The following is a 113,325-nucleotide window of genomic DNA, read 5'->3' on the forward strand; positions in this document are numbered from 1 at the left end:
CCGTCCCGCAGCACCAGCGTCACCGGGGTGACGTACCGGGACCGGAACTCCACCGCGATGCGGCGCGGGTTCGGCGGCTCCCCGTGCTCCAGCAGCGACCCGCTGCCGTTGCGGGACAGCCCCACCAGGAACAGGTCGAAGAAGAGGGCGGCGTCCCGGGGGGACATCGGCCAGGGGGCACCGAGGGCGCGGGCGACGTCCCGGCCGTGGATCATCAGCTCGTTGACCAGGTGCGCCAGCAGCCCGGCCACGGGCAGGCGGGAGGCGCCGAGCCAGGTCACCGTCCGGCCGGGATCGGCGTTCTCGCTCATCCGCAGGATGTCCCCGATGTGGCGCCGCAGGTGCCCGGCCAGCACCCGCGGGTCCCGCTCGGTGAACTCCTTCATGACGTGGTGGTTGAGCTCGGCGACCGTGTCCACGTCGACGGAGTGGATGCGGTCCGCGAGGCCCGGGAACGGGTCGGGGACGCCGGGCCCCAGCAGGGACGGGTAGTACGAGGCGATGGTGACCACGTGGGCCGCGGTGTCGGCGACCGTCCACTCCCGGGTGACCATGGCCCGGGGATCGGGCGCGGAGGTCACCAGCTCGGCGAACCGGTCGCCGTTACGCTCCAGGGCGGCGCGGGCCTCGCGCCACAGGTCCTCCGTGGTTCTTCCCGCCATACCGGCCTCCAGAGATCCACCGCAGCGCCACGGTAACACCCCCCGGCCCGCCGTGCTTATCCGGAAATGCGCCGTTCCGGGACCGGCGGCGTCCCGCCTCGGAGGCCGGGCCCTCCTGACCGTTCACGAAGCGGCCTCGGAGAGCCCTTCCGATCACCGACGGCCTCCGGGGCGGCGCAGGACCGGGCCGGTCCGTCCAGGAACGGATCAGCGCCCGGCGGCGAGGTCGGCGATGTGCCGGGCCGTGCCCGCCGGGTCGACCATCTGGTGCAGGTGCGCCCCGGGCAGGTGCGCCACCCGCCAGCCACGGTCGCGCGCCTCGGCGGCGAAGGTGTCGTACGGGGGACCGAACAGCAGGTACGAGCAGGGATGGTCGTCCCAGCCGTCGGGGACGGGGACGCGCTGCTCGTAGTAGGACAGCGGCAACCTGGGCTGTTCCTCGACGACCGTCCGCCGCATCTTGGGACCGGAGAACATGGAGGCGACGTCCGCCTCGTCCCACCAGTCGGTCCAGCGGGGCAGCACGCCGTTCACGGCCTTCGGGCGGAGGAACTCCAGCAGCTCGGGCGGGGCCACGGGGGTCTCCCCGCTCCGGGCCGGCAGCGCGGCGTCGACGAAGATCGAACCGGCCACCGGGCGGTCGAGGGCCGAACGGATCGCGGGAAGGAAGAACCCCGCGTTGCTGTGCACCACCAGCACGACCGGAACGGCGGCCGGGACCTGTTCGAGGTCGTCGCGGACGGCGCCGGCGACCCGGGGCCAGAACGGCGGGCCACCGGCGCCCACGTTCACCAGGGACGGCACCCGCACCCGATGTCCGGCCGCGGTCAGCCGTTCGGCGACGGGATGCCAGGTCGAGGGGCCGACGGACGGGCTGTGCACGAGGACGAAGACCGGCTGCATGGGGGCATCCTGTCGCCGTGCAGCCGGAGACGCCACCGGATCAGCGGACGGTGAACGCTCCACCGCGAAGGCGCCCGGACGCGGAACAGCCCGCACACCGTCGCACCGGAGATCTCCGGTGAGCGCCGGCGCGACACGATACCCACCTCGGGGACAGTTGCGCGTCGCCCTTCGCCCCGTATCGTCCCCACCAGTGGCCCCGGCCGGGCGAGGAAGGATCGGCATGAGCGACGAGGTGGTGCGGCACGTCTTCCAGGTGGTCGACTCGTTCGACCCCGACGCGTTCGTACGGCTGCTCGCCGAGGACGCCACGCTGGTGTTCGGCAACGCCGAGCCGACGACGGGACGCGAGGCCGTCGCCGCCGGGCTGCGGACGTTCTTCTCCACCATCGGCGGCCTGCGGCACCGGATCGTCAGGAACTGGCAGGTAGGGGCGGACATCATCGCCGAGACCGAGGTGACCTACCGGCGGCTCGACGGCAAGGAGGCGAGCGTCGTGGCCGTGTCCATCTGGCGCACCCGCGACGACGGCCTGATCACCGACTACCGCATATTCGTCGACCTCGCCCCCGTCTACCTGCCCTGAGCCCCGGCGAGCCCCCTCGTGCTCCGCGTCGTAGGCGATCACCGTGCCGTCGGCGTAGACCTCGACCTGCACGTGGGCGTATCCCTCGTCATCGAGGGCGAGGTGGAAGGTGGACGTTCCCCAGCTCGCGTACTCGTCCCCCCGGTTCTCGTCCCACCCTCGCCGGAAGTACCTCACCTCATCACGTCCTTCCCGACGGTCCCGTCCCCACGAGGAGCGCGGGGACGGCGGTGAACGGTCCGACCGATGAAGATCTTGTCATAGGCGGTTGCTACCTTCCCGACCATGATGAAGGCCGGAGACGTCGCCGCCATGCCCCTTCCGCTGGGCGGCTACGGTGCGTGCCAGGTGGGCGGGATCGGCGCCGACGGCTGGGCGACGGTGTGCACGCTCGACTGGTACTCCGCGGTGATGCCCGCGCTGGAGGACCTCGCCTCGGCCGGTCCGCTCGTCCTCACCCACCACGGCTGGCCGAAGTGGCCGGAAAGACCGGAGGCCCTCAGGGTCGACCTCTCCGTCCCCCCGCCACCGGATCTCGTCTGGCTCGGGTGGATGCCCGTCCTCCCCGGTGTCCCGCAGGAGACCAACGCCTACGGCGTCTGGGAGAGCATGCCTTCGTCCGTCGTCCACCAGCGGCGGTGGGACCTTCAGGTGCCCGCGGACGCCAGGGCCGCCTACGGCGAACCCGTCCAGGACCCGGTGGTGGTCGATCTCGGCGACGGGCCGCGGACCCTGTACGCCACGGTGCCGGACCTCGACCTTCCGCCCCACCTCCCCCGGTTTCGCTGGCCGGCCCTGGACGCGCTGCCCTGCCTGACCGCCCTGCGGCACTCCGGTCCCGACCGCGGTCTCACCGAGGCTCTCACCGCCCGCCCTCTCATCGACCGGCTCACCTGGAACGATCCGCCGGGCACCGTCGATCTGAGCACGACGCACCTCACCACACTGACGATCTCGGGAACCGGGCTCCGGCACCTGCGCCTGCCACCCGGGCTGATGGACCTCCGTCTGACGGGTGAACCGCCCGAGACCGTCGAGGCGGCCGAGGACGGCCGGTGGATCGAGCTGACCATGACCTCGGCGGCCGGTACCGTCCCGAGCGGCCTGCACGGGGTTCGCGAGCTCGACCTCCACGTGGCGGGCGACCTGTCACCGGTCACGCTCGGAGCCCTCACCGGCCTGGAGTCCCTGCACCTGGGGTGGAGCCGGCCGTACGGCCGGTTGCTCGACACCTTCGACCCGGGTCGTTTCCCGCGGCTGCACACCCTGCGGCTCACCGACGCCTACGGCATCGACGCCACCTTCCTGCCGCCTTCCGCCGCGTCCCTGCGCCGCGTGAGCGTCGACGGGATCCGGCGCAGCCAGGCCGGACTTCTCAAGACCCGTTACAGGGGAACGCCCGTGCACGTGACCGTCCGGGGCGCCAAGTCCGACGCCTGGCTGGCGGCCAATGTCGACAACCCGCTGCGTGACTGGGTCGACGACGACGAACGAGCGGGTGCCGCGGCCTGCAAGGCCTACGCGTCCGCCGTCCGCGCCGTCGGCCGCCTGTCCGCCGGCGATCCCGCCACGGTGGCCGCGGCCCGGCCGATCCTGCGGACCCTCGTGGAGAAACTCAACGGGATCGAAGAACGCTACGAGATCATCGACACCCTCCGGCGGGAACAGGCCGCGGACGCCTTCTTCGACCTGGCACAACGCGCCGGAATCCCCGATTCCCAGGCCGCCGGCTGGTTCGACGAGTGGCGCGACTTCTAGCTCGCGGCAGCCGTGCGGACGGCTCGGCGGACGACCCGGGACGCGTACGGCCGGGTATGCCGTTCCGGCGGTCACGCGAGGGCGTCAGAGGGCCAGCTGGATCACCGCCGAACCGACCATCGACGCGATGGAGACCAGAAGCAGCCAGAAACCCCACCGGATGAGCCGGTACTTTCTGGTGACGATCACACTGATCGTCCGGATCTGTTCGGCCAGGGCGGTCAGGTCCTCGTCGTCGTGTTTGCGCAGCGCGTTGGCGATCTTCACCGCGGAGCCGTACCGGTTGACGTCACCGAAGTAGGTGAACCCCAGCGCGCGCTTCGTGATGCGCGGGTAGACCGCGCCCGCCAGGCAGACCAGGGCGGCGAGCGCGCACACCGCCCCCACCCACCACAGCCATTGCAGACCCACGTGCAACTTCAGCGGCGACCAGTTCCCCGCGAGCAGGCCACCGGCGACCGCGCCGATTCCCAGCCCCGCGACACCGAGAAGCACCTGTGCCTTCGTGTCCGCTCGGTTGAGTTCTTCACGGGCTTCGGTGAACAGCCGGGCCCCGCGCGCACGCGCCTGCGCGTCACGGTCCCGCGGCGGCGGTACGGACACGTTCGTCCTGGTCATCCACCGGAACACCTGTGCCCCCTGGGTGATCGAACCTTGAATTGTTCTGTTGTGCATGGCGAAGGACATCGAGGAGCGATTCATGACCGACGCTTTCGACACCCTTCGAACGGCACTCTATGTGATCAACAGCCGGTGCCGAATATGCCGTCATCGTTCTCGTACGCGCCGCTTCCGGAACATCCGGCTCCCGTGACGGGGAGGGATCGCCGCCGCTCCCGACCCGCCTCCATTTCCCGAGGAGCCGACGGCCACCGGGTACGGCGGCGCCGAGAAGGGGCGGCGAAAAGAAGCGGTGAACGAACGTACAAGGTGATACCGCACCCCGACACGCCTCCCTGCGCCGTCCGTCGCCGGTTTCGGGACGCCCGGACGACCGCTGTCCGGGGCCATCGAACTTGACAGTGGGGTGCCGCCCCCACCTGCGCACTGTCCATTAGATGGCTGTCCAACCAGGGCGACCGAACGTCATTCGAGGTGACAGTACGAGCCGAACTCGGTTCGGTCGCCCCTTCGACCGTTCCTCCGGCATCTCTGCCGAGAGAGGGGAATCGCGGTTGGTGTGCCGCCGGGCGTAGTGGGACGTTTTCGACAGCGGAGAACCAGGAAAGCTCCCTTCGTTATACGCGCGCCCGGGAGCGGTGGGTCTTGAGGTGGGAGATGAGTTTGCGGGTGAGGTAGCGGGCGTCGCGGCCCGCTCCGCGCAGGGTGTTGAAGGCCGTGGCGGTGGCCTGCGCCGTCGCCGCGTTCGCACCGGTCGCCTACCACCGCGCATCATTTAGGCAGATCGCCATCGAACTGGTCGCCCGCCAGGCCGGCATCTCGCGGTCGTGGCTCTATGCCCGCCAGGCCGACCCGCGCGAACGGTTGGCCGTCGCACTCGGTGAGCTTCGCGCGCCGCGCCGAACCGGCGGGTTCGCCTGACCTGTGGTCACGGCCGGTTCAGTGGCTGGTGAGTTCTCCGCTGAGGGTGTCGTGCATCTTGGCGCTGTGGGTGTTCAGACCGATGATCTCCACCGTTTTGCCGCGGGCCTCGTACTTGGTGGTGACGGCGTCCAGGGCGGCGACGGAGGAGGCGTCCCAGATGTGAGCACCGGTCAGGTCGACGATCACCCTGTCGGGGTCGCCCGCGTAGTCGAACTGGTAGACCAGGTCGTTGCTGGAGGCGAAGAACAGCGCCCCGGTGACGGAGTAGGTGACCTGGTGGCCCTCGGGGTCGACGACGGCGGTGACGTTGACCAGATGGGCGACCCGCCGGGCGAAGATGACCATGGCGGTGAGGGAGCCCAGGACCACGCCGATGGCCAGGTTGTGGGTGGCGACCACGGCCGCGACGGTGACGGCCATGACGATGAGCTCCCCGGCGGGCATCCGCTTGAGCGTGGCCGGGGCGATGGAGTGCCAGTCGAAGGTGGCGAAGGCGACCAGGATCATCACCGCGACCAGCGCGGCCATCGGGATGGTCGAGACGACCGGCCCGAACACGATGCACAACACCATCAAGAACACCCCGGCCAGGAACGTCGACAGGCGGGTTCGGGCCCCGTTCCTCACGTTGATCATCGTCTGGCCGATCATGGCACAGCCGCCCATCCCGCCGAAGAAGCCGGTGACGATGTTGGCGATGCCCTGGCCGATCGACTCGCGGGTCTTGTTGGAGTGGGTGTCGGTGAGGTCGTCGACGAGCTTGGCGGTCATCAGCGACTCCATCAGCCCGACCAGCGCCATCGCCAGCGCGTACGGGGCGATCAGCGTCAGGGTGTCCAGGGTGAACGGCACGTCGGGCAGGCCCGGCACCGGCAGCGAGGACGGCAGGGCGCCCTTGTCGCCCACGGTCGGCACCGCGATCCCGGCTGCCACCGTGATGACGGTCAAGATCGCGATCGACACCAGCGGCGCCGGCACCGCCTTGGTGACCTTAGGGAAGAGCACCATCAGCGCCAGCCCCGCGGCGACCAGCGGATAGACGGCCCAGGGGACGTCTCGCATCTCCGGGATCTGCGCGGCGAAGATGAGGATGGCCAGGGCGTTGACGAATCCGACCATCACCGAGCGCGGCACGAACCGCATCAGCCGGGCCACTCCCAAAGAGCCCAGCACCACCTGGATGACGCCGCCGAGGATGACCGCGGCGACCAGGTATCCCAGGCCGTGCTCGCGGTTCAGCGGGGCGATGACCAGGGCGATGGCGCCGGTCGCCGCGGAGATCATCGCGGGGCGGCCACCGACGACGGCGATGGTGACGGCCATGGTGAAGGAGGCGAACAGCCCGATGCCGGGGTCGACCCCGGCGATGATGGAGAACGAGATCGCCTCGGGAATCAACGCCAGGGCCACCACCAGGCCGGCCAGCACCTCGGTGCGCGCGACCTTCGGCGACAGCCAGGAGGGGCGGAAACCGCGCAGCCGCGCGGCCGAAGACAGCAGGGAAGTCTGCAAGGGAGAAGGAACCTGTCGTGCTCGGGCACGCCCCTGTCGATACGGGACGAGCGAGGGAGGATGGCGCGGGAGACCTGGGCGGCCACCCGCGGATCGCCCGCGACGGCGGCGGGCGGAAGTCGTCGAAGAGCAGCGGTCCTGCTCAGCCGGGGTGAGAGGTCACGGGCGAGGGATCACGGCGGGCAGGCGGCGGCGCCTGGCATCGCGGCTACGCGCACGCTCTCTCCCGCTGAGTGTCGGTGGTCTTCGCCGGGACCTCATCGTCCACGGGCACGGCCGGGGGCACACCCGCACCGGTGGGCGGACGGCACACCAAGGGCCGCGCTCCACATATGCTGACCCTACCCTAACGTTAGAGTAGGGATCGCTCTGGGGTGTCAGGGGCGTGTCGACCAGCCAGAAGGGCCGCCGGGCGTGGACTCCGAACACATGCGGATCGGCGAGGTCGCCACCCGCACCGAGCTGTCCCTGCGGACCATCCGCCACTACGAGGAAGTCGGGCTGGTCATCCCCTCCGCCCGCTCCCAGGGTGGTTTTCGTCTCTACACCGAACGCGACGTCGCCCGCCTCATGGTGATCCGCCGGATGAAACCGCTCGGCTTCACCCTGGACCAGATGCGCGACCTGCTGGAGGCCACCGACCGGCTCGACGACCCCGACCCGATCGAACCCGGGCAGCGCGAACGGCTGCTGGACATCGTGCGCGGCTACGAGCAGGTGGCCGAGGACCGGATCACCGACCTGCGGACCCAGCTGGAACGCGCCGAGGACTTCGCCGCCACCCTCCATGCCCGCCTGAACCGGGCCGGGTCCACCCGCATCTGATCTTCGACACCACACCCCGGCGTCACGACGACGGAATGCGTCTCGCCCGCGTCGCGGTCCTGCCCGTGCCAAGAGGTGGTCGCGGTAGTGGATGTTGTGACGGGCCAAGACGATGACGGCCGACAGCGTGGCCACGGCGGAGGCGAGCAGGACCGCCCCCTTGGCGTGTTCCAGCATGTCCGGCTGGTCAAAGCAGGCCAGTTCGCTGATCAGCGGGGAGACGGTGAAGCCGATGCCGGCCAACTGGGCCATGCCGATGATGTCGATCCAGGCCAGGGCGGGGTTGAGTTCGGCCCGGGTGAGGGTGGCGGTCAGGTAGGCGCCGCGGGTGCGGGCCCGCCAACCGGTCAGTCCGGCGGCCAGCAGCGCCTCGTACCCGCCCTCCGCAGCACGAAAGGGACGCCATGATCACTTCCACGTACCTGCCCGACCTCGGAGCACAACTGGTCATTGACCAGGGGGTCCGGCAGGAACGGAACGGTAAGCCCGGCTTGGTGTCACATTCGTTGGCATGATCACCGCGAGTCGGTGTATCGCCGGGCACAGCGAGCGGAGTTCGAAAGCCGGCGGCCGTGTTGTGTCGCGCGTGTCGGTGGTGCCGGCGGTCAGCGGTGGTGGTCGGCTCTGCACCACCATGCCGCGGTGGCGAGCACGCCCGCGGCTCCGACCGCGAGGACCAGAAGGAAGCCGATCGGGCCGGGCCGCTCCTGGTCGGGGCCGGCGATTCCGGCGTACAGGCCGGGAACCGACCAGGGGAAGTGGTGGCCGAAGCCGAGAGCGGCGATGACCTGGGCGCAGAACAGTGCGGCGAACATGGCGCCCACAGCGGCCAGGTAGCCGCGTCCCAGGCTGGCGGCCGGGGACAGCGGGGTGGTGACAAGGGCAGGCGACCGCGTCGTGCTTTGAGCAGCTCGGCCCACAGCGCCTCACGCATTGCCCGCTCCCACCATGCGCAGGAAGTAGCTCTCCAGGTCCTCTTCTTGCACGGGGAGCCTGGTGGGGGCACGCCGGCCTCGACCAGCACGGTGGCCACCTCTTCGGGCCGGGCCACAGCGCGTTCGCCGGTGAGGACGAGCCCCGTGCCGCGGTCGTGAGCGGCCTCGTGGCCGCGGGCGTGCAGGACCTGGCGGGCTGTGGTGTCGTCGCGGGTGGTCACGGTCAGGTGACGGCGCAGGCGCTCGTCCAGGGCGGCGGTGTGGAGTTCCTGGATCAGGCGGCCGTGGTGAATGATGCCGACGCGGGTGGCCGGGCGCGCGACCTCGGCCAGCAGGTGGCTGGACAAGAACACCGTGACGCCGTGTTCGCGGGCCAGGCCGGCCAGCAGGGTACGGATCTCCACGACGCCGACGGGATCCAGGCCGTTGACGGGCTCGTCCAAGATGAGCAGGTCGGCCGGCCGATGAGGGCCTTGGCCAGGGCCAGGCGCTGCAGGTTGCCCATGGACAGGGTGCGGGCGCGACGGTCGGCGTAAGGGGTCAGGGCCAGACGGTTTGGTCAGGCCGGCCGCCTCGACGGTGGACACCGGCCCCCCTTTCTCTCGGATCGGCGATCGTTGATAGGGTCCGTCGAAGGTGAGCCGGGAAGTCTGGTCGGCAGTTGTGCCGTCGACCCCGGAAGGGCCCTCATGCGTGCTCGCGACCTGCTCGCCGACTTCCCCACCGTCACCCTCGACACCTCCGTCCTGGACGCCGCCCGGCTGCTGGCCGACCAGGACCTGCCGGGCCTGATCGTGGTGGACCCCGGCGGGCTGCCGCTCAGCATCCTGGCGGGCACCCAGGTGCTGGCCCTGACGGTGCCCGGCTACTGCCAGGACGATCCCGCACTGGCCCGGGTGGTGGACGAGGCCCACGCCGACGCCTTCCTGCGCGACGTGGCCGGCCAGACCGTACGCCAGGCGCTGCCGCCCACGCCGCGCGAGTTACCGGTCACCGACCCGGACGCCACCGTGCTGGAGATCGCCGCGCTGATGGCCCGTACCCACAGCCCGCTGGTGGCCGTGGTGGACCAGGGCCGCCTGCTCGGTGCGGTGACGCTGCAGGCGCTCATGGACGGGGTGCTCGCGTCGTGACGGCTCTGGCCTGGCTGTCGGTGGCGGTCTTCCTCGGCGCCTATGCGCTGATCGCGACCGAGCGGATCCACCGCGTCGCCTCCGCCCTCGGCGGAGCCGGGATCATGCTGGCCGTCCACGCCAGCGACGCGGAGGCGGCGTTCTTCTCCCCCGAGAGCGGCATCGACTGGAACGTCATCTTCCTGCTGCTGGGCATGATGGTCATCGTCGGGGTGCTGAAGCAGACCGGGATCTTCGAGTACCTGGCCATCTGGGCGGCCAAGCGGGCCAAAGGGCGCCCGTTCCGGCTGATGGTGCTGCTGGTGCTCATCACCGCGCTCGCCTCGGCGCTGCTGGACAACGTCACCACGGTGCTGCTGATCGCGCCGGTGACGTTCCTGGTGTGCCAGCGCCTGGCGCTGCCGGCGGTGCCGTTCCTGCTCGCCGAGGCGATGGCCTCCAACATCGGCGGGGCCGCCACCCTGGTCGGCGACCCGCCCAACATCATCATCGCCAGCCGGAGCGGGCTGAGTTTCAACGACTTCCTCGTGCACATGGCACCGATGATCGTCATCTTGATGGTGGTGTTCGTCGGCCTGTGCCGGATCCTGTTCCGCAAGGCGTTCGTCTACGACCCCGAACGCGCCGCCGGCATCATGGCCCTGGACGAGCGCGAGGCCATCGCCGACCGCACCCTGCTGTGGCAGAGCCTGGTCGTGCTCGCCGTGGTGATGGCCGCCTTCGTGCTGCACCCGGTGCTGCACTACGAGCCCTCGGTGGTGGCGATCCTCGGCGCCGGGGTCCTGGTGGCGGCCACCAAGGTCACCACCGAGCAGGCCATCGCCGAGGTCGAGTGGCCCACCCTGGTGTTCTTCATGGGGCTGTTCGTGATGGTCGGCGGCCTGGTCGAGACCGGCGTCATCGGCCAGATCTCCCAGGCCGCCGTCGGCGCCACCGAGGGCCGGCTGGGGCTGACCGCGATCGGCCTGCTGTGGGCCTCGGCCGGCATCTCGGCGATCGTGGACAACATCCCGTACGTGGCGACGATGAGCCCGATCGTCGCCGACCTGGTCCAGGCGAACGGCGGCGGCGACCAGGCGCAGGTGCTGTGGTGGGCGCTGGCCTTCGGCGCCGACCTGGGCGGCAACGCCACCGCCGTCGGCGCCGCCGCCAACGTCGTCATCATCGGCATCGCCGCCCGCAACCGCACCCCGATCAGCTTCTGGGAGTTCACCAGGTACGGCCTCGTCGTCGCCTTCGTCACGGTGGCGCTGGTGACGCCCTACCTGTGGCTGCGCTATCTGATGTGAACCCCCGGAGCCCCCGTCCCCGGGGCGATGCGTGCCGGGGACGGGGGCGGGTGAGCGCTCACCCCGCGCCGAGAAAATTCTTGATCCTTCCGGCGATCGCCGGGTAGTCGGGAGCGAACCAGATCATGTGACCGTCGGCCCGGCTCTCGGCCGGCTCGGCCCGCGGGACGGTCGCGGTGAGGGACTCGGCGTGGGTGAAGGGGACCGAGCGGTCGGTGCGGCTGGCGATGACCAGGACCGGCTGGGTGACCTGCCCGGCGCAGTCGGGCACGGGCAGCATGTCGTTGACGAAGCCCTCCCCTGAGCGCATGAGCGTGAACAGCGCGATGAGTTCGGCCCGGTCGTGCTCGCTCAGGCCGGCCATGACCTGGCCGGTCGGCCGGGTGGACAGGTCACGCAGCAACAACCGCAACCCGACCTGCGGCGCCGTGCGCATCAGCAGCCGTACCGCCGCCCAGGTGACGACTTCGGCGCGGGCGTTGAACACCAGGCGGCCGGCCAGGCGGGTGCGCCGGTCGGGCCAGGGTACGAAGGCGACGGCGCTCTGCAGGATCACCCGCTCCACCAGGTGCGGATGACGCGCCGCCATGGTGAGCGCGGTGCGCCCGCCCGCCGAGACGCCCACCACCGCGGCGACCCGCTCGATGCCCAATTCATGGCACAGGTGCGCGGTGAGGTCGGCGAAGGCGGCGGGCGTGGTGGCGGTGGTCAGCGGGGTCCGCCCGTATCCGGGACGGGAGAGGGCGAGCACCTGATGGTCCGAGGCGGTGAAGACCTCCTCCCCCAGGGCCAGTCCGGCCCGCATGTGACCACCGTGGAAGATCACGACCGTCTCGGGGCCCTCGCCCTCCAGCCGGTACTCCACCAGCCCCTGCGCGAGGTGGGCGGTGGTGGTCTCTCGCTCCGTGATCGTCATGAATCGTCATGCTCGCATGTCCGCCATCGGCGACATGACCGCTCATCGAGATGTTCCCGACCCCTTCCCTTCGGGCTGAACATTTGTTTAGCATGCTGAACATGCGTTCAGGCAGTGATCTCACCGCGCGGGCCCGGATCGGGAACGCGGCCCTGGAGTTGTTCGGCTCCGAGGGCGTCGCCCGGGTGAGCATCCGGGCCATCGCCGCCAAGGCGGGCGTCTCCCCCGCCCTCGTGGTGCACCACTTCGGGTCCAAGGAGGGCCTGCGCACGGCGTGCGACCAGTATGTGATCTCCCTGGTACGCGGGAATCCCGACGACCCGGTCGACCTGGCCGACACCTCCGGCCTGGCCGCCATGCTGGAGGCGGCCGAGCCGGTGCGGCGCTATCTGGCCCGCGCCTTCCTCGACGGCACCGAGCAGGCGGCCGCGCTGTTCGACGAGATCGTCGAGACCACCGCCGCCTGGCTGCAGCAGGGCAGCGACGAAGGATGGGTGCGCCCCGCCGACGACGCGCGGGCCCGCGCCGCCCTGTACGTGACCTGGCTGCTGGCGCCACTGGCCTTCGGCGAGCACCTGTCACGGGTGCTGGACGTGGCCGACCTGCACCACACCGACGCGACCTTGCGCTACTCGCGTACCGCCGTGGACATGCTCACCCACGGCGTGTTCACCGACGAGCGCATGCTCAGCGCCTGGGACGGCGCCGCCACGGAACGAGGAACGCGATGAAGGTCCTCATCCTCACCCACGGCACCCGCGGTGACGTCCAGCCGTACGCCGCCCTGGCCCTGGCCCTGCGAAACGCCGGTCACCACGCGGTGCTGGCCGCCCCGGCCGCTTCGGCCGCCCTCGCCGAACCGCACGGCCTGCCGTTCGCGCCGGTGCACGACGGCCCCAACACCCTCCTGGACGACCCCCGCATCCGCACGGCGATCGAGACCAACTACCGCGGCCTGGCCGGCAAGAAGATCGCCCTGGAGGTGATGCGGGCCGGCAAACCGCTGATGGCGCGGGTGTTCACCGACATGGTCGCCGTCGCCGAAGACGGCGCCGACCTGGTCGTGCACGGCCCCAGCATCCCGGGCCATCGCATCGCCGAGGCCCTGGGGGTGCCCTCCGTGGCGGCGCTGCTGCAGCCGGTGTGGGTGCCCAACGCCTCCTTCGCCAACCCGATGATCCCGCTACCGTTGCCGCGGGCGCTGAATCGCGCCTCCTACCTGCCGTTTCGGTTGATGTTGCGCTCCTTCGGCGCGGTGGCCGACACGACGCTCGACCTGCCCCGCCGACGCGGCCGCCACGACTTCCTGCGCCGCCCTGATGGGGGCCCTGCCACCGTGCTGCACGGCTTCAGCCGTCACCTGCTCCCCTCCGGCGCCGACTACCCGCCTCAGGTCCACACCACCGGGTTCTGGTTCCTGCCCGCCGCCCCCACCTGGAGCCCGCCGCAGGAGTTGGTCAGGTTCCTGGCTGATGGTCCGGCGCCGCTCTACATCGGGTTCGGCAGCATGGCCGGCACCGACCCCCACCGCATCGGCCGCGTCGTCCTGGACGCGGTTCGCCTGACCGGTATGCGCGCGGTGCTGGTGTCGGGCTGGGGCGGCATCGCCGTCGACGGCCCGCCCGCCCTGCCCGAGGAGGTGTTCGTGCTGGACCAGGCCCCGCACGACTGGCTGTTTCCCCGCATGGCCGCGATCGTCCACCACGGTGGCAGCGGCACCACCGGCGCGGCACTGGCCTCGGGGCGGCCGCAGATCATCTGTCCCTTCGTCGCCGACCAGCCGTTCTGGGCCGCCCGCGCACACGCCGCGGGTGTGGCCCCGGCACCACTGCCGCAACGCCACCTCACCGCCCAAGGACTCGCCGCCGCGATCCGCCAGGCCACCGGCGAGCACGCCATGGCCCGGCGCGCCGACCGGCTCGCCGACGCCGTCCGCGCTGAAGACGGCACGAAAGCCGCAGTCACCATCCTGGAATCGCTCAGCTGATCGTCTCTGCCCCGCTGCAGCGTATGCCTCGGCGGGGTGCGGTACGGCTCAACGCCGCAGGAGCCGGTGATCGAGGCCGGCGGCACCGGCGGCACCGAACCCGGTGAGGACGGCTCCGGGCGGGACTATGCCGGGTCCCCGGTTTCCCTGCCACCTCGCAGCCGGGTGCGGACCCGGCGGACGGTGTCGTGCCAGGCGGGGGTCTCGCGCTCGTCGTCGAACCAGCGGGCCACCACGACGTCGGTGGAGGAGTGCAGCAGGATCGACAGCACGATGGTCACGGCGACCAGGGTGAACACCTGTTCGGCCGCGGTGATGGCGGAGTTGAGCACGATGAGGGCGTAGACGACCGAGGCGAAGCCCTTGGGGCCGAACCACATCACGGCCGCCACCTCCCGGGTGCCGAGCCCGGAGCGCAGGAAGGACAGCCAGATGGCCAGCGGGCGGGCCAGCACCAGGGCCAGGATCGCGAACAGCCACCCCTGCCAGCCCACCGAGGCCAGCAGGGCCGGGGAGATGAGCACGCCGAAGACCAGCAGCGCGGCCAGCTTGAGCAGTTCGGCGACGAGTTCGCCGAACTGCTCGAAGGATTCGCGCTGGCGCTCTCCGAAGGTCGCCACCGTGATACCGGCGGAGAAGGCGGCGAGGAACAGGTTGCCGTGGGTGGCCTTGCCCAGGGCCAGCACCAGCAGGCCGATGGCCACCGCGTTGAGCGGCTCGTAGTGGTGGGAGGCCGAGAACCAGCGGGTGCGCTCCAGCATGATGGCCGCCCACGGCACCGCGACGCCGATCAGCACGCCCAGGCCCAGTTCCAGGGCCAGCTCGCCCAGGTGCAGGTCGGCCGAGCCGGCCGCGATGGCGAGGAACACCATGACGAACGGCAGCGCCAGGCCGTCGTTGACGCCGGATTCCACGTTCAGCAGCTGGCGCAGCCGAGGGGGCACCCGCTCGTTGCCGACCAGCGCGGCGGCGAACACCGGGTCGGTGGGCGCCAGGATCGCCCCGATGAGCAGTGACTCGATCCAGCCCAGCCCGATGAGGTAGTGCGCCGTCAGGGCGGTGATGATCAGGGTGAGCGGCAGGCCCCAGCCCAGGGCGCGGCCGGGCAGCCGCCAGGCGTGGCGCAGGTCGGTCCAGCCCACCCGCATGCCGTCGGTGAACAGCACCGCGAACAGCGCCAGCTCGGCCAGCGTGGCCACCACCGGATCGTCCGGGGTCAGCGGGATGAGCCCGCTGACCCCGTCGCCCAGGACGAACCCGGCCAGCAGGAACAGTGCCGCGGTCGACAGGATCGTCCGATTGGCCAGGTTGGAGACCAGGACCGCGAGCAGCAACAGCGCGGAGAAGGCCAGCAGCAGGTTCATCGGGGCTCCGGTGCGGTAGCGGGACGTGGGTGAAGAACTGCCGACCAGACTTCCCGGCGCACCGCCGCACACCCTAACAACCCCGTCCGGGCACCGGTACACCGCCTGCCGGTGAAGGTCGCACGTCCTTCCGGCCCGTCCCACCGGACACAGGAAGGGGTATGTGCGATGCGTGCGCCGCCCGGTTGGCCCATCCCCCTGAAGGGCCGTTCGACGGGTGGCCCCGCGCCGGGCCCGGCCTCGGCGCCACCGGCGTGAGGGTCCGCGGGCCGGTCCTGGTCACCGGTCCGGCGCGGGCGCGATCCTTCAGCGGGGAAGCGGCGGTGGCGTCCAGTCCCATACCGGGGCGAGGGCCTTGGCGGCCAGGGCGGGCCAGCGCGAGGAGGGGACCAGGCGCAGGGCGGTCGTCCGCAGGTGGTAGCCGACGGCGTTGCCGGAGGTCGACCCCAAGCCCTTGGCGCGCGCCTGCCGGACGATGGTCTGGGTGCGGGGACGTCGTCGTTCGTCGTAGCGGGCCAGCGCCGCAGGGATGTCGTCGCTGCTCTCGGCGAGGGCGGCGGCGAGCACGACGGCGTCCTCCAGCGCCTGGGCGGCTCCCTGGGCCATGTCGGGGTGCATCGCGTGGGCGGCGTCGCCGAGCAGGACCACCCTTCCCCGCGCGTAGTCCCTCAGGGGGTCCAGGTCGGTGATGTCGTGATGCAGGACCGCCTCGGGCGGGGTCGCCTCCAGCAGGTGAGGGATCGGGTCGTGCCAGCCCTGGACGCGGCGGCGCACCTCGGCGAGCTCGTCGTCGTAGCGCACGCCGGGCCGGTCGGCGCGGGCACCCAGCGCCCAGTAGACCCGGCCGCCTCCGACCGGCATGACCAGGAAGTACCGGCCGCGCCCCAGGGTCATGGCGGCTTCGACGCCGTCGGTGCGCGCGATGCCCCGCCAGACGGTGTTCCCCCAGAACCGCGGGCCGGGCGCCTCGGGCCACAGCAGACGCCGGACCGTGCTGTTCACCCCGTCGGCCGCCACCACCAGATCGGCCCTCAGCTCCTCGGTGTCGCAGCCGACGATGACCTCGTCGCCATCTTGGCGGACGGTACTCACCTGCGCGCCGGTACGCACCCACCCGGCGGGCACCGTGTCCAGAAGCACCCGGTGCAGGTCGGCGCGGTGGAAACCGAGCAGCGGGCCGGTGGTGCCGGGCAGCGCGCGGGCGATGTGGCCGCCGGAGGGGACGCGCAGGTTGAAGATGCCGGGAAACGGCACCCCGGCGGCCCGCGCCGCATCGGCGACACCCAGCTCGGCCAGTGCGCGCAGGGCGTTGGGCGACTGGGACATGCCGGCGCCGATCTCCCCGAGTTCGGAGCTGCGCTCCAGGACGGTCACCGTCCAGCCGATCCGCCTCAGCCCGATGGCGGCGGCCAGGCCGCCGATCCCACCGCCGACCACCACGGCGTTCCCGGTCACGTCAGGTCTCCGTGACGGGGGTGGGGGGCGGCGCGTCGTCGAACACCTTCGCCATCCAGTCGAAGATGTGGTGCGCCTCGCGGATCCGCGCGGCCCGCGCGCCGTCCGGGCCGATCAGGTTCATGCCGTCACCGGCGACCTCGCGAAACGCGGTCAGGGTCGCGATCTGCCGCCGCACGACCTTCTCCCAGGCCCCCTCCTCCACCCGGTAGTAGGCGGTGCGCTCACCGGGCCGGGTGCGCCGGCTGACGAACCCCATGGCCTGCAGCACCCGCATGTTCGTGGTCAGGGCCGCGGGACTGGCCCCGATCGCCCGGCCGATCTGCCCGGCCGACTGCTCGGGCGGATCACAGATCATCAGCCACCCCAGCACGCGCCCCGCGACCGGCGGCAGGCCGTCGGCGGTCAGGAACATCGCCACCCGCTCGACCCAGCCCAGCACCTCCTCACGATCCGCCTCACGCGCCATGCCCACCGAACCCTCCATGAAGCCAGCCCCTTCACAACTAGAAAGTAATTTCACAATATTGTGAAATACGAGAACGAGCAAGCCCGAAGGCACCTCGATGCCATCGGAGCGGCTCCCGCCGAGTCCGGCCGCCTGGAACGCCGGGGCCGTGCGACCTTCGACTTCGAGGAAGTCCCGCACCGTCGGCTCAACGTCAAGCCCGATCGGCGGATGTCTCGTCACCGCTCGGCCGGAGCGCGACGGTCGGCCTTCCGCGCGCCTTTGTCCAACCTTGCGCTTGAAGACGCCTTCGGGACGCCGAGCGGAACGAACTTGCGGCTCATCTGATGAGTAGTTTAGGGTACTTAATGAGTAGTAAAGGTTACTTCAACGGAGGGGTCATGCCATCGATGTCGATCAATCCCGCCCGCGCCCGGCGAAGCCGACTGTTCGACGGCGCACTGTTCACCTGGGGAGTCGCCGCCGCGGTGAACCTCACCGCCACAGGCGTTCACGACGCCCAGCAGGGTGGCGACTGGCCGTCCGGGCTGGAACTCGCCTATCTGCTGTCGTTCCTGCTGGCCGTCCCGGCCCTGGCCGTGGCGGTGTGGGCGAAGGTGACGTTGAAGCGTATGGGCGCGGTCGTCGAGGACGAGCGCACCGTGAGCGCCAACCGGCACGCCTCCACCATCGCCTTGAGCGGGGCGCTGGCCGCCCAGCTCCCGTACTTCTTCGACGTGACGACGACCTCCGGCGCTCAGGCGAAGTTCACCATCGCGGCGGCACTGGTGAGCTACGGCGCGGCCCGGCTGTGGCTCACCCGGGAAGCGTGATGCGCGGCACCGACGGCGGTCATCCGCTGCGCAACCGGATCAAGGTGGCCCGGGCCCAGCACGACCTGACCCAGGAACAGCTCGCCGACCTGGTCGGGGTCACCCGAAAGACGATCAACACCGTGGAGACGGGCAAGTTCGTGCCCTCCACCGTGCTGGCGCTCAAACTGGCGCGGGTCCTGCACGCCAGTGTCGAAGAGCTGTTCTACCTGGACGGCATCGAGTGAAGAGATCAACCATGCGCGACCACGCCATCCGTACGAGCCTCGCCGCGGTGGCCGCACTCGCCGTCCTGACCAACGGCACGCCCGCCACCACCGCCGTCCCCTCCTCATCCTCCGCTACCGGGCCGCACCGCTCCCCGCCGACATGGGGCCCATGCCCTCCTGCGACCCAGCCCTCTCACCCGCACCAGCAGTGTGCCGACCTGCGAGTACCGCTCGACTACGACCGTCCGCGCGGCCGGCACATCACTGTCAGGCTGGCTCGCATCACCGCCGCCGACCCGGCACGCCGTCTGGGCACCCTGGTGCACCTGGCCGGCGGGCCGGGCGAAAGCGGCCTGGACTGGCCCGCTGACCTGTACCGAGACGGGGCGCCCGGCCTGCGCGACCGCTACGACCTCGTCGGCTTCGACATCCGCGGGCTCGGTCAGAGCACCCCTGTGACGTGCGGCCTTACCGACGCGGGCCCGGGACCGCGCTACCCGGACCCCGACGGCTCGATCGACGCCATGATCGCCTATTCCCGGCGCACCGCCGCGTCCTGCCTGCGGGCCGGCGGCCCGCTCATCCGCCACCTCAGCACCGCCAACGCGGCCCGTGACCTCGACCGTATCCGGGCGGCCCTCGGCGAACGCGTGATCTCCCTGTACGGCATCTCGTACGGCACCTACCTGGGAGCCGTCTACGCCACCCTGTTCCCCCACCGCACCGCTCGCGTCGTCCTCGACAGCGCCGTCGATCCGCGGCGCATGTGGTACGGCTTCATCCGCCTCGGCGGGCGCGGCGTCGCCGAGCGCCTCCCCGATCTCACCGCCTGGGTCGCCGCCAGAGACGACACCTACGGCTTCGGCCGCACCTCCGCCGAAGTGCACCGGCGGTATCGCAACCTCGTCGGCACCCTCGACGCCGCCCCGTTCGAGCACTCCGGCGCCCGCATCGACGGCAACGTATTACGTCACCTGACCCTCGACGCGCTGAAGGCGGCCCAAGAGCGCAGGTTCCCGCAGATCGCCGCTACCTGGGCCTACCTGGCCTCGACGACCCGGGGCGATACTCCGGCGGCCACGACGCAGGCGCCTCCCACCCCCGTGCCACCCGGCGACAACCGGGTCGCCCTCGAAACCGCCGTCCACTGCAACGACGCCACCTGGCCCCGCCGGACCCGCTTCTACGCCGATGCGGTCCGCGCCGACCGCCGCCGCCACCCCGACGACGCCGGCCGCTCGGCCACCATCCGGCCGTGCGCCTTCTGGCCCGCTCCGTCCGAACCGCCCGTGCGCATCACCGGTCAGGGCCCCCGCAACATCCTGGTGGTCCAAAACCTGCGCGACCCCTCCACCCCATGGATCGCCGGTCTCGGCATGCATGACGCCTTCCTCGGGCGAGCGGCCTTGCTCACCGTCGAGGCGGGCGGGCACGGTGTCGTCGGCCACAACGCGTGCGCCACCGGCATCGTCCTGCGCTACCTGACCCAGGACGGGGGGAACGTGCCGCTGCCCCCCGAGCGCCGCTGTCCTGCCGGCGGGAACGCCGAATGATCCGGCTCTGGTCAGGCAGGAAAGACGTCGCGGCTCTCAGGCCTGAGGTGGCCGTGGTGCGGCACCGGCCCGTTCCGCGTCCCACCGGTCGAGGAGCCTGGGGAACTCCCGGGCCATGAAGGCGTACATGTCGCGCATGTGCTCGAGCCGGGCCCGGGCGGCGGGGTGGTCTCCCACCGCGCCGAGTCCTTGCTCGGCCAGTGCGGCGAAGGCGGTGAACTCGGCCATCTTCGACCGGAACGCGCGCCCGAAGACGTCGTCGGTCAGCCGGTAGTGATCCCGCCGCGCCCGCGGGGGACGATAGCGCTCGACGAGCCCGCCCCGCTCCAGCTGGTGCAGGGCCACGCTCATGCTGCTCTTGGCCACTCCGAGCCGTTCGCACAAACCGGGGGCGTCGGCGGCGTCGCCGGTGTCGGCGAGCAGGCACCCCATCACCCGGCCGGCGGTGCGGCTCAGGCCCAGCCGCTCGAAGTACAGCCCGGCGCTTTCCACGAACTCCTCGACATCGGCCATGAAGACATCCTAGTTTGTTCGAAACGTTCCGAACACTTAGGATTCTCGTATGGCTCTCCCCGCCCCCCTCACCATCGCCGTCACCGGCGCCAACTCCGGTATCGGCCTGCGGGCGGCGCAGCGACTGGCCGCAGACGGCCACCGGGTCCTGGCCCTGTGCCGCGACCCGCACCGGGGCCGCACCGCCCTGGAGACGATCAACGCCGGCGCCGCCCATCCCGCGGTCCTCGTCATGACCGACCTGTCGGATCCCGCGTCCATCGACGCGGCGGCCGAGAAGATCGCCGGCGAGGTGGGCCACCTCGACGTCCTGATCAACAACGCCGCGGTGTTCGACCAGACGATGCGCACACCCGCGTTCACCACATCCGGTCACGAACTGTTCTGGACGACCAACCATCTCGGCCCCTTCCAGCTCACCGCGCGCCTCAGCCCGCTGCTCGCCGCCGCCCCCCGCCCTCGGGTGATCAACGTCGCCAGCAAGGGACTGGTCACCATGCCGCGCATCACGATCCGCTTCGATCGCCTCGACGATCCCGGCTGGTACAGCCCGACCAGGGCCTACTACCACGCCAAGCTGGCCCAGATCATGACCGCCTACGCGCTGGCCCTGCGGGCGGGCGGCACCTTGGACGTCGCCTGCGTCCGGGTGCCCGCCGTACGGCTCGACGCCGACCGCGTCGCCGCCCTGCCGTGGATCCTGCGAGCGTTGTACGCGCCCAAGAACCGGTTCGCCGTCCCCGCCGAGCACCTGGGCGAGACGTACGCGGCCCTGGCCACCCGCATCGGCACCTGGCGGGAACACGCCGTCCCCGTCGCCACGGACCGGTCCGCGCTGCGCGGCATCTATCTCGACGAGAACCTCCGGCCGGTCGATGCGCCCGCCTTCGCCTACGACGCCGCGGCCCGCGAACGCCTGTGGGCCGTCTCGCAGCAGGCCACCGGCAACCCGTCCTGGGCCTGGTGAGGACCGGGTGCCGCCTGCGCGCCCGGACCGGTGGCAGGCCGGTCCGGGACGGGCCGGCCCGGGACGGGCCGGGACGGCATTCGGTCACCGTGCCGCTTCGAACAGGAACCCGTCCCCGTCCGGCCCTGGACGGTGACCGCCGAGATGTGGCGGTTCCCGGGCCGACCGGCGGCCCGGACGCGCGGCCACCGCGTCCGGTCGCGTCCGATCGCGTCCGATCGCGTCGTGTCGCGCCGGCGACGACTTCACGCCGATGACGGCCGAGGGACGGCCGGTCTCAGGTGAGCGCGGCCAGTGCGGCCTGCACGGCGGCGGCCCTGACCTCCTGCAAGGGGAGGGTGGCGTGTTCCACGACGCAGTCGGACATGCCGCCGAGCGCCACAGTCGCGTGGATCCGCGCGGCCGTCGAGGGGGCGGGACCGAGCAGGAGCGCGGTCAGCTGCTTGCGCCAGCGCCACATCCGCTCCACCAGGTCGAGTTCGGCGAGCATGGCGGGTGCGCCCAGGACCATCATGAGTTCTTCACGGTGCCGCCAGATGAGGTCGAAGTAGTCCTCCAGCAACGCGCGCGCGTCCCCCGGTTCGCGCTCGGCCGTGAACGCCTCCAGCTCGTCCATGAACGGCTGGACGATGCTTCTGACCAGGTCCTCGCGGGAATCGAAATGGTAGTACAGGGCCGCTTTGGTGATGCCCAGTCGGTCGGCGATGTGCTTGAGGCTGGTGTTCTGCACGCCCTGCCGCAGGAAGAGTTCGCGTGCGGCTTCCTGGATGCGCGTCCTGGTGTCCGAAGGCCTGGCCATGCACCAAGAGTAGGGCTTACCTATCGTTAGGTAAGAGCTTGCGCGCCCTGGAGAATCATGCTTACCTATCGTTAGGTAAAAATTCTACCTAACGTTAAGTAAGCGAGAGGCGTATGCGAGTCCTCATCTCCGGTGCCAGCGTCGCCGGCCCCGTCCTGGCCTACTGGCTCACCCGCCACGGCTTCACCGTCACCGTGGTGGAGCGGGCTCCGGCGCTGCGCAAGGCGGGCGGGCACGCGGTCGACCTGTTCCGCCCCGCCATGGACATCGTCGAGAAGATGGGCCTGATCGAGCCGGTCCAGGCCGCCGCGACCGGCACCGAGTGGCTCGCGTTCCGCTCCGAGAACGGCGAGCGCTCCTACGAGCTGGGGATGGCGAGGCTGACGCGCGCCATCTCCGACCGGCACGTCGAGATCATGCGCGACGACCTCGCGGAGATCCTGCACCGGGCCACCCGCGACGACGCCGAGTACCTCTTCGACGACTCCATCACCGCTCTGGCCGAGGACCCGGACGGCGTCGACGTGACCTTCGAGCGAGGACCCGCCCGCAGATTCGACCTGGTGATCGGAGCCGACGGGCTGCACTCGACCGTCCGGCGCCTGGTCTTCGGCCCGGAGGAGCGCTTCTCCACCTGGATCGGGGGCTACCTGGCCGTCATGTCGATCCCCAACTACCTGGGCCTGCGCGACCGCATGGAGGGCATCACGGGCGTGAACAGGATGGCGGCCGTTTACGGCGCGGCACGCCTGGACGAGGCCCGCGCGGTCTTCCTCTTCCGCCCCGAGACCGAGCTCGACTACCACCACCGCGACGTCGACCGGCAAAAAGAACTGCTGCGCCGCCACTTCGCCGGGATGGGCTGGCAGGTCCCCCGGCTGCTGGGCGAGGAGTTGGAGCGCGCCTCGGCGTTCTACTTCGACTCGATCACCCAGTTGCGGATGGACACCTGGTCACGCGGCAGGGTGAGCCTGGTGGGCGACGCCGGTTACTGCCCCGGTCCCGCGGTCGGTGGCGGCACCAGTCTCGCCGTCGTGGGCGCCTACGTCCTGGCCGGCGAACTGGCCGAGGCACGCGGTGACCACACCCGGGCCTTCACGGCCTACGAACAACAGATCGGCGACTACGTACGACGCAGCCGGACCTTCGCCGTCGCCACCGCCAAACGGCTCATCCCCGGCAGCCGCCTGGAGCTGTGGGCCCTGATCCAGGGAGCGCGGCTGATCAACAACGCTCCCGCGTCGCTCGCCCGTGCCCTGACCGGCCTCAACGGCAAAGGCATGCGCCTGCACGACGAGGTCACGCTCAAGGCCTACCCGCACGAGACCCACCGGGCGGCGGCGCCAGGAGCAGACCAACGACGCGGAATCACCGACCGCCCACAGGCCGTCGACTAGCCGCCGGAGATCGTGCGGAAGACCATGTGGACGGCGGCGAGGGCGAAGCCGTCCATCGCGGCCTTCAACGCCGGCGCCACTCCTTGTTCAGCCCGCTGATCACTGAAGCCGAAGACGGTCTCCACCGCCGCCGGGGTAACAGGGCCGCCGGGGTAACAGGGCCGCCGTGGTGATCGCGTTACGGACCCGGACCAGGCGGACCCATCGCCGATTCACCTCGTCCTGCCGGGCGACGACGGGGGGTTGTGCAGTCGCACGGCCTGGGTGAGCACCCGACGGCCCTTCTGCCTGTCCGCACCGGTTTCTTCCCACAACCGCCGCCCCGCCCTGGGGGCGAAAAATCCCTCTGAATGCGGCACAGGCTGTACACGATCCCGCCGCTGACCACCGCAAGCGCGGTATGTCTCACGTGCCCTACAGGGCTTCTGCATTCGACACGATCACAAGATCGGTTGACGAAACAGTTCGGAAGGTCGCTCGGCTCACGAGGGAAGAGGAACGATCGGGTGCCGGCCGTAAGAAAGTACCCCGATGGCCTAAGGTCGCACGCGGTGCAGCTGTACCGGGACTCGAACCCCAAACCGGCCATCAGCCGTCTGGCAGAGCATCTGGGCGTTCATCGCGAAGCACTGCGTACGTGGATTCGCGAGGATGAGGCCACGTACCAAGACGACGACCAACTGGTCACCATCCGGCCTGCAGAGCTGCGCGATCTTCGCAAAAAGAACGCCGAGCTCAAGCGCGCCAACGAGATCCTCAGGGCGGCGAGCGCGCTGTTTGCCGCCGAGTTGATGGAGGTCGGCTGATACAGCCTCGCTCATCTGGCGCCGCTGTCCATGTCTCCACAGTCGCCAAGTGGGTACCGGCTGTTCTGCGAGTCCCGTGCCTGAAGTCGCAGCCCATCATGATCGACCGGCCGCGCGCTGCAACCGATACAGCACCATGGGTGCCGGATCGAACGCCGGTTGAACATGAGCGACTATGGTGGCCGCCGATGCGGATCCTCATCGTCGGTGGCAGCGGTTTTCTCGGCGGCGAGCTCGCCCGGCGGTGCCTGACGGCCGGGCACGAGGTGGCCGGGACCTACCTGACCCGATCAGGAGAGATCGCGGGTGTCGAGTGGCTGCCTCTCGATGTACGCCACCGCGAGGAGGCCGGCGCCCTGATCGGCGCGTGGCGGCCAGAGGTGGTGGTCAATGTCGCGTACCGGCAGACGGACTGGGCGACCACGGCGGCCGGTGCCGCGAACGTGGCCCTCGCCACCTTCGCGGCAGGCGGGCGCCTGGTTCACGTGTCCAGCGACGCGGTCTTCTCCGGAGCGATGACTCACTATGACGAGACGAGCGTTCCCGACCCGATCACCCCCTACGGTGCCGCCAAAGCCGCCGCCGAGACGGCAGTGGACGCCATCGTGGCGAACTCAGCGGTAGTTCGGACATCCCTGATCATCGGTGACGGCGGTTCTCCGCACGAGGCGCTGGTGCATCGACTGGCCGGCGGCGGGGTCAGGGGAATGCTGTTCACCGACGATGTGCGATGTCCCGTGCATGTCGCCGATCTCGCTGCAGCTCTCCTCGAACTCGCCGCGTCCAGGTATCACGGCACCCACCACGTCGCCGGAGCCGATGCGGTGAGCCGGTACGAGCTGGGGCTGCTCATCGCCCGACGCGACGGACTCGACGTGGACAAGGTGCCTTCAGGGCTGCGCGCGGAGGCCGGCTTGGCCGGTCCGATGGACGTGCGCCTGCGGTGCGACATGACTCAAGGGCGGCTTCGGACCGAACTGCGTGGCGCGCGGCAGTTTCTGGGTGAGGGACACCGCTGATCGTGATTTTGTTGCCTGCAAATGTGCTCACTGCAGGGGCATAAGGACGCCTTCAGTCGTCTGTCATCGGCGTAGTCCTTCGCCGGCCAGGAGCAGTGCGGCTTCAGGGAGGTCGAGGTCCTCGATTCTCATCTTCGACTCCTCGCTCTCAAGCCGACTCTCAAGATCCGCGCCGAACTCTCACGCTCGACGGCGCCAGACAACTGTCTGGACGCAGCGGAGATGACAGTAGGTCCTGGTCTCGACCTGGGCGGTGTCATTTAGGCCGACGTCTAATCAAGCCTGCCGAACGTCATTCAAAGTGACAGTGCAATCCGAATAACATTCGGCCAGATTCTGCAACGGGGGCGTGACCGCCGCTGCTCCTGACCCCTCTCCACGACTTGGCCGCGTCAGAAATAGGCACCGGGTATGGCCGCCCCGAGGATGGGGCGGCGAAGGTGTTGCGGGATGACTATGACGCCGGTGATCCTGCTCGCGACCGCCAAGGCCGCCGGAATGGGGTTGTCGATGTGGTCGTCGGCGGCCGGATCGAGGCCCAGCTCACGAAGGTATCGGTTGAGCCGATCGGGATCTGCGCCATGCCTCTGGATGGGAAAAGTCGGGTTGATGTCGGTGATGTACTCGCCGTCGACGGCATAGGAGAGACAGTGCCGGGCGGCGTAGTTGTGCCGCATCACCGCCACCGCTTCCCCTCCGTCGCGGGAGAGGGGACAGAGAGCCTCCCTGTGCGAGCCACGCCAACCGCAATCCTCGATCGCGACGGTCCAGTCCCCGATTCGCCTCACAGTGATGACCTCAGGCCCTTCCGGCTGGGAGTAGTCCTCGTCTCCGATGAGCCGGATGTCCTCGTCCGCAGCACCGAGCCGGCGGAGCACCTCGTGCTCGTCGAGCCCGCGGACGAAGACAATCGTGTAGATCTCGCCGAGCCCGCTGCCTTCTTCCCACCCGTAATCTTCTGGCGACGCGCCGGGGGTCCTGGCGGTGGCGTGGACCATCTCGAACGTGCTCGCCTGCTCGAAGATCTCGGGGTGGGCGGCGAAGAAGGCCTCGGTGATTTCTGGAGCCATCCGGCCACGCTCACTGACCGGGTAGCCGTTCGCTCTCGCCCAGTCCCGGATCTGAGTACGGCCGAGCGTGGGCGTCCGGTAGGTGACGCGGAGGGGGGTGAAGTCGGCATCGGACATGATCAGAATCCTCCTGAAGCCGGGACGTCAGCCCGCGCTGCGCCAGTAGGCAAGTTGCGCGCTCGTGCTTTTGACCACCCGAGGAATGGACTCAGGCTGTGGCCAGATCTGCAGCAGATAGCGATCTTCCGCTTCCTCGTCCATGTTCACGGCGTGATAGCGCAACCGATATCACCCTGGCCCCGAGGGCAGCTCGGATATTTCGTGAACGTCTTCGCCTCCCCACTCACATAGCGAGAACCGTCCGGCCTCGGACCGGAAGCTGATCTCCACAATGTCCTCATACCCGTCGATGTCCGCTCCCGGATCCTGGTCGGCTACGGTCGCCGAGAAGCCAAGGGTGCCCGTGTGTGTACCCGTGAGCAGGAGAGCGGCGCCGTCCTCCACGCGAATGATTCCGACGGGGTGATCGGGATGGTCATCGGCGAAATTTGCGTAGCCGTTGTTGTCGTCGGTGTCGTCGACGAGATATGCCTGCCCGTAGTGAACCCAGAGGCCGAACGAGACGGTGCGAGTGGTGGTCATGGTCGGCAAGAGTATGATCATGTACTGACATTTCCGACCGATGCGAGCTCAAGCGTCACAGTGGTGTGACCGTGCTCGCCTTCGCTCGAAGCCTCCAGGCACTTGGGGCATGCCCAGCTGCCGAAGAACACCTGTTGCCAGGTCCGCTGACATCCTCCGTGCCGTACTGGCATCTGCAAGGGCCCCAGACGACCACCGCCGTCCCGTAGGGCCGTTGACATATCAAATGAACGTTCTTTTAATTACCCCATGGGGCGTATCGCGGGTGTCACCGCCGCCGAGACCAGGGAGCGGCTGCTGCGAGCGGCGGCCGAGGTCTTCGCCCGGCGCGGCTACGACGGCACGCGGGTGGCCGACATCGCCGCGGCGGCGGGGGTGAGCAACGGCGCCCTGTACGCCCACTTCGGCTCGAAGGCCGAGTTGCTGGTGGCCGCGCTGCGCGCGCACGGGCCGCAGTTGCTGGCCAGACTGTTCGCCGCCGACCCGGACCGGCCGATCACGGAGCTGCTGGCCGTCGTCGGCCGCGGGCTTCCGCGCCGGCGCGACGCCCACGGCTACCTCATCGTCGAGGCCCTCGTGGCGGCGCGCCGCGACGAGGACGTCGCCCGGCCGATGCGCGACTACGTCGGCGAGCGCGCCGACCGGCTCACCGGCCTCGTCCGCGCCGCCCAGAACGACGGCGAGGTGGACGGCACGCTGTCGCCGGACGCGCTGTCGCATTTCTGCCTGCTGCTCGCGATGGGCAGTGCGCTCGTCACACCCGACCTGCACCGGGTCGACGACGGGGAATGGGCCGCGTTGCTCGCCCGTCTCGTCGCCGCCCTGGCCCCCTCCGGCACCGCGGCGCAGCCCTCGGCCCCTGCCGGCACCGCGGCACGGCCCTCGGCACCCGCAGGCCCGCGGCACGGAGGGGCCGGTACCACGGCACAGAGGGGAGCCCCGCGGTGAGAGTAAGGATCGACCCCGGGCGATGTCAGGGACACGGCCGCTGCTACGACCTCGCCCCCGGCCTGTTCGGCGAGGACGACGAGGGCTACGGGCGGGTCCTCGGCGACGGCGTCGTGCCGCCGCACGAGGAGCAGGCGGCGCGCCTCGCCGTGGCGAACTGCCCGGAAAGAACGATCGAGATCCTCCAGGAGAGCGCCACATGACCGTCGACGACCGCTTCCAGCAGCAGGAGTTCGAGAAGAGGATGCGGAACCGGCCCGACGGCGTGCGCAACGAGGCCGTCACCGGGCCGGTCTCCGACTGGGCGACCGACTTCTCCCACACCGAGCCGGAGTGGGCGGCCGACCCGTACCCGATCCAGGACGACCTGCGGCAACGCTGCCCGATCGCGCACACCGACCGGTTCGGCGGCGCGTGGCTGCCGACCCGCTACGAGGACGTCGCGGCCATCGCCTACGACACCGAGCGCTTCTCCTCCCGGTCGATCATCGTGAGCAACTTCCGCCCGCCGCTCGAGGCGGCGCCGGTGGGCGGCACGCCTCCGATCTCCTCCGACCCGCCCTTCCACCACGACGCGCGCAAGCTGCTGCTGCCGATGTTCACCAAGTCGGTGGTCTCCAGGCAGGAGCCGGCGACACGGGCGTTCTGCCACTCGCTCCTCGACGCGCTGGAGGGGCAGGACGTCATCGACGCCGCCCGTGACTACGCCCAGCACATCCCGACGCGCGTCATCGCCGACATGCTGGGCTTCCCGCCCGAGGACGGGCCGCGGTTCCGCGAGTTCGTCGAGAACGCGCTGGAGGGCGTCAACCTGCCGCCCGAGGAGCGCGGTCCCCGGATGGAGAAGCTGTTCGGCTACCTGCTGGAGCAGATCCGCGACCACGTCGACAACCCGCGGGACGACCTCACGACCTACCTCGTCAACGCGGAGCTGTACGGCCGGAAGCTGGAGCCGTTCCACGTGGCGGGCACGATGGCGCTGCTGCTCATCGCCGGCATCGACACGACGTGGAGCGCGATCGGCGCCTCGCTGTGGCATCTGGCCAGAACACCGGCCGACCGCGAGCGCCTGGTCGCCGAGCCCGCCCTGCTGCCGGCCGCCATGGAGGAGTTCCTCCGGGCCTACGCGCCGGTCACGATGGCCCGGCTGGTCAAGGAGGACATGCACTGGCACGGCGTCGACATGAAGGCCGACGACTGGGTCCTGCTGTCGTTCCCGGCGGCCAACCGCGACCCGGCGCAGTTCGACCGGGCGGACGAGGTCGTCATCGACCGCGAGGTCAACCGGCACGCCGCGTTCGGCCTGGGCATCCACCGCTGCGCGGGCTCGCACCTGGCCCGGATGGAGCTGCGGGTCGCCCTCGAGGTCTGGCTGGAGCGCGTCCCGGTCTTCGGCCTGGACGACCCGGCGGCGGTGACCTGGGCGACGGGCCAGGTCCGCGGGCCGCGCACCCTCCCGCTGCGCATCGGCTGACCGGCCGCCTCACGAAGACCGGCGAGGGGTACGGCGCGACGGCACGCCCCTCGTCGTCATGGGAGACGACCGGCGTCTCCCGCGAGATCACCGTATCGTCGTACCGGAACGTCCTCTCCTCGGCACGGGAACAACGTGGACACACATCGCCCCCCTGACGCGATCCCGCGCGACCGTACGTTGATCAACCGCGCGCTGGACGAGCAGCTCCTCTTTCCGCAGCGCGCGTTCGGCAACAAGGACAACCTGGCCGGCGTCGCGATGCGCCTGCTCGACGAGCACGAGAACTTCGTCCGCCTGGCTCCCTGCCGGCTTTCCGGCTCCACGCCCGGATCGGCCGTCATCGTGCTGAGCGATCGGCGTACCCGTCTGGCCGACCTCGACGCGGGGTACCGGCACTCCGGCACGGTCACCGTCGGCCACGGTGAGCTGAGGGACGTCGTCGTCCACAACGACCGCAGGCTCGGCATCCTCGACACGGCCGACGTCGAGCTCGTGAGCGCTTCGAGCACGATCCTCGCCCGCGGTCTGCTCCGCCGGCAGGCCGAGGCCGTCAGGTCCGACCTGGAGTTCCTGAGCGGACGCCGGGGACGGGAACGCCGGCCGGGAGCGCGCGACCGCGAGGATCCCGGGCGTGAGCTGGTCCGGATGGGCTTCGCCGTGGACATCGTCGGATACAGCGGCCGGTCCGCCCCGAAGAGGAAGGAGCTGCAGGAACGGCTGGAGGCGATCTTCGTCCGGACGATGGACGAGCTGGACGTCGACGTCGCCGCGACCGACCGGCAGGGCACCGGTGACGGCATGAACGTCTTCCTGCCGCAGGCCCTGGAACTGCACACCGCGCTGCCCCGCCTGCTGCACGCCTGGCGCGATCACCTGGCACGGGACAACCGTCGCCATGACGACCGCATGAGAGTGCGCATGGCCGTGGTCCTCGGCCCCGTGGGGATCGCGGTGCTCGGCTACTCCGGTTCCAGCATCGTCGAGGTCAACCGCATGCTCGACAGCGAGGCACTGCGCCGGGCCGTTCGCGAGCACCCCCGGGCCGACCTCGCGGTCCTGGTCTCGGACCTGCTCCACAGGTACACGGTGCGTGAGGGACACCCCGAGCTCGACCCGTTCGAGTTCACGTCCTGCGACGTGGCCAACAAGGGCTTCGCGGCCGATGCCTGGCTGTGGATCGCACGGTGACGGCCCCGTGGCCCGTCCGCATGGCCGCCGTCAGCCGGTGCAGGGACCGCTCGTACACCCTCGGATGAGCCGCCGTCGGCCATTGTTCCCCGGCCTCCGCCGCCATAGGGGCCGATTCAGCAAGGACCCTTGGCCCAGGCGTACTTGATGTCGTACAGCATGCCGAGCGTGGTCACCCCCGGCCGGACGCACTGGTCGTATCCGGGCCGTTCGAAGGTCCGCTCGACGCGGATGAGGACCCAGTCGGTGTTGCAGTGGTTGTAATAGGCGACGGCTCCCCGGGGGTCCCAGCCGCAGGCCAGCGTTCCGACCCCGGCCGTGCTGCCGGGGGTCGCGGTGGTGCCGGCGGACGCCGGCGCGGCGGTCAGCGCCAGGGCGGCCAGGGTTCCGCCGATCGCCGCAAGAATCTTCGCACGCATGCTTCTTCAGCACCTCTTTCGTGTCGTTCTGCGATTCCGTCCAAGCTAGCCATCGGCTCCGGCCACGCTCCACCGTGATTCCTGCCAAACAAAAGGGTTCACTGCCAAAATCTCCCGGCCGGTACGGGAGCACGGCGAGGCGACGACTCTCACCGATTCGCACGACGTCACGAGGCATGGTCCGGGCGGCCGCGACGCTCTGGCTCCGCCCTGGTGACCGGCTGCGATCCAGAACCGGTCGGCCGCCGGAATGCCTTCTCAGACGGCGGGCGGCATTTCTCCGGAACCGCGGACGATCAGCCGGGTCGGGACCTCGACCGTCCGGGCCTTGGAGCGGTCGCCGTCCAAGCGGGCCATCAGCAGTTCGGCGGCGGCTCTCCCGATCGCTGCGGAGTCCTGGGCGACCACGGTCAGGGCGGGTTGGAGCACCTCGGCGAGCGGGAGGTCGTCGAACCCGACGAGGGCCACGTCCCGTCGGCCGAGCCTGGCCAGTCCGAGGACGACCCCGGTCGCGGCGAAGTTGTTGGCCGCGAAGACGGCCGTCACCGGGTCCTTCCGGGCGAGCAGGCGGACGACGGCCGCCGCCGCGGCCTCGTGGTCGTGCCCGGTCTCCACCAGCGCACGATCGAGGGGAATGCCCGCCTTCGCCAGGGCGTCCCGGTATCCCTGGAACCGCTCCCGCCTCGTGTACAGCGTCGGGAGGTCACCGATGAACGCGATCCGGCGGTGGCCGTGCGTGATCAGGTGGGCGACGCCGGACCGGGCCCCCTCCCGGTTGGCGCTGACCACGCAGTCCGCGGTGAGCCTGTTCGGGGGCCGGTCCAGGAAGACGATCGGCAGACCCGCCGCCCGTTCCGCCCGCAGGGGGTGGTGATCGCTGTCGGCCGAGGGCACCACGAGCAGCGCGGTGACCCTGCGCGCCAGGAAGGTGGAGATCAGCGAGCGCTCGCCTTCCGCGGTCTCCTCCGAGGATCCGACGAGCAGGGTGAGTCCGCGCGGCCGGACCGCGCCCTCGATCCCTCCCGCGACGGTGCCGAAGAACGGGTTGCCCATGTCCGGGATGACCAGCCCGATCGTGGAGTCCCGCGCGCCGACCCGCATGTTCCGCGCCATCAGGTTGGGCTGGAACCCCAGCCTGTCCATGGCCTCCAGGACGCGTGCGCGGGTCTCGGCCGACACCGGGCCTTCGCCGTTGACCACCCGGGAGACGGTCTTGGCGGTGACGCCGACCTCCCGGGCCACGTCGCTCATGGTCGCGCGGCGTGCCTTGGACATGGGCCACCGTTCTTCTTCGTCGTCACCAGTGCGTCGAGGACAGGCTAGAGGGTGCTCGGGCGCCCGCGGTGTGGCGGCCGTCAGGAGGGCTCGGAGGCCTCGGAGACACGGACCGCCTTCCGGCCGGCGACGGGGTCGTCCTCGTCCGGTTCCAGCCGCAGCGCGCCCGTCATGATCGAGACGACCTCGGCCATGTCGTGGTCGTCCGGTCTGATGAGGCCGACCCTGCGGCCGAGCCGCTGGATGTGGACGCGGTCGGCGATCTCGAAGACGTGCGGCATGTTGTGGCTGATCAGGATCACCGGCAGCCCGCGGTCGCGGACTCGGCGGATCATGTCGAGGACCTGCCCTGACTCCTTGACCCCCAGGGCCGCGGTGGGCTCGTCCATGACCACGACGTGCCGGGCCCAGGCCACCGCGCGGGCCACGGCCACCCCCTGCCGCTGTCCGCCGGAGAGCGTCTCCACCGGCTGGGTGAGCGACCGGAGACCGATCTTGAGGTCGGCCATGTGCCGGGCCGACTCCTCCCGCATCCGCCTGTGGTCGAGCATCCGGAACACCTTGCCCAGCAGGCCGGGCCTGCGGACCTCGCGGCCGAGGAACATGTTGCTGGCGATGTCGAGGGAGGCCGCGACGGCCAGGTCCTGGTAGACGGTCTCGATGCCGTGCCGGCGCGCGTCCAGGGGGTCGCGGAACCGGACCGGTCTCCCGTCGAGCAGGATCTCGCCCTCGTCCGGCTGGAGCGCGCCGGTCAGCGCCTTGATCAGGCTTGACTTGCCGGCGCCGTTGTCGCCGATGACGGCGAGCACCTCACCGGGCAGCAGGTCGAAGTCCACGCCGTCGAGCGCGGTCACGTGTCCGTATCGCTTGACCAGGCCGCGTGCCTGCAGGACCGGGACCGGCGGGGTGTCGGTCATCAGATCCTCCTGCGGGAGAGCTGGTCCACGGTGACGGCAAGGATGACGAGCACGCCGGTGATCAGGGTCTGGTAGATGGAGGGCACGCCCATGAGCTGCAGACCGTTACGGAAGACACCGACGATCAGCGCGCCGACCAGGGTGCCGAGCACCAGGCCCCGGCCGCCGAACAGGCTGGTGCCGCCGAGCACCACGGCGGTGATGCTGTCGAGGTTGTCGGTCTGCCCCGCCTGGGGGTCGCCGACACCGGTCCGGGAGACCAGCAGCAGCGCGGCGATGCCGTACACGAGGCCGGCGACGGTGTAGACGCCGACGGTGAGGCGGGCGGTGCGGATGCCGGTGAGCCGGGCGACCTCGGGGCTGTTGCCGAGGGCGTAGACGTGCCGTCCCCAGGCGGTCTGTCCGAGCAGGTAGGCGAAGAACAGGAACAACAGGATCGTCAGCAGTGAGCCGTAGGTCACCTGGGTGTCGCCGACGGCGAAGGTCTCGCCCAGCGTGGTCAGCGGCGCGGGCAGGTTCACCACCGTCTGGTCCTGTGAGTAGATGTGGGTGAGGGCGAAGGCCACGTTGAGCATCCCCAGCGTGACGATGAACGGCGGCAGGGGGATCGCGGTGACCAGCAGTCCGTTGACCGCGCCGAAGGCGGCGCACACCAGCAACCCGAGCGCGATCGCGACCAGCGGCGGCACGACGCCGTCCGCGGCGAGCCTGGCCATCAGGACGCCGCCGAACGCCATGATCGCCCCGTTGGACAGGTCGATCCCGGCGGTGAGGATGACCAGCGTCTGCCCGATGGCCAGCGTGCCGACCACCATCACCTGCTGGATGATCAGTGAGAAGTTCCCGCCGCTGAGGAACTGCTCGCTGTTGAAGGAGAAGAAGACGCAGGCCAGGAGCAGGGCCGCCAGTGGCCCGACGGTCGGCGTGGTCAGCAGTCTGCGCGCCGCCGACGGCCCGGCGGTCGCCGGCGGCTTCAAGGGCGTGAGCGCCGTGGTCATCGTCGTCAGCCCCAGCAGTTCTGCAGGCCGAACGCGGTGTCCTTGGCGTCGACGCCGTCGGCGCTCTTGTCGGTGATCAGGGTGACGCCGGTGTCGGTGTAGCCGGAGGTCCTGGTGCCGCCCTTCCCGTACGAGACGACGGCCTTGACCCCCTGCTCGGCCATCTTCAGCGGGTACTGCTGCGAGGTGGCCGCGATCTGGCCGCTCTGTACCGCCTTGGTGCCCGTGCAACCACCGTCGACCGAGACGATGAGCACGTCCTTCTCCCGCCCCTTGGCCTTCAGCGCGGTGTACGCGCCCAGGGCGGCGGGCTCGTTGATGGTGTAGACGACATTGATGCCGGGGGCCTTCTGCAGGCAGTTCTCCATGGCGGTCTGGCCCTTGGCCTGGTCGCCACCGGTGTCCTGGGAACAGACCACCGACGGGTCGCCTTCGGCGATGCCGAACCCCTTGAGGAAGCCGTCGTGGCGGAGCTGTCCGACCGCGACGCCCGGCGCGAGGTCCAGGGTTGCGATCTTGGCGGGCTTACCGGCCATCACGGCCTTGGCGTACCGGCCGATGAGCTCCCCGGCCTTGAGATTGTCGGTGGCGAACAGTGCGTCGGTGGCGTCCTGCGGCTCGGTCGGGCTGTCCAGCGCGATGACCATCACTCCCGCCGAGCGGGCCTTCTTCACGGCGGGGACGATCGCCTTGGAGTCGCTCGGCGTGAGGAGGATGCCCTTCACCCCGGCGGCGACCATGTTCTCGATCGCGGTGATCTGGCCGGCGTTGTCGCCGTCGAACTTTCCCGCGGCGGTCAGCAGCTCCGCGCCCTCGGCCTTCGCGGCGGCCTCGGCCCCCTCCTTCATCTTGACGAAGAAGGGGTTGGTCTCGGTCTTGGTGATGAGGCCGACCTTGATCGGGCCGGAACTCTCCTTGGCCTGGGAGGGTCCGGCGTCGCCGCCTGCGCAGCCCGACAGGCCGATGGCGGCCGTGGCCGCGCAGACGGCGAGCGCACGGGTGGTCCGAATATGACGAGGCATGGGGTACTCCCTGTTCCGATGAGGGGCAACGTGAAGTCAACGTTGACATATGTCAACGTTGACACCCGTTGCCAAGTGATGATGAACTCCGCAGAACGAAACGTCAATGCCCTCACCTCGTAACGAGTCGGCAACGTCGACGGAAGCTCGTCCGCCCTCGGAAAGGCAGGTCATGTCACTCACCCAGGTCACCGTGCTCGGCGAATGCGTCGCGGACGCCTTCCCCGTCGACGGTCCCGAGCCAGGCGGGCTGACCCTGCGCGTGCTGCCGGGCGGCGGGCCGACGAACACCGCGGTGGCGCTCGCGAGGCTCGGGACCCGCACCCGCTTTCTCGGGCGGATCTCCCGCGATGCCTTCGGCGCCCTGTTCCGCGCTCACCTCGACGCGTCAGGGGTGGACCTGAGCGCCTGCGTCTCCGCGGCCGAGCCCAGCACCCTCGCGGTGGCCACCCTGGACGACGCGGGCCGGGCCGGATACTCCTTCCACGCCGAGGGCGCCGCCGACTGGCAGTGGAGCGCGGCCGAACTGACCGCCGACCGCGTCGGGTCGGCGGCGTGCCTGCACACCGGCTCCCTGACCCTGGTCCGCGGCCCGGGAGCCGAGCTCGTCGAGAACCTGCTGTCGGCCCTGCCGGAGACGGTGACCGTCTCGATCGATCCCAACGTGCGCGCCGAACTGGTCGACCCCGCCGTCTACCGGGCGCGGATGCCCCGCTGGTGCGCGCTGGCCGACATCGTCAAGCTGAGCGACGACGATCTGGAGTACGTCCACCCCGGTGAGCCCGCGGAACGGGTCTGCGACGCGTGGCACGCCGCGGGTGTCCGGCTGGTCGTGGTCACCCGCGGCCCCCGCGGCGCGCTCGTCTCGGTGGACGGGGCGCGGGCCCGGGTTCCCGCGCTCGCGGCCGAGGTCGTGGACACGGTCGGTGCGGGCGACTCCTTCACCGCCGGCCTGCTGCACCGGCTGGGCACCGAGGGGTTGCTCGGTGGACGGCTCAAGGCCCTCGACCTGGAGCGGGCCGTCGAGGCCGCCGCCTTCGCCTCCCGGGTGGCCGCACTCACCTGCTCGGTCCCCGGGGCCGACCCGCCCTGGGCGAGGGACCTGGCCGCCTGCGATCCGTAGGTCCCCGCGCCCGGCCACCACGTACCACCCGTACCACCGCGTTCCCCGCCGCCCTGACCGGCGGGTCCGCCCCGGGAAAGCCGTCTCGGGTTCACATGAACAGGACTCGATTCAGGCGGACGCCGTAGTCCGCATCCGGATTGGTCGTGGCGTCCCCGACTCTTTCCTGGATCGCCGCGACCGCCAGGTCGCGCCGTTTCGGCAATCGCGCCGCCTGTGCCGCCGCCAGCGCGGCCGGCATCCGTTCGCGCGTGAGGTCCGTGCAGTAGCAGGGCGCACCGGGCTGCTGCCGCCACGATTCCGCGAGCGTCCCGGCGTCGAAGGCGTCGAATCCGGTGTCCTCGACGAGCGCCATCGCCACTTCGCGGTCCCTTTCGCTGTCGGCGGCAACGGGGATGGCGATGCGATCCGGGCTTCCCGCGGGCTTGCCCTTGTTCGCGAACGAGTCCGAACCGATCGCGTTCCACGCCTTGGCGACCGGCCGGCCCAGCTGTTCGGTCACCCACAGGCTTTCGACCTGGCCGGCGTCGACGGCTTCGATCCTGCCGTCTCGCGCCGGATAGTAGTTCGACGTGTCGACGACGACCGAATCGGCCGGCACGCCGATGATCAGCGGTGCGATCTGCGGAAGACGGTTCAGAGGGATGGAGAGGATGACGGCCTCCACGTCGACCACCGCCTCGGCTGCCGAGACCGCATGTCCGCCCGAGGCCAGCACGTCGGGCTCGATCGTGTGCGGGCCGCGCGAGTTGGCCACCTTCACCTCATGTCCCGCCGCGCTCAGCCGCCGGGCCAGGGTCTTGCCGATGTGCCCGACACCCAGAATTCCGATTTTCATGTCGCATCTCCTTGTATCGATCGAAGCTGCCGGTCGACCAGAGCGCTTCGAACGTCCGACGGGCGTGGCCCAGGATGCTGTCGCCAGGCCGGCACGCATCTTGATCTTGACAGATACGGGTCCTGTCGCACCGCATGCGACGGGCGTGGCGGCCGGCCCCCGCAGGAGACCTGCGAGAAACGGAGCGGCCGGTGGCCTGCACCGGGTGGCCCTGCCGGCGGTGTCCGCTTTCGATGAGAGCGCGAAGGCGGTCGGGGGAGACCTCGTCGGTGGTGCCGGTGCCTTTGATCCAGGCGACCGGGACGGCCGCGAGGAACAGGTCGTGGCCCAGTACCGACGGGCGCGCCCGCCCCGCGAGCCGCGCTGCCCGTACGTACTCGTCGGTGGGGCTCGAGAACCTCTCGTGTTCTTCTCCTCGGGGATGTACGAGGGGTTACATCCCGATTGCGTGGGCGTTATCTTGCTCACGCGAAAACGTGCGCGCAAACATTTGCGCAAGCGCTTCGATCGAGGAGCTCACATGGCCACGATGGCTGATGTCGCGCGTGAGGCCGGTGTCTCGGTCTCCACGGTGTCCCATGTGATCAACGGGACACGGTTCGTGGCCGACGGGACGAGGGAACGGGTCCTCGCGGCCGTCGAGTCGACCGGGTACGCCGCCGGCACGCTCGCGCGGTCGCTCGTCGCCTCCGGCACGAAGTCGATCGGGCTCGCCATCTCGGCGATCTCGAACTTCTACTTCGCCGACCTGGTCGCGGCGCTGGAGTCGCAGGTCAGGCTGGCGGGCTACACGCTCCTGCTGACCGACACCCACGACGACCAGGAGGAGGAACTGAGGGTCGTCCAGGCGCTGCACCAGCGGCGGGTCGACGGGATCCTGCTGGCGACCGAGGCGCGGGGGCCCGGCTCACCGTCACTGCGCTACCTGTCGCAGCTGAACATCCCGACCGTGCTGGTCGACCGGTGCGCCTCCCCCCGGTTCGACCAGGTCGGGACGGAGAACGTCGAGTCCAGCGCGTACCTGGTGATGCACCTCGCGCGACGCGGGCACCGCCGGATCGGCATGATCGCAGGCCAGGGCGGGTTGAGCACGTCGACCGAGCGCTTCCGGGGCTACCAGGCGGGACTGGCCAGGGCCGGGCTGGCCTTCGATCCCGGCCTGGTCGGGACGGGACGGTCGAACGCCGAGACCGCCGAGGTGGCCGTCGGCGCGCTGATGGACCTGGCCGAGCCGCCGACGGCCCTGTTCGTGGCCAACAACCACATGACGATCGGCGTCATGCGGGCGTTGGACCGGCGCGGCGTCCGGGTGCCGGAGGACGTCGCGCTGACGGTGTTCGACGACTTCGAGTGGGCGTCGCTCTTCCATCCCCGGCTCACCGCCATCGCCCAGCCGATCGGGGAGATCGCGGTCCGCTCCGTGAGGCTGCTCGCCGAGCGGATCGCGGACCCGGACCAGCCGCCACGGACCGTCCGGCTGAGGCCCCGGTTCATGCACCGCGACTCCTGCGGCTGCGTGCGCCGGACCCCGCGGCACGGCCGCGCCGCCACGTCGCACGACGCGGGTCCTTAATCTCGTCATAACAGTTGGGAAACAGGCACTTGCCGTGGAGGGGTCTCGTCGCCACCATGAAGAAACGATTCAGTGAATCGATTCTTCAGGAGTGAGATGCCTCGGCCCCGTATCAAGGACGTCGCCGCGCTGGCCGGCGTCGGCACCACGACGGTCTCGGTGGTGCTGAACAACGTCGACGGGGTCCGGGTCACGGCCGAGACGCGGCAGCGGATCCTCGACGCGGCGCAGGAGCTGGGCTACAGCTCCGACCCCATCGCCCGCAGCCTTCGTACCCGCAGGACCCGGACGATCGGTTTCGTCAGCGACGTGATAGCGACGACGCCGTTCGCGGGCCGCATGATCCAGGGTGCGCAGGAGGTGGCGTGGCGGGCCGGATACCTGCTGGTCCTGGTCAACACCGGCGGCGACCGGGAGGTGCAGGAGAAGACGGTGCGCGAACTGCTGAAGCGGCAGGTCGACGGCGTGCTGTTCGCGGTGATGTACCACCAGGAGATCGAGGTCCCCTCGGCACTGGCCACGGTCAAGACCGTGCTCCTGGACGCCAGGCCCACGGACGGCGCCCTGCCGCACGTCGTGCCGGACGAGCACGAGGGCGCGCTCACCGCGGTGGGCGAGCTGATCGGCGCGGGGCACCGGCGTATCGGGTTCGCGACCGAGTCACTGCCGGTTCCCGCGGCCTCCGGCCGGCTGGGAGGCTACACCCGGGCGCTGGAGGCGGCGGGCATCCCGTTCGAGCCGGGTCTGGTCGCCGCGGAACACGGTGACACCCCGGGCGGTTACCGCGCCGCACGCCGGTTGCTCGAACTCCCCGAACCGCCGACCGCGATCTTCTGTTACAACGACCGGATGGCCATGGGCTGCTATCGCGCCGCGGCCGAACTGGGGTTCGCCATCCCCGCGGACCTGTCCGTCGTCGGCTACGACGACCAGGACCTGATCGCCCCCGCGCTGTTCCCCGCGCTGACGACCGTCGCTCTCCCCCACCACGAGATGGGGGCGTGGGCGGCGCGACGGCTCCTGGACCTGATCGAGGACGAACCTCGCGAGGAGGCCCCGGGCCACCTCATGCCCTGCCCGCTGATCAGGCGGGACTCGGTCGGTCCGCCGCCGCGATGACGCGCGGCGGCGGACCTTGACACACAATCCCGCGGCTGGGAGACAGCCGCATCTCGTCCCCGGCTGGCAGGCCATGGGACATGACAAGGAGGCGTAGTGAGACGCACCCTCATCGGTGGAATCATATCCGCCGTCACCGTGTCGGCTCTGGTCGCCGGATGCTCCTCATCCGGTGGTTCCGGGGAGACGGCCCCGGACGGACCCAGAACGATCAAGCTGTGGACCCACGCGGCGGGCAACCCCGAGGAACTCGCGACGGTCCAGAAGGTGATCAACGACTTCAACGCCTCGCAGAACGCGTACAAGGTCGTCCACGAGGCGTTCCCCCAGGGGGCCTACAACGACGCGGTCACCGGCGCGGCGGTGTCGGGCAAGCTGCCGTGTCTGCTGGACGTCGACGGTCCCGCCGTCCCGAACTGGGCCTGGGCGAAGTACCTGGCACCGCTGGACCTGCCGGCCGCGACCGTCGGCAAGCTCCTGCCCAGCACGGTCGGCAGGTACAAGGACACGATCTACGCCGTCGGCTACTTCGACGCGGCGATCGGCCTGTACGCCCGCAGGTCGGTGCTCACCAAGCACGACATCCGGATCCCGACCATCGACCGGCCCTGGACGCTCGCCGAGTTCGACGGCGCCCTGGTCACGCTGAAGAACAAGGGCAAGTACGACTACGCCCTCGACCTGGGCACCGGCGGCGGCGGCGAATGGTGGCCCTACGCCTTCTCCCCCCTGCTGGAGAGCTTCGGTGGCGACCTCATCGACCGCTCCTCGATGACCACCGCCGAAGGCAGGCTCAACGGCCCCGAGGCCGTGAAGTGGGGTGAGTGGTGGCAGAGCCTGTTCACCCGCGAACTCGCCAACTCGCGTGAGGCCACCGACCGGGTCGCGTTCCTGAAGGGCGAGGCCGCCCTGGCCTGGAACGGCAACTGGGGTGCCGCCGACGCCCAGAAGGCCTACGGCGACGACCTGCTGTTCCTGCCGCCGCCCGACCTGGGCAAAGGCCCGAAGATCGGCGGAGCGTCATGGCAGTGGTCCATCACCAACTCCTGCCCCGACCAGGACGGCGCCCGCAAGTACCTGGAGTTCTCGCTGAACCCCAAGTACCTCGCCGAGTTCTCCGACAAGATCGGGCTGATCCCGGCCACCGAGGAGGCGGCCGCGCTGACCGAGAAGTACAGGACCGGCGGTGACCTGCGGGCCTTCAGCGACTTCTCCCGTACGTTCGCACTGGTACGCCCGCCGACACCCGCCTACCCCAAGATCTCCAGCGCGTTCGAGAAGGCCGCCCAGGACATCATGAACGGCGCGCCGGTCAAGACCAGCCTCGACACCGCGGTCGACCAGATCGACGGCGACATCAGCTCGAACGGCAACTACGGGTTCTGACGACCCCGGCCGGGACCCCGCACGGGGTTCCGGCGCCATTCATCCCAGGAGCCCTCATGGTCGTCACGACCCGCGCACGCGACCGCACAACCGACAGACCGGCGCACGCCGGCGGGCGGAACCGGCGACGCACCGACTCACGTACCGCGGCGCTGATGACGGCACCCGCGGTCATCCTGCTCGCCCTGTTCATAGCGGTACCCGTCGTCCTGGCGTTCTCCCTGTCCTTCACCAACTCCCGGCTCATCTCCCCCGACCCGGCCCGGCCGGTGGGCGCCCAGAACTTCGACAGGCTGCTCGGCGTCAGCGTCCTGGAGCAGCACAAGGCGCCCGGGGCCGCCGACTTCCCGCCGGTGCGCGACTACACCAAGCGCGGATCGGGTCACCCGCGGTACGAGGAGAAGTCGGTCCTGTTCACCGTCGACTCCGGGGACGAGCGGACCGTCGTCCTGGCGGGTGATCCCACCTTCTGGAAGTCCCTGCGCAACACCTTCCTGTTCGCCCTCGTCGTCGTCCCCGTACAGGGCGGGCTCGGCCTGGCGCTGGCGCTGCTGGTCAACCAGAGGCTTCGCGGCATACGGATCTTCCGCACGATCTACTTCATGCCGGTCGTCACCTCGATGGTCGTGGTGTCGATCCTCTGGAGGTTCATCTACCAGCCCAACGGGCTGATCAACTCGATGCTCGGCACCCTCACCCTGGGATCGTGGGACGCCGTCGACTGGCTCGGCAACCCTCACACCGCCCTACCGGCGATCATGCTGATGTCGGTGTGGCAGGGAGTGGGATTCCACATGGTGATCTGGCTCGCCGGACTGCAGACCATCCCTCCCTCGCTGTACGAGGCGGCCGCGATCGACGGCGCCGACCGGCGGCAGATGTTCCGGCTCGTGACCTGGCCGTGCCTGCGGCCGACCCGGGTCTTCGTGATGGTGACGATCACCCTGGCCGCGCTCGGCCTGTTCACCCAGATCGACGTGATGACCCAGGGAGGCCCGCTGGACGCCACCACCACCGTCGTCTACCACGCGGTCCGCAAGGGCTTCCGGGAACAGCAGATCGGCTACGGCGCCGCGATCAGCCTGGTGTTCTTCGTGCTGGTCCTGGGCGTCTCCCTGGTCCAGCGCCGGATGCTGCGCGAGAGGAGCTGAACGTGCGCCGCCATCTCACCTACCTGCCGCTGACGCTGTTCGCGCTCGTGTTCTGCCTGCCGATCGTCTTCATGCTCATGTCCTCGCTCAAACCGGACGAGCAGATCTTCGGTGACCTGGAGACCGCGCGGGCGTTCCTGCCGGTCGGCGACATCTCCCTGGACAACTACGGCAAGGTCTTCGACACCGTACCCGCGGGCCGGTTCATGCTGAACTCGGTGATCGTCACCGCGGGGATCGTCCTGTTCGGCTTCCTGGTGAACAGCCTGGCCGGGTTCGCGCTCGCGCGGCTGCGCTGGCGGTTCGGCCCGCTCGTCCTCACCCTGGTCATCGCCACCCTGGTGCTTCCCTTCGAGACGATCGCGGTGCCGCTGCTGTTCTGGGTGTCGAAACTGCCCTGGCTCACCTCGAACGGATTCGAGGTCGGCTGGCTCGACACCTACCGCGTGCAGATCATCCCGTTCATCGCCAACGGATTCTCCATCTTCCTCTTCCGCCAGCATTTCACGTCCATTCCCACCGAGCTGGACGAGGCCGCCCGTATCGACGGCTGCAACTGGTGGACCATCTACCGGCGGGTGGCCGTCCCCCTTTCGGGTCCGGTCTTCGCCACCGTCGGTCTCCTCACCGCGCTTCCGGCATGGAATTCCTACCTCTGGCCGTTGATGACGGTCCAGGACGAGAAGAAACGCACCGTCCTGATCGGCGTCCAGTACTTCTTCCAGCTCGACATCGCCTGGGGGCAGATCATGGCCTACTCCTCTATGATCACGATTCCGGTCCTCATTCTTTTCTTCGCGTTCCAGCGCGCTTTCATGACGAGTATCGCGAGCACCGGGCTGAAAGGCTGACATGACACTGCGTCTGCCCGACCACTGGGTCTGGGACATCTGGCTCGCCGACGACGGCGAGCAGTACCACCTGTTCTTCCTCAGGGCGTCCCGCGCCCTGCACGACCCCGGCCGCCGCCACCACCGGGCCTCGATCGGCCATGCGGTCTCCCGCGATCTGCGCGCCTGGGAACTCCTGCCCGACGCGCTGGTCGCCGCCGACCACGACGACTGGGACGACCTGGCCACCTGGACCGGATCGGTCGTCCGCGGCCCGCAGAAGTGGATGATGTACTACACCGGCGTCTCGCGCGGCGAGAAAGGGCTGATCCAGCGCATCGGGCTGGCCACCTCCGACGACCTCGTCACCTGGCACCGCCATCCCGCCAACCCCGTCGCCGAGGCCGACGCCCGGTGGTACGAGAAACTCGATCTGACCAGCTGGTTCGACGAGGCCTGGCGCGACCCGTGGGTGTTCGCCGACCCCGGCGGCGACGGCTGGCACATGCTCGTCACCGCCCGCGCCGCCACCGGTCCCGCCGACGGCCGCGGCGTCATCGGGCACCTGCGCAGCCACGACATGGTCAGCTGGGAGGCCCGGCCACCGCTCACCGAACCCTCCGGGTTCGGCCACCTGGAAGTCCCCCAGGTCGAGATCGTCGACGGCCGTGCCGTCCTGGTCTTCTCCTGCATGCCCGGTGAGCTCGGCGCCGAGCGCACCGAGCGCGCCGGCGGCGTCTGGACGGCCCCCGGCGCGTCCCTGCTCGGCCCCTACGACATCCGCGGCCAGGCCCGCCTCGTGCAGGACCGCTCCCTCTACAGCGGCCGGCTGATCCGGGACCGCGACGAGCGGTGGCAGCTGCTCGGCTTCGTCAACCACGGCGACGACGGCGCTTTCGTGGGCGAGGTCTGCGACCCCATCCCCGTCACCTACGTCCCCGGGCGCGGCCTCGTGGAGGAAGGCCCGTACGGCTGACAGGCCGTTCCGGGAGAGACGAACTCCCGGCCGTCACAGCACCGATCGCCACAGGGCGATCGGTGCTGTTCTTTTTTGGACGAGAACTCCCGTTTGCGCAAGAAAAAGCGGTCTGAGATGAAAAGAACTATTTTACATGCACGACACGCCAGGCAATGAGACGGACATCTCTTTCACCCCGGGACGCCATCCCGTGAAGTCCCTCGGAGGCATGCCCTGACGGTCGGAGTTCCCGTGAAGTCTCCCGAAAGCGAGAAGAATGGTGAGAGCACGAAGAAAAGTCTCCAGGGCCGGAAACGCTCTGTCAGGACTACTGCTCGCCCTGGCGCTGGTGACGGTGCCCGACACCCCCGCCCGCGCCGAACCTCCGGCGAAGATCACCAACCCCGATTTCGAGACCGGCGACCTGTCGGGCTGGACGACGACGGGCAACGCGTTCTCGGTGACGGCCGACAGCGGCTGGGGCTGGGGATGCTGCTTCGGCCAGCACGGCACCTCCCACGTGTGGGGGTTCAAGGCCGGCGGGGACGGCGCGACGGGCACCCTCACCTCCTCGGTGTTCCGGCTCGCCGGGAGCGGGCAGGTCGACTTCCTCGTCGGCGGCGGCAACAACGCCGACGACCTGTACGTCGCCCTGGTGAGGGCCTCCGACGGCGCCGTCCTGCACAAGGCCACCGGGACCGACAGCGAGACCTACCGCAGGGTGCGCTGGGACGCCTCCGCCCACCTCGGCCAGGACCTGCAGATCAAGGTCGTCGACCAGGCCGGCGGCGGGTGGGGCCACGTCAACGTCGACGACATCCGGCTGGACGGCGCCCAGGGCAACGGCCTGACCGCCCACTGGGCCTTCGACCAGGGAGCCGGAACGCTCGCCAAGGACACGGTGACCGGCCGCGACGACCCGATCAACTACGTGTTCACCAACGCCAGGTACAAGCCCTCCAGCGACCCGCTCTGGTACCGGCAGGAACCGGACGGCAAGGCGCTGTCGAAGGCGCTGCTGTTCGACGGCTACTCCACCTGGGTCACCCGGTCCGGGTTCACCGCCCCCACCGACGCGATCACCGTCGAGGCCTGGGTCGCGCCCCGCGCCTTCGAATGGGGGGACGAGGGCAAGCTGTCGGCCATCGTCAACCAGCAGGACCAGGGCGCGGGCCGCGGTTTCATCCTCGGCGTCGGCCGGCACGGCAAGTGGTCGTTCCAGGCCGCCGTGGGCGGCCAGTGGCAGTCGGTGTGGTCCGCGCCCGACGCCTCGCTGCCCACCAACCGCTGGTCCCACGTCGCCGCGACGTTCAACGCCACCGACCGCACCATGAGGCTCTACCTCAACGGCCGCCAGGTCGGCAGCCACACCACCCCGTCCGGGACGATCACTCCTGACGGCGGCGACCTCCTCATCGGCAGGAACAACCGCGCCGTCATGATCAACGGGACGTTCCCGGCCAACACGTTCGCCGGCCTGATCGACGAGGTGAAGATCCACGACAGGGCCCTGAACGCCGGCGCCGTGACCACCGCCTACGACGCGGTCCGCACCTCCTACCCCGGGGGGACGGTGCCGAAGCCGGACATGGCGATGAACCGCAACCGGTACGCCGGGGACAGATACCGGCCGCAGTACCACTTCATGCCGCCCGAGCACTGGATGAACGAACCCCACGCACCGCTCTACCACGACGGCCAGTACCACCTGTTCTACCAGCAGAACCAGCACGGCCCCTACTGGCACAACATCGGCTGGGGACACCAGGTCAGCCCCGACATGGTGACCTGGCGGGACCTTCCGCCCGCCCTGGTCCCCACGGCGAACTCGGTCGCGCCCGACGGGGTGTGGTCCGGTGACGCCACCACCGACGCCGACGGAAACCCGCTGCTGTACATCACCGCGGGCGACGACAGCGTCCGCCCGAACCAGCGGACCGGTCTCGCCCGCTGCGCGACCCTCCCCTGCCAGCGCGACCTGGTCGACTGGAAGATGGACCCCGCCCCCGTCACCGTCCAGTCGCAGGACCTCGACGTCGGCCCCGGCCGGAAGGTCAAGTTCGGCGAGTTCCGCGACCCGTTCGTCTGGCGCGAGGGCGACACCTGGTTCCAGCTCGTCGCCTCCGGCGTCCAGACCACCGGCGGCGCCGACGTCGGCGGCACCGCGCTGCTCTACACCTCCACCGACCAGACCAACTGGACCTACGCGGGCCCGCTCATGGTCGGCGACATCGCGGCCCACCCCAAGACCGGTCAGGTGTGGGAGCTTCCGGTGTTCCTGCCGATCGGCGGCGGCAAGCACGTCCTCATGATCAACCCGATGTGGTCGGGAGGATCGCCCCACAACGTCAAGTACGTCTGGTACTGGATCGGCGAGTGGAACGCCGCCACCCGTAAGTTCGTCCCGGACTCCACCGTCCCGCGCCTGTTCGACTACGGCGAGCACTTCACCGGTCCCAGCGGGTTCGTCGACGAGCAGGGACGCTCGATCGTGTTCAGCATCGCCCAGGACAAGCGGACCGAACAGGGCCACCACGACTCCGGCTGGGCGCACAACGCGGGCCTGCCCCTCCAGGTGAGCCTGCGGCCCGACGGCGACCTGGGCGTCAGGCCGCTGCCGGAACTCACCCGCCTGCACTCCTCGGCCCAGCCACTGGTGACGCTCACCGACGTCACCGACCTGAACGCCGCCAACCAGCAGATCGCGAACGTGCGCGGGGACATGCTCCACATCCAGCTGGAGATGTCGGCCGCCTCGGCGAACCGCTACGGCATCAAGGTCCGCCGCAGCCCGGGCGGCGAGGAGGAGACCCTCTTCTCCTACGACAGGAACGCCGACACCTTCGCCGTGGACCGCACCCGCTCGGGCACCGTCTCCAGCCTGTCCTCCGACCTCGGCGTGCAGAGCGGACCGGTCACCCTCGACGGCGACGTCCTGAAGGTCGACCTCTACCTCGACAAATCCATGATCGAAGCCTATGTGGGCGGCCACAAGAGCATCACCACCCGGGTCTACCCCGCCCGCGACGACGCCCTCGGACTCGCCCTGTGGGCCGACGGCGGAGCCACGATCAGGTCCCTCAAGGTGTGGCCGATGAAGTCCGCCTACACCGGCTGATCCGCACGGCAGGCGTGGGGGCGACCCGTCCCCGCGCCTGTCCGGCCCTCCCTTCCCCACCCCACCCGCGACACGCCAGGAACCCCCACATGATCCTTCATCCCCGCCGCGCTGCCGCGGCCTCCGTGATGATCGCCGGCGTCCTCGTCGCCGGACCGGCGACCCACGCCGTCGCCCACGGCGGACACAGCGGGCACGGCGGACACGACCGGCCGCCCCGCTACGACCAGCCCCACCGCCCCCAGCTGCACTACAGCCCCGCCGAGAACTGGATGAACGACCCCAACGGCCTCGTCCACCACAACGGCGAATACCACCTCTTCTACCAGTACAACCCCCAGGGCGACGTCTGGGGGAACATCTCCTGGGGCCACGCCGTCAGCACCGACCTCGTCCACTGGAAGGAGCTCGGCGTCGCCATCCCCGCGACCGACGACGAAAAGATCTTCTCCGGCAGCGTCGTCGTCGACAGGAAGAACACCGCCGGCTTCGGCAGGTCGGCCATGGTCGCGATCTACACCGGCTGGAACCCCACCACCGGCGTCCAGTCCCAATCCCTGGCCCACAGCACCGACAACGGCCGCACCTGGACCAAGTACGACGGCAACCCCGTCATCGACCTCGCCTCCAAGGACTTCCGCGACCCCAAGGTCTTCTGGTACGCCAAGGGCGGCCACTGGGTCATGTCCGTCGCCATGGCCGCCGACCAGAAGATCCGCTTCTACCGCTCCGCGGACCTGAAGTCCTGGACGAAGCTCAGCGACTTCGGCCCCGCCAACGCCACCGGCGGCGCCTGGGAATGCCCCGACCTGTTCCAGGTCCCCGTCGAGGGACGACCGGGCGCCAAGAAGTGGGTGCTGGCCGTCAGCGTCGGCGCCGGCGCCATCGCCGGCGGATCGGGCGTCCAGTACTTCGTCGGCGACTTCGACGGCACCACCTTCACCGCCGACAACCTCGTGACCGGCGACCCGCCGCCCGCGGGACAGGTCTTCGCCGACTTCGAGAACGGCTACGACGGCTGGACGGTCCGCAACGACCCGGGCCACCTGCCGGGCCCCTTCGGGGACGCGCCCGCCCCCGGGACCCTGCCCGGCCAGAACACGGTCTCCGGCTACCAGGGCGCCGCGCTGGTGAACGGCTTCGTCGGCGGCGACGCCCCCCAGGGCAGCATGACCTCCCGGCCGTTCACCATCGGCCAGGGCTACATCAACCTCCTCGTAGGCGGCGGGCGGCACCCCCACCGGGAGGGCACCGGCGACGGCACCGCGCCCGCGGGCGACACGATCGCCGACTTCGAGTTCCCCGGCGACGCCACCTACGAAGAGGGAGGATGGACCGCCACCGGCGGGCTGGCCGGCCAGAAACCCGCCCGCGGCAGCCTGCCCGGCCAGTCACCCGTCATCGGCTACCAGGGCGACAGGCTCGCCAGCACCTTCTACGACGTGGACACCACCACCGGCACCCTCACCTCACCGGAGTTCACGCTCACCAGGAACCACCTCAACCTCCTGGTCGGCGGCGGCGACCATCCCTGGGGATCGGCCGCGCCGACCGCCGTCAACCTCCTCGTCGACGGGCAGGTCGCCAGGACCGCCACCGGGGCCGACTCCGAGACCCTCAACTGGACCTCCTGGGACGTCTCCTCCCTCACGGGGAAGAAGGCCCGGATCCAGATCGTCGACGAGAACCCCGGCGGCTGGGGCCACCTCATGGTCGACCAGGTGATGGCCTCCGACCGGCCGGTCCTGCCCCGCGCCACCGAGACCGCCGTCAACCTGCTCGTGGACGGGAAGGTCGTGCGCACCGCCACCGGCGAGGACTCCGAAAGCCTCGACTGGGCCTCCTGGGACGTCCGCGACCTCGCGGGCAGGACCGCGACGATCCAGGTCAACGACCTCAACTCCGGCGGCTGGGGCCACATCAACCTCGACCACATCATGTTCTCCGACAGACCCGCCCTCAGCAGCAGGAACCGCTACTCCTGGGCCGACTACGGCAAGGACTTCTACGCCGCGATCACCTTCGACGGCGCCCCCGGCCGCGAGCCGGTCTGGCTCGGCTGGATGAACAACTGGGAGTACGCCCAGACCGTCCCCACCGCCCCCTGGCGCGGTGCGCAGAGCCTGCCCCGCACCCTGACCCTGCGAAAGGCCGACGGCAGGTTCCACCTCGTGCAGCGGCCCGTGCGTGAACTGCGCTCCCTGCGCACCGGTCCCGTCCGGGTCGTCCGCAACCGCACCGTCACCGACGCCACGGCCCACCTGCCCGTCACCGGGACCACGATGGAGATCAACGCCGAGTTCGCCCTCGGCACCGCCGAACGCTTCGGTCTTGTCGTCCGCGCGAACGGCGACAAGGAGGGCACCCGGATCGGCTACGACCGCTCCACCGGACGGCTCTACGTGGACCGCACCGCCTCCGGTGACAACAGCGCGGGCCCGACCTTCCCGGGCGTCCATGCCGGACCCGTGCAGACTCGCGATGGAAAGGTGAGTTTCACCCTCTATCTCGACAACTCCTCCGTCGAGGTGTTCGGCGCGGACGGCCGGACCACCATCACCGACCAGATCTTCCCCGGGCCCGCGAGCACCGGAATGAAGATCTTCGCCGACAACGGCACGGCCACCCTCCTGTCCCTCAAGGCCTGGCCCCTCAGGTCGGCCTGGCGCTGAATCCCGCGCCGGGACCGCACGATCTCCCGGCTCTGCTTATCGGCTCCGTCGAGGATCCGGTGACGACGGACGATCCTGCCGCGTCACGGGTGAGTCCTGGGCGATGCCGGCCGGCTCGCGGACGTGGTGTTCCCCGGGCCGGCCCCGCCGGCGGTGGAGGACCCCACGTGGCCGCCGCCGGCATCGCCCTCACACGACACGTACGACGAGATCACCGCAGGTCACAGACCCGGCGGCTCAGAACATCGAGATGTGCACATGGTCGATGTGGTTGGCGGTGTTGCCGCCGCGGTTGGACATCATCCTCCAGCCGGCGCCGGTGCGGACGTCGTAGTAGCGCTGCTGCCAGATGATGTACATGACCCCGTACTTCTGGCCGTTGTCGATGGCCCACTGGGCGAGGCGGTTGCCGCGGTCCAGGGCGTCGGGGGTGGGGACGCGGCCACCGGTGCTCATCATGAAGTCGCAGGCCCGGCCGCTGCCGTGGTCGCCGGGGTCTCCCGGGCGCAGGCAGCCGTAGCCGTAGGGCATGGGGAAGTTCTGCAGCACCGTGTTGCGCATGGTGATCGTGCGGGGGGTCAGGCCGCCGCTGCCCGAGGGGGTCTGGAAGCCGTACTTGGCCAGCAGTCTCTCGATCCTGATCCGCTGGCTCTTGAGGTCGGCGATGTCCTTCTTGAGCTTGACGATCTTCGCGTCGGCGGCCTTCTCGGCCGCCCTGGCCTTCCTGATGAGCTCCTTGACCCGGTTGAGCTGGGTGGTGCGGCGGCTGGCGAGGTAGGACATGGTCGCGGCCTGGCTCAGGGCCGAACCGGCGTCGCCCTGCAGGCTCAGCAGGGTGCCGTCGCCCAGGGCGGCGCCCATGTAGCTGGTCTGGACGAAGCGGACGACGTCGGTCTCGGCGTCGGCCAGGGCCCGCTTGAGGCTCTTGGCGTTGGAGGTGGCCTTGCTGGCCTGGACGCGGGTCTCCTCCAGGCTCTGCACCTGGCCGCGGTAGTCCTTGTTGATCTGCGCGGCCTCCTTGGTGAGCTTCCTGAGCTCGACCTCGGGATTGGGCCGCGCGGCACGGCCGGGGGCGGCGTCGGCCGCGACCGGCACCAGGAGCAGCGCGGCGAGCATGGCGGCCAGCGCGACCGGACGGGTCGGCCTCACGCTTCGCTCACCTCCAGAGCCCCTCGCGGACGGAGCGAAACTATAGGAGACGATCTTGAAGCTCGCCACCGGAACGGCGGAAGTCGCACACCATTGACGAACTATCTACCACTTTAAGGTGATTTGGCCAAAATCAACGGAGATAACACGCTTCACTGGGGTTAATCCTCGCACAACGCGTCCCACCACGCCCACGGATCCGGCCTCCCACCTCTTGCCACCGGCGACAGAACATGATTCGGTCTGAAGGGGCCGGAGGCCTTGTGGCCTCCCTTCCGGCGGATGACACTTGTCCAAGCAAGCATTCGCTCAAATTTTGACTCTGGCCCGCCCACCAGGAGGCAACACATCATGCGCCAGCACGACACGCTCTTCATCGGGGGCGACTGGGTGGCCCCCGCAGGGACCGGCACCATCGACGTCGTCTCCCCGCACACCGAGGAGATCATCGGCCGGGTGCCCGACGGCACGCCCGCCGACATGGACCGGGCGGTGGCCGCCGCCCGCCAGGCGTTCGACCACGGCCCGTGGCCCAGGATGACGATGGCCGAGCGCGCGGCCGTCGTCGGCAGGCTCGCCGAGCTCTACGCGGCCCGCCAGGGCGAGATGGCGGAGATCATCACCGAGGAGATGGGCTCGCCGATCACCTTCTCGCAGATGGCACAGGCCCCCCAGCCGCTCGGCATGCTCCAGTACTACGCCGAGCTCGGCGCGACCTTCCCCGTCGAGGAGGAGCGCCCCGGCACGTTCGGCACGGTGACCGTGCGGCGCGAGCCGGTGGGCGTGGTCGCCGCGGTGGTCCCGTGGAACGTGCCGCAGTTCGTCATCATGATCAAGCTGGCCCCCGCCCTGGTCGCGGGCTGCACGGTCGTGGTCAAGCCCGCCCCCGAGACCCCGCTCGACTCCTACCTGCTGGCCGAGATGATCAAGGAGGCCGGCGTCCCCGACGGGGTCGTCAACATCGTCGCGGCCGGGCGCGAGGCGGGCGAGCACCTGGTCTCCCACCCCGGGGTGGACAAGGTGGCCTTCACCGGCTCCACCGCCGCCGGGCGCCGCATCGCGGCGATCTGCGGCGAGCAGCTCAAGCGCTGCACCCTGGAGCTGGGCGGCAAGTCCGCGGCGATCATCCTCGACGACTGCGACCTGCCCTCGGCGATGGGCTTCCTGTCGATCGCCACGCTGATGAACAACGGCCAGGCCTGCGTCGCCCAGACCCGCATCCTGGCCTCGCGCGACCGCTACGACGAGGTCGTGGACGCGGTCGCGTCGATGGTGCGCGGCATGCAGGTCGGCGACCCGTCCGACCCGGCGACCGGCATCGGCCCGCTGGTGGCCAGGCGCCAGCAGGAGCGGGTCGAGGGCTACATCAGGATCGGCATCGACGAGGGCGCCAAGCCGGTCGTCGGCGGGCTGGACCGGCCGCACGACCGCGGCTGGTACGTGGCCCCGACCGTCTTCGCCGGCGCCACCAACGAGATGCGCATCGCCCGCGAGGAGATCTTCGGCCCGGTCCTGACGGTCATCCCGTACGAGGACGAGGCCGACGCGGTCCGTATCGCCAACGACAGCGACTACGGCCTGGCCGGGACGGTGTGGACCGCCGACACCCAGCGGGGCCTGGACATCGCCCGCCGGGTGCGCGCGGGCACCTACGGCGTCAACCTCTACATGATCGAGAACAGCTCGCCGTTCGGCGGCTTCAAGAGCAGCGGCCTGGGCCGCGAGCTGGGCCCCGAGGGGCTCGCCGCCTACCTGGAGTACAAGTCGATCGCCCACATGTGACGCCGGTCGCGGCACCTCACCTCCGGGGGCCGGGCCGGAGCGCCCCCGTCCCGGTCCCCGGAGCCGCCTCGCGCCGCGGGGACACCGGCCGGACGGGCGATCCTGCACGCCCCCGCGACGCTGGGCGACCGTCCGGTCACACGAAGTATGCCCCATGACGATGGCCGAACACTGATTCCTGCCTGACAGGCTTCCCCTGAGGGGTTTCATCCATCCGCTGTGGGTGGAGGTACTTTCACCCGGCGTGGTGGGAGATGACCGACAGTGTCTGCCGGGCGATCTCGTACTCCTCGTCCGTGGGGATCACCGCGACCTTCACCCGGGAGCCGTCGGGCGAGACGACGGTGTCGCCCCGCGCGTTGCGGGCCGGGTCCACCACGATGCCCATTGCCTCCAGTCCCTCCAGGGCCCTCGCCCTGATCGGCGCGGAGTTCTCCCCGACGCCGCCGGTGAAGGCGATGACGTCGACCGTGCCCAGCACCGCGTAGTAGGCGCCGACGTACTTGCGGAGCCGGTGGCAGTAGACCGACACGGCCAGCTCGGCGTCCTCGTCCCCGGCCTCCACCCGCTCGGTCACGGAGCGCATGTCGTTGTCCCCGCACAGGCCGAGCATGCCGCTGCGCCGGTTGAGCAGCTCGTCGATCTCGTCGAGGGACATGCCCCCGGTGCGGGCCAGGTACAGGACGGCCGCCGGGTCCAGGTCGCCGCTGCGGGTGCCCATCACCAGCCCCTCCAGCGGCGTCATCCCCATGGAGGTGTCCACGCACCGCCCGGCCGAGACCGCCGAGGCGCTGGCGCCGTTGCCCAGGTGCAGCACGATCACGCGCGCGTCCGGGTCGCCCGCCAGGCGCGTGGCCTCGCGGGAGACGTACGCGTGCGAGGTCCCGTGGAAGCCGTAGCGCCGCACGCCCAGCCGACCGGCCAGCTCGCGGTCGATCGCGTACGTCGAGGCGGCCGGGGGGATCGTCGCGTGGAAGGCGGTGTCGAAGACCGCGACCTGCGGCAGGTCGGGGCGCAGGCGCCGGGTGACCTCGATGCCGGCCAGGTTGGCCGGGTTGTGCAGGGGGGCGAGCGGGACGAGCTCCCGGATCCCGGCGACCACCTCGTCGGTGATCGGGGTGGGTTCGGTGAAGGCCGTGCCGCCGTGCACCACCCGGTGCCCGATCGCGGCCAGCTCCGGGGAGTCGAGCCCCAGCCCCTCGTCGGCGAGCCGGTCGGCGACGCTCTCCAGGGCCGCCCGGTGGTCGGGCACCGGCGAGCCGTCCTCGCCGATCCGCTCCACCGTCCCGGACGCCAGCCGCTCGGTGCCCTGAAGGAGCCGGTACTTCACCGAGGACGAGCCCGAGTTGAGGACCAGCACCCGCCCGGGACCGCCCTCCCGTTCCCGGCCGCCGCCGTCCCCGCCGTCGTGGCCGGTACGGTCCCGCCCGTCGCGCTCCTCGCCGGTACGGTCCTCGCCGGTGCGCTCCCGGCCCGCGTGATCGCTCATGGGGTGACCTCCTGTGCCTGGACGGCGGTGATGGCGACGGTGCTCACGATGTCGGTGACCAGGGCGCCGCGCGACAGGTCGTTGACCGGCCTGCGCAGGCCCTGCAGCACGGGGCCGACGGCCACCGCCCCGGCCGAGCGCTGCACGGCCTTGTAGGTGTTGTTGCCGGTGTTCAGGTCCGGGAAGATCAGCACGGTCGCCTTTCCGGCGACCCGCGAGCCGGGCAGCTTCGCGGCGGCCACCCGGGCGTCCACCGCGGCGTCGTACTGGATGGGCCCCTCGACCAGCAGGTCCGGCGCGCGCTCGGCGACCAGGGCGGTGGCGGCGCGGACCTTGTCGACCTCGGCGCCCCTGCCGGACTCGCCGGTGGAGTACGACAGCATCGCGATCGCGGGCTCGACGCCGAAGCGCCTGGCCGTGCGGGCCGAGGAGATCGCGATGTCGGCCAGCTGCTCGGCGTCCGGATCGGGGTTGATCGCGCAGTCGCCGTAGACGAGCACCCGGTCGGCCAGGCACATGAAGAACACCGAGGAGACGATCGAGGTGTCCGGGACCGTCCTGATGATCTGGAAGGCGGGCAGGATCGTGGCGGCCGTGGTGTGCGCGGCCCCGGAGACCATGCCGTGCACCAGGCCCCGGTGCAGCATCATCGTGCCGAAGAAGTTCACGTCGGCGACCACGTCCATGGCCCGCTCGGGGGTGACGCCCTTGTGCGCGCGCAGCTCGGCGTACTCGCGGGCGAACGACTCCCGCAGCGGGGAGGTCATCGGGTCGGCGACGGTCACGCCCGACAGGTCCAGGCCGAGGTCACCGATCCGCCGCCGCACCACGTCCTCGCGACCCAGCAGGGTGATGTCGACGATGCCGCGCCGCAGCAGGATGTCCGCGGCCCGCAGGATGCGGTCCTCCTCGCCCTCGGGCAGCACGATGTGCCGCCGGTCGGCACGGGCCCGCTCCAGCAGCGTGTGCTCGAACATCATCGGGGTGACCCGTTGCGAGCGGGTCAGCTCGATCCGGTCGGCCAGGGCCGCGGCGTCCACGTGGGCCTCGAAGTGCCCCAGTGCGGTCTCGATCTTTCGGGGGTTGTCGGCGGTCAGCCGTCCCTCCAGCCCGGCCAGGGTGGTCGCGACCGTGAAGCTGTCCGCCTCGGCCGCGAGCACGGGCACGCCGGGCGCCAGGCGGGCCGTGAGGGCCCGTACCGCCTCGGTGGGCCTCTCCCCCACCGTGAGGACCACCCCGGCCGGTCGCGCCGTCCCGGCCGCCTCCACGGCCAGCGAGGCCAGCAGCAGGTCGGCGCGGTCACCCGGAGTGATCACCAGCGCGCCGTCGGTCAGATGCTCCAGGAAGACCGGCAGGGTGGCCCCGCCGAAGACGAAGCCGAGCACGTCGCGCAGCAGCCCGTCCTCGTCGCCCTGGATCGTCTCCGCGTCCACGGCCTGCGCGACCTGCCCGACGGTCGGCGCCGAGAGCGAGGGGCGCTCGGGGATCGTGTAGCAGGGCACCGGAAGGTCGCACTCGATGACCGTGCCCTCGGGCACCCGGTTGGCGATCACCGCCAGCACCGTGCAGCCGAGGTCGGAGAAGACCTGGTGGCCGGTGCGCATCTCGGTGGCGATCCCCTCGGCGCCGTCGCCGTGCGCGCCCACCACCACGATCACCGGGGCGCCGAACTCGGCGGCCAGCCGGGCGTTGAAGGCCAGCTCGCGCGGGAGGTCGTCGGTGTCGAAGGAGCTGCCCAGCACCAGCAGCGCGTCGCACTCGCGGTCCAGGGTGTGGAACCGGGCGACCAGGGCGCCGATGAGCTCCTCGGCGCCCTTCTCGGCGTAGATCTCCGCGGCCTCCTCGGCGGTCACCCCGGTCGCGGAGGCCGCGAGACGGTACCGGCTCCGGAGCAGCTCCAGGGTGCGGTCCTCGCCGCCCCCGGTGATCGGGCGGAACACCCCGATGCGGTCGGCCCGCCGGGTGAGCAGCTCCATCAGGCCGAGGTCGACGATCTGCCGGCCGTCCCCCCGCCCCAGACCCGCCACGTAGATGCTCCGCATGAACCCTCTCCTTCGCGCGCCGTCACGCCCCGCCCCGCCGTTCGTCAAGAGGAGTAAACACCGTCCTGGGGACGGGACCGGGCGGCGGCCCAGGCGCCGATGCGGCGGACCAGATCGGGGGTCGCCGCGCTCTCGGCGTGACCGTACCCGGGCTCGATCCACAGCTGCGCGGTCCCTCCCGCGGCGTCGTGGAGCTGGTGGGCGTGCTCCAGCGGGAAGAACCCGTCCGCGTCGCCGTGCACGATGAGCAGCGGCACCGGCGAGATCTTCGCGACCGCCTCGTACGGCGCCAGCGGCAGCGGGTCCCACACCCCCTTCATGATCCGGGTGCGCTTGCCCAGCCGCGCGGCCAGCCGCCCCACCGGCCGTTCGATCACCCAGTGCACCTGGCGCATCGGCCGGGTCCCCCGGTAGTACCACCGCGCGGGCGCGCTGACCGACACCACCGCGTCCACCCCGCCGACGATCCCGGCGTGCCGCAGGGCCACCGCCCCGCCCATGGAGAACCCGACCGTGACCACCCTGCGGTACCCGATGGTCCTGGCGTGCCGCACCGCCGCCTCCACGTCCCAGATCTCCAGGTCGCCCACGGTGGACCTGCCCGCCGAGCGACCGTGCCCTCGGAAGTCGAAGGCCACCACCCCGCCGAACCCGCTGAGCACGTGGGCGATCCGGCGGTTGGAGCGCTCCCTGAGCGAGCCGGTGAAGCCGTGGGCGAGCACGATCCCGAGATCGTCCGCCCCGCGCGAGGGGGTGTGCGCGGCGTCGATCCGCAGGTCGTCGCGGGTTCTGAGCGTCACCGGGAAGGAGGGCGCGAGTGGCATGCGTCCGAGCTTAGGAGAGATACGGCCCGGGGGATTCACGGCTCCCCCGGGGTGAAAAAGGGCTGTCCGGAGGGTGAAAAAGGGGACGAGGAGGGTGAATTGGCGCACTTCATGTCCCGAAGACGTGAGAGCGATTGTCCGGATCAACTAAAATGAGAGGGCCGCACGGTCCGCGGCCAGCCTCCACGATCACAGAGTGAGACTCCATCATGCCTTTGAACAGCCGCGACGACCTGCGGAACATCGCGATCATCGCGCACGTCGACCACGGCAAGACCACTCTCGTGGATGCCATGCTCTGGCAGTCCGGCGCGTTCCGTGTCAACCAGGACGTTGACGACCGTGTCATGGACTCCAACGACCTCGAGCGCGAGAAGGGCATCACCATTCTCGCGAAGAACACCGCCGTCAAGCACGGCGGCATGACGCTCAACATCATCGACACCCCCGGTCACGCCGACTTCGGCGGCGAGGTCGAGCGCGGCCTGTCCATGGTCGACGGCGTGGTGCTGCTCGTCGACGCCTCCGAGGGCCCGCTCCCGCAGACGCGGTTCGTGCTCCGCAAGGCGTTCGCCGCGAAGATGCCGGTCATCCTCTGCATCAACAAGGTCGACCGCCCCGACGCCCGGATCAAGGAGGTCGTGGACGAGGTCTACGAGCTCTTCATCGACCTGGACGCCACCGAGGAGCAGATCGACTTCCCGATCGTCTACGCCTCGGCCAAGGCCGGCCGCGCCTCGATCAACCGCCCCGACGACGGCGGCATGCCGGACTCGGAAGACCTGGAGCCCCTGTTCGAGGTCATCAAGAACACGATCCCGGCTCCGGTGTACGACCCGGAGGCCCCGTTCCAGGCGCACGTCACCAACCTGGACGCCTCGTCCTACCTGGGCCGGATCGCGCTCTGCCGCATCCACCAGGGCACCATCAAGAAGGGCCAGCAGGTCGCCTGGTGCCGCACCGACGGCTCCATCCAGAGGGTGAAGATCACCGAGCTGCTGATGACCGACGCGCTGGAGCGCAAGCCCGCCGAGGAGGCGGGCCCCGGTGACATCATCGCGATCGCCGGCATCCCGGAGATCATGATCGGCGAGACCCTCGCCGACCCCGAGGACCCGCGCCCGCTGCCCCTGATCACGGTCGACGAGCCCGCGATCTCCATGACCGTCGGCACCAACACCTCGCCGCTGGTCGGCCGGGTCAAGGGCTCCAAGGTCACCGCCCGCATGGTCAAGGACCGCCTCGACAAGGAGCTCGTCGGCAACGTGTCGCTGCGGGTCCTGCCGACCGACCGTCCCGACGCCTGGGAGGTCCAGGGCCGTGGCGAGCTGGCGCTGGCCATCCTGGTCGAGCAGATGCGCCGCGAGGGGTACGAGCTGACCGTCGGCAAGCCGCAGGTGGTCACCAAGGTCATCGACGGCAAGGTGCACGAGCCCGTCGAGCGGGTGACCATCGACTGCCCCGAGGAGTACCTGGGCGCGATCACCCAGCTGCTGGCCGTCCGCAAGGGCCGCATGGAGCACATGACCAACCACGGCACCGGGTGGATCCGGATGGAGTTCGTGGTCCCGGCCCGGGGCCTGATCGGCTTCCGTACCGAGTTCCTCACCGAGACCCGCGGCACCGGCATCGTCAACCACGTCTTCGAGGACTACGAGCCCTGGTTCGGCGAGCTGCGCACCCGTAACAACGGCTCGCTGGTGGCCGACCGGCCGGGCCCGGTGACCCCGTTCGCCATGCTGAACCTGCAGGAGCGCGGCGTCCTGTTCGTCCAGCCGACCACCGAGGTGTACGAGGGCATGATCGTCGGCGAGAACTCCCGCGCCGACGACATGGATGTGAACATCACCAAGGAGAAGAAGCTCACGAACATGCGCTCCTCGACGAGCGACACGACGGAGACGCTGATCCCGCCGCGTCAGCTCTCGCTGGAGCAGGCGCTGGAGTTCATCCGCGAGGACGAGTGCGTGGAGATCACCCCGGAGAACGTCCGCATCCGCAAGGTCGTCCTGGACGCCACGACCCGTGCCCGGACCACCGCCCGCGCCAAGCGGTCCAACTAACCGCGCGGATCGACCTCTCGCACGACGCCACGGCGCCGTCCCCTCCGGGGCGGCGCCTTCGCCGTCCCGCCCTCCCGTTGCCGATGTATACCCCGGTCACCGGGACGGTGGGCCCGCCGTCTGATACTCATGGGAGGAGAACCGTCGCGGTTCCTCGGCGCCGCGGAGGGGCGACGGGGTCACGGGGATCGGGGGATCTCATGTTCCATCCTGCACGTCATCTGGTACTGGCCGTCGCGCTCGGCGCGGGTACGGCCACCTCGGCATCGGCCGGCACCGTGCCGCCGGGCGCCGTCCCGCCGGGCACGGCCGCACCGCCGGCCGCCGTCTCGGCCGTCGGCTTCGCGGGCATCGCCCCGGCCGCCGGCCCGGCGGGAACCGTCCCGGCCGCCGTCCCGGGAACGGTCACCGTCCCGGGAACGGTCGCCGTCCGGGGGTCGCGATCGCCCGCGCCGCCCGTCGCGCCGGAGTCTCCGTCCCCCTCCGGGACGGCGGGCTCCCCGCGAGCCGGGGCGGCGGGCGCGGAGGTCAAGGGGGTGAAGGGCGAGACGCTCGGCGAGCTGGTCGTGGAGGAGATGGCGCCGGGCAGGACCAGGCTCACGTTCACCGTAAAGGGGCTGACCCCCGGCTACCACGGCTTCCACGTGCACACGAAGGGCATCTGCGACGCCGCGTCCAAGGACCCGGCGACCGGCAGCCCCTTCTTCAGCGCGGGCCCGCACTTCAGTCTCCGCCCCGGCGACCACCCGAGCCACTCGGGCGACCTGCCCGACCTGCTGGTCGGCCGGGACGGCGAGGGCGGGACGATCGTCATGACCGACCGCTTCACGGTGGCCCAGCTGCTCGACGGCGACGGCAGCGCCATCGTCGTGCACGCCCTGGCCGACAACCAGGCCAACGTCCCCGAACGCTACGCCGAGGAGGGGGTGGACGAGACCACCCGCGCGACCGGCGACTCGGGCGGCCGCGTCGCCTGCGGGGTGATCACCAGGCGCTGACGGCGCCTCACCGGGACGGGAACGGACGGGAACCCCCGTGTCCGCGAGGGAACGGGGGTTCCCGCCGAGGTGGAACGGCCGGGATGGAACGCGGGGTGAAAGGCCGGGGGGAACGGCCGGGGTGAAAGGCCGGGGTGGAGCGACCGTCACGGCCGGGGCTCATCTGACGTTCGGGCCGCGCCAGCTGAACGTCAGCACGCTCAGCAGCAGGCCGGCCACGCACCAGGCGCCGAGCACCAGGGCGACCCGGCCGAGTTCCCAGCTTCCCGCCGGCTCGACGCGTGCGAACGCCTCCGGCAGGAAGACCGAGCGCAGGCCCTGGGTCATCCACTTCAGCGGGAAGAGCGCGGCGGTGTTCTGCATCCAGAGCGGGAGCTGGTTGAAGGGGAAGAAGACCCCGGAGATGAACTGCAGCACCAGGAACGGCGGCGTCACGATGGCCGAGGCCGAGCGGCTGTTGGGGATGAGCGCGGTGAAGGCGATCGCCAGCAGCGAGCAGGCCACCGCGCCCAGGAAGAGCACCCAGAGCAGGGTGAGCCAGGCGCCGGCGGTGGCGGGCAGCGGGAGCCCGAAGAGCGCCAGCGCGACCCCGAGCAGGATCACCGTCTCGATGACGCCGGTCACCGCGACGCGGACGATCTTCCCGATGAAGTACGCGGACTTGGGCATCGGCGAGCAGGCCAGCCTGCGGATCATCCCGGTGTCCCGCTCGATGGCGATGTTGATGGCCAGCCCGGTGAAGCTGACGCTCATCACGCCGCTGGCGATGATCCCGGCGATGAACACCTGCTTGAAGTCGACCGTCGTCCCCTCCACCGTCCCGGAGAAGATCGACCCCAGCACGACCAGCAGCAGGATCGGCAGGGCGAGCGTGAAGATCAGGGACTGCCGGTTGCGGAAGAACGACGCGAGCTCGACCTTCGACCGCGCGACCGACGCGCGCCAGAGCCCGGGACGCGCGGAGCCCGCGGAGCCCGCGGAGCCCGCGGTCGCCGGAGGTGCCACGGTCGCCGGGGGGTCCGTGCTCGCCGGGGGTTCTGTGGCCACCGGGGACGCCGGGGACGCCGGGGACGCCGGGGACGCGGCCCTCCCCGCGGCGACGCCGGTGACATGCTGTTCGGTCGTCATCGGGCACCCTCTCCCCGGTCCTTGATGAGCTGGAGGTAGACCTCTTCGAGCGTCGGCCGGTGGATGCGCAGCCCGTCGAGTTCCCGTACGCCCGCCGCGTGCGCCCAGGGCAGCAGCGCGGCCAGGGTCTCCGTCGGCCGGTGGGTGTGCACCGTGACCTGCCCGGCCTCCAGGTGCGCCCGCGAGTCCGGGGGCAGCGGGGGCAGCGGGAGGCCGTCGAGCGGGCCCGTGGCGGCGAAGCCGATCACCGAGCGGTCCGTCTTCCTGCCGCCCAGCTCCGAGATCGGCCCGGCCTCCACGATCCTCCCGGCGACGATGATCGCGGCGCGCTGCGCGAGCGCCTCCACCTCGTCCAGGTAGTGCGTGGTCAGGACGGTGGTCTTGCCGCGGTCGGTGAAGTTCCGTACCAGGTCCCACGCCTCCCGCCTCGCGACCGGGTCGAGCCCGGTGGTCGGCTCGTCGAGGAAGACGAGGTCGGGGTCGCCGACCACCCCCACGGCCACGTCCAGCCTGCGCAGCTGGCCGCCGGAGAGCTGCTGTGCCTGCCTGCGCCGCTGGGGCGTCAGCCCCACCATGTCGATGACCTCGTCGGGCGGGAGCGGCGCCGGGTAGAAGGCGGCGAAGTGCTCGACCACCTCGCGTACGGTGAGGTCGAGGTAGGCGCCGGTCGTCTGCGGCACCACCCCGATCCGCGCCCGCCAGGAGGGGTCGTCCTCGGCCGGGTCACGCCCCAGCACGCGGACGTCGCCGCCGGTCCTGCGGCGTACCCCCTCCAGGATCTCGACCGTGGTCGTCTTGCCCGCGCCGTTCGGGCCCAGCAGCGCGAAGACCTCGCCGGAACGTACCTCGAAATCGATTTTGTCTATGACGACCGTCGAACCGTAACTCTTCTCCAGCGACCGCACATGAATGGGGCCGTCAGCCTCGGCAGCGGACATGGTCTACCCCTCGAACTCGACGCGCCTCCGGCGCGCCGTCAGGATCGGAAATGCAGGATTCGCCATCGTCGACCTCATCGGCGTCACTCCCATGGACCTTCTTCTTTCACCCGGCGTCCCGTGAATCGCCCCCGCCGATCCGCCCGCCGGCCGGGGCGGGCCTGCGGACGGGTGGACCGGAGGAACGGACGGGCCGGTGCGGGTCAGTAGCGGGGCCTGCGGCTGAGGGCCACCCCCGCCACCAGGAACAGGGCCCCGATCACCCCGGCGACCAGCGCCGCGGTGCTGTTGGCGGGGGTGGCGCTGGCCTGCATGACGGCGGTGACGACGCCCATCACCCCGCTGATGTAGCAGAAGATCGTGATGAAGATCTTAACGTTGGTGTTCATGTGCTTCCTTCGGTGGGGGGGCGCCCTGCGGGGAGGGGGCCGGGAGCGGTGCCGGCTGCGGTGAAGCCCAGGAGCATCACCCAGGCGTCCGGGTCTGACCGGAACCTGTTCCAGCGATCGGCGGCGAGAGCCACCTCCTGAAAGGACAGCACACCGGAGGCCAGGAGCGGCTGGAGCCGTCCCGGGCCGAGGTGGGGGGCGAAATCGTCCGTTGGCCGGGTGTCGTTGGTGGTGGCGAAAGGCCGGATGGAGACCTCGGTGAAACCCGCGCCGCGGAGCAGGCGGGTGAGACGGCGGCCGATCGCCCGGTCGCCACCGGCGGCCTGCTGGGCCGCCGCGATCTTGGCGTGGACGCCGGCCAGCTCCGGGTGGACCGGGTCGGCCAGCCCCCAGCAGGAGGCGTCCACCTCGGTGATCAGGATGCGGCCCCCCGGGCGGAGGATCCTGCGGGCCTCGGCCAGGGCCGGGGCGGGGTCGGACAGGTGCTGCAGGACGTACCTGAGCAGTACGTATCCCGCGCTCCCCGTCTCCAGGGGAAGGTCGGCGGCGTCGGCGACGATCAGCTCCGCGCCCGCACCCTCGGCGTGGGCGAGCAGTCCGGGGTCGATGTCCACCGCGATCAGCGACAGGTCGGGCATGGCCCGCCGCAGCCGCCTGGTGATCGCGCCCGAGCCCGCGCCGACCTCGACCAGCGGCCCCCTGGACGAGGTCAGGCCCAGCTCGCGGAGCAGGCACAGCTCCTCCTCGAAGGAGAGCTCGGCCTGCGCCTCCAGCCGCGCCAGCTCTCCGGCCAGCCCGCCCGCGGTGGTGGCGGAGGGATCGTACGAGCCCGCGTCCGGTCTCGGAGCGCCGACAGGAGCGGCGGGAGGAGCGGCGGGAGGAGCGGTGGAGGGAGCATCGGAGGGCACGGCAGGAGGAGCGGTGGAGGGAGTGGCGGCGGTCGCCGGGGTGTCGATGCTCATCGGGGGCTCACCACCATGCGCATGCCGTACTTGGGGCGCAGCGTCACCAGGGCCTCCGGCTCCACCGGGAAACCGGGTTCCAGCTCCAGCCGTACCGACTGCGAGACCGTCGCCAGGACCAGCGTCGCCTCGATGAGCGCCAGGTGCTGGCCGATGCAGACGCGCTCGCCGCCGCCGAACGGCAGGTACAGGTGGCTGGGCAGGTCGGCGTCGTCGAAACGGTCCGGTACGTACTCGTCGGGGCGGTCCCAGTAGCGGGGGTGGCGGTGCAGCACCCACTGGCTGACGCAGACCAGCGCGCCGGGCGGCACGTGGTGGCCGTCGATCTCGTCGGGCCCGGTGGCCCGGCGCGAGATCAGCCAGACCGGCGGGTAGAGCCGCATCGCCTCCTGCACGGCCCGCCGGCAGAGCGGCAGGTCGGGCAGGTCCGCGGCCGTCGGCGGACGGCCGCCCAGGACCCGGTCGACCTCGGCGCGGATCCGCTCCGCCTCCTCGGGATGACGGTCGAGCAGGTAGAAGGTCCAGGTCAGGGACTTGGCGGTGGTCTCGTGGCCCGCCATGATCAGGGTCAGCACCTGGTCGCGCAGGTCGGTGTCGCCGAGGGCGCCGAGCATGCTGTCGAGCAGGGTGCCGGTGGCGTGCGGGCAGGAGCGGCGGGAGGCGATGACGGTGCGGGTGACCATGTCCAGCAGGGCGCGGGCACGTACGTACCCCTGACGCCGGTCCGCGGTGTCCGCCGGGTCGGGGTCGGGGTCGGGGACGTAGTGGCCGATGTAGCGGTTGACCGCGTCCACCGCGCGGCCGAACCCGTCGCCGGCCGCGCCCAGGTCCACGTCGAGCACCGCGCGGGTCAGGATCGACAGGGTCAGCGAGGTCAGCTGGTGGTCGATCGGCTGGGACACGCCCGCCCCGGCGGCGCGCCAGCGCGCCAGCAGGGCCTCGGTCTCCTCGACGATGATCCCGTCGAAGGAGGCGACCTCGCTGCGCCGGAAGGCCGGTGCGCACAACCTGCGCTGCCGCGCCCATTCCTCACCGTCGCTGGTGAGCAGGCCGTTGCCGAGCAGCGGGCGCAGCATGTGGTCGTCGGGCGTGTTCTCCTTCGTGTAGTTCGCCACGTTCTCCTTGAGGACGTACCGGGCGAGGTCCGGGCGGTGCAGCATGAACACGGTCTCGCCGTTCGCGTCGTGCACGGTGACGTCCCCGTGGTCGCGCGCCAGGCCGGTGACGAACCCCAGGGGGTCGTCACGCATGCGTTCCATGTCCACCGGGCCCGGCGGACCGGGGGGTGCTTTCGTGCTGACGGTCGTCACCGACACCTCCGGATGGCGTACGTAAGTATCTTTAATACGTATTCACGGGTGCCGGATATACGTATTTCTCGTCATTGATGGGCCGATCCCGACTATGGGATGCTTGCAATGTAACACCGCATTGACGAAGGTATCAATACTTACATTAATGGCGTAGAAATTAAGTCTTGGTATGCGGCGCAGGCCATGCAACAGTTCAATCAGTCGCCGACACGGAGAGCGCCGGCGAAAAACAAAGGAGAATGGCATGGCACTTGCGCAGCAGGAGCGGGCGGAATTCATCAACTCCTACACCCGCACCCTGATCAACGCGTGGTCCGACGAGAGCTACTCCGCCAGGCTGAGCGCGAACCCGCGTGAGGCGCTGGCCGAGTCCGGGCTGACGATCCCCTCGGGCAGCGAGGTCGTCATCGTGCGCCACATTCCCGACGGGCACGAGGAGGGCAACATGGACGTCCAGGTCGCCCTCTGGGAGAAGGGCATGGAGAGCGGGGTCTTCGAGCTTCACATCCCGGAGACCCCGGTGGTCGACGCGACCGAGCTGAGCGAGGGCGACCTGGCCGCCGTCACGGCCGGCACGCAGCTGCCCTCCGACTCCTGCTACTACTGCTGCTGCCCCTGCTGCTGCTGCACCTGATCCCCGGCATCCCCCGCATCCCCGATATATCGGGCATACCGGGCATCGCAGGGATCCCGGGTACCCCGGGCATCCCCGCCGGAGCATGACGAGAGCGGTGAAGAGGTACGGGTCCTCGGCCAGAATCCGGTCAGGGACCCGCGAGGACGACGGGCGCCGGTCGGGGGTGGCCGCCCGTCGCGGGCGTGGACCCCGGTGCCGTCCGTGCATATCGAAGGAGAGTTCCCCGCGTGACGGTCAGCACCCAGGTCCGCCTTCCCGCCCACATCCCCCACCCGTTCTCCCCGGCCGGACGGGTCGATCCCTACCCGGCCTACGACTGGCTGCGTTCCCGCTCCCCGGTCCACCACGACCCCGTGGCGCGGCTGTGGCTGGTGACCGGGCACGCCGACTGCGCCGCCGTCCTGCGCGACCGGGCCTTCTCCGCGAGCGCCGGCCAGCAGGGACGGGCGCGCGACGAGGACCTGCCGCCGTCGATGCTCACCACGGACCCGCCCGACCACACCAGGCTGCGCACGCCGGGCCTGCTGCTGCTGGGCCCCGCCGCGATCGCCTCGGTGGCCGACGGGATCGCCGCCGACGTGGACGACCTCCTCGACGGCCTGGCCGCCGAGACCGTGGTCGACGCGATCGCGCGGATCGGGAGCCCGCTGGCCACCTCGGTCTTCCTGCGGCTGTTCGGGCTGGCCGAGAGCGACCGGACGGCCTTCTCGCAGCTCGCCCAGGCGGCCTCGATCAATCTGGACCCGCTGGCCGGGCCTCAGGTGGCGGCCCTTGGCCGGTCCGCCATGAAGGAGCTGACCCGCTTCCTGCAGGCGCACTGCGCCGCCCTGTCCTCGGACGCGGCCGGTCCGCCGAGCCCGCTGGCCCGCCTGGTCGCCGACGACCGGCTGACCGACGCCGAGACGCTCGGGGTGCTCGGGCTGGCCGTGGTGGGCGGATGGCAGCCGCTGGCCGAGGCGATCGGCAACGCGATGTACTGGCTGCTGCCCAGGCCCGAGGCGCTGGCCGCGCTCCGCACCGGCGGCCAGGAGCTCGCGCGCACCGCCGTGGACGAGCTGCTGCGGCTGGAGGCGCCGATCCCCTTCACCGCCAGGGTCGCGCTCACGGACGTGACGCTGCCCGGCGGCGAGGTGCCGCGCGGCGCCCGGGTGCTGGCGATCGTGGCCGCGGCCAACCGCGACCCGGCCGTCTTCGACAGGCCCGGCGAGCTGGTGCTCGACCGGACGCCCAACCCGCACCTGGCCTTCGGCGGGGGGCCGCACTTCTGCCTGGCGGCGCAGCTCGTCCGGCAGACCGGAGCGGTGCTGCTGGCCCGGCTGGCCGAGCGCTTCCCCTCCGCGTCGCTGGCCGACCCGCGGCCCGCCTGGGCCTCGACGCTCATCCCCCGGCGGCTGCGCGCCCTCCCGGTGGACCTGGGAGGCGGGGATGCGCGCTGACGTCGCCGACGTCCTCGTCATCGGGGCCGGGGTCAGCGGGCTGACCTGCGCCTCCATCCTGGACCGGGCCGGGGTGCGCACCGTCGTCCTGGAGGCCAGGCCGCGGATCGGCGGGCGGGTGCGCACCTTCCGTCCCGCGGACGGCGGGCCGTCGCTGGAGCTGGGCGCGCAGGTCGTGCACGGCGACCGCAACCCCGCCCGCGCGCTCGTGGAGACCGAGACCGCGCCGCGCCCCGCCGCCGCGCGGGTGATCAGCGGCCGGGTCGGCCGCCCCATGGGGACGCTGGCCCGTACGCCGTGCCCGCCGTGGACGATGGAGGCCCGGCTGAACGCCGAGGGCGCCGCCGACGGCGTGTCCGTGAACGACTGGCTCCGCGACAACGGCGGGCCGGCCCCGGTGGCGAGCGAGTGGCTCCGCCAGATCTGGGCGGCCGACCCGGACCGGCTCAGCGCCCGGGGCGTGTCCGCGGCCCAGCGCGGCGACACCGCCGGGCACGGCGAGTTCGTCGTCTCCGACGGCTTCGACCGCCTGCCGCGACGGCTGGCGCGGGGACTGGAGGTGCACGTCGGCCGCCCCGTCGAGGTGCTCGGCTGGTCGCCGGGCCGGGTCAGCGCACGGACGGCCCGCGGGACCGTGCAGGCCGGCCGGGTGGTCGTGACCGTGCCGCCCGCCGTCGTGGCCTGCGGCACGCTCACCATCGAGGACCTTCCCGCTCACAAGGCCGAGGCCGCGCGGGAGCTGACGCCCGGGGACGGCTGCTGCGTGGTCGCGACCCTGTCCGTCCCTGCGCCGGAGACGGCGTCGGTGTTCGACGCGGACGGGGTCAGCGGCTTCGTGAGCTGCCGCGAGGGACGCCCCGAGGTGCTGATCGTGGCCAGGGACGCGGCCGCCGCCTGCGTACGGGCCGCCACCGGCCCCGACCTGGCGGCCATGCTCACCGTGGCCCTGCCCTGGAGTGCGGGGGCCCGGGTGCTGGACACCGAGATCGCCGACTGGGGAGGCGACCCGTGGAGCCGGGGCGCGTTCACCGCGCCGAGGCTCGGCGCCGAGCGGGCCCCGGCCCGCTGGGCCGAACCGGTCGAGGACACGCTCTTCTTCGCGGGGGAGGCGACGGTCTCGGGAACGCGGCCGCCGTGGGTGCAGGGAGCGATCGTCAGCGGGACGAACGCCGCCGAACGGCTACTGAAGGCGATGAGCAGATGACGGCACCGCATTCCGGCTGGCATCTGCCGGTCTTCACCTCCGAGCTGACCGGCGAGGTGACCCCCCTGGAGCTCGGGACCCGGCGGCTGGTGGCCGTGCGGGACGAGACCGGGACACGGGTCTTCGACGCCGACTGCCCGCACCGGGGGGCGCACCTGGGGTACGGGGGCCGGCTCGCCGACGGCTGCCTGGTCTGCCCGTTCCACGGCCGCCGGATCGGGCTGGGCGATCCCTCCCGGCGGCTGTCGGTGGCCGAGCACCACGTGCTCGTCCTCGGTGAGGCCGTGTTCGTGCGGCTCTCGGACGGCCCCGACGACGACCGCGGGTTCACCCGGGCGATGAAGGAGCTGGCCGACGGCCACCCGCTGACCGCGGCCGTGAGCAGGTCGATGGACGCCGACCCCCTGCTGATCGTGGAGAACGCCTTCGACATCGACCACTTCACCGAGGTGCACAAGGTGCCCAGGGTGCGCGCGATGGCGCACCGCGACGGGGACGAGGGCGAGCTGGTCATGGAGGGCGAGTTCGTCATGGCCTCCATGCCGACCAGGGGGGGCGGCGCGCCGCGGGTCGTCGGTTCGCGTTTCCTGGCCCGCGCCTACAGCCCCGGGGTGGTCGTCACCCTGTTCGGGCCGCCGGGCCGGGAGCAGGTCATCGTCACCGCGGCCGTGCCGCGGGAGAAGGGCGGGTGCGCGGTGCGGGTGGCGATCGGGGTGCGCGCCGAGCAGCGGGAGGAACTGCCGCTGCTCGTCCAGGGCAGCGAGCGGGCGCTGGACGAGGACGCGGTGATCTGGGAGCGCCTGAACCCGCGGGTGACACCGCGCCTGGACGCCAGGGACGCGGCCGTGGTGGCCTACCGGGAGTTCTGCGCGACCTTCGGGGAGCAGGCGTGAGCGGGCTGCGCGTCATCGAGTCGGGGTCGGGCCCGGCCGTGCTGTGGGTGCACGGCTACACCATGGACTCCACGCTGTGGGAGCCCCTGTGGGAGCTGCTGCCGGGCTGGCGGCACCTGGGCGTGGACCTTCCCGGCCACGGCGGGTCCGAGCCGCTGCGGCGCGGCCAGACGCTGCCCGAGCTCGCCCTGCGGCTGGCCGGGCTCGCCGGCGCCGAGGGGGCGCACCGGGTCGTGGGGCTCTCCTTCGGTTCCGGCGTCGCGCTGCAGATGGCCCTGGAGGCGCCCGAGGTGGTGCGGAACCTGGTGCTCGCGGCGCCGACGCTCGGCGGCGCGCCGCCCGACCCCGCGGCCAGGCGGCGGTACCTGGAGCTGATGACGCTGCGCCGGGCGCGCGGCGCGCCAGAGCAGATGGCCGAGCTGTGGATGGCCTCCCCGCCGGACATCTTCCGCGGCACCGAGGCGCGTCCGGCGCTGCGGGCCCGGTTGCGGGAGGTGATCGGCAGGCACTCCTGGGCCGAGCTGGACACCGGGGCGATGGCGATGCTCGGCATGCACCGGCACCCGCCCGAGGACCTCGCCCGGGTCAGGGCCAGGACGACGGTGATCGTCGGTGACTCCGACATGCCCGCGTTCACGGCCAACGCCGAGACCCTGCGCCGGAACGTTCCCGGATGTGAGCTGCGGGTCATCCCCGATTCGGCACATCTTCCCCTACTGGAACGTCCAGAAATAGCAGCTGATGCCGTATTTCAGGGGCTGTCATCACCTGAGATGGTAGGAAAAGTCATCTGATCGTATGGGTCGAACGAGAATTGGTAAGGGGAAGCAGATTGTCCCTGTTGTTGGAGTTCTTCGGCCTGACCGTGCTCGCCGTCACGCACATCGACTCGTCCGAGATGGCCTTCCTCTTCGGCTCCCACCTGGTGAAGGCCGGAAAACCGCAGCTGACCGTGAAGCTCGTGAGCAACGAGGCGTCCGGCGGGGAGCTGCTGGTCCACCGGGAGGACGGGGTGCTGCTGCAGCGCCGCGCGTTCCGGGGGTGGGGCACCATGCCGCCACCCGTCCCCCCGTTCGGCGTGCTGGAGGAGCACTTCCTGGTGATGCGCGCCGTCGTCCTGGCCAAGGGTGACGCGACGGTCGCGCTGATCGGCAGCGCCTGCTCGCCCTGCGCCGAGGTCGCGGTCTCGCTGGCCGCGCAGTCCTGGCGGCCGGTCTCGGGACAGCTCCTCGTGGTCGACCGGGCCACCGGCCACACGCTCCCCTTCCTCACCCCGCTGAACCTGCGCGGCGAGGCCCTGGACGCGGCCCGCGCGAGCGGGCTGATCGGCCTGGAGGCCGACCCCGGCCTGTGGCGCCCGGCCCGGCCGACGCTGGCCGGGCAGTCCGTCCTGGTCCGCCCCGAGCGGCTGGGCACTCCGGTGCCGATCACCGCCAGGCTCGCCCCGCCCACCCTGATCAGGCTCTGCCAGGGAGACAGCGACCGCTGCAGGCTGGAGCCGTCGGACTTCCAGGCGCACGTCTGGCCCCCGGCCGCCACGGAACTGGCCGGCGCGCCCCGCTACCGGCTGCGCATGCCCGAGTCCGGCGGCGCCGAGGCGGCCGCGGCGCTCATCGACGACCGGCTCCTGAAGGAGTTCTCATGCCCCGGCGGCTCTCGTACGGCCCTGGAACACCCTGCTGGGTCGATCACATCACCGTCGACCCGACCGGCGCGAAACGGTTCTACGGTGACCTCTTCGGCTGGGAGTTCGTCAAGGAGAACGGCCGGGGTTACCACCTGATCACCCTGCGGGGAGAGATCATCGGCGGCCTCGGTCCCAGCCCGATGGGCCCGGCCTTCGGCTCGTCCTGGAACGTCTACCTGGCCTCCAAGGATCTCGCCCGCACCCGGGACGAGGTCGGGCGCCTGGGCGGGCGCGTGGTGATGGGCCCGGTGCCCGCGGGCGACGACGGCCGCCTCTGCCTGGCCGTCGACCCCACCGGCGCCGCGGTCGGCTTCTGGGAGGGCGGCAGGGACGAGGGCGTGGTCCTGGTCGACGAGCCCGGTGCCCTGTGCGCCGCCGAGCTGCACACTCCCGCCCCGGACACGGCGGCGCAGTTCTACCGGGGCCTGTACGGCGGGTCGGAGCCGGTGATCCGCTCCTCTCCCCGGGGCGTCTGGGTGCCCTTCTTCGGTACCGGGGACCCGGGGGCGGAGGAGGTGACCCGGACGGCCCGGGCGGCCGGGGCCCGTCCCCTGGGGGCCGGCCTGTTCGCCGACCCGCTGGGCGCGATCTTCGGCCTTTCCGCCGCGGTCTCCCCCGCCACAGGCGCGGCCGGAGGCTCCGCCGGAGACGCTCCCGGAGCCCCTGCCGGAGCCCCTGCCGGAGACCCGGTGACCGGTCCCGCCGTCTCCGTCGCGGCCCCCGCGACCCCCGTGGCCCCCCAGGGGAAATGAGCACTGAAATGCGTATAAATGCGTATTAACTAAATTCATACCTTCCTGCGAGAATTCGCTGCAGTGGTCATCGCGTGGGAAGGGAATTTCATGGCGCCTGACGTAGTGGTGATAGGCGGGGGTCCCGCCGGATCGATATCCTCGGCCCTTCTGGCGCGGGCCGGTGCCCGGGTCCGCCTGCTGGAAAGGGACTCCTTTCCGCGATACCACGTCGGCGAGTCGATCTCCTCCTCCTGCCGCGCCATCATCGACCTCGTCGGCGTACGGGAGAAGATCGAGGCCCGCGGTTACACCGTCAAGGAGGGCCTGCTGCTGCGCTGGGGCGCCGAGCGGGACTGGACCATCAACTGGCCCGACCTCTTCGGCGACAAGGTGCGCTCCTGGCAGGTCGACCGGGCCGACTTCGACGACGTCCTGCTCAAGCACGCCGCCGAGCAGGGCGTCGAGGTGGTCCACGGCGCCCACGTGAAGAAGGTCCGCTTCGACGAGGGCCGCGCGGTGGGCGTGGACTGGGTGCTCGACGGGCAGGCCCGCCACAGCGCGGCCGACTACGTGGTGGACGCCTCCGGCCGCGCCGGGGTGCTCTCCGCCCAGCACTTCCGCGACCGGACCCAGCTCGACGTCTTCCGCAACGTCGCCATCTGGGGCTACTACCAGGGCGGCGACCTGCTGCCCAGGACCCCCCGGGGCGGCATCAACGTGATCTCCTCCCCGCACGGCTGGTACTGGGTCATCCCGCTCAGCGGCGACGTCTACAGCGTGGGCTTCGTCACCCACCAGGACAACTTCCTGGCCCGCAAGCCGGAGTTCTCCTCCACGACCGAGATGTTCCTGGCCCTGGTCGCGGAGTCGGAGACGGTCGCGGAACTGATCTCCGGCGGAGCGTTCCAGGGAAAGGTCCGCGTCGAGCAGGACTTCTCCTACTCGGCCGCCAGCTTCTGCGGCCCCGGCTACTTCCTGGCGGGCGACTCCGCCTGCTTCCTGGACCCCCTGCTGTCCACCGGCGTCCACCTGGCCATGTACAGCGGCACGCTGGCCGCGGCGTCCATCCTGTCCACGCACGCCGGGGAGGTCACCGAGCCCGAGGCGCTGGGGTTCTACGAGTCCCTGTACCGCAACGCCTACGGCCGGATGTTCTCCATGGTCGCCGGGTTCTACGAGCAGTACCGGGGCAAGGCCGAGTACTTCTGGCTGGCGCAGCGCCTGGCCAGGGGCCAGTACCCGAAGCTGATGCAGAAGAGGGGCGGGGCGGTGGCCCCGGACAGCGCCTTCGCCTCGATCACCTCGGGCCTGACCGACCTGGACGACGCCACCCGCTCCGGCGGCGCGGCCCCGCTGGACGCGATGGTGCTGGCCACCGAGCTGACCGCGCGGGACGCCGTGGCCCCACAGGCGCCCGAGCCCGACCCGGGCGTCCGCCAGGAATCGGCCGCCGGGCTGTACCTGGTCACCGAGCCCCGGCTGGGCATCGGGCGCGCCACCGAACCGGCGGCGCCGCGCTGACCTTCCCCCCGGCCTGATGAGGACCGCGCCGTCCGGCGCGGTCCTCATCAGGTCGTACGGTCGTCCGGTCGGTCGCAGGGTCGGACACGCGGTCCTCGCCCGGACGGGCACCCGGTTCCCGTCCGGAGGGTCGTCCGGTCAGACGCCGAGGGCGGCGGCCAGCTGGTGCCGCCCTCGGATGCCGAGCTTGCGGTAGATGCGGCCCAGGTGGGTGTCGATGGTGCGCTTGCTCAGGCAGAGCCGCTCGGCGACCTCCAGGCTGCTCATGCCCTGGCGTACCAGCTCGACGACGCGCTGCTCGGCGGGGGTGAGCAGGATCTGGCTCCGCGTCCGCTCCGGCGCCCGGTCCTGCGCCCGCGGGGCGTCCGGCACGTGGTCGGCGACCGCCGGCGGCTCGGCCGCGATCGTCCGGGCCGCGGCGTGCTCGCCCAGCGCGGTGTACGCCTTGGCCGCGTGCGCGCGCCAGGGCAGGCAGGTGGGGTTGGTGATGCCGCGGGCCGAGAGGCGCTGCCCGCAGTCGAGGAACAGGCTCAGCGCGGTGACGTGGTCGTCCGCCGCCGCGGCGATCATCCCCTGGGCCTCCCGGATCAGGCTCTTGATCAGCGGGTGGGCGTCCACCGGGATCGTCGTCTCGCGCATCAGCGCGGTGGCGTCCTGCGTCTCGCCCATCTGGACCAGGGCGCGCGCGCCGCACGCGCGGGCCGCGGCGGTCAGCGCGCCCGCGCCGATCCGCTCGGCCCCGTCCCGCGCGTCGATCGCGTCCCGCAGGCTGTCGGCCGAGTCGCCCCGCCGGTAGCCGACGTCCGAGCGGATCAGCAGCCCGAGCACGCGCAGCTCCGGCTGACGCCAGGCGCGGGAGTGCTCCAGGATCCTGGAGCACGTCGCCAGCGCCTCCTCGGGACGGCCGGTCCAGGCGAACGCCAGCGCCGCGCCCACCAGCCCGCTCCCGTCCGAACGGCCCAGCTGGGAGCCGAGCAGCGTGGCCCGCCTCGCCAGCCGCCCGGCGGTGCCCGGATGCCGTCCGCCCGCCGCGACCATGGCCGCGAGCGCGCCGGAGAACTCCCTGGAGGCGGCGTCCGGCGGGCCCGTCACGGCCAGCCGCGCGGCCCCGCGCAGGCCGGCGCGATGTCCCGAGAGCAGGACCTGCGCGCTCAGCCGGAGCAGCGGCTCCCGGGGCGGGTCCGGCGTGGTCGCCATCTCCTGCACCACGGCGACGAACGGCCGGGCTCCGACCGTGCTGGCGGCCAGCGCGGGGCTGGCCAGGTACAGCAGCGACCTGGCCGGCTCGACGGTGTCGGGCGCGTCGGTGACCAGCGCCTCGGCGTGCCGGGCACAGGAGTCCAGGTCGTGGTGCAGCTCGGTCCTGGCCAGTTGCAGGGTCAGCTCGTGCACGACGACGGGGTCGTCGGAGCAGGACAGCGCGCGGCGCAGGTAGCGGGCCGCGTCGTCGTACCTGCGGGCCGTGACCGCCTCCGTGGCCGCGGAGCGCAGCACCGGGACTCCCCAGGCCGAGGTGGTGAGCATCAGGTGCTCGGCGGTCTGGGCCGCGGGCGCGCCCGTCCTGGCCAGCAGCGCGGCCACCCGTTCGTGCAGGTCGAGCCGGGTCCGGGTGTCGATGCGCGACAGGGCCGCCGTCCGGACCAGGGTGCTGCGGAACCGTACGGGAGGCTCGGCGGTGATGAGGCCCGCCTGGACGAGCGTCCGGCGGGCCTGCTGGAGTTCCAGCTCCCCCTGGCCGGAGAGCATCGCCGCCACGGTGACGTCGGTGTCGGGGCCCATGACGGCGAGCTGGGTGAGCAGGTCGGAGGCCACCGCGTCGTCGTCGTGCAGCCATTCGAGCACGGTGTCGGACAGGGCCGCCGCGCCGATCTCCAGCACCCGGTCGAGGTCGGGCAGGCCGGGGCTGACCCCGGCGTGCCGCATCCGGGTGGTGAGCTCGCGCAGCACCCGCGGGTTGCCCTGGGAGAGCGTGTGGCAGAACCCGGACAGCTCCTCGTCGGGCGGCGCGCCCAGGGTCTGCCCGACGAAGTCGGCCGTGCAGGTGGCGCAGATCGGCCGGAGCTGGATGAACCGCGCGTACGGCAGCCTGGTCAGCTCGGCGAGCGGCCCGGACGGGGCGCCGTCGCGCAACGTGGCGATCATCATGACCGGCAGGTCGTCCAGGCGGCGGGCGATGTAGGAGAACCAGCGCAGCGACGGCAGGTCGGCGAAGGACAGGTCGTCGATCGCGATGACCACGGGCTGCTCGGCGACCAGGTCACGGGTGATGTGGAACAGGTCCGTCAGCAGATCGTAGGTGGCGACGCCGTCGTCGGTGGCGGCACGGTCGAACTGCCTGCGGGGGCGCCCGCCGGCCGACAGCACCGGATCGAAGAGCTGGCGGACCATCCCGTAGGCGAAACGGCTCTCGCTGGGATGGCAGCGGGCCCGCAGCACCAGGCTGCGGGAGGGCAGCAGATCGGTCACGGCACTGAGCAGGGCGCTCTTGCCGATTCCGTTCTCCCCCTGGATCGCCGCGACGGTCGGCCGGCCGATACGGAGCTCGTCGATAGCCTCACGAAATACAGCCAGTTCTCTGTCCCTGTGGAGAAGGGGGGCCATAGGCCCATCGTCCATTACCGCGTTCCGGATCTCAACGAACTTTTTGCTAATGACAGAAAAGCGTACGTTTTATTGACAGCCTCCTGTCGTGGAACGGGGCCTCGCGTACGGGCCCGCACACCCCCTCTCCCAGGCCGGGCCCGTTTTTTCCCGGCATCCGGCCCGCGCCGCCGCCCCGCCCGTCCCCCGCACCGCCGCCCCGCCCGTCCCCCCGGCCCCCGGCCCTTGGCCGCCCCACCCCGCACCCGCCGCCCGAGCCCTGCCTCCACCAGCGGAAACGTCCTCCGTGGCCGCGTCCGGCCACAGGGGGACATCGCCCGCGCCACCGGGGGACGCCGGGCGGGACCGGCACGTACCCCGGACGGAGCGGGCACGCGCCCCCGGTCCGGCGGGGCACATCCGGAGCGGCACGGACCCCTCACCGACCGTACCGATACTGAGGCCGGACCGCCGGTACCTAAGTATCGCGCCGGGCGATGCGTATGATTTTTACGCATTCTCCCGCCCCGTACCGCCGTGTTTAAATTCGCGTGAAGCCGGTTGTCCGGAAGCGTGGAAAAAGGGGAATGCCGATGGAGAGCCCGCGTTTGAAAGCTCATTTCCATGTGGACGTCGTGGACGGTGCACGGGTGTTCCTGTTCGCCGAGGGCAAGGACTTCCTGGTACCGGGAAAGGCCGCCGTGGCGGTGCTGCCCTACCTCGACGGCCGCAGGACGGTCAGCGAGATCGTCCAGGAACTGGCCGGGACCCTGCCGTTCACCACGGTGCTGGCCACGCTGCGCCGCTACGAGGCGGCCGGTCACCTCGCCGAGGGCAGGCCCGACCTGCCGGAGGAGGTGCTGGCCTACTGGGACGCGCTGAACGTCGACCCGGCCGCCGTCGTCTCGGGCGCGCCGGTCACCGTCTCCGCCGCCGAGGGGGTCGACCCCGCCCCGGTCATGGACGCCCTGGCCGCGCTGGGGCTGACGGTGCGCTCCGGCCCGATCGGCGAGGTCCCCGCCGAGGGGGTGTCGGTGGTGCTCGTCGACGACTACCTCGACCGCGCCCTGGAGCACCGCAACACGCTGCAGCTGGCGGCCGGGCGGCCCTGGCTGCTGGCCAGGCCGGGCGGCGTCAGCACCTGGCTCGGCCCCTTCTTCGACCCCGACCACACCGGCTGCTGGTCGTGCCTGGAGCAGCGGCTCGCCGGCAACCGCCAGCTGGAGCGCTACCTGGCCTCCAAGCGTGGCGAGCGGGTGCCGTACAACCCGGCGCGGGCGCGGGCCGCGGCGGGCCCGCTGGCGCTGTCCGGGATGCTCGCGTCCGAGATCGCCCGCATCGTGGCGACCGGCGAGCCCGGGGCGATCTGCGGCACCATGGTCACCCTCGACATGAGCACCCTGGAGACCGCCAGGCACTCCCTCATCCGCCAGCCGCAGTGCCCCTCGTGCGGTGTGCCGGTCGAGCGCAACCCCAAGATCGTGCTCGCCCCCCGGCAGGCGAGCCACACCACCGACGGCGGCTACCGCGTCGACAAGCCGCAGCAGACCCTGGACCGGCTGCAGAAGCACATCAGCCCGCTGCTGGGCGCGATCACCAAACTGATGCCGATCGGCGACGAGGCCAACGGCCTGACCTACAGCTACGCCGCCGGCCACAACTTCGCCATGGTCAACGACAGCATGGACCTGCTCCGCCGCAACCTGCGCGGGCAGAGCGGCGGCAAGGGACGCTCGGAGATCCAGGCCAAGGTCAGCGCGGTCTGCGAGGCGATCGAGCGCTACTCGGGCGTGTGGCGGGGGGACGAGCCGGTCGTCCGGGCCGCCTTCGCCGACCTGGACCCGGCGACGGCCGTGCACCCGGACCGGCTGCTGCTCTTCTCCGACGAGCAGCGGGCCGGGCGCAAGGAGTGGAACGCCGACCCGGCGCACCGGCTGCAGCTGGTGCCCGACCCCTTCGACGAGACCGCGCCGTTCGACTGGTCGCGAGCCTGGTCGCTGACCCGCGACGAGGAGCGGCTGGTCCCGGCCGCCTACGCCTGGTACGGCCACCCCGACCTCAACCGGCACTTCTTCTGCATCGGCGACTCCAACGGCAGCGCGGCCGGCAACACCCTGGAGGAGGCGATCCTGCAGGGCCTGTGCGAGCTGGTCGAGCGCGACTCCGTGGCGCTGTGGTGGTACAACCGGGCGCGCGTCCGCGGCTTCGACCTCGACTCCCTGAACGACCCCTACGTGGGCGAGCTGCGGTCCTTCTACGACGGCATGGACCGCGACCTGTGGATGCTCGACCTCACCACCGACCTCGGCATCCCGGTGTACGCCGCGCTCTCGCGCCGCCGCCACGAGGTGGAGGACGTCATGGTGGGCTTCGGCGCCCACCCGGACTCGCGCATCGCGGCGTTCCGCGCGCTCACCGAGCTCAACCAGTTCCTGCCGACCATCGAGGGACGCGACGAGCAGGGCAACACGAAGTACCGCGCCGACGACCCGGGGCTGCTGAACTGGTGCAAGGAGGCCAAGGTCGCCTCCGAGCCCTGGCTGCTGCCCCACCCCGACCTCGCGCCGGCCACCGTCGGCGAGCCCGCCCCCAACGAGCTGGCCGCCGTCGTGCGCCGGTGCGTGGACACCATCGCCGAGGCCGGCTCCGAGGTGATCGTCGTCGACCAGACCCGCCCCGACCTGGAACTGAACGTCGTCAAGGTGATGGCGCCCGGCCTGCGGCACTTCTGGCGCCGGCTCGGCCCGGGCCGCATCTACGACACGCCGGTGAAGCTCGGCTGGCTCGACCACCCCACACCCCAGGAGGAGATGAACTCCTGGAACGTGTTCTTCTGAGACGGGCGGCCGGACACATGAACCCCACCCTCGTCTCCCGGTTGCGCCGTGACGTGTCGTTCACCGGTGAACACCTCGACGTGGCCGGCAGGGCCGTCGAGCTCAGAACGCTGACCCCCGGACAGGGCGCGGCCCTGAAGCTGCTGGCCGACGGCGACCACGACGACGCCGAGCTGGCCGTCGCCGTGACCGCGCTGGACGGCGAGAGCGGGCTGCTGCGCTGGCACATGCTGCTGCGCGGGCTGAACGCCTCCGGGCTGGTCGAGCACGCCGTCCGCGAAGGCGGCCGGACCGGCGAGGTCGGCGAGATCCGCCAGATCCGCCAGATCATCGCCAGGCTCCGCCTGGTCGGCCGGGGGGCGACGCTGCTCGCCCCGGCCCCGGCCGGTCCCGCGCGGCTGTCCCGCTTCGCCGAGGCGCGGATCGTGGACGGCATGCCGACCCTGCAGGCCCCGGGCCGTCACCTGGCCGTCGAGCTGGCGCCGCGGGCCGCCGGCCTGATCGGTGAGCTGGCGGCCTGGAGCACCGGCGTGCCCGCCCCGGTGCTGCGGCTGCTGGCCACGGCCGGCCTGCTGGCCCCGGGCGGCCCGCAGGAGGACGTCGAGACCACCGAGCGTTCCCACGCCCAGTGGCACCCCGGCGACCTGGCCTTCCACGCCCGTACCCGCACCCCCGCCTCGGCCTCCGGTTACGGCGGCACCCATCCCCTGGGCGACCGCTTCCCGCCGGAGCCGGTCTCCCCTGCGCCCGCGGGCACCCGGACGGTCGCGTTGCCCGTACCGGACCTGGAGCGGATCGCCGCCGCCGACCCCTCGTTCACCGAGGTGCTGGAGCGGCGCCGCTCGATCCGCGCGCACGACATGGACGCGCCGATCACCCTCGACCAGCTCGGCGAGCTGCTCTACCGGTCCCTGCGCAGGCGGGGCACCATGACGGGCGGCGACGGGCAGGAGCTGGCCGACCGGCCCTACCCCAGCGGCGGGGCCGTGCACGAGCTGGAGGTCTACCCGCTGGTGACGGCGTGCGAGGGAGTGCCCGCGGGACTGTGGCACTACGCGACCGACCGGCACGAGCTGGAGCTGGTCGCCGAGCCGGACAAGGCCACGGCGGCGCTGGTCTCCGAGGCGCGGGGCGCGGCCATGCTGGAGGCGGACCCGCAGGTCGTGCTGCTGGTGGCGGCCCGGTTCGGCCGGGTGATGTGGAAGTACGAGACCGTCGCCTACCCCCTGGTGCTCAAGCACGTGGGCGTGCTCTACCAGACCCTCTACCTGGTCGCCACCGCGATGAACCTGGCCGTGTGCGGCCTGGGCGGCGGCGACACCGCGGCCTTCGCCACCGCCTCGGGGCGCGACCCGCTCCTCGAAGGCACCGTCGGGGAGCTCGTGCTCGGCTCCCGCCCCCGCATGGAAGGGTGAACCGCGTTGCAATTCCGATACAAGGCCCTGCAGCGGGCCCGCGAACCCGATGAGCTGGACTCCCCCACGCTGCTGGTGACCCCGCGCGGCTGGATCGCGGTGTTCGTGGTGATGATCACCATGGCGGGCGGGCTGTTCTGGTCGTTCGCCGACGAACTGCGCATCTCGGTCAGCGCCCCGGGTCTTCTCACCCACCCCGGCGGTACGGCCCGGATCCAGAGCCTGCACACCGGCATGGCCCAGCGCGTCCTGGTGAAGCCGGGCGACCCGGTGACCGTCGGCCAGGCCATCGTGGAGCTGCGGGACGCCGAGGGCGAGCGGCGGACGGTGACCAGCCCGTTCGCGGGCCAGGTGGTCGACACCACGATCAGCGACGGCCAGGTCGTCCCGGTCGGCACCACCGTGGCGACGGTCGAGCGGACCGACGTCGCCGGTGACCGCCTGGTCGCGATGCTGTTCGTCCCCGCCGACCGGACGGCACTGATCACCCCCGGCCGCCTGGTGGACCTGTCGGTCGCCACCGCGCCCGCCGCCGTCTTCGGGCTGCTGCGCGGCAAGGTCACCTCGGTCAGCCGCTACCCGCTGACCGAGGAGGCACTGGCCGGAATGGTCGGCGGCGAGCTGGCCGCCAGGAAGTACAGCGCCGGCCACGCCCCCCTGATGATCATCGTGGACCTGATCCCCGACCCGGACACGCGCTCGGGGTACGCCTGGTCGACCACGCAGGGCCCGCCCGTGCGGCTCGACTCCCAGGTCAGCGTGTCGGCCTCCATCCACCTGGGCGGGCAGAGGCCGTTCGACCTGCTGCTCGGGCGCTGACGAAGGAGCCACCGATGACGAACACCACCCTGCCCGCCGCGCCGCCGCCCGTACCCGCTCCCACCCCCGCACCCGGGCGGGAACGGGGGCGGCGGCTCTCACGCCCGCGCCGCAGACGCCCCCACCGGGTGCCGACCGTGATGCAGATGGAGGCCGTCGAGTGCGGGGCGGCCGCGCTGGCGATGGTCCTGGGTCACTACGGCAAGCACGTGCCGCTGGAGGAGCTGCGCGTCCGATGCGGGGTGTCCAGGGACGGCTCCAGGGCGTCCTCGGTGATGGCGGCGGCACGCTCCTACGGTCTGGTCGCCCGCGGCTTCCAGGTCGAGGCCGAGAACGTGCGCGCCCAGACCGGACCGGTCATCATCTTCTGGGCGTTCAACCACTTCCTGGTGGTCGAGGGGGTGACGACCCGGTTCGGCCGCACCATGGTCGCGGTCAACGACCCCTCCGGGGGGCCACGGCTGATGGAGTGGTCGGACTTCGACTCCGGCTTCACCGGGATCATGCTGACGTTCGAGCGCGGCCCGGACTTCACGCCCGGCGGCGAGCGCAGCCGGCTGGGCAAGGCGCTGCTGCAGTGGCGGCTGCCGAGCGGGCGGGCGCTGCCGCTGGTGCTGCTGGCCAGCGCGCTGCTGGTGATCCCCGGCATCGCAGGCCCCGCCTACTCGCGGGTCTTCATCGACCAGGTGCTCAGCGGCCACTCGCCGGGCTACCTGCCGGCGCTGCTGGTCGCCATGGTGCTCACCGCGCTGGCCGTCTTCGTGCTGACCTCCGTGCAGCAGTTCTACCTGTTACGGCTGGAGATCAGGATCGGGCTGGCCGGTTCGGCCCGCTTCTTCCGCCACCTGCTCCGGCTGCCCATCGAGTTCTTCCTGCAACGCCGCCCGGCCGAGGTGTCGCGCCGGGTCTCCACCAACGACACCGTGGCCGAGGTCCTGTCCCGCGACCTCACGCTGACGGTCATCAACCTGGTGCTGGTGGTCTTCTACGCCGCCCTGCTGGTCCGCTACGACGTGCTGCTCGGCGTCATCGGCGTCGGCATGGCGGCGCTGAACATGGTGGTGCTGCGCTGGGTCTCCCGGGTGCGCAAGGACGCGGTCTCCACCCTCCGCAACGACCGGGGCAACCTCACCGGCACGACCTTCGCCACGCTCAGCATGATCGAGACGGTGAAGGCCACCGGCGGCGAGCCCGACGCCTTCACCCGCTGGGCGGGCTTCCTGGCCAAGGCCGTGACCGCGCAGCAGCGGCTCGGCGTGCCCACCGCGCTGCTGATCGTCGTCCCCCCGATGCTGGCCACCGTGAACACCGGCCTGATGCTGCTGGTCGGCGGGCTGCGGGTGGTGGAGGGCGTGCTGAGCATCGGCATCCTGGTCTCCTTCCAGACCCTGCTGGCCGCGCTGAGCAGGCCGGTCACCCAGCTCACCAACCTCGGCAGCCGCCTGCAGGACCTCACCGCCGACATCAGGCGCATCCACGACGTGGAGCGCTACCCGATCGCCCGCCGCTTCGAGCGCGCGGAGGGCGGCACGGGCGGCGCGGGCGAGGGCGCGGACGGCGTCGTGCTAGCCACCCGCCTGGAGGGGCGCCTGGACCTGGAGAACATCACCTTCGGGTACGGTCCGCTGGCCGCCCCCATGATCGAGGACCTCTCGCTGACCGTGATGCCGGGCAGCAGGATCGCCATCGTGGGCGGCTCGGGCAGCGGCAAGTCCACCCTGGGCCGCCTGCTGACCGGCCTGTACGAGCCGCGTTCCGGCCGGATCCTGCTGGACGGCCGCCCGATGGAGGAGATCCCGCGTACCGTGCTCGCCGCCTCGATGGCCTACGTCGACCAGGAGATCGCGCTGTTCTCCGGGACCGTGCGCGACAACCTGACGCTGTGGAACGACGCCGTCCCCGACGAGGTGGTGTTCGCCGCGCTGCGCGACGCCGCCGTCTTCGACACCGTCCAGGCCCGCGCCGGCGGGATCAACTCGTTCGTCCGCGAGGACGGCCGCAACTTCAGCGGCGGTCAGCGGCAGCGGCTGGAGCTGGCCCGCGCCCTGGCCGCCGAACCCACCCTGCTGATCCTCGACGAGGCCACCAGCGCCCTGGACCCAGAGACGGAACGTGTCATCATGGACAACCTGCGCCGCCGCGGCTGCGCCTGCCTGCTGATGGCCCATCGGCTGTCCACCGTCCGCGACGCGGACGAGATCATCGTCCTGGACCGCGGCCGGATCGCCGAGCGCGGCACCCACGAGGGACTGCTCGCCGCCGGCGGCCCGTACGCGCGGCTGTTCGAGACCGGGGGCGGCGCGTGATCCCCGCCGGGCTCGTGAGGGCCACCACCCGGGTGGACCTCGGCACCGAACGATTCATGATCCTCGACGACCCCCGGCTCCTGCTGCTGGTCGAGGCCGGCGCGGTGGACCTGTTCGCGGTGCGGACGGCGGGCGGCGAGCTGGAGGGACGCTGGAACTTCCTGGGCCGGGCCGAGACCGGCACGGTACTGGCCTGGGGGGTGCGCTCGGGACCGCGGCACGTGATCGTGGCCCGGCCGGTGCCCGGCGCCGTGCTCTCCGACGTCCTGGTCACGGAGATGGGAGGGCTTCCCGCCGACGCGACCGACTGGCTGATGAAGGGGATCGGCCACGGCGTCGAGCTGCTGGCCGGCGCGCTGCCCGGCACCCTGCCGCCCCGCCAGTTCGTGCCGCTGCCCGCCGACGGGACGGCGGAGCTGGACGCGGACACCACCGTGCGGTCGGTCGACGGCGTCCTGTGCGTGCGCGTCGAGGCGGGCGAGCTGGAGATCGGCGACAGCGACGGCGTGCTGCTCGGCGCGGGCGATGACGTCTGCCTGACCGAGGGGGAGTGGCTGGTCGCCCGCACCGGCACCCGGCTGCGGGCCCGCACGCTGCGTTCCGTCTCCGGCGAGGGCGACGGGGCGCTCGGCGAGCTGCTGGCCGCCCACGCCGTCCGCCTGCTGACCCGCATCGACCGGCGCATCGACCGGCAGCGCGACGAGGAGCGCGCCGCCCTGGCCGCGCTGAGCGAACGCGACGGCACCGTGCTGACGCAGGCCGTGCGGAGCTTCGACGCCGTGCTGCGCGACACCGACTCCCCGGTGCGGGTGGCCGACGTGGCCGCCGACCCGCCCTCGCTGGCCTCGGCCCGGCTGGTCGGGGCGCACCTGGGCTTCGACGTCCGGCCTCCGGTACGGCACGGCGGCCAGGGCCGTAGCGTGAACGACCTGCAGGCGATAGCGCTGGCCTCCGGCGTGCGGACCCGCGTCGTGCGGCTGGAGGGCAGGTGGTGGACCAAGGACCTGGGGCCGATGGTCGGCACCCACTCCACGGGCCGTCACGTGGCGCTGCTCCCGCTGAGCCGCGGCTACGTCATGGTCGACGACGGCGTGGTCACCCCGGTCACCGCGGTCGTCGCCCGCAACGTGACCGAACGGGCCCACGTGCTGTACCGTCCGCTGCCCGCCTCGGTCAGGTCCGTCGGCGCGCTGCTGCGCCTGGGCCTGTTCAGCGGCAACCGCGGTGACCTGCTGCGGTTCGCGGCCATGGGGGTGCTGGTCGCCCTGCTCGGGCTGATCGTCCCGATCATGACGGGCCAGGTGCTCGGCGTGTTCACGGTCCGGGCCGAGGTCGACCTCATCGTGCACGGCTCCCTGGTGGTGATCGCCTCCGGGGTGGTGATCGCGGCCCTGTCGGTGGTGCAGAACATCGCCGTGCTCAGGATCGAGAGCCGTTCCACCTCCGCCATGCAGTCGGGCCTGTGGACCCGGCTGCTCTCCCTGCCCGCGGGGTTCTTCACCCGCTACTCCACCGGCGAGCTGGGCACCACCGTGCTGGGCATCAGCTCGGCGCAGGAGATGCTGTCGGGCATGCTGACCACGGCCACGCTGGGGCTGCTCACCGGGTCGGCCAACCTGATCCTGGTGTTCTTCTACGACGTGCGGCTGGCCCTGGTCGCCATGGGGCTCACACTGTGCGGGGCCGGGTTCGCGCTCGGCGCCGGGCGGGCGCAGCTGCGCTGGCAGCGGCAGGCGTACCGGCACGAGCAGGTCCTGTCGTCCCGGGTCTTCCAGATGCTCACCGCGATGCCGAAGCTGCGGGCCGCCGCCGCCGAGGAGCGGGCGTTCGCCGAGTGGACGCGCGAGGTCACCAGGGGGCGGACGCTGATCGCCTCGGCCCGCCGCGTGCAGAACGTGGTGACCACGTTCAACGCCGGGTTCCCGCTGGTGTGCACGGCGGTCGTGTTCGCGGTGGTGGCGGGCCCGCTGAAGGGCGAGGTCCCGATCGCCGCGTTCCTGCCGTTCTTCACCGCGTTCAGCCTGCTGCTGGCCTCCAGCCTGCAGTTCACCGCCGCCGCCGTCACCGCCATGGGCGTGGTGCCGATGATGGAGAACATCAAGCCCATCCTGGAGGCCCGGCCGGAGACCGACGGCACCAAGGCCGACCCCGGCGACCTGTCGGGGCGGCTGGCGCTCAGCCGGGTGTCGTTCCGGTACGGCACCGACGGCCCGCTGACCCTGGACGGCATCGCCCTGTCGATCGAGCCCGGCGAGTTCGTGGCCCTGGTCGGCCCCTCGGGCAGCGGCAAGTCCACGGTGCTGCGCCTGCTGCTCGGGTTCGAGACCCCGCTGTCCGGCACCGTCCTGTACGACGGCCAGGACCTCGCCGAGCTCGACGTCTCCGCCGTCCGCCGCCAGTGCGGGGTGGTGCTGCAGAACGGCGCGCTGCAGGCGGGCAGCATCCAGGCCAACATCATCGGCAGCAGCACCTACACCGTGGACGACGCGTGGGCGGCGGCCGAGATGGCGGGGCTCGCCGCCGACATCAAGGCCATGCCGATGGGCATGCAGACCGTGCTGTCGGAGGGCACCACCACGTTCTCCGGCGGCCAGCGGCAGCGCATGATGATCGCCCGCGCGCTGATCGCCCGGCCCCGCATCGTGTTCTTCGACGAGGCCACCAGCGCGCTGGACAACCCCACCCAGAGCCTGGTCGCCGAGAGCACCCACCGGCTCAACGCCACCCGGGTGGTGATCGCCCACCGGCTCTCCACCGTGGTGGACGCCGACCGCATCCTGGTGATGGACGAGGGACGGATCGTCCAGCAGGGCACCTACGAGGAGCTGCTGGCCGTACCGGACGGGCTCTTCGCCCAGCTGGCCGCCCGCCAGCTCTGCTGAGGACGCCCGTTCCCCGGGACGCCCGCGCTCCACCGGAGGCGTCCCGGGACGGTCGCCGCGCAGGTCCGCGTCACGGGTTGTAGTAGTACCTTCGCCCCGGTACGGGGCGCCGCCCGTACAGTTCCGACAGCGTCACGAACCGGTAGCCCCTGCCGGCCAGGTCGTCCAGCAGGCGCGGGACGGCCCGCACCGTGGAGGGGTGGATGTCGTGCAGCAGCACGATGGAGCCCGGCCCGGCCCCGGCCGCGCGGTGGGCGACGACCGAGACGTCCCGGTCGTGCCAGTCGCGCGTGTCGACGTTCCACAGGATCTGGGCGAGCCCCAGATGGCGGCTCTCCGCGGCCACCCACGGGCCGGTCAGCCCGTACGGCGGGCGCATCAGGCCCATCGTGACCCCGGTCACCCGTTTGACCAGCCACTGGGTACGGCCGAGTTCCTCCCTGACCTCCCCGGGGTCCAGCCGGGTCAGCTGCGGGTGGTTCCAGGTGTGGTTGCCCAGCTCGTGCCCCTCGGCCACCATCCTGCGCAGGACGGCCTCGTCCTCCTCGGAGACCATCCGCCCGACGACGAAGAAACTCGCCCGCACCCGGCGCTCGGCGAGCAGGTCGAGCAGCCACCCGGTGTAGGGTCCCGGGCCGTCGTCGAAGGTGAGCGCCACGCACCTGACCCGCTCGCAGTCGACGCGGCGGGCCGGGGGCGGGACGGGCGGCCGGGCCTCGTGCCTGGAGGCCCGCACTCCGGCCGTCCCCGGCGGGGGCGAGCCCGCGGGGACCGCCGACGGGGGCGCCCCGGCGGCCACGGTGGTCACCGCCGGTTCCACCGACCCCACCAGGGTGATCGGAGAGGTGTTCCCCGCGACCGCGATCAGCGCCACCATGGGCACCGTCCAGACCCGCATGCTTCCCCCCGAAAGCGACGCGGAGGTGATGATCGATCCCGGCCGGGTCCCCCCGCGCGATCATGGCCGGGCACTCCACCAGGATGGGACATCGGCCGCCGTTTCACCTCTCCGACGCGCCACCGCGGCGCCACGTCCGCGGTGATCCGCTCCCGCCTCCCGCGTACGTCCGGGGCACCCGGGGGCCGGTGACCGGACAGGGCGCACGACCTCAGCGGTCGGGCGTCTCCCGGGGCTCGGTGACCACCATCATGAACCGCAGCGGGTCGTCCCCCTCGTTGGCGTACCGGTGCGGGCGGTCGGCGCTGAACACGACGGCGTCGCCGGTCTGCACCGGGTGGCTCCTGCCGTACACCGACAGGGTGAGCGTCCCCTCCAGCACGGTCAGCATCTCGCGGGTGCCCGGCGGGTGGGCGTCCCCGTCGTGGTGGTCGCCGGGGGCCAGGCTCCAGTCCCACAGCTCCAGGATGGCGGGGGCGTCGGTGCCGACCAGCAGCCGCGCCGTGCTGGACCTCCCGTGCGGGAACGTGATGACGTCGGCCCCGCTCACCACCCGGACCACGGGGGTGTCGGAGACCTCCACCATCCGCGCGACCGTCACCCCGAGCGCGTCGGCGATGCGGGTCAGCGTGCTGATGCTCGGGTTGGTCCTGGCCTGCTCGACCTGGACCAGCATCCCCCGGCTCACCCCCGAGCGGGCGGCGAGCTCGTCGAGGGTCATCTGCCGGTGCGCCCGCTGGGCCCTCACGTTGTTGGCGACCGCCGCGGTGATCGTCTCCGGGTCCATGGGTTCAGTGTAGTGAACCCGTTTGGCACTTCATTGCACCTCATATATTGTCCTGAAAGTTCACTGTGTTGTACTAGGGGGGCTCGAATGACGGCAGTGATACTCGCGACGGCCTGCGCGGTGGTGTACGGCACCGCCGACTTCCTCGGCGGGCTGGCGACCCGCCGGGCGCAGGTGTTCGCGGTGGTGGTCCTCTCCCAGGCCGCCGGGCTGGTACTGGCCCTGGCCCTGCTGCCGGTCCTGCCCGGGACGCCCACCCTGGCGACGCTGGCCTGGGGCGCGGCCTCGGGGATCTCCGGCGCGGTGGCGGTCCTGCTGTTCTACCGGGCGCTGGCCACCGGCGTGATGTCGGTGGTGGCGCCGATCACCGCGACCGTCTCGGCGGTGCTGCCGGTGCTGTTCGGGCTCGCCGTCGGAGAGCGCCCGTCGCCGGTCGCGCTCGGCGGGGTGGTCCTGGCGCTGCTGGCGGTGCTGCTGGTCAGCCGCGGCTCCTCCGAGGAGACGTCGAGCGGCGGGTACCGCTCGGTCCTGGCCTCGGTGGCCGCGGGAGCGGGCTTCGGCGGCTTCTTCATCCTGCTCGCCCAGGTTCCCGAGGGGGGCGGCATCTGGCCGCTGATCGGCGCCCGCGTGGCCTCGGTCGCGGCCATCGGGCTGCTGGCCCTGGCCGCCGGCCGCACCCTGCGCCCGGCACCCGGGGCGCCGGCCTTCATCCTGGGCGCCGGGATCCTCGACATGGTGGCGAACGTGCTGTTCATGCTCGCCCAGCAGCGCGGGATGCTGAGCCTCGTCGGCGTCCTGGTCTCGCTGTACCCGGCGAGCACCCTGCTGCTGGCCCGCCAGGTGCTCGGGGAACGGCTCAACACCGTGCAGGTCGTGGGGGTGGGCTTCACCCTCGGGGCGGTCGCGCTGATCGCGTCCGGCTGACCCGCCCCCGACCCGGCACTGACGTCCCCGGGAACGCCCGCGGCCCGCTCCCCGGCAGGGGAGCGGGCCACGGGTCGAGCAGGAGGGGACGGGCCCGGGGGTCAGGCCGCCTGGACGTCGGCGGAGAGGCGGAAGCCGCCCTCCTCGCGGGCGTAGCCCTCCAGCATGGTGCGCAGCTGGCGCCGGCCCCGGTGCAGGCGCGACATGACCGTGCCGATGGGGGTGCCCATCCGCTCGGCGATCTCCTTGTAGGCGAAGCCCTCGACGTCGGCCAGGTAGACGGCCACCCGGAAGTCCTCGGGCAGGGCGCGCAGGGCGTTCATCACGGCGCTGTCGGGAAGCTGGTCCAGCGCCTCGGTCTCGGCGGACTTCAGGCCGGTGGAGGTGTGGGACTCGGCGGCGGCGAGCTGCCAGTCCTCGATCTCCTCGGTGGCCGAGAGCTTGGGCGAACGCTGCTTCTTGCGGTAGTCGTTGATGAAGTTGTTGGTCAGGATGCGGTGCAGCCACGCCTTGAGGTTGGTGCCCTCGCGGAACTGGTGGTACGAGGTGAACGCCTTGGTGACGGTCTCCTGGACCAGGTCCTCGGCGTCGGCGGTGTTGCGGGTCAGACGCATCGCGGACGCGTACAGCTGGCTGGTGACCGGAACGACGTCACGCTCGAACCAGTCCTGGCGCTGCTCTTCCGTCATCGTGATCATTCGATCCCCCTCGTACTCTTCCCCCCACTACCGCCCGGCACGGTCGCGACACACCCTTTCTGACGGCGTACTCGATGCTCGCAGGCACCCCGTAAGGGGGCCGTTAAAAGCTCTGAGAGGTCAGGGGGATGATCGACGACTGTGTCCACGGCGGGTGCGACACGCCCTACAGCCGGATAAGTCTCAATAGCGTAACATCGTTCTCTGGATTTGGTCGGAGATGTGTCCATCATCACATAACCGCTGGTAGGCCCGTTTTTCGGGTGCCGTGACAGGCCGGGACGCACGGCTCCGGGGCCCGCCGCCGAACGGCCGTTGCCGTCCGCCGGACCTGACCTCGACCCCGCAGAAGCTGTGACACCCGTCTTCACGTCTCCCCGCTTCCCACGCGCCGAGGACTTAATCTCCCCTCTGAGGAACGGGCGGACGGTGCCACCGGTTCATTCGAGAGGGTCCTACCGGGTTCTTCGTCCCTTCGCCCTGCAAGGACGCATCATTCGGCCCTTCGTCACGGCCGCGAGGATTCTCCGGGAGCCGGGAGCCGGGAGCCGGGCGCAGGGCGCAGGGAGCCGGGAGGGCGCGGGCGGTGATCGGCCGAAGAGGGCCGGCCCGCCACCGGTCGGTGGCGGGCCGGGCGAGGTCCGTCGCGGAAGGGCGAGTCCCGCGACGGACCGGGAGGGGGCGGGAGAGCGCGGGAGGAAGCGGGAAGGGCCGGGAGGCCGTCCGTCAGGGAAGCGGGGTCAGCAGCAGGCGCCGTTCGGCGTTGGCCTCCACGGCGGCGCGGCTGTAGAGCAGCGGGAAGTACTCCCCCTTCTGCCACAGGGGCGCCAGGTCGCGGTAGTGCGGGCTGCCCGGGTCGCCCGACTGCCCGGGGGCGTTGATCGCCCGCGACCTGTCCCACTCGCCGACGTCGAGGACCATCTTGAACGTCGCGCCCGACAGGGGCGCGTAGGAGCCGGGCAGGTAGTTCGACGCGTCCACGGTGTTCCAGGACCCGCCCCGGGGGAACGGGCCCACGTTCTCGCCCAGCGGGTGATCGAACGTCATCTTCTGGATGTCGCCCCACCTCCAGGCGGCCGGGCCGGGGCCGAGCCGCACCACCAGGGCGTCGTAGGCCGCGGCCAGCGAGGTGAGCAGGAGGCGGTCCCGCACGGCCGCGCCGTCGGCGCCGAACCAGCGCTCGGGCTCCCGCAGGGCCTCCATCAGCAGGACGGGGTCGTGAATGAAGATCATATTCGCCACGTTCTCCGGCAGGACCGCCCGTGCGAACGCCGGCTCCAGGTGGGCGGTGAACCACGTCTCGAACAGGGCGGCCTGCGCCGAGTCCGCGTCGATCACCGCGTCGAAGCCGCGCAGCAGCTCCAGCGCCCTGACCGCCGACGGCTCGGTGGCGCTCATCCCGGCGAGCCGCCGTACCAGCTCGCGGGCGGGGATGGAGAGCTTGTCGCTCTGCAGCGCCCGCGAGTCCGCGGGCGAGGTGCGCGGCTTCGCCGAGAGCACCTCGACGATGCGCTGATGCCGGTACGGGAAGGCCCACGAGTCGAACCCGACCTTCACCGGATGGTCCTCGGGCATGTTGAACTCGTTGGCGGAGGCGACGATCCCCTTCGGGGGGTTGTAGGTGCGGGGCAGCAGCGCGCCGTCGTGAAAGCCGTCCCACTCGTAGCGGCCGTCCCCCGGGACGGGCATCAGGCCGTCGTAGCCCACCCGTCGCGGCGCCAGCCCCCCGGGGACCCAGCCGATGTTGCCCGCGGTGTCGGCGTAGATCTGGTTCTCCGGCGGACCGCCCCAGGTGCGCATGGCCGCGGTGAACTCCTTCCAGTTCCGCGCGCCCATGTACGCCATGCTGCCGAAGTAGGGTGCCGTGCCCGGCTGCGACCAGGTCGTGCGCAGGGCGTAGGCGAGGTTCCGCTCCCGGTCCACCTTGATCACCGGGCCGTGGCGGGTGAAGGCCAGCTCGGCGGGGCGTGCCGCCTCCCCCTTGACCGGCACGTTCTCGGTGACGGTGCGCATGCGCTCCCAGCCCTGGCCGTAGCGGTAGCGGCCCGGGTCGGCGGGGTCGAGCCGGTAGACGTACAGGTCCTCCTGGTCGACGCCGAAGATGGTCAGCCCGAACGCCACGGTGCCGTTGTGCCCGATGGAGACGCCCGGCAGCGCGGGCTCCCCGGCCCCGATGACGTCGAGGCCGGGCGCGGACAGGTGGGTGACGTACCGCAGGGAGGGGGCCTTCATCACCCGGTGCGGGTCACTGGCCAGGATCGCCCGTCCCGTGGTGCTGCGCGACGGGGCGACGGCCCAGGCGTTGCTGCCCTCGGCCGGGGCCGGGACGGACGGCTCGGTCACCGCCTGCACCCGGCCGTTCTTGAAGGTGACGCCCTGGGTGGCGAGCTGGTAGACGCCCAGCACGTCCGCGGGGATCGCGCACGGGTCGAGCCCGTCGGGCACCGAGGTCCTCCAGTGGGGCTGGAGCCTGCGCATGAGCGGGTCGACGCCGATGCCGCCCGCGCAGACGGCGCGGGCCCGGTCGACCTCGGGGCCCAGGTTCACCACCAGGCTGTGGCTGCGGATCCGCACCACGTCCTCGGGCGACCAGCGGGCCGGGGCGTAGCCGAGCTCGCGGAACTCCGGCGGCGTCTCCTCGGGGAAGCGCCGCAGCCGGTCGATGTAGGCGTTGACGCCCTCGGTGAAACGGGTGGCCGCCATCTTCGCGTCCGGGCCGTAGCTCGCCCACTCCCTGTCCATGTCCCCGCGGTACAGGAACAGCCGGGTCGCCCGGTCCTGCGCGAGGTGGCCGGGGCCGAGGACCTCCGACAGCAGGCCCAGGCCGCGGCGGCGCCACAGGTCGATCTGGAACAGGCGGTCGCGGGCGGCGTTGAAGCCCTGCGCGAGATACAGGTCCGCGGTGTTGCGCGCGTAGATGTGCGGCACGCCCCAGCGGTCCACCACCATCTGCACCGGCTTGGTCAACCCGGCGACCGGCTCGACCGTGAGCCCCGGCCCGGCGGCCCGTCCCGTCCCGTTCCCCGCCCCGTTCCCCGTGCCGGCACCGGCCGCCTGCGGCAGCAGGCAGGCACCGCCCACCCCGCTGACGACGGCCAGCATGAGGGCCGCCCTCCTCCATCGCCGCATGTCGCTCCTCCCCTCGGCCGGCAGCGCGCGGCGTACCGGCGGTGCACGGGAGAACGACGGCGTACGGCCCGCCCGCGGCACGCGTCCACCCGCGGGGGCACGGCCGTTCACGTCCGGCGCAAGCCCCCGCGCACGGCGCACGGCGCCCTCAGGCGCCTTCACCGCGACTCTGGCGCGGACCGGCCGGGCCCGTCACCCCCTGCCCGCCCCCTACCGCCCCCGGGATGTCCACGCCGGGGGCGGCTCACCGGCCTCGGTGCCCGTACGGGCGAGGCGGGCGGGAGGGCGGGCGGGTCACTCGCCGAGGAGCGCGTCCACGAAGACCTCGGGATCGAACGGGGCCAGGTCGTCCGGGCCCTCGCCGAGGCCGACCAGCTTGACCGGGACCCCCAGCTCGCGCTGGACGGAGATGATGATCCCGCCCTTGGCGGTGCCGTCGAGCTTGGTCAGCGCGATGCCGGTGATGTTGACCACCTCGGCGAACACCCGGGCCTGGCGCATGCCGTTCTGGCCGGTGGTCGCGTCCAGGACGAGCAGCACCTCGTCCACCGTCGCCTTCTTCTCGATGACGCGCTTGACCTTGCCGAGCTCGTCCATCAGGCCGGTCTTGGTGTGCAGCCGTCCGGCGGTGTCGACGATGACCACGTCGGCCTTCTCCCGGATGCCCTCGGCGACGGCGTCGAAGGCCACCGAGGCCGGGTCGCCGCCCTCGGGACCGCGCACCACCCCGGCCCCGACCCGGTCGCCCCAGGTCTGGAGCTGGTCGGCGGCGGCGGCACGGAACGTGTCGGCCGCCCCCAGCACGACCTTGCCGCCGTCACCGATGATGACGCGCGCCAGCTTGCCGGTCGTGGTGGTCTTGCCGGTGCCGTTGACGCCGACCACCAGGACCACCGCCGGGCGCTCGCCGTGCGGGGCGACGTGCAGCGTACGGTCCATGTCGGTGCCGATCTGGGCGAGCAGCTGCTCGCGCAGCAGGGCGCGCGCCTCCTCGGGCGTCCGGCTGCCCAGCACCTTGACCCGGGTGCGCAGCTCCTCGACCATCGCCCGGGTCGGCGCCACGCCGACGTCGGCGGTGATCAGGGTCTCCTCGATCTCGTCCCAGGCGTCGTCGTCGAGGCGGTCGCGCGAGAGCAGCTCCAGCAGCCCCTTGCCCAGGGTGCTCTGCGAGCGGGCCAGCCGGGCGCGGAGCCGCACCATCCGGCCGGCGGACGGCGGCGGGACCTCGACCGGCGGCAGGATCGTGACGTCGGCGGGGTCGATCGGCCTGGCCGGTGGCGGCACGGTGGTCGTCGCCGCGTCCTCGTCCACGGCCGTGCCGCGCCCGGGGGCCTGCGGCACCCCGGAGACGGGCGGCGCCTCGGGCGGTTCGACCCGCGGCGGCGTCCTGCGCACCGACCGGAACAGCAGGAGCATGCCGCCGCCCGTCAGCAGGGCGATGACGGCGATGATCGCGATTATGCCGAGATAGGCTTCCACAAGACCACAGTTTTCCAGACGCCCCGGGATGCTCGCTCCCCAGGTGTTCGAGCGGGCCCCCGTCCGGACGGGCGTTCGAACGGGCCCGTGCCCGGCCGGGGTGCGCGCGGGCCGGTCCCCGGACGGTCCGGAGCGCGCGCGGCCCGGTGTCCGGGCGGCCCCGGCGCGTTCAGGCGGGCTCGTGCTCCCGCAGGCGCTGGCTGATCACCTGGGTGACGCCGTCCCCGCGCATCGACACGCCGTACAGCGCGTCGGCGATCTCCATCGTGCGCTTCTGGTGGGTGATGATGATGATCTGCGAGGTCTGCCGCAGCTCCTCGAAGAGCGTCAGCAGGCGCTGGGTGTTGGTGTCGTCCAGCGCGGCCTCCACCTCGTCCATCACGTAGAACGGCGAGGGCCGCGCCTTGAAGATGGACACCAGGAACGCCACCGCGGTCAGCGACCGCTCACCGCCCGACAGCAGCGAGAGCCGCTTGACCTTCTTGCCGGGCGGGCGGGCCTCGACCTCGACGCCGGTGGTCAGCATGTCCTCCGGATCGGTGAGCAGCAGCCTGCCCTCCCCGCCGGGGAACACCCGCGTGAAGATCGTCTCGAACTCACGGGCCACGTCGGCGAAGGCCGCCCCGAAGACCTGCTCGACCCGCTCGTCGACCTCCTTGACCACCAGCAGCAGATCGCGGCGGGTCTTCTTGAGGTCCTCCAGCTGCGAGGTCAGGAAGGAGTGGCGCTCCTCCAGGGCCGCGAACTCCTCCAGCGCGAGCGGGTTGACCTTTCCGAGCTGGGCCATCTGGCGATCGGCCGCCTTGGCCCGCTTGAGCTGCTCGTCGCGGTCGTAGGGGACGGGATCGCCGTCGTCCACCGGGACCGGCTCGGCCGGGCCGTACTCGGCGATGAGGGTGTCGGGCTCGACCCCGTACTCCTCCACCGACCGCGTCTGGAGCTGCTCCAGCCGCAGGCGTTGCTCGGTGCGGGCCATCTCGCTGCCGTGCGCCCGGTTGACCAGCTTGTCCAGCTCGCCGGAGAGCTCGCGCACGCGGACCCGGACGGCCTTGAGCGAGGCGTCGATCTGTCCGCGCGCCAGCTCCGCCTCGTCGCGCTCGGCGGCCGCGGCCACCAGCGAGGCCTCCAGGGCGCGCAACGTCAGCTCGGCCCCCCGGACGACCGCCTGGGCGGTGCGGGCCTGCTCGCGGCGGCGCTCGCGGCGCTCGGCCGCCCTGGCCCGCTCCTCGCGCTCGCGCTCGGCGGCGCGTGTCAGCTCCTCGGCCCTGCCCTCGATGCTGCGGACCCGCTCCTCCGCGGTCCGTACGGCGAGGCGGGCCTCCATCTCCTCCTGCCTGGCCGTCGCGCAGATCCCGGCGAGCTCGTCACGCAGGTCGGTGGCCGGTTCGGTCTCGGGCTCCTCGGCCCCGACGGCGGCGGCGAGCCGCTCCTCCAGCTCGGCGAGGCCCGCCGCGTCCCGGTCGCGTGCCTCCTCCGCGGCCCGTACGCCCCCGGCCAGCCGCTCGCACTCGTCACGGGCGGCCTTGGCGGCGGCGCCGAGCCGGGCGAGCCTCCTGGCCACCGCGGCGACCTGCTGGTCGGCCTCGCGCTGCCTGGTGCGCAGCCGGTCCAGCGCGGCCTGCGCCGCGTCCAGGCCGCCCTGGGCGTTCTGCACGCCGGTCTGGACCTCGGCGACCCGCGCCCGGGCCGCCTCGACCGCGGCCTGGGCCTCGGCCTCGACCTCGGCGGCCTCCTCCAGCTCCGCCGCGGCGAGCCCGGCCGCGGTCCGGGCCCCGGCCAGGTCGGCGGCGGCCTCGTCCAGCGCGGCCCGCATCTGCAGGGCGGAGGTGCCGCCCGGCGAGCCTCCCCTGGCGGCGTGGGCGCCCAGCAGGTCGCCCGACCGGGTGACGGCGCGCAGGCCGGGGAACCGCTCCACCGTCTTCGCGGCGGTCGCGAGATCGTCCACCACGAGCACGTCGGCCAGCAGGGCGGCGGTGGCGGCCCGCAGCTCGGCGGGGACGGTGACCAGGTCGGCGGCCCATTCGGCGCCGTCGAGCGGCACGGGGCCCCGCGGGGGCGCCGCCTCGCCCGAGGCGATGACCAGCGTGGCCCGGCCGGCCTCGCGGCTCCTGAGGAACTTCAGCGCGTCGGCGGCGCTCTGCAGCGACTCGACCGCGACGGCCTCGGCCGCGGCCCCGAGCACGGCGGCGACGGCCACCTCCGCGCCGGGTCGTACCGAGAGCCTGGCGGCCACCGGGCCGAGCATCCCGGCCAGGTCGGCGGCGAGCAGCGCGGCGGCACCGTCGGCGCCCTGGGCCAGGCCCATCTCCAGCGCCTCGAACCGGGCCTCCAGCGCGGCCACCTGGCGCTGTGCCCGCTGGTCGGCCTCGCGGGCGGCGGTCAGCGCGGCCCTGGCGGCTCCGAGCGCGGCGTCCGGGCCCGCGACCGCCGCCCGGGCCGTCTCGACCCCGGCCCTGGCCGCCTCGACCGACTCCCTGGCCTGCTCGACCGTCTCCAGGGCGATCTCCAGCTCCTCGGCGAGGGCGGGGTCGGCGGCCGGCTCGGCGCTCTCCTGGCCGTCGTGCTCGGCCTGGGCCGCCTCGGCCCGCTGCTCGGCCTCCTCCAGCGCGCGGCGCAGCCTGCCGATCTCCTCCTCGGCCGCCGCGGCCCGGCTGCGCGCGGCCCCGGCCTGTCCCCTGAGCCTGGCCAGGCCCTCGCGGCGGTCGGCGATGGCCCTGGCCTCGGCGGCGAGCCGCCGCTCCTCCGCGGCGAGCGCCGCCTCGGTCTCGGCGCGCCCGGCCACGGCCTCGGCGAGCGACTCCTGCTCCTGGGCGAGCAGCTCGGCCAGGACGCGCTCCTGCTCGCGGACCTCCTCGGCCTCGCGCTCCAGGTCCTCCGGGTCGCGCCCGCGCCGCTCCACCGCGGTGTCGGAGGCGTGGCGGTGCCGTTCGGCGGCGAGGGTGGACAGGCCCCGCAGGCGCTCGCGCAGGGAGGACAGCCGGAAGAACGTCTCCTGGGCGGCGGCCAGGCGCGGCTGGGCCTGGGCCTCTGCGGCCTCCAGCTCGGCCTCGGCGACCTGGCCCTGTTCGAGCTCGCTCTCCACCGCGGCGCGCCGGGCCAGCACGGCGGCCTCGTCGGCCATCTCCCGCTCCAGCGCGGTGCGCAGGGTGAGCACGTCGTCGGCGAGCAGCCGGAGCCTGGCGTCGCGCAGGTCGGCCTGGATGACCGCGGCCTTCCTGGCGATCTCGGCCTGGCGTCCCAGCGGCTTGAGCTGGCGGCGCAGCTCGGTGGTGAGGTCCTGCACCCGGGTCATGTTGGCCTGCATCGCGTCCAGCTTCCGCAGCGCCTTCTCCTTGCGCTTGCGGTGCTTCAGGACGCCCGCGGCCTCCTCGATGAACGCCCTGCGCTCCTCGGGACCGGCGTGCAGCACCTGGTCGAGCTGGCCCTGGCCGACGATGACGTGCATCTCGCGGCCGATGCCGGAGTCGGAGAGCAGCTCCTGGATGTCGAGCAGCCGGCAGGTGTCTCCGTTGATCGCGTACTCGCTCTGGCCGGCCCGGAACATCAGCCTGCTGATCGTCACCTCGGTGTAGTCGATCGGGAGCATGCCGTCGGTGTTGTCGATGGTCAGGGTGACCTCGGCCCGGCCCAGCGGCGCCCGCGAGGAGGTGCCGGCGAAGATGACGTCCTCCATCTTGCCGCCGCGCAGCGACTTGGCGCTGTGCTCGCCCATCACCCAGGCCAGGGCGTCGACCACGTTGGACTTGCCCGACCCGTTGGGGCCGACGACCGCGGTGATGCCCGGTTCGAACCGGAGCGTGGTGGCCGAGGCGAAGGACTTGAACCCGCGCAGGGTGAGGGTCTTCAGATACACCCCGGCATCCCCTCCCCGGTCCGGCCGCGCCGCCCGGCGCGGCACGCCCCTGCCCCCGGCCGCCCTCCGGTGACGACGGGCGCGTCCCTTCCCGTCAGCCCGCGGCTCCGTTCACGCGGGGAAGACTACCGTTCTTCACCCCCGCCCGCCCGCGCACCGCCTATGGTGCCCTGCATGGACGCGGAACGCGGTGAGAGCGAGGCTCCGTCACACCCGTCGAGGTCACAGCCGCCGAGGTCGCACCCGTCGAGGCCGTGCCCGCCGAGGCCGGGGCCGCCGAGGCCGGGGCCGTCCGGGGGCGAACCGGCGGGCTCCCGGCCCCGCGGGTCCGGCGACCCGTCACCCGCGGACGGGACACGGGGGCCGGGACGGCGCGCCTTCCTGGCCGGGGGCGGGCTGACCGTGCTCGCCCTGGGCGCCGCCGCGCTGGCGGCCGGGCCGGACGGCATCCGGGGCGCGTACGCACAGATCGTCTGCGGGGCGCTGCCCCGCCCCCCGGTGACGTCGCCTGGAACGATCCAGCGCAGCCGCGTGGACCGGCGGCGGGTGATCGTGGGGTTGCCTCCGGGGGCGCAGGACGGGCTTCCCGTCGTGGTCATGCTGCACGGGGCCGCGGGCAGCGCGCGCACGCCGTTCGGCGTCTACGCCGTCCACCGCTACCTGGCCGCGGGCGGCGGCCGGTTCGCGGTCGCCTCGATCGACGACTGGCCCTCCGCCGACATTCCGGGGTCGCTGCTGCCCTATCTGACCTCGAACGGGATGGACACCGCGAAGATCGGCCTGATGGGGTGGTCCTCGGGAGGGGCCGGGGCGCTGAGGCTGGCCGCGGAGCTCGGTCCCGAGCAGGTGGGGGCGGTCGTGGCGGCGTCGCCCGCGGTGAGCGCGGCTCAGGCCCCGCTGCGCGAGCTGGTGGACATCCCGGTCTGGCTGGGGTGCGGCGAGCGCGACCCGTGGGCCCGGCAGACCCAGACCATGCTCAAGGCCCTCAAGGCCCTGGGCGCCACGGCCGAGGGCGGGATCGCCGACGGGTGCCAGGACACGGCCTACCGCCGCCGGGTGTTACCCGAGCAGCTGACCTTCCTGGCACGGCATATAGAACGCACATGACCTGAACAAGGTATATGTGTCGTCATATGACAAGGGACGCCCCGTCGAGGCGTCCCTGGACTGTGTTCCGCCCCGGCCCCCGTTAGGTGAGAGCCGGCTCGCGATCCTGCAGACGGTTGAACTCCTCGTCGCGACTGCCTGCCGCGAGTTCGTCGTTCTGGGCCTGGAGCCGGGTGAGCTCTCCCTCCAGGTCACGGATGCGCTGCTGAAGACGACGCATTTCCGAGACCATCCGAGGGTCGGGACCGCCGACGTGGCCGAGTAGAGCCTTCGCCATAGTAAAGGGTCCTCCACGCTGAGTGACCAGACTGGTTCGCGCACTTCTTTGCCGCGGGAGGGGTGCGCGTGGTTCTTTATCAAGAGTCGCACCGGTGAGGGAGACGGTCAAGCTGAACGCTCCGGATGGATGCACCGATGGGCACTCTCGACGGCTAAATATATCTTATTTTGGGTGGTTTAGGGAAGTGGTCAGCGTTCGACGAAACCCTCTGGACTACCTTTGGGCTCGCTCCACCGCTCGACCACCACGTCCACCCGTCCGGGCGTGTCGCCGCCCCGCAGGAGCTCCAGCAGGTCCTCGCACGCCCGCCGCGTCCCCTGGGCGACCACCTCGACCCGGCCGTCCGCGGTGTTGCGCGCCCAGCCGGTCAGGCCGAGCTCCAGCGCGCGGGACCGCGTCCACCAGCGGAAACCCACCCCCTGCACGCGCCCCCGGACCCAGGCCGTGAGCCGCACCCGCCGGGTGCCCTCCGCGCCGGCCCCGGGCGTGTCGGTTTCGGGCGTGTCGCCCTCATGGGCGTTGGCACCGGGCATACCGGCCTCGGATGCCCCGGTCCCGGCGACCTCCCGGGCGGCTCCGGTGCCCGTCACCGCAGGGCCCTTCCGGGCCGGGGCTGGCAGCGGGGACAGCTGTAGGAGGAGCGGTTCATGAACGCCTCGCGCACGATCGGCGCGCCGCACCGGGAACAGGGCAGGTCACGCCTGCCGTAGACGGCCAGGGACCGGTCGAAGTAGCCGCTCTCGCCGTTGACGTTCACGTACAGGCTGTCGAAGGAGGTGCCGCCCTCGGCGAGCGCGGCGGTCATCACCTGCCGGGCCGCCGCCAGCAGCTCGGCGATCTTCGGCCTGGTCAGCGCCCCGGTGGGGCGGGCACCGTGCAGCCTGGCCCGCCACAGGGCCTCGTCGGCGTAGATGTTGCCGACCCCGCTGATCAGCGACTGGTCCAGCAGCGCCCGCTTGATCTCGGTCTGCCGCAGCCGGAGCCGCCGGGCGAACCCCTCGTCGTCGAAGTGCTCCTCGAACGGGTCGGCCGCGATGTGCGCGATCGGCTCGGGCACCGCCCGGCCGCCCGCGTGCGCCATCGGGGTCACCAGCACGTGGCCGAAGGTCCGCTGGTCGACGAAGCGCAGCTCGGGGCCGCCGTCGGTGAAGGAGATCCGGACGCGCAGGTGCCTCTCCGGCGGCGAGCCGGGCTCGGTGACCAGGAGCTGGCCGCTCATCCCCAGGTGCGCCAGGATCGCGTCGGCCCCGTCCAGGGGCAGCCACAGGTACTTGCCCCGGCGCTCGGCGACCCCGACGGTACGGCCCTTGAGCCGGAAGGAGAACTCCTCGGCACCGGGAAGGTGGCGCCTGATCGCCCTGGGGTGGAGCACCTCGGCGTGGGCGACCACCCGCCCGGAGACCCATCGCTCCAGGCCGCGGCGGACCACCTCGACCTCGGGCAGCTCGGGCATGTGCCCCTCCTCCGGCGGTGGATCAGCCGACGTCGCGTCGTTCCCGGTCCTGGCGGATCCGGTTCCAGGCCGCTTCGGCGGCCTGCTGCTCCGCCTCCTTCTTCGAACGCCCCGACCCCGCGCCGTATGCCTCCCCGCCCACCCGCACGACCGCGGTGAAGGACTTGGCGTGGTCGGGCCCGCTCTCCTCGACGTGGTACTCGGGCACGCCGAGCGACTCCGAGGCGGTCAGCTCCTGCAGCGAGGTCTTCCAGTCGAGCCCGGCGCCGAGCGAGGCCGAACGGGTGATGAGCGGGTCGAAGAGCAGGTGGACGACGCGGAACGCCTCCTCCAGGCCCCTGTTCACGTAGATCGCGCCGATCAGCGCCTCGAGGGTGTCGGCCAGGATCGAGGACTTGTCGCGGCCCCCGGTGCCCTCCTCGCCCCGGCCCAGGCGCAGGAAACGGCCCAGGCCCAGCGAGCGGGCCACGTCGGCCAGGGCGCGCATGTTGACCACCGCGGCCCTGAGCTTGGCCAGCTGCCCCTCGGGCAGGTCGGGGTGGTTGCGGTAGAGGGTGTCGGTGACGACCAGGCCCAGCACCGAGTCGCCCAGGAACTCCAGGCGCTCGTTGGTGGGCAGGCCACCGTTCTCGTACGCGTAGGAGCGGTGCGTCAGCGCCCGCTCCAGGATGGCGACGTCCAGATGGACCGCCAGCAGGCGCTCCAGCTCGTCCTTGACGGACTCGACGGCGACCGGTTTGACGCTCGTGGCCATGACTTCTCCTCGCACGTTCTGTCATCGAATGCGCGATGGCGAAGCAATGAAGGAGAAAGTGCCCGAAGACCCCGAAGACGTGGTGGGCGCCGGGAAAGTAGGTACGCGTTCTACCGCGAACCCCGGCGTCCACCACAGCCGCGGGCGGACCGCCATCGCAGGGGTGAGGACGGTGACGCCGGCCGGGACCCCTGGGGGCCCGGCCGGCGGCCGTCGGTCAGAGTGCGATCAGGCGGAGGGCTCGATCACCTGACGGCGGTTGTACGTGCCGCAGGTCGGGCATGCCACGTGCGGACGCTTCGGCGAGCGGCACTGGGGGCAGCTCACGAGCGAAACCGCGGCGGCCTTCCACTGCGACCTGCGGGAGCGAGTGTTGCTCCGCGACATCTTGCGCTTTGGGACAGCCACGTCAGCTCTCCTGATCGTTGTTATGTTCCGGAACCAGGCCCTGCAGCTTGGCCCAGCGGGCGTCGATGACTTCGTGGCCGTGGTCGGGCTCGGCGTCCGCCAGCCTGACCCCGCACTCCACACAGAGCCCGGCGCAGTCCTCACTGCAGACCGGGCTCAGCGGAAGCGTGAGCACGACCGCGTCGCGAAACGCGGGTTCGAGATCGAGAAGTTCACCGTCGAGAAGCGAGTCACCCTCGGCAGCATCCTCTGCCGAGTAGAAGAACAGCTCCTGGAACTCCACCTCGGTGTGCGAGGTGACCGCTTCCAGGCAGCGTGCGCACTCCCCCCGCAGCGGGGACCGCGCAGTGCCCGTGACGAGCACACCCTCCATGACCGCCTCAAGCCGGATGTCCAGCTCGACGTCGGCGTCCTTGGGGACGCCGATCATGTCGACGCCGATGTCCGCCGGTGCCGGGAGAACGAGACTCATCCGGCGCATCGACCCTGGCCGCCGCCCCAGGTCATGGGTCGAGATCACCCATGGGGCTCGGGGGTCAAGGTTGCGCTGGTTCATTTCACTCTCATTAGGCATGGCGCATCACCGCCGTCGTGCAAGGCCGAAACAAGAGAATACCAGTGCCTAGCCCCTGAGCCGTTCGACCAGAAGTTCCTGCACGAGGTCCGGGACGAGCCCGGCCACGCTGCCGCCGTACTTGACGATCTCCTTGATGCGGCTGGAGGACAGGAAGGAGACCTCGGGACCGGTGGCCATGAACAGGGTCTCCACCCCCGACATCCGGTAGTTGAGCTGGGCCATCTGGAGCTCGTAGTCGAAGTCGCTGACCGCGCGCAGGCCCTTGACGATGGCGGGGATCTCCTGCTGCCTGCAGTAGTCGACCAGCAGGCCGTGGAACTTGTCCACGCGGACGTTCCCGTACTCCTTGGTGACCGTCTGGAGCGTCTGGATGCGCTCCTCCACCGTGAAGAGGCTCTTCTTCTCGATGTTGATCAGCACCGCCACGACGACTTCGTCGTACTGCCGGGAGGCCCGGCCGATGATGTCCAGATGACCGTTCGTGACGGGATCGAACGATCCCGGACAGACAACGCGACGCAAGGTGGACCCCCTGCTCTAAGGATTCCCGGAGGCGCGACCGTACCAAACGGACGCTTCGCCATAACGACGGACCCTCTCCTGTTCGTACCCCTCCGGCCAGACGAGGTCGCCGCCCCGGCTCTCCCGCTCCACCGCGACCAGCGCGTCCGGCGCCAGCCAGCCCCGGTCGCGCAGCAGCTCCAGCACCGTCCGCACCTCCTGCTCCCCCAGCGCGTACGGCGGATCGGCGAGGACGAGGTCGTACGCGCGCACGGTGCCCCCCGGGCCGCCCTCGGCGTCGCCCCGCACCTCCCCCGGCGCGCTCCCCCGTGCGTTCCCGGGCGTGCCGGGATCCTGCCCCGCCCCGGCCCCCCTGGTCAGCAGGCGCTCCACCCGGTCGGCGACGACCCGCGCCCCGTCCAGGCCCAGTGACGCGACGTTCTGCCTGATCGTGCGCACCGCCCGGGGGTCGGACTCCACGAGCACCACGTGATCGGCCCCCCGGGAGAGCGCCTCCAGCCCGAGCGCTCCCGAGCCCGCGTACAGGTCGAGCACCGCGCAGCCCTCCAGCGGCCCGATCAGCGACCCCACCGTGGAGAAGATCCCCTCCCTGGCCCGGTCGCTCGTGGGGCGGGTCCCCCGCCCCGGCGGGACGGCCAGCCGCCGCCCCCCTGCGCTTCCCGCGATGACTCGGCTCACCCCGTCATCCTCTCAGCGCGCCGCGCGCCCCGCCCCGCCGATCCGGGCCCCGGACGCCGCCCGCCCGGCCCGCGACGGGTGCCCCGGGCGGCGCCCATGCAGCCCGGCGTGTCGCGACGCATCACATAACCGCAGGTCAAAAGGGTCCTGGCAGGTGATCTAGGTCAAGAGTGGGCAAGGAGTGGCGACGAAAGCGCAAGGGTCGTTCCGTCCGGTGCCCGTCCCTTGCATGATGTTTCCTGCGGCCTCCAAGTGACCCAGGGGGAGGCCGACCGGCGTGATCGTGAGCCCTTCCGCACGCCGGTGCTCTCGGCACCTGACCCGGGAGTGGGCCCAGGCGGGGACGGCATTCGGGGGGAGGCCGTCCCCGCAGTTGGGCCCTTCGGCCCGGAGCGGGCGCGAGACCCCCCGGAGGCGCCAGACACCCCGGACACCCGGGACACCCGGGACCCCGCGGACACGCGAGACGGCGCGGACCCGCGGGACCCCGCGAACGCACCAGGCGCCCGGACATCCGAGACGACCCCGCGAACGCACCAGGCGCCCGGACACCCGAGACGACCCCGCGGGACGGCGCGGCACCCGCGAGACGTCCCGGACACCCGAGGCGCCCGGAACACCGAAGACGCCCGAAGACGCCCGAAGACGCCCGAGACGACCGAGACGCCGGGGCGGGCCTCACGCCTTCTCCAGGTACTCGGCGCGCTCGTCCGCGAGGAGCCTGTCGATCTCGGCGCGGAGCACCGGATGGCCCGCAAGCTCCGGGTCCGCCTCCAGCATGGCCTCGGCGTCCAGGCGCGCGGCGTGGATGACGTCCTCGTCGCGCAGCAGCTCCAGCATCTTCAGCGACGATCTGCGCCCCGACTGGGCCACACCGAGCACATCACCCTCCCTGCGCTGTTCCAGGTCCACACGGGACAGCTCGAAGCCGTCCAGGGTGGAGGCCACCGCGTCCAGCCGCGCACGGGCGGGGGTGCCGCCCGGCGCGTCGGTCACCAGCAGGCACAGGCCGGGCAGCCCGCCCCGCCCGACCCGGCCGCGGAGCTGGTGGAGCTGGGACACGCCGAACCGGTCGGCGTCCATGATGACCATGACCGAGGAGTTCGGGACGTCGACGCCGACCTCGATGACGGTGGTCGCCACCAGGACGTCGATCTCCCCCCGGGTGAAGGCCCTCATCACCGCGTCCTTGTCCTCCGGGGGGAGCTTGCCGTGCAGCGCCTCGACGCGCAGCCCCTCCAGCGGGCCCGCCGACAGGGTCTCGGCCACCTCCAGCACCGCCAGCGGCGGCCTGCGCTCGTCGTCGGCCTTGGACATGTCGCCCTCGTCGCCCTCCAGGTCGCCGATGCGCGGGCAGACCACGTACGCCTGGCGGCCCAGCCCGATCTCCTCGCGCAGCCGCGTCCAGGCCCGGTCGAGGAAGTGCGGCTTCTCCGCCGCGGGGACCACGTGCGTGGTGATCGGGGCGCGCCCCGAGGGCAGCTGGGAGAGCGTGGAGACGGTGAGGTCGCCGAAGACCGTCATGGCGACCGTGCGCGGGATGGGCGTGGCCGTCATGACCAGCACGTGCGGCCGCCCGCCCCCGGCCTTCTCCCGCAGGGCGTCGCGCTGCTCCACGCCGAACCGGTGCTGCTCGTCCACCACGACCAGGCCGAGGTCGGCGAACTGGACGCGCTCCTGCAGCACGGCGTGGGTGCCGACGACGATGCCGGCCGTGCCCGAGGCGGCGTCGAGCATGGCCGAGCGGCGGGCCGCGGCGCCCAGCGAGCCGGTCAGCAGGGCGACCGCGGTGCCGCCGAACATGCCGCCTCCCGCCAGGTCGCCGAGCATGGCCGAGATCGACCGGTGGTGCTGCTGGGCGAGCACCTCGGTGGGGGCCAGCAGCACGGCCTGTCCCCCGGCGTCGACCACCTGGAGCATCGCCCGCAGCGCCACCACGGTCTTGCCCGCGCCCACCTCGCCCTGGAGCAGCCGGTGCATGGGGTGCGGCAGGGCCAGGTCGGCGGCGATCTCCTCGCCCACCTCGCGCTGGCCCTCGGTGAGCTCGAACGGCAGCCGCCCGTCGAACTCGGCGAGCAGCCCGCCCTCGATCGCGGGCCGGGGCGTGGCGGGCCAGGCGGCCGCCGCCATCTTGCGCTGCAGCAGCACCGCCTGGAGCAGGAACGCCTCGTCGAACCTGAGCCGCTTGCGCGCCCTGCTCACGTCGGCGTGGTCGCGGGGCCGGTGGATCGCCAGCAGCGCGTCCGACAGGCCGGGCAGCCGGTGCCGGGCCCGCAGGGCGGCCGGGAGCGGATCGTCCAGCTCGCCCAGGGTGTCGAGGACGACCCCCAGCGCCCTGCGGATCGCCCAGGGCGTCACGTCCTTGCCCGCCGGGTAGATCGGCACCAGCGCGGAGGCGAACTCCTCGGCCCCGGTCTCGTTCTCCTCGATCATCTCGAACTCGGGGTGGGACAGCTGCCACTTGCGCTTGTCGCCCTGGCCGAAGGCGCCGACCTTGCCGGCGAACATGCCCCGCCTGCCCGGCCGCAGCCGCGTCTCGGCGATGTGCGAGGTCTTGCCGAAGAACGACAGGTAGATCTTGCTGCCGCGGGCGTCGGCCACCTCGACCTCCAGCCAGGTGCCGCTCTTGTTCCGCATCGGCCTGCGCATGGCCCTGGTGACCTCGCCCACCACGGTGACGTGCTCGTCGACCTGCAGGTCGTCGAGGTCGGTCAGCTCGCCCCGCTCGGCGTAGCGGCGCGGGTAGTGCCGCAGCAGGTCGCCGACGGTGCGCAGGTCGAGAACGCTCTCCAGCAGCTTGGCCGTCCTGGGGTCCAGCGCCTTCGCCAGCGGCTCGTCGAAGCTCGTCACCCGAGTTTTCTACCGTGCCGCGGCGACAGAATTCACCTCGCCCGGCTCACTCCACCCCGATGAGCAGCGGATAGCCGCCCTGCCCGCCCTCGTAGCGCACCACCTCGACGTCCGGCCTGGCCGCGGCCAGGTACTCCTCCACCGCGCGGGCCGGCTCCCCGCAGGCGCCGGCGCCCTCCAGCAGGGTGACCAGCTCGCTGCCCGAGGACACCAGCCGGCGGACCACCTCCAGGGCGGTGCCGGTCAGATCCGCGCCGATCACCGCGGCCTCCCCGTCGACCACCCCCAGGACGTCGCCGGGGACGACCAGGCCCGCGCTGGTCATCACCTCGCGGTCGGCCGCCCAGACGTGCCCGTGGCGGGTGTGCGCGGCGGCCTCGGTCATGGCCACCACGTCGTCGTCGAACCTGCGCAGCGGATCGTGCACGGCCAGCGCCGACAGCCCCTGCACCGAGGCCCTGGTCGGGATCACCCCGACCGTCAGCCCCTCCTCCCTGGCGATCTCCGCGGCGGCCATCGCGACCTCGCGGACCCCGCTGTCGTTGGGCAGGACCACGACCTGCGACCCGGCCTTCCTGATCGCGGCCAGCACCGCCGCCAGCGACGGGGTCGAACCGGGCTCGCGGCGTACGACCACGGCCCCCGCCTCCTCGAACACCGCGGCCAGCCCGGGCCCGGCGGCCACCGCCACCACGCCCCGGCCCCCGGTGACCGGATGGGTCCTGCCGTGGCCGGACAGGTACGTCACCGTGATCCGGTGGGGCCGTCCCAGCCGCAGGGCCGCCTCGATCGCGGCGCCCGCGTCGTCGACGTGGACGTGCACGTTCCACAGCCCGTCACCGCCCACGACCACGAGCGAGTCGCCGAGCGCGTCGAGCTCCGCGCGCAGCGCCGCGACCTCGGCCTCCCCGGCGTCCAGCAGGTACATCACCTCGTAGCCGAAGTGGCCGGCATCACCGGCCCTCCCGGCCCTGCCGGGTCCCTCGCCGGTCTCCCCGGCCTCCCGCCGCTCCCCGCGCGCGGGCGGGACGGGGCGCCGGGCCGGGATGTCCACCCGCCCGGTGTAGGAGTCGGTGACGACGGCGGCGAGGCTCTCCAGGATGACCGTCAGCCCGGCGGCCCCGGCGTCGACCACCCCGCTGCGGGCCAGGACCTCCAGTTGCTCCGGGGTACGGCGCAGCGCGGAGCGCGCCTCCCGTGCCGCGCTCCGCGCGACCGAGGCCAGGTCGGGGCAGGGACGCCCGGTGTCCGCGGGAGCGCCGCGTACCGCCGCTGCCACGGCCGTCAGGACGCTCAGGATCGTGCCCTCGACCGGCCTGGACACCGCGGCGCGGGCCAGCTCGGCGGCCCTGACCAGGCCGCGTCCGAGATCGAGGCCGTCCCCCCGGGCCTTTCCGAGCACCTCGGCGAGGCCGCGCAGCGCCTGGCTGACGATCACCCCGGAGTTGCCCCGGGCACCGAGCAGCGCCCCCTGCGCGAGCGTCTGCCAGGTCAGGGCCGCGTCCGCGTCGCCGGGCAGCCCGTCGAGCGCCTCCGCCGCCGAGAGCATGGTCAGGTGCAGGTTGGTACCGGTGTCGCCGTCGGGCACCGGGAAGACGTTGAGGGCGTCGATCTCCTCGCGTCCCCTGCCCAGCGTCTCCGCGGCCAGCCGCGACCACCTGCGGACCGCGGGCGGGTCGAGAACCTGCAGCACTCCTGACCTCCTGATCCCGGGCGGACCGCCCGGGCCCGTGATCGTCCCGGCAGGTGCCGACGGGTGCCTGTCGATGCCGGCCGGGCGCGACCCGCGGTGACGCGTCCCGCGATGCGCTACGGTTGCCTCCGGAGATTATCCCCGTTCGGCCGTTCACGGCGGCTCGCGTTCGCGTGCACGACCGGACATCGGATATTCTCGTATGGCCAGCCGGTCGTCCCGGCATGCCCGATGACCGCCCGGCAGTGCGGCGGATCGAGCCTCTCGACTGATCTAAGGAGCGAACCGTGGCTTCCGTTTGCGACGTTTGCGCTAAGAAGCCGACTTTCGGCAACAACGTCTCCCACTCGCACCGCCGCACCCGCCGCCGCTGGAACCCGAACATCCAGCCCGTGCGCGCAGTGGTGAACGGCACGCCGAAGCGGCTGAACGTCTGCACCTCCTGCATCAAGGCGGGCAAGGTCACCCGCTAGCCGGACTTCACGAAGCCCGCCGTCCCGCATCGGGACGGCGGGCTTCGTCGTTCCCGGCGCTCCGAGGGCCCGCGGTCGGAGCGGGCCACACGGACCGGGCCGCGGGGACCGGGCCGCGGGCCGGCCGCGACGTCCGGGGCCCCGGAAGCCCCTCACCCGGGCTCCGGGCCCGCGGGGACGTCAGGCGGGGCGCAGCCGCCAGGCGTGGTCCACCGGGCCGATGCCCGACCCCAGGGGGAACCCGTGCGCGATCGCGCCGGTGACGTACGCCTTGGCCTTCTCCACGGCACCGGGCACGTCCTCGCCCAGGGCCAGGTGGGAGGCGATCGCCGAGGCCAGGGTGCAGCCGGTGCCGTGGGTGTGCCGGTTGTCGTGGCGTTCGGCGGTGAAGCGGAACTCCCGCCTCCCGTCGGTCAGCAGGTCCACCGGGGCGCCCGGCAGGTGACCGCCCTTGACCAGCGCCCACGCCGGGCCGAGCTCCAGCACGGCGTCGGCGGCACGGCGCAGGTCGGACTCGTCCTCGACCTTCACGCCGGTGAGCTGGAGCACCTCCCACAGGTTGGGGGTGACCACGGTGGCGACGGGCAGCAGCCGCGACCTCATCGTCTCCACGGCCTCGGGGGCCAGGAGCGGATCGCCGTGCTTGGAGACCCCGACCGGGTCGACCACCACGGGAACGTCCAGCCCCGCCAGCACCCCGGCGACCGTCTCCACCAGCACGGGCGAGGCGAGCATGCCGGTCTTGACCGCCTGGGCGCCGATGTCGCCGAGCACCGAGTCGAGCTGGGCCCGGACCGCCTCGGCGGGGAGCTCCCAGTAGCCCTGCACGCCCAGCGAGTTCTGGGCGGTCACGGCGGCGATCACGCTCATGCCGTGCACCCCGAGGGCCAGCATGGTCTTCAGGTCGGCCTGGATGCCCGCGCCGCCTCCGGAGTCGGAACCGGCGACGGTCAGGACGCGAGGGGGAGTCGAATCGGTCATGTCCCCATCCAACCAGTTCGGTTCCGAGGGCACCGGCTCAGTCGACGGAGCACTCCCCCTGGTCGCTCCGGCAGGTCCGCGGGATCTCCGCGTCCCCCCGCGCGGTGAAGGTGACCACGAGCGGCTCTCCGGCCTCCAGGCCGGCCGGCGACTCGATCACCAGGTCGTCGCCGACCTGCCGCCACTCGGCGCCCTCCAGCGCGGAGACCCGGCCGCTGACCGGCACGCTCACCGTGAGGTCGCCGACGTTCGCGTCGGCGGCGACCACGAGCTGGACGGTGTAGGTGCGGGCCTCCTCGTCCATCAGGTCGGCGCCGACCGTGATCGCGGCGCCCCCCGCGAGCGGCGCGGGGCGCTCCACGGCCCCGCCGGAGCTGGGGACCGGGTCCGGGGCGGGCGCGGTGGTGCTCGGCACCTGCGTGGGCACCCCGGTGGGCTCCTGGCTGGGGGCCTCGTTGACCAGCGGTTCGGCGGTGGTGACCCTGGGGTCGGGCTCGCCGGTGGACGACGGCCTGCGGGTGCGGGACCCGTCCTCGTCGGTCCGGGGAGCGCGGGTGGCCCTGCGCGTCGCGGTGGGCCGGGGGGCCGCGGTGACCCCGCCACCCCTGCGGGTGACGGCCGGGGTCGGGGCGGCGGTGGCCTCGTCGCCCGCCTCCGAGGGCTCCTCGGACGGCGCGGCGTCCCCGATGTCACCGGTGCCGTCGGTGCCGTCGCCGAGCTCGCCGGGATCGGTGGTCTCCTCGGCCGGGACGGGCCGGTTCGACGCCGCCGTGACGCATCCGGTGGCCGGGCAGCCGGCGGGCTTCTCCGAACCGGTCAGCCCGCGGACCCCGGCCACGGTCCCGCCGAGCAGCACGGCCACCGCGGCGACGGCGAGCAGCGTCTTCCCGACCCGTCCGCCGGACCTCTTCCCGTCCTCGGGCCAGGGGTCTGCCGAGCCGGACGGCTCGGACTCGGAGGTCCAGCCCGATCCCAGGAAACCCGTCCGGGGCTCGGTGACGACGGACTCCTCGGGACGGAGCCTGCGCCCGACCGGCTCGTCCCGGCGGTCCTGCTCCGGAGGGGACTCCGGCCCGCGGTTACCCCGGTCCGGGGATGTCTCTTCCCCGTTCGCACCGTGGCGGCCCATACAGCCCCTTTCTCGGAGGAATCACGACCGCCCATCTTCATACCAGTTCGGTAACCGTTTGTCGCAATTTTCACAAACATCACAACAGGTGAGGAACGTCACTCCCGAAAGTGGTCCCACCCGCCGCGGGCCAGGGACATGCCGCTGACCTGCACTCCCGTCCCCTCGGCGGCCCGGCCCACCACGGTCCACCCCTCGGGCAGGCGCACCCCGGCCGGGAAGGTCGCGGCGAGCGCGTGGTCGTCCCCGCCGGAGAGCACCCACTCCAGCGGGTCGGTACCGGTCAGCCGGGCGGCCTCGCGCATCACCGCGGGGACGGTGAACGCCCCGGGGTCGAGCAGCAGCGCGATCCCGGAGGCGGCGGCCACGTGACCGAGGTCCTGGAGCAGCCCGTCGCTGACGTCGAGCATGGCGGTGGCGCCGAGCGCGGCGGCCTGCGGGCCGCGCGCGTAGGGGGGTTCCGGGCGGCGGTGGGCATCGATCAGCTCGATCAGCTCGGACGGCTCGATCAGCTCGGGCGGGCCCGCGCCGAGCAGGGCCAGCCCGGCCGCGGCGTACCCGAGGCGGCCCGTGATCGCGACCACGTCCCCCGGCCGGGCCCCCGAGCGGGTGACCGGTGCCCGCCCGCCCAGGTCCCCCAGGGCGGTGACGGCGACCACGACGAGTTCGGAGCGGGTGATGTCGCCCCCCGCCACGCCGGCGCCGACCAGGTCGCACTCGTCGCGGAAACCGTCGGTGAGGTCGTCCAGCCACCCGACGGCCGCGTCCGCGGGCAGCCCCAGGCCGACCACGATGCCGGTGGGGTCGGCCCCCATGGCCACCACGTCGGACAGGTTCTGCGCCGCGGCCTTGCGGCCGATGTCGTAGCCACTGGACCAATCGCGGCGGAAGTGCCTACCCTCGAGCAACAGGTCCGTCGTGACGACGACCCGCCCGTCGGGAGCGCTCACCACCGCGGCGTCGTCCCCGGGGCCCAGAAGTACCGTCCCGCCCTGGGACAGGCGTCCGGCAATACGTGCAACAACCCCGAATTCGCCGAGATCTCCTACTGTGATGACACACCTCCCGTTCATCACAGGGTACGGTGGCCCTTCGGCACTGATCCAATCGCCCGGGAGGTCGTGATGGTGCAGGCCTACATCCTTATTCAGACCGAGGTCGGCAAGGCCGCGAGCGTGGCTCGGGAGATCTCCGGCATCTCCGGGGTCACCCAGGCCGAGGACGTCACCGGTCCGTACGACGTGATCGTGCGGGCGGAGGCGAACAACGTCGACGAGCTGGGCAAGCTCGTGGTGGCGCAGATCCAGGGCGTCGAGGGCATCACGCGTACCCTCACGTGCCCGATCGTCCACATCTGATCGGAGACATCCGCGATGGCACGCCGGTTCGCCCGCCGGGCCGGGTACGTCTGCGCCCTGCTGATGCTGGCCGGGTGCGGCGGTGCCGTCCGGATCGAACCGCCCGTTCCCGAGGGTCCCGCCGTCGCGGGGTGCCGGTCGCTGGCCGAGCGGCTCCCGCGCGTGCTCGACGGGGAGGAACGCGCGGAGTCCGACCCCGTCTCCCCGTACGTCGCGGTGTGGGGGCAGGGCCGCATAGCGCTGCGCTGCGGGGTGCCGCGCCCGGTGACGATGTCGGCCACCGACCAGGTGCCCGAGCTCGACGGGGTGGCCTGGTACGCCGACCCGGCCAGGCCGGCGCTCTTCACCGCGATCGGCAGGCAAGCCTACGTCGAGGTGACGATCGCGCGGGAGCACACCCCGCAGAACGTGCTCATCGACCTCGCGGCACCGATCAAGGCGGCCCTGCCCTGACGTGCCCTGACGCGCCCTGACGCGCCCTGACGCGCCCTGACGCGCCCTGACGCGCGTCCCGCCGGAGCGTCCTCCCGCGCGGCGCACAGGATCCGTCCGACCGGCTCATCCAGAGGCCGTCCGGCCTCTGGATGAGCCCGTCTAGCGCAGTCCGGCCGGGCGGGCCAGCGCGAGCCGGATCAGCCGGTCGACCAGCTCGGCGTACGGCACCCCGGTGGCGGCCCACAGCTGCGGCGCGACCGACATCGCGGTGAAGCCCGGCATGGTGTTGATCTCGTTGACGATCAGCCGTCCGTCGGGGGTGTAGAAGAAGTCGACCCGCGACAGGCCCTCGCAGCCCAGCGCCTCGAAGGCGCGCACGGCCATCGCCCGCAGCTCCTCGGCCGTCTCCTGCGGGACGTCCGCGGGCACCGAGAGCGACATGTCGTTCCCGATGTACTTGGCCTCGAAGTCGAAGAACTCGTGGTCGCCGTGGACCAGCACCTCACCGGGCAGGCTGGCCCGGGGGGCCTCGTCGCCCGGTGACTCCAGCACCGCGCACTCGATCTCGCGGCCGACGACGGCCGCCTCCACCAGCACCTTGGGGTCGTGCTCGCGGGCGAACTCGATGGCCCGCTCCAGCTCCCCCAGGTCGGCCGCCTTGGAGATGCCCTGGCTGGACCCGGCGCGGGCGGG

100 protein-coding genes and 1 pseudogene (2 of these 101 running past the window's edge) are annotated in these 113,325 nt (G+C 71.7%); 49 read left to right on the plus strand and 52 right to left on the minus strand.

Going from position 1 to position 113,325, the window contains the following annotated elements; genetic code table 11:
• Positions 1-662 carry the 5' portion of a maleylpyruvate isomerase N-terminal domain-containing protein gene (locus ACIBCT_RS06500; protein WP_399186364.1) on the minus strand. Its footprint begins 226 nt before the window's first position, so 662 of the gene's 888 nt are visible here — the first part of the coding sequence; it begins with the start codon at positions 660-662; the stop codon falls past the left edge of the window.
• 207 nt (positions 663-869) lie between these two features.
• Positions 870-1,565 carry an alpha/beta hydrolase gene (locus ACIBCT_RS06505; RefSeq protein ID WP_399186365.1) on the minus strand — a complete coding sequence of 232 codons (696 nt, stop codon included), beginning with the start codon at positions 1,563-1,565 and terminating at the stop codon, positions 870-872.
• A 223-nt stretch (positions 1,566-1,788) separates the two neighbouring features.
• Here ACIBCT_RS06505 and ACIBCT_RS06510 point away from each other — a divergent pair, with 223 nt between their 5' ends.
• Positions 1,789-2,151: a nuclear transport factor 2 family protein gene (locus tag ACIBCT_RS06510; RefSeq protein WP_399186366.1), complete on the plus strand. Its 363-nt coding sequence runs from the start codon at positions 1,789-1,791 to the stop codon at positions 2,149-2,151.
• A gap of 285 nt (positions 2,152-2,436) precedes the next feature.
• The gene (locus ACIBCT_RS06515) at positions 2,437-3,909 is read left to right on the plus strand and encodes a hypothetical protein (protein ID WP_399186367.1); all 1,473 of its coding nucleotides are present in this window, start codon (positions 2,437-2,439) and stop codon (positions 3,907-3,909) included.
• An 84-nt stretch (positions 3,910-3,993) separates the two neighbouring features.
• Here the strand turns inward: ACIBCT_RS06515 and ACIBCT_RS06520 are convergent, their stop codons facing one another.
• Positions 3,994-4,611 (minus strand): Pycsar system effector family protein, encoded by a 618-nt coding sequence (locus tag ACIBCT_RS06520; RefSeq protein ID WP_399186368.1) that lies wholly within the window; start codon positions 4,609-4,611, stop codon positions 3,994-3,996.
• A 624-nt stretch (positions 4,612-5,235) separates the two neighbouring features.
• Between ACIBCT_RS06520 and ACIBCT_RS06525 the strand changes: the two genes are divergently transcribed.
• Positions 5,236-5,451 carry a hypothetical protein gene (locus ACIBCT_RS06525; RefSeq protein WP_399186369.1) on the plus strand — a complete coding sequence of 72 codons (216 nt, stop codon included), beginning with the start codon at positions 5,236-5,238 and terminating at the stop codon, positions 5,449-5,451.
• A gap of 18 nt (positions 5,452-5,469) precedes the next feature.
• Here the strand turns inward: ACIBCT_RS06525 and ACIBCT_RS06530 are convergent, their stop codons facing one another.
• Positions 5,470-6,951 carry a SulP family inorganic anion transporter gene (locus ACIBCT_RS06530; protein WP_399186665.1) on the minus strand — a complete coding sequence of 494 codons (1,482 nt, stop codon included), beginning with the start codon at positions 6,949-6,951 and terminating at the stop codon, positions 5,470-5,472.
• A 444-nt stretch (positions 6,952-7,395) separates the two neighbouring features.
• On the opposite strand from ACIBCT_RS06530, the gene ACIBCT_RS06535 reads away from it, so the two are divergent.
• A complete protein-coding gene (locus ACIBCT_RS06535) occupies positions 7,396-7,791 on the plus strand; it encodes a MerR family transcriptional regulator (protein ID WP_399186666.1) in 396 nt (131 codons plus the stop codon).
• Positions 7,792-7,956: 165 nt separating this feature from the next.
• On the opposite strand, the pseudogene ACIBCT_RS06540 reads toward ACIBCT_RS06535, so the two are convergent.
• Both ACIBCT_RS06540 and ACIBCT_RS06545 read right to left on the minus strand, forming a co-directional pair.
• Positions 7,957-8,157 (minus strand): annotated as a pseudogene (locus tag ACIBCT_RS06540) (Na+/H+ antiporter NhaA); the annotation flags it as partial.
• 239 nt (positions 8,158-8,396) lie between these two features.
• A complete protein-coding gene (locus ACIBCT_RS06545; RefSeq protein WP_399186371.1) occupies positions 8,397-8,615 on the minus strand; it encodes a hypothetical protein in 219 nt (72 codons plus the stop codon).
• 266 nt (positions 8,616-8,881) lie between these two features.
• Between ACIBCT_RS06545 and ACIBCT_RS06550 the strand changes: the two genes are divergently transcribed.
• The 3 genes from ACIBCT_RS06550 (at position 8,882) to ACIBCT_RS06560 (ending at position 11,148) form a co-directional block, all read left to right on the plus strand.
• On the plus strand, positions 8,882-9,262 hold the full coding sequence (locus ACIBCT_RS06550; protein WP_399186372.1) for a hypothetical protein: 381 nt from the start codon (positions 8,882-8,884) through the stop codon (positions 9,260-9,262).
• 153 nt (positions 9,263-9,415) lie between these two features.
• Positions 9,416-9,859, plus strand: coding sequence for a CBS domain-containing protein (locus tag ACIBCT_RS06555; RefSeq protein ID WP_399186373.1), 444 nt, complete (start codon positions 9,416-9,418; stop codon positions 9,857-9,859).
• Positions 9,856-11,148, plus strand: a complete 1,293-nt coding sequence (locus ACIBCT_RS06560) for an ArsB/NhaD family transporter (protein ID WP_399186374.1) — start codon at positions 9,856-9,858, stop codon at positions 11,146-11,148. The genes ACIBCT_RS06555 and ACIBCT_RS06560 overlap by 4 nt, the downstream gene beginning before the upstream one ends.
• Positions 11,149-11,206: 58 nt before the next feature.
• Here ACIBCT_RS06560 and ACIBCT_RS06565 read toward each other — a convergent pair whose 3' ends face one another.
• Positions 11,207-12,064 carry an alpha/beta fold hydrolase gene (locus ACIBCT_RS06565; protein ID WP_399186375.1) on the minus strand — a complete coding sequence of 286 codons (858 nt, stop codon included), beginning with the start codon at positions 12,062-12,064 and terminating at the stop codon, positions 11,207-11,209.
• Between the two features lie 101 nt (positions 12,065-12,165).
• Here ACIBCT_RS06565 and ACIBCT_RS06570 point away from each other — a divergent pair, with 101 nt between their 5' ends.
• On the plus strand, positions 12,166-12,795 hold the full coding sequence (locus ACIBCT_RS06570) for a TetR/AcrR family transcriptional regulator (RefSeq protein WP_399186376.1): 630 nt from the start codon (positions 12,166-12,168) through the stop codon (positions 12,793-12,795).
• Entirely contained in the window at positions 12,792-14,051 is a 1,260-nt protein-coding gene (locus ACIBCT_RS06575; protein ID WP_399186377.1) for a glycosyltransferase, read from the plus strand. Before ACIBCT_RS06570 ends, ACIBCT_RS06575 begins: the two co-directional genes overlap by 4 nt.
• Before the next feature lie 125 nt (positions 14,052-14,176).
• On the opposite strand, the gene ACIBCT_RS06580 is transcribed toward ACIBCT_RS06575, so the two are convergent.
• The 3 genes from ACIBCT_RS06580 to ACIBCT_RS06590 form a co-directional block, all read right to left on the minus strand.
• Positions 14,177-15,415, minus strand: a complete 1,239-nt coding sequence (locus tag ACIBCT_RS06580) for a cation:proton antiporter (protein ID WP_399186378.1) — start codon at positions 15,413-15,415, stop codon at positions 14,177-14,179.
• A 306-nt stretch (positions 15,416-15,721) separates the two neighbouring features.
• The gene (locus ACIBCT_RS06585) at positions 15,722-16,870 is read right to left on the minus strand and encodes an FAD-dependent monooxygenase (RefSeq protein ID WP_399186379.1); all 1,149 of its coding nucleotides are present in this window, start codon (positions 16,868-16,870) and stop codon (positions 15,722-15,724) included.
• Position 16,871: 1 nt separating this feature from the next.
• Positions 16,872-17,357, minus strand: coding sequence for a GbsR/MarR family transcriptional regulator (locus ACIBCT_RS06590; protein WP_399186380.1), 486 nt, complete (start codon positions 17,355-17,357; stop codon positions 16,872-16,874).
• Positions 17,358-17,719: 362 nt separating this feature from the next.
• Here ACIBCT_RS06590 and ACIBCT_RS06595 point away from each other — a divergent pair, with 362 nt between their 5' ends.
• Genes ACIBCT_RS06595 through ACIBCT_RS06605 form a run of 3 tightly spaced genes read left to right on the plus strand, consistent with a single transcriptional unit; the run spans position 17,720 to position 19,913 of the window.
• Positions 17,720-18,151, plus strand: a complete 432-nt coding sequence (locus ACIBCT_RS06595; RefSeq protein WP_399186381.1) for a hypothetical protein — start codon at positions 17,720-17,722, stop codon at positions 18,149-18,151.
• Positions 18,151-18,378, plus strand: a complete 228-nt coding sequence (locus ACIBCT_RS06600) for a helix-turn-helix transcriptional regulator (RefSeq protein WP_399186382.1) — start codon at positions 18,151-18,153, stop codon at positions 18,376-18,378. Before ACIBCT_RS06595 ends, ACIBCT_RS06600 begins: the two co-directional genes overlap by 1 nt.
• An 11-nt stretch (positions 18,379-18,389) precedes the next feature.
• Complete coding sequence (locus ACIBCT_RS06605; RefSeq protein ID WP_399186383.1) at positions 18,390-19,913, plus strand: alpha/beta fold hydrolase; 1,524 nt, start codon at positions 18,390-18,392, stop codon at positions 19,911-19,913.
• 36 nt (positions 19,914-19,949) lie between these two features.
• Here ACIBCT_RS06605 and ACIBCT_RS06610 read toward each other — a convergent pair whose 3' ends face one another.
• Positions 19,950-20,426 carry a GbsR/MarR family transcriptional regulator gene (locus ACIBCT_RS06610; RefSeq protein ID WP_399186384.1) on the minus strand — a complete coding sequence of 159 codons (477 nt, stop codon included), beginning with the start codon at positions 20,424-20,426 and terminating at the stop codon, positions 19,950-19,952.
• A 49-nt stretch (positions 20,427-20,475) separates the two neighbouring features.
• On the opposite strand from ACIBCT_RS06610, the gene ACIBCT_RS06615 reads away from it, so the two are divergent.
• A complete protein-coding gene (locus ACIBCT_RS06615) occupies positions 20,476-21,393 on the plus strand; it encodes an SDR family NAD(P)-dependent oxidoreductase (protein WP_399186385.1) in 918 nt (305 codons plus the stop codon).
• Between the two features lie 277 nt (positions 21,394-21,670).
• Here the strand turns inward: ACIBCT_RS06615 and ACIBCT_RS06620 are convergent, their stop codons facing one another.
• Positions 21,671-22,192, minus strand: a complete 522-nt coding sequence (locus ACIBCT_RS06620) for a TetR/AcrR family transcriptional regulator (RefSeq protein WP_399186386.1) — start codon at positions 22,190-22,192, stop codon at positions 21,671-21,673.
• Positions 22,193-22,305: 113 nt separating this feature from the next.
• Here ACIBCT_RS06620 and ACIBCT_RS06625 point away from each other — a divergent pair, with 113 nt between their 5' ends.
• Positions 22,306-23,589, plus strand: a complete 1,284-nt coding sequence (locus ACIBCT_RS06625; protein ID WP_399186387.1) for an FAD-dependent monooxygenase — start codon at positions 22,306-22,308, stop codon at positions 23,587-23,589.
• On the opposite strand, the gene ACIBCT_RS06630 is transcribed toward ACIBCT_RS06625, so the two are convergent.
• Positions 23,586-23,714: a hypothetical protein gene (locus ACIBCT_RS06630; RefSeq protein WP_399186388.1), complete on the minus strand. Its 129-nt coding sequence runs from the start codon at positions 23,712-23,714 to the stop codon at positions 23,586-23,588. The genes ACIBCT_RS06625 and ACIBCT_RS06630 overlap by 4 nt on opposite strands.
• Positions 23,715-23,939: 225 nt before the next feature.
• Here ACIBCT_RS06630 and ACIBCT_RS06635 point away from each other — a divergent pair, with 225 nt between their 5' ends.
• Positions 23,940-24,395, plus strand: coding sequence for a transposase (locus ACIBCT_RS06635; protein WP_399186389.1), 456 nt, complete (start codon positions 23,940-23,942; stop codon positions 24,393-24,395).
• A gap of 188 nt (positions 24,396-24,583) precedes the next feature.
• Entirely contained in the window at positions 24,584-25,414 is an 831-nt protein-coding gene (locus ACIBCT_RS06640) for a sugar nucleotide-binding protein (protein WP_399186390.1), read from the plus strand.
• A gap of 392 nt (positions 25,415-25,806) precedes the next feature.
• Here the strand turns inward: ACIBCT_RS06640 and ACIBCT_RS06645 are convergent, their stop codons facing one another.
• The 3 genes from ACIBCT_RS06645 to ACIBCT_RS06655 are packed head-to-tail and all read right to left on the minus strand — an operon-like array spanning position 25,807 to position 27,126.
• Positions 25,807-26,601: a DUF6461 domain-containing protein gene (locus tag ACIBCT_RS06645; protein WP_399186391.1), complete on the minus strand. Its 795-nt coding sequence runs from the start codon at positions 26,599-26,601 to the stop codon at positions 25,807-25,809.
• 27 nt (positions 26,602-26,628) lie between these two features.
• On the minus strand, positions 26,629-26,751 hold the full coding sequence (locus ACIBCT_RS06650; protein WP_399186392.1) for a hypothetical protein: 123 nt from the start codon (positions 26,749-26,751) through the stop codon (positions 26,629-26,631).
• Between the two features lie 21 nt (positions 26,752-26,772).
• Positions 26,773-27,126, minus strand: a complete 354-nt coding sequence (locus tag ACIBCT_RS06655; RefSeq protein WP_399186393.1) for a hypothetical protein — start codon at positions 27,124-27,126, stop codon at positions 26,773-26,775.
• Between the two features lie 249 nt (positions 27,127-27,375).
• Here ACIBCT_RS06655 and ACIBCT_RS06660 point away from each other — a divergent pair, with 249 nt between their 5' ends.
• From ACIBCT_RS06660 to ACIBCT_RS06675, 4 genes are all read left to right on the plus strand, one after another.
• Positions 27,376-28,074, plus strand: coding sequence for a TetR/AcrR family transcriptional regulator (locus ACIBCT_RS06660; protein ID WP_399186394.1), 699 nt, complete (start codon positions 27,376-27,378; stop codon positions 28,072-28,074).
• On the plus strand, positions 28,071-28,277 hold the full coding sequence (locus ACIBCT_RS06665) for a ferredoxin (RefSeq protein ID WP_399186395.1): 207 nt from the start codon (positions 28,071-28,073) through the stop codon (positions 28,275-28,277). The genes ACIBCT_RS06660 and ACIBCT_RS06665 overlap by 4 nt, the downstream gene beginning before the upstream one ends.
• Entirely contained in the window at positions 28,274-29,548 is a 1,275-nt protein-coding gene (locus ACIBCT_RS06670) for a cytochrome P450 (RefSeq protein ID WP_399186396.1), read from the plus strand. Before ACIBCT_RS06665 ends, ACIBCT_RS06670 begins: the two co-directional genes overlap by 4 nt.
• 135 nt (positions 29,549-29,683) lie before the next feature.
• Entirely contained in the window at positions 29,684-30,739 is a 1,056-nt protein-coding gene (locus tag ACIBCT_RS06675) for a hypothetical protein (protein WP_399186397.1), read from the plus strand.
• 116 nt (positions 30,740-30,855) lie between these two features.
• Here the strand turns inward: ACIBCT_RS06675 and ACIBCT_RS06680 are convergent, their stop codons facing one another.
• From ACIBCT_RS06680 to ACIBCT_RS06700, 5 genes are all read right to left on the minus strand, one after another.
• A complete protein-coding gene (locus ACIBCT_RS06680; protein WP_399186398.1) occupies positions 30,856-31,158 on the minus strand; it encodes a DUF6355 family natural product biosynthesis protein in 303 nt (100 codons plus the stop codon).
• 258 nt (positions 31,159-31,416) lie between these two features.
• Positions 31,417-32,433, minus strand: a complete 1,017-nt coding sequence (locus ACIBCT_RS06685) for a LacI family DNA-binding transcriptional regulator (RefSeq protein ID WP_399186399.1) — start codon at positions 32,431-32,433, stop codon at positions 31,417-31,419.
• Between the two features lie 80 nt (positions 32,434-32,513).
• Positions 32,514-33,350 carry an ATP-binding cassette domain-containing protein gene (locus ACIBCT_RS06690; RefSeq protein ID WP_399186400.1) on the minus strand — a complete coding sequence of 279 codons (837 nt, stop codon included), beginning with the start codon at positions 33,348-33,350 and terminating at the stop codon, positions 32,514-32,516.
• Positions 33,350-34,348, minus strand: coding sequence for an ABC transporter permease (locus ACIBCT_RS06695; RefSeq protein ID WP_399186401.1), 999 nt, complete (start codon positions 34,346-34,348; stop codon positions 33,350-33,352). The genes ACIBCT_RS06690 and ACIBCT_RS06695 overlap by 1 nt, the downstream gene beginning before the upstream one ends.
• A gap of 5 nt (positions 34,349-34,353) precedes the next feature.
• A complete protein-coding gene (locus tag ACIBCT_RS06700; RefSeq protein WP_399186402.1) occupies positions 34,354-35,370 on the minus strand; it encodes a sugar ABC transporter substrate-binding protein in 1,017 nt (338 codons plus the stop codon).
• 172 nt (positions 35,371-35,542) lie between these two features.
• Here ACIBCT_RS06700 and ACIBCT_RS06705 point away from each other — a divergent pair, with 172 nt between their 5' ends.
• Positions 35,543-36,493, plus strand: a complete 951-nt coding sequence (locus ACIBCT_RS06705) for a carbohydrate kinase (RefSeq protein WP_399186403.1) — start codon at positions 35,543-35,545, stop codon at positions 36,491-36,493.
• Between the two features lie 91 nt (positions 36,494-36,584).
• Here the strand turns inward: ACIBCT_RS06705 and ACIBCT_RS06710 are convergent, their stop codons facing one another.
• Entirely contained in the window at positions 36,585-37,331 is a 747-nt protein-coding gene (locus ACIBCT_RS06710) for an NADPH-dependent F420 reductase (RefSeq protein ID WP_399186404.1), read from the minus strand.
• Positions 37,332-37,851: 520 nt separating this feature from the next.
• Between ACIBCT_RS06710 and ACIBCT_RS06715 the strand changes: the two genes are divergently transcribed.
• The 8 genes from ACIBCT_RS06715 (at position 37,852) to ACIBCT_RS06750 (ending at position 50,138) form a co-directional block, all read left to right on the plus strand.
• Complete coding sequence (locus tag ACIBCT_RS06715) at positions 37,852-38,904, plus strand: LacI family DNA-binding transcriptional regulator (protein WP_399186405.1); 1,053 nt, start codon at positions 37,852-37,854, stop codon at positions 38,902-38,904.
• A gap of 96 nt (positions 38,905-39,000) precedes the next feature.
• Positions 39,001-40,023, plus strand: coding sequence for a LacI family DNA-binding transcriptional regulator (locus tag ACIBCT_RS06720; RefSeq protein WP_399186406.1), 1,023 nt, complete (start codon positions 39,001-39,003; stop codon positions 40,021-40,023).
• 96 nt (positions 40,024-40,119) lie between these two features.
• Positions 40,120-41,409: an extracellular solute-binding protein gene (locus tag ACIBCT_RS06725; RefSeq protein WP_399186407.1), complete on the plus strand. Its 1,290-nt coding sequence runs from the start codon at positions 40,120-40,122 to the stop codon at positions 41,407-41,409.
• A 155-nt stretch (positions 41,410-41,564) separates the two neighbouring features.
• On the plus strand, positions 41,565-42,560 hold the full coding sequence (locus ACIBCT_RS06730) for a carbohydrate ABC transporter permease (RefSeq protein WP_399186408.1): 996 nt from the start codon (positions 41,565-41,567) through the stop codon (positions 42,558-42,560).
• Positions 42,561-42,562: 2 nt separating this feature from the next.
• Positions 42,563-43,411 (plus strand): carbohydrate ABC transporter permease, encoded by an 849-nt coding sequence (locus ACIBCT_RS06735; RefSeq protein ID WP_399186409.1) that lies wholly within the window; start codon positions 42,563-42,565, stop codon positions 43,409-43,411.
• Position 43,412: 1 nt separating this feature from the next.
• Positions 43,413-44,366, plus strand: a complete 954-nt coding sequence (locus tag ACIBCT_RS06740; RefSeq protein WP_399186411.1) for a family 43 glycosylhydrolase — start codon at positions 43,413-43,415, stop codon at positions 44,364-44,366.
• 259 nt (positions 44,367-44,625) lie between these two features.
• The gene (locus tag ACIBCT_RS06745) at positions 44,626-47,466 is read left to right on the plus strand and encodes a GH32 C-terminal domain-containing protein (protein WP_399186412.1); all 2,841 of its coding nucleotides are present in this window, start codon (positions 44,626-44,628) and stop codon (positions 47,464-47,466) included.
• Positions 47,467-47,555: 89 nt separating this feature from the next.
• Complete coding sequence (locus tag ACIBCT_RS06750; protein WP_399186414.1) at positions 47,556-50,138, plus strand: GH32 C-terminal domain-containing protein; 2,583 nt, start codon at positions 47,556-47,558, stop codon at positions 50,136-50,138.
• 237 nt (positions 50,139-50,375) lie between these two features.
• Here ACIBCT_RS06750 and ACIBCT_RS06755 read toward each other — a convergent pair whose 3' ends face one another.
• A complete protein-coding gene (locus ACIBCT_RS06755) occupies positions 50,376-51,287 on the minus strand; it encodes a coiled-coil domain-containing protein (RefSeq protein ID WP_399186415.1) in 912 nt (303 codons plus the stop codon).
• A gap of 351 nt (positions 51,288-51,638) precedes the next feature.
• Between ACIBCT_RS06755 and ACIBCT_RS06760 the strand changes: the two genes are divergently transcribed.
• Complete coding sequence (locus ACIBCT_RS06760; protein WP_399186416.1) at positions 51,639-53,069, plus strand: aldehyde dehydrogenase; 1,431 nt, start codon at positions 51,639-51,641, stop codon at positions 53,067-53,069.
• A 235-nt stretch (positions 53,070-53,304) separates the two neighbouring features.
• Here the strand turns inward: ACIBCT_RS06760 and ACIBCT_RS06765 are convergent, their stop codons facing one another.
• The 3 genes from ACIBCT_RS06765 to ACIBCT_RS06775 are packed head-to-tail and all read right to left on the minus strand — an operon-like array spanning position 53,305 to position 57,424.
• Positions 53,305-54,558, minus strand: a complete 1,254-nt coding sequence (locus tag ACIBCT_RS06765; RefSeq protein ID WP_399186417.1) for an acetate/propionate family kinase — start codon at positions 54,556-54,558, stop codon at positions 53,305-53,307.
• On the minus strand, positions 54,555-56,600 hold the full coding sequence (gene pta / locus ACIBCT_RS06770) for a phosphate acetyltransferase (protein ID WP_399186419.1): 2,046 nt from the start codon (positions 56,598-56,600) through the stop codon (positions 54,555-54,557). The genes ACIBCT_RS06765 and pta overlap by 4 nt, the downstream gene beginning before the upstream one ends.
• A gap of 44 nt (positions 56,601-56,644) precedes the next feature.
• Complete coding sequence (locus ACIBCT_RS06775; protein WP_399186420.1) at positions 56,645-57,424, minus strand: alpha/beta hydrolase; 780 nt, start codon at positions 57,422-57,424, stop codon at positions 56,645-56,647.
• Between the two features lie 209 nt (positions 57,425-57,633).
• Between ACIBCT_RS06775 and typA the strand changes: the two genes are divergently transcribed.
• Both typA and ACIBCT_RS06785 read left to right on the plus strand, forming a co-directional pair.
• Positions 57,634-59,487 carry a translational GTPase TypA gene (typA, locus tag ACIBCT_RS06780; protein WP_399186421.1) on the plus strand — a complete coding sequence of 618 codons (1,854 nt, stop codon included), beginning with the start codon at positions 57,634-57,636 and terminating at the stop codon, positions 59,485-59,487.
• A gap of 200 nt (positions 59,488-59,687) precedes the next feature.
• Positions 59,688-60,485 (plus strand): superoxide dismutase family protein, encoded by a 798-nt coding sequence (locus ACIBCT_RS06785; RefSeq protein ID WP_399186422.1) that lies wholly within the window; start codon positions 59,688-59,690, stop codon positions 60,483-60,485.
• Between the two features lie 159 nt (positions 60,486-60,644).
• On the opposite strand, the gene ACIBCT_RS06790 is transcribed toward ACIBCT_RS06785, so the two are convergent.
• The 5 genes from ACIBCT_RS06790 to ACIBCT_RS06810 form a co-directional block, all read right to left on the minus strand.
• A complete protein-coding gene (locus ACIBCT_RS06790; RefSeq protein WP_399186423.1) occupies positions 60,645-61,613 on the minus strand; it encodes an ABC transporter permease in 969 nt (322 codons plus the stop codon).
• Positions 61,610-62,551 (minus strand): ABC transporter ATP-binding protein, encoded by a 942-nt coding sequence (locus ACIBCT_RS06795; protein ID WP_399186424.1) that lies wholly within the window; start codon positions 62,549-62,551, stop codon positions 61,610-61,612. The genes ACIBCT_RS06790 and ACIBCT_RS06795 overlap by 4 nt, the downstream gene beginning before the upstream one ends.
• A 203-nt stretch (positions 62,552-62,754) precedes the next feature.
• Entirely contained in the window at positions 62,755-62,940 is a 186-nt protein-coding gene (locus tag ACIBCT_RS06800; protein WP_399186425.1) for a hypothetical protein, read from the minus strand.
• Positions 62,937-63,902 carry a class I SAM-dependent methyltransferase gene (locus ACIBCT_RS06805; protein ID WP_399186426.1) on the minus strand — a complete coding sequence of 322 codons (966 nt, stop codon included), beginning with the start codon at positions 63,900-63,902 and terminating at the stop codon, positions 62,937-62,939. The genes ACIBCT_RS06800 and ACIBCT_RS06805 overlap by 4 nt, the downstream gene beginning before the upstream one ends.
• The gene (locus tag ACIBCT_RS06810) at positions 63,899-65,152 is read right to left on the minus strand and encodes a cytochrome P450 (protein WP_399186427.1); all 1,254 of its coding nucleotides are present in this window, start codon (positions 65,150-65,152) and stop codon (positions 63,899-63,901) included. The genes ACIBCT_RS06805 and ACIBCT_RS06810 overlap by 4 nt, the downstream gene beginning before the upstream one ends.
• Before the next feature lie 307 nt (positions 65,153-65,459).
• Here ACIBCT_RS06810 and ACIBCT_RS06815 point away from each other — a divergent pair, with 307 nt between their 5' ends.
• From ACIBCT_RS06815 to ACIBCT_RS06845, 7 genes are all read left to right on the plus strand, one after another.
• A complete protein-coding gene (locus tag ACIBCT_RS06815; protein ID WP_399186428.1) occupies positions 65,460-65,849 on the plus strand; it encodes a hypothetical protein in 390 nt (129 codons plus the stop codon).
• A 230-nt stretch (positions 65,850-66,079) separates the two neighbouring features.
• Positions 66,080-67,288 carry a cytochrome P450 gene (locus ACIBCT_RS06820; RefSeq protein ID WP_399186429.1) on the plus strand — a complete coding sequence of 403 codons (1,209 nt, stop codon included), beginning with the start codon at positions 66,080-66,082 and terminating at the stop codon, positions 67,286-67,288.
• Entirely contained in the window at positions 67,278-68,492 is a 1,215-nt protein-coding gene (locus ACIBCT_RS06825; RefSeq protein WP_399186430.1) for a flavin monoamine oxidase family protein, read from the plus strand. Before ACIBCT_RS06820 ends, ACIBCT_RS06825 begins: the two co-directional genes overlap by 11 nt.
• On the plus strand, positions 68,489-69,385 hold the full coding sequence (locus ACIBCT_RS06830) for a Rieske 2Fe-2S domain-containing protein (protein ID WP_399186431.1): 897 nt from the start codon (positions 68,489-68,491) through the stop codon (positions 69,383-69,385). Before ACIBCT_RS06825 ends, ACIBCT_RS06830 begins: the two co-directional genes overlap by 4 nt.
• Complete coding sequence (locus ACIBCT_RS06835; protein ID WP_399186432.1) at positions 69,382-70,179, plus strand: alpha/beta fold hydrolase; 798 nt, start codon at positions 69,382-69,384, stop codon at positions 70,177-70,179. Before ACIBCT_RS06830 ends, ACIBCT_RS06835 begins: the two co-directional genes overlap by 4 nt.
• Positions 70,180-70,217: 38 nt before the next feature.
• On the plus strand, positions 70,218-71,168 hold the full coding sequence (locus ACIBCT_RS06840) for a hypothetical protein (protein ID WP_399186433.1): 951 nt from the start codon (positions 70,218-70,220) through the stop codon (positions 71,166-71,168).
• A 746-nt stretch (positions 71,169-71,914) separates the two neighbouring features.
• On the plus strand, positions 71,915-73,327 hold the full coding sequence (locus ACIBCT_RS06845) for an NAD(P)/FAD-dependent oxidoreductase (RefSeq protein ID WP_399186434.1): 1,413 nt from the start codon (positions 71,915-71,917) through the stop codon (positions 73,325-73,327).
• Positions 73,328-73,465: 138 nt separating this feature from the next.
• On the opposite strand, the gene ACIBCT_RS06850 is transcribed toward ACIBCT_RS06845, so the two are convergent.
• Positions 73,466-75,928 carry an AAA family ATPase gene (locus ACIBCT_RS06850; protein WP_399186435.1) on the minus strand — a complete coding sequence of 821 codons (2,463 nt, stop codon included), beginning with the start codon at positions 75,926-75,928 and terminating at the stop codon, positions 73,466-73,468.
• A 587-nt stretch (positions 75,929-76,515) separates the two neighbouring features.
• On the opposite strand from ACIBCT_RS06850, the gene ACIBCT_RS06855 reads away from it, so the two are divergent.
• From ACIBCT_RS06855 to ACIBCT_RS06875, 5 genes are read left to right on the plus strand one after another with little or no spacing between them, the layout of a single operon-like run.
• Positions 76,516-78,744 (plus strand): TOMM precursor leader peptide-binding protein, encoded by a 2,229-nt coding sequence (locus ACIBCT_RS06855; RefSeq protein WP_399186436.1) that lies wholly within the window; start codon positions 76,516-76,518, stop codon positions 78,742-78,744.
• A 17-nt stretch (positions 78,745-78,761) separates the two neighbouring features.
• Positions 78,762-80,159 carry a SagB family peptide dehydrogenase gene (locus ACIBCT_RS06860; RefSeq protein WP_399186437.1) on the plus strand — a complete coding sequence of 466 codons (1,398 nt, stop codon included), beginning with the start codon at positions 78,762-78,764 and terminating at the stop codon, positions 80,157-80,159.
• A 6-nt stretch (positions 80,160-80,165) separates the two neighbouring features.
• On the plus strand, positions 80,166-80,978 hold the full coding sequence (locus ACIBCT_RS06865) for an HlyD family efflux transporter periplasmic adaptor subunit (protein ID WP_399186438.1): 813 nt from the start codon (positions 80,166-80,168) through the stop codon (positions 80,976-80,978).
• Between the two features lie 14 nt (positions 80,979-80,992).
• Entirely contained in the window at positions 80,993-83,284 is a 2,292-nt protein-coding gene (locus tag ACIBCT_RS06870) for an NHLP family bacteriocin export ABC transporter peptidase/permease/ATPase subunit (protein WP_399186439.1), read from the plus strand.
• A 14-nt stretch (positions 83,285-83,298) separates the two neighbouring features.
• Positions 83,299-86,166: an NHLP bacteriocin export ABC transporter permease/ATPase subunit gene (locus tag ACIBCT_RS06875; RefSeq protein WP_399186440.1), complete on the plus strand. Its 2,868-nt coding sequence runs from the start codon at positions 83,299-83,301 to the stop codon at positions 86,164-86,166.
• Positions 86,167-86,236: 70 nt separating this feature from the next.
• Here ACIBCT_RS06875 and ACIBCT_RS06880 read toward each other — a convergent pair whose 3' ends face one another.
• Complete coding sequence (locus ACIBCT_RS06880; RefSeq protein ID WP_399186441.1) at positions 86,237-87,064, minus strand: polysaccharide deacetylase family protein; 828 nt, start codon at positions 87,062-87,064, stop codon at positions 86,237-86,239.
• A gap of 211 nt (positions 87,065-87,275) precedes the next feature.
• On the minus strand, positions 87,276-87,851 hold the full coding sequence (locus ACIBCT_RS06885) for a helix-turn-helix domain-containing protein (RefSeq protein ID WP_399186442.1): 576 nt from the start codon (positions 87,849-87,851) through the stop codon (positions 87,276-87,278).
• An 87-nt stretch (positions 87,852-87,938) separates the two neighbouring features.
• On the opposite strand from ACIBCT_RS06885, the gene ACIBCT_RS06890 reads away from it, so the two are divergent.
• The gene (locus ACIBCT_RS06890; protein ID WP_399186443.1) at positions 87,939-88,775 is read left to right on the plus strand and encodes an EamA family transporter; all 837 of its coding nucleotides are present in this window, start codon (positions 87,939-87,941) and stop codon (positions 88,773-88,775) included.
• 101 nt (positions 88,776-88,876) lie between these two features.
• Here ACIBCT_RS06890 and ACIBCT_RS06895 read toward each other — a convergent pair whose 3' ends face one another.
• The 4 genes from ACIBCT_RS06895 to smc all read right to left on the minus strand — a co-directional run bounded on the left by ACIBCT_RS06895 (position 88,877) and on the right by smc (position 97,934).
• Entirely contained in the window at positions 88,877-89,473 is a 597-nt protein-coding gene (locus ACIBCT_RS06895; RefSeq protein ID WP_399186444.1) for a sigma-70 family RNA polymerase sigma factor, read from the minus strand.
• A 726-nt stretch (positions 89,474-90,199) separates the two neighbouring features.
• Complete coding sequence (locus ACIBCT_RS06900; RefSeq protein ID WP_399186445.1) at positions 90,200-92,602, minus strand: penicillin acylase family protein; 2,403 nt, start codon at positions 92,600-92,602, stop codon at positions 90,200-90,202.
• A gap of 294 nt (positions 92,603-92,896) precedes the next feature.
• Positions 92,897-94,081, minus strand: coding sequence for a signal recognition particle-docking protein FtsY (ftsY, locus tag ACIBCT_RS06905; protein ID WP_399186446.1), 1,185 nt, complete (start codon positions 94,079-94,081; stop codon positions 92,897-92,899).
• 169 nt (positions 94,082-94,250) lie between these two features.
• Positions 94,251-97,934, minus strand: a complete 3,684-nt coding sequence (gene smc / locus ACIBCT_RS06910; protein ID WP_399186447.1) for a chromosome segregation protein SMC — start codon at positions 97,932-97,934, stop codon at positions 94,251-94,253.
• A gap of 402 nt (positions 97,935-98,336) precedes the next feature.
• Here smc and ACIBCT_RS06915 point away from each other — a divergent pair, with 402 nt between their 5' ends.
• On the plus strand, positions 98,337-99,041 hold the full coding sequence (locus tag ACIBCT_RS06915) for an alpha/beta hydrolase-fold protein (protein WP_399186448.1): 705 nt from the start codon (positions 98,337-98,339) through the stop codon (positions 99,039-99,041).
• Between the two features lie 82 nt (positions 99,042-99,123).
• On the opposite strand, the gene ACIBCT_RS06920 is transcribed toward ACIBCT_RS06915, so the two are convergent.
• The 10 genes from ACIBCT_RS06920 to ACIBCT_RS06965 all read right to left on the minus strand — a co-directional run bounded on the left by ACIBCT_RS06920 (position 99,124) and on the right by ACIBCT_RS06965 (position 108,256).
• On the minus strand, positions 99,124-99,318 hold the full coding sequence (locus ACIBCT_RS06920; protein WP_344894261.1) for a hypothetical protein: 195 nt from the start codon (positions 99,316-99,318) through the stop codon (positions 99,124-99,126).
• A gap of 191 nt (positions 99,319-99,509) precedes the next feature.
• Complete coding sequence (locus tag ACIBCT_RS06925; RefSeq protein WP_399186667.1) at positions 99,510-99,854, minus strand: acylphosphatase; 345 nt, start codon at positions 99,852-99,854, stop codon at positions 99,510-99,512.
• 53 nt (positions 99,855-99,907) lie between these two features.
• Positions 99,908-100,774 carry a bifunctional DNA-formamidopyrimidine glycosylase/DNA-(apurinic or apyrimidinic site) lyase gene (mutM, locus tag ACIBCT_RS06930; protein WP_399186449.1) on the minus strand — a complete coding sequence of 289 codons (867 nt, stop codon included), beginning with the start codon at positions 100,772-100,774 and terminating at the stop codon, positions 99,908-99,910.
• A 22-nt stretch (positions 100,775-100,796) separates the two neighbouring features.
• Positions 100,797-101,528 (minus strand): ribonuclease III, encoded by a 732-nt coding sequence (gene rnc / locus ACIBCT_RS06935; protein WP_344894252.1) that lies wholly within the window; start codon positions 101,526-101,528, stop codon positions 100,797-100,799.
• A gap of 228 nt (positions 101,529-101,756) precedes the next feature.
• Positions 101,757-101,936, minus strand: coding sequence for a 50S ribosomal protein L32 (gene rpmF / locus ACIBCT_RS06940; RefSeq protein WP_012894381.1), 180 nt, complete (start codon positions 101,934-101,936; stop codon positions 101,757-101,759).
• A gap of 1 nt (position 101,937) precedes the next feature.
• On the minus strand, positions 101,938-102,492 hold the full coding sequence (locus ACIBCT_RS06945; RefSeq protein WP_399186450.1) for a YceD family protein: 555 nt from the start codon (positions 102,490-102,492) through the stop codon (positions 101,938-101,940).
• 66 nt (positions 102,493-102,558) lie between these two features.
• Positions 102,559-103,035, minus strand: a complete 477-nt coding sequence (gene coaD, locus ACIBCT_RS06950) for a pantetheine-phosphate adenylyltransferase (RefSeq protein WP_344894246.1) — start codon at positions 103,033-103,035, stop codon at positions 102,559-102,561.
• A 15-nt stretch (positions 103,036-103,050) separates the two neighbouring features.
• A complete protein-coding gene (locus ACIBCT_RS06955) occupies positions 103,051-103,713 on the minus strand; it encodes an RsmD family RNA methyltransferase (protein WP_399186451.1) in 663 nt (220 codons plus the stop codon).
• Positions 103,714-104,391: 678 nt separating this feature from the next.
• Positions 104,392-106,563: an ATP-dependent DNA helicase RecG gene (gene recG, locus ACIBCT_RS06960; protein WP_399186452.1), complete on the minus strand. Its 2,172-nt coding sequence runs from the start codon at positions 106,561-106,563 to the stop codon at positions 104,392-104,394.
• 46 nt (positions 106,564-106,609) lie between these two features.
• Positions 106,610-108,256, minus strand: coding sequence for a DAK2 domain-containing protein (locus tag ACIBCT_RS06965; protein WP_399186453.1), 1,647 nt, complete (start codon positions 108,254-108,256; stop codon positions 106,610-106,612).
• Positions 108,257-108,543: 287 nt separating this feature from the next.
• Here ACIBCT_RS06965 and rpmB point away from each other — a divergent pair, with 287 nt between their 5' ends.
• Positions 108,544-108,729 carry a 50S ribosomal protein L28 gene (gene rpmB / locus ACIBCT_RS06970; protein ID WP_012894387.1) on the plus strand — a complete coding sequence of 62 codons (186 nt, stop codon included), beginning with the start codon at positions 108,544-108,546 and terminating at the stop codon, positions 108,727-108,729.
• A 180-nt stretch (positions 108,730-108,909) separates the two neighbouring features.
• On the opposite strand, the gene thiD is transcribed toward rpmB, so the two are convergent.
• The 3 genes from thiD to ACIBCT_RS06985 form a co-directional block, all read right to left on the minus strand.
• Positions 108,910-109,710, minus strand: coding sequence for a bifunctional hydroxymethylpyrimidine kinase/phosphomethylpyrimidine kinase (gene thiD / locus ACIBCT_RS06975; protein ID WP_399186454.1), 801 nt, complete (start codon positions 109,708-109,710; stop codon positions 108,910-108,912).
• Between the two features lie 37 nt (positions 109,711-109,747).
• The gene (locus ACIBCT_RS06980) at positions 109,748-110,839 is read right to left on the minus strand and encodes a hypothetical protein (RefSeq protein ID WP_399186455.1); all 1,092 of its coding nucleotides are present in this window, start codon (positions 110,837-110,839) and stop codon (positions 109,748-109,750) included.
• Between the two features lie 98 nt (positions 110,840-110,937).
• Positions 110,938-111,972: a thiamine-phosphate kinase gene (locus ACIBCT_RS06985; RefSeq protein ID WP_399186668.1), complete on the minus strand. Its 1,035-nt coding sequence runs from the start codon at positions 111,970-111,972 to the stop codon at positions 110,938-110,940.
• Between ACIBCT_RS06985 and ACIBCT_RS06990 the strand changes: the two genes are divergently transcribed.
• Positions 111,964-112,197, plus strand: a complete 234-nt coding sequence (locus ACIBCT_RS06990) for an Lrp/AsnC family transcriptional regulator (RefSeq protein WP_399186669.1) — start codon at positions 111,964-111,966, stop codon at positions 112,195-112,197. The two genes, ACIBCT_RS06985 and ACIBCT_RS06990, sit on opposite strands and share 9 nt — an antisense overlap.
• A 15-nt stretch (positions 112,198-112,212) precedes the next feature.
• On the plus strand, positions 112,213-112,650 hold the full coding sequence (locus tag ACIBCT_RS06995; protein ID WP_399186456.1) for a DUF3515 family protein: 438 nt from the start codon (positions 112,213-112,215) through the stop codon (positions 112,648-112,650).
• Between the two features lie 141 nt (positions 112,651-112,791).
• On the opposite strand, the gene ACIBCT_RS07000 is transcribed toward ACIBCT_RS06995, so the two are convergent.
• On the minus strand, positions 112,792-113,325 hold the end of the coding sequence (locus ACIBCT_RS07000; protein ID WP_399186457.1) for a D-alanine--D-alanine ligase family protein. The gene runs 576 nt beyond the window's last position; only the last 534 of its 1,110 coding nucleotides appear in the window; the start codon falls outside the window, past its right edge — the gene reads right to left on this strand; it ends in the stop codon at positions 112,792-112,794.

Source organism: Streptosporangium sp. NPDC050855 (assembly GCF_044456585.1).
Lineage (GTDB): Bacteria > Actinomycetota > Actinomycetes > Streptosporangiales > Streptosporangiaceae > Streptosporangium > Streptosporangium longisporum.

Bases quoted from the DNA above. Each gene is read 5' to 3' on its own strand.
- ACIBCT_RS06505 (WP_399186365.1), bottom strand. From the start codon at position 1,565: ATGCAGCCGGTCTTCGTCCTCGTGCACAGCCCGTCCGTCGGCCCCTCG.
- ACIBCT_RS06510 (WP_399186366.1), top strand. From the start codon at position 1,789: ATGAGCGACGAGGTGGTGCGGCACGTCTTCCAGGTGGTCGACTCGTTC.
- ACIBCT_RS06515 (WP_399186367.1), top strand. From the start codon at position 2,437: ATGATGAAGGCCGGAGACGTCGCCGCCATGCCCCTTCCGCTGGGCGGC.
- ACIBCT_RS06520 (WP_399186368.1), bottom strand. From the start codon at position 4,611: ATGAATCGCTCCTCGATGTCCTTCGCCATGCACAACAGAACAATTCAA.
- ACIBCT_RS06535 (WP_399186666.1), top strand. From the start codon at position 7,396: ATGCGGATCGGCGAGGTCGCCACCCGCACCGAGCTGTCCCTGCGGACC.
- ACIBCT_RS06555 (WP_399186373.1), top strand. From the start codon at position 9,416: ATGCGTGCTCGCGACCTGCTCGCCGACTTCCCCACCGTCACCCTCGAC.
- ACIBCT_RS06565 (WP_399186375.1), bottom strand. From the start codon at position 12,064: ATGACGATCACGGAGCGAGAGACCACCACCGCCCACCTCGCGCAGGGG.
- ACIBCT_RS06570 (WP_399186376.1), top strand. From the start codon at position 12,166: ATGCGTTCAGGCAGTGATCTCACCGCGCGGGCCCGGATCGGGAACGCG.
- ACIBCT_RS06575 (WP_399186377.1), top strand. From the start codon at position 12,792: ATGAAGGTCCTCATCCTCACCCACGGCACCCGCGGTGACGTCCAGCCG.
- ACIBCT_RS06580 (WP_399186378.1), bottom strand. From the start codon at position 15,415: ATGAACCTGCTGCTGGCCTTCTCCGCGCTGTTGCTGCTCGCGGTCCTG.
- ACIBCT_RS06590 (WP_399186380.1), bottom strand. From the start codon at position 17,357: ATGGAGGGTTCGGTGGGCATGGCGCGTGAGGCGGATCGTGAGGAGGTG.
- ACIBCT_RS06595 (WP_399186381.1), top strand. From the start codon at position 17,720: ATGCCATCGATGTCGATCAATCCCGCCCGCGCCCGGCGAAGCCGACTG.
- ACIBCT_RS06600 (WP_399186382.1), top strand. From the start codon at position 18,151: ATGCGCGGCACCGACGGCGGTCATCCGCTGCGCAACCGGATCAAGGTG.
- ACIBCT_RS06605 (WP_399186383.1), top strand. From the start codon at position 18,390: ATGCGCGACCACGCCATCCGTACGAGCCTCGCCGCGGTGGCCGCACTC.
- ACIBCT_RS06610 (WP_399186384.1), bottom strand. From the start codon at position 20,426: ATGGCCGATGTCGAGGAGTTCGTGGAAAGCGCCGGGCTGTACTTCGAG.
- ACIBCT_RS06615 (WP_399186385.1), top strand. From the start codon at position 20,476: ATGGCTCTCCCCGCCCCCCTCACCATCGCCGTCACCGGCGCCAACTCC.
- ACIBCT_RS06620 (WP_399186386.1), bottom strand. From the start codon at position 22,192: ATGGCCAGGCCTTCGGACACCAGGACGCGCATCCAGGAAGCCGCACGC.
- ACIBCT_RS06625 (WP_399186387.1), top strand. From the start codon at position 22,306: ATGCGAGTCCTCATCTCCGGTGCCAGCGTCGCCGGCCCCGTCCTGGCC.
- ACIBCT_RS06635 (WP_399186389.1), top strand. From the start codon at position 23,940: ATGCGGCACAGGCTGTACACGATCCCGCCGCTGACCACCGCAAGCGCG.
- ACIBCT_RS06640 (WP_399186390.1), top strand. From the start codon at position 24,584: ATGCGGATCCTCATCGTCGGTGGCAGCGGTTTTCTCGGCGGCGAGCTC.
- ACIBCT_RS06645 (WP_399186391.1), bottom strand. From the start codon at position 26,601: ATGTCCGATGCCGACTTCACCCCCCTCCGCGTCACCTACCGGACGCCC.
- ACIBCT_RS06655 (WP_399186393.1), bottom strand. From the start codon at position 27,126: ATGACCACCACTCGCACCGTCTCGTTCGGCCTCTGGGTTCACTACGGG.
- ACIBCT_RS06660 (WP_399186394.1), top strand. From the start codon at position 27,376: ATGGGGCGTATCGCGGGTGTCACCGCCGCCGAGACCAGGGAGCGGCTG.
- ACIBCT_RS06670 (WP_399186396.1), top strand. From the start codon at position 28,274: ATGACCGTCGACGACCGCTTCCAGCAGCAGGAGTTCGAGAAGAGGATG.
- ACIBCT_RS06680 (WP_399186398.1), bottom strand. From the start codon at position 31,158: ATGCGTGCGAAGATTCTTGCGGCGATCGGCGGAACCCTGGCCGCCCTG.
- ACIBCT_RS06685 (WP_399186399.1), bottom strand. From the start codon at position 32,433: ATGTCCAAGGCACGCCGCGCGACCATGAGCGACGTGGCCCGGGAGGTC.
- ACIBCT_RS06690 (WP_399186400.1), bottom strand. From the start codon at position 33,350: ATGACCGACACCCCGCCGGTCCCGGTCCTGCAGGCACGCGGCCTGGTC.
- ACIBCT_RS06695 (WP_399186401.1), bottom strand. From the start codon at position 34,348: ATGACCACGGCGCTCACGCCCTTGAAGCCGCCGGCGACCGCCGGGCCG.
- ACIBCT_RS06700 (WP_399186402.1), bottom strand. From the start codon at position 35,370: ATGCCTCGTCATATTCGGACCACCCGTGCGCTCGCCGTCTGCGCGGCC.
- ACIBCT_RS06705 (WP_399186403.1), top strand. From the start codon at position 35,543: ATGTCACTCACCCAGGTCACCGTGCTCGGCGAATGCGTCGCGGACGCC.
- ACIBCT_RS06710 (WP_399186404.1), bottom strand. From the start codon at position 37,331: ATGAAAATCGGAATTCTGGGTGTCGGGCACATCGGCAAGACCCTGGCC.
- ACIBCT_RS06715 (WP_399186405.1), top strand. From the start codon at position 37,852: ATGGCCACGATGGCTGATGTCGCGCGTGAGGCCGGTGTCTCGGTCTCC.
- ACIBCT_RS06720 (WP_399186406.1), top strand. From the start codon at position 39,001: ATGCCTCGGCCCCGTATCAAGGACGTCGCCGCGCTGGCCGGCGTCGGC.
- ACIBCT_RS06730 (WP_399186408.1), top strand. From the start codon at position 41,565: ATGACGGCACCCGCGGTCATCCTGCTCGCCCTGTTCATAGCGGTACCC.
- ACIBCT_RS06740 (WP_399186411.1), top strand. From the start codon at position 43,413: ATGACACTGCGTCTGCCCGACCACTGGGTCTGGGACATCTGGCTCGCC.
- ACIBCT_RS06745 (WP_399186412.1), top strand. From the start codon at position 44,626: ATGGTGAGAGCACGAAGAAAAGTCTCCAGGGCCGGAAACGCTCTGTCA.
- ACIBCT_RS06750 (WP_399186414.1), top strand. From the start codon at position 47,556: ATGATCCTTCATCCCCGCCGCGCTGCCGCGGCCTCCGTGATGATCGCC.
- ACIBCT_RS06760 (WP_399186416.1), top strand. From the start codon at position 51,639: ATGCGCCAGCACGACACGCTCTTCATCGGGGGCGACTGGGTGGCCCCC.
- ACIBCT_RS06765 (WP_399186417.1), bottom strand. From the start codon at position 54,558: ATGAGCGATCACGCGGGCCGGGAGCGCACCGGCGAGGACCGTACCGGC.
- pta (WP_399186419.1), bottom strand. From the start codon at position 56,600: ATGCGGAGCATCTACGTGGCGGGTCTGGGGCGGGGGGACGGCCGGCAG.
- ACIBCT_RS06775 (WP_399186420.1), bottom strand. From the start codon at position 57,424: ATGCCACTCGCGCCCTCCTTCCCGGTGACGCTCAGAACCCGCGACGAC.
- typA (WP_399186421.1), top strand. From the start codon at position 57,634: ATGCCTTTGAACAGCCGCGACGACCTGCGGAACATCGCGATCATCGCG.
- ACIBCT_RS06785 (WP_399186422.1), top strand. From the start codon at position 59,688: ATGTTCCATCCTGCACGTCATCTGGTACTGGCCGTCGCGCTCGGCGCG.
- ACIBCT_RS06790 (WP_399186423.1), bottom strand. From the start codon at position 61,613: ATGACGACCGAACAGCATGTCACCGGCGTCGCCGCGGGGAGGGCCGCG.
- ACIBCT_RS06795 (WP_399186424.1), bottom strand. From the start codon at position 62,551: ATGTCCGCTGCCGAGGCTGACGGCCCCATTCATGTGCGGTCGCTGGAG.
- ACIBCT_RS06800 (WP_399186425.1), bottom strand. From the start codon at position 62,940: ATGAACACCAACGTTAAGATCTTCATCACGATCTTCTGCTACATCAGC.
- ACIBCT_RS06805 (WP_399186426.1), bottom strand. From the start codon at position 63,902: ATGAGCATCGACACCCCGGCGACCGCCGCCACTCCCTCCACCGCTCCT.
- ACIBCT_RS06810 (WP_399186427.1), bottom strand. From the start codon at position 65,152: ATGCGTGACGACCCCCTGGGGTTCGTCACCGGCCTGGCGCGCGACCAC.
- ACIBCT_RS06815 (WP_399186428.1), top strand. From the start codon at position 65,460: ATGGCACTTGCGCAGCAGGAGCGGGCGGAATTCATCAACTCCTACACC.
- ACIBCT_RS06825 (WP_399186430.1), top strand. From the start codon at position 67,278: ATGCGCGCTGACGTCGCCGACGTCCTCGTCATCGGGGCCGGGGTCAGC.
- ACIBCT_RS06830 (WP_399186431.1), top strand. From the start codon at position 68,489: ATGACGGCACCGCATTCCGGCTGGCATCTGCCGGTCTTCACCTCCGAG.
- ACIBCT_RS06845 (WP_399186434.1), top strand. From the start codon at position 71,915: ATGGCGCCTGACGTAGTGGTGATAGGCGGGGGTCCCGCCGGATCGATA.
- ACIBCT_RS06850 (WP_399186435.1), bottom strand. From the start codon at position 75,928: ATGGCCCCCCTTCTCCACAGGGACAGAGAACTGGCTGTATTTCGTGAG.
- ACIBCT_RS06860 (WP_399186437.1), top strand. From the start codon at position 78,762: ATGAACCCCACCCTCGTCTCCCGGTTGCGCCGTGACGTGTCGTTCACC.
- ACIBCT_RS06870 (WP_399186439.1), top strand. From the start codon at position 80,993: ATGACGAACACCACCCTGCCCGCCGCGCCGCCGCCCGTACCCGCTCCC.
- ACIBCT_RS06880 (WP_399186441.1), bottom strand. From the start codon at position 87,064: ATGCGGGTCTGGACGGTGCCCATGGTGGCGCTGATCGCGGTCGCGGGG.
- ACIBCT_RS06885 (WP_399186442.1), bottom strand. From the start codon at position 87,851: ATGGACCCGGAGACGATCACCGCGGCGGTCGCCAACAACGTGAGGGCC.
- ACIBCT_RS06890 (WP_399186443.1), top strand. From the start codon at position 87,939: ATGACGGCAGTGATACTCGCGACGGCCTGCGCGGTGGTGTACGGCACC.
- ACIBCT_RS06895 (WP_399186444.1), bottom strand. From the start codon at position 89,473: ATGATCACGATGACGGAAGAGCAGCGCCAGGACTGGTTCGAGCGTGAC.
- ACIBCT_RS06900 (WP_399186445.1), bottom strand. From the start codon at position 92,602: ATGCGGCGATGGAGGAGGGCGGCCCTCATGCTGGCCGTCGTCAGCGGG.
- ACIBCT_RS06920 (WP_344894261.1), bottom strand. From the start codon at position 99,318: ATGGCGAAGGCTCTACTCGGCCACGTCGGCGGTCCCGACCCTCGGATG.
- ACIBCT_RS06925 (WP_399186667.1), bottom strand. From the start codon at position 99,854: ATGCCCGGTGCCAACGCCCATGAGGGCGACACGCCCGAAACCGACACG.
- mutM (WP_399186449.1), bottom strand. From the start codon at position 100,774: ATGCCCGAGCTGCCCGAGGTCGAGGTGGTCCGCCGCGGCCTGGAGCGA.
- rnc (WP_344894252.1), bottom strand. From the start codon at position 101,528: ATGGCCACGAGCGTCAAACCGGTCGCCGTCGAGTCCGTCAAGGACGAG.
- ACIBCT_RS06945 (WP_399186450.1), bottom strand. From the start codon at position 102,492: ATGAACCAGCGCAACCTTGACCCCCGAGCCCCATGGGTGATCTCGACC.
- thiD (WP_399186454.1), bottom strand. From the start codon at position 109,710: ATGACCGATTCGACTCCCCCTCGCGTCCTGACCGTCGCCGGTTCCGAC.
- ACIBCT_RS06980 (WP_399186455.1), bottom strand. From the start codon at position 110,839: ATGGGCCGCCACGGTGCGAACGGGGAAGAGACATCCCCGGACCGGGGT.
- ACIBCT_RS06990 (WP_399186669.1), top strand. From the start codon at position 111,964: ATGGTGCAGGCCTACATCCTTATTCAGACCGAGGTCGGCAAGGCCGCG.
- ACIBCT_RS06995 (WP_399186456.1), top strand. From the start codon at position 112,213: ATGGCACGCCGGTTCGCCCGCCGGGCCGGGTACGTCTGCGCCCTGCTG.